General features: G+C 62.3%; 91 protein-coding genes and 2 pseudogenes. 52 read left to right on the forward strand and 41 right to left on the reverse strand.

Features of this window, described 5'->3' with window-relative positions; genetic code table 11:
* Positions 1–410 precede the first annotated feature (410 nt).
* A complete protein-coding gene (locus CO667_RS27835; protein WP_097621461.1) occupies positions 411–872 on the forward strand; it encodes a hypothetical protein in 462 nt (153 codons plus the stop codon).
* 270 nt (positions 873–1,142) lie between these two features.
* On the opposite strand, the gene CO667_RS27840 is transcribed toward CO667_RS27835, so the two are convergent.
* From CO667_RS27840 to CO667_RS27855, 4 genes are all read right to left on the reverse strand, one after another.
* On the reverse strand, positions 1,143–1,784 hold the full coding sequence (locus CO667_RS27840; RefSeq protein WP_097621463.1) for a peroxiredoxin-like family protein: 642 nt from the start codon (positions 1,782–1,784) through the stop codon (positions 1,143–1,145).
* A 335-nt stretch (positions 1,785–2,119) separates the two neighbouring features.
* The gene (gene cysN, locus CO667_RS27845; RefSeq protein ID WP_097621465.1) at positions 2,120–3,613 is read right to left on the reverse strand and encodes a sulfate adenylyltransferase subunit CysN; all 1,494 of its coding nucleotides are present in this window, start codon (positions 3,611–3,613) and stop codon (positions 2,120–2,122) included.
* A 1-nt stretch (position 3,614) separates the two neighbouring features.
* A complete protein-coding gene (cysD, locus tag CO667_RS27850) occupies positions 3,615–4,568 on the reverse strand; it encodes a sulfate adenylyltransferase subunit CysD (RefSeq protein WP_012556948.1) in 954 nt (317 codons plus the stop codon).
* A 127-nt stretch (positions 4,569–4,695) separates the two neighbouring features.
* The gene (locus CO667_RS27855) at positions 4,696–5,454 is read right to left on the reverse strand and encodes a phosphoadenylyl-sulfate reductase (protein WP_097621467.1); all 759 of its coding nucleotides are present in this window, start codon (positions 5,452–5,454) and stop codon (positions 4,696–4,698) included.
* Positions 5,455–5,875: 421 nt separating this feature from the next.
* On the opposite strand from CO667_RS27855, the gene CO667_RS27860 reads away from it, so the two are divergent.
* The 5 genes from CO667_RS27860 (at position 5,876) to CO667_RS27880 (ending at position 7,988) form a co-directional block, all read left to right on the forward strand.
* Positions 5,876–6,322: an Rrf2 family transcriptional regulator gene (locus CO667_RS27860; protein WP_097621468.1), complete on the forward strand. Its 447-nt coding sequence runs from the start codon at positions 5,876–5,878 to the stop codon at positions 6,320–6,322.
* Positions 6,323–6,414: 92 nt separating this feature from the next.
* Positions 6,415–6,801 (forward strand): DUF6152 family protein, encoded by a 387-nt coding sequence (locus CO667_RS27865; protein ID WP_097621470.1) that lies wholly within the window; start codon positions 6,415–6,417, stop codon positions 6,799–6,801.
* Between the two features lie 17 nt (positions 6,802–6,818).
* Positions 6,819–7,292: a DUF6644 family protein gene (locus CO667_RS27870; RefSeq protein ID WP_097621472.1), complete on the forward strand. Its 474-nt coding sequence runs from the start codon at positions 6,819–6,821 to the stop codon at positions 7,290–7,292.
* 118 nt (positions 7,293–7,410) lie between these two features.
* Complete coding sequence (locus CO667_RS27875) at positions 7,411–7,692, forward strand: YlcI/YnfO family protein (RefSeq protein ID WP_097621557.1); 282 nt, start codon at positions 7,411–7,413, stop codon at positions 7,690–7,692.
* Complete coding sequence (locus CO667_RS27880; protein ID WP_097621474.1) at positions 7,689–7,988, forward strand: type II toxin-antitoxin system RelE/ParE family toxin; 300 nt, start codon at positions 7,689–7,691, stop codon at positions 7,986–7,988. Before CO667_RS27875 ends, CO667_RS27880 begins: the two co-directional genes overlap by 4 nt.
* On the opposite strand, the gene betA is transcribed toward CO667_RS27880, so the two are convergent.
* From betA to betI, 3 genes are all read right to left on the reverse strand, one after another.
* Positions 7,989–9,638 carry a choline dehydrogenase gene (gene betA / locus CO667_RS27885; protein WP_097621476.1) on the reverse strand — a complete coding sequence of 550 codons (1,650 nt, stop codon included), beginning with the start codon at positions 9,636–9,638 and terminating at the stop codon, positions 7,989–7,991.
* Between the two features lie 250 nt (positions 9,639–9,888).
* Complete coding sequence (betB, locus tag CO667_RS27890) at positions 9,889–11,352, reverse strand: betaine-aldehyde dehydrogenase (RefSeq protein WP_097621478.1); 1,464 nt, start codon at positions 11,350–11,352, stop codon at positions 9,889–9,891.
* Between the two features lies 1 nt (position 11,353).
* Positions 11,354–11,935, reverse strand: a complete 582-nt coding sequence (gene betI, locus CO667_RS27895; protein WP_179874232.1) for a transcriptional regulator BetI — start codon at positions 11,933–11,935, stop codon at positions 11,354–11,356.
* A gap of 154 nt (positions 11,936–12,089) precedes the next feature.
* Between betI and CO667_RS27900 the strand changes: the two genes are divergently transcribed.
* The 4 genes from CO667_RS27900 (at position 12,090) to CO667_RS27915 (ending at position 16,199) form a co-directional block, all read left to right on the forward strand.
* Entirely contained in the window at positions 12,090–12,686 is a 597-nt protein-coding gene (locus CO667_RS27900) for an HdeD family acid-resistance protein (protein WP_097621482.1), read from the forward strand.
* A 107-nt stretch (positions 12,687–12,793) separates the two neighbouring features.
* Positions 12,794–13,036: a type II toxin-antitoxin system ParD family antitoxin gene (locus CO667_RS27905; protein WP_097621484.1), complete on the forward strand. Its 243-nt coding sequence runs from the start codon at positions 12,794–12,796 to the stop codon at positions 13,034–13,036.
* Between the two features lie 175 nt (positions 13,037–13,211).
* Positions 13,212–15,074, forward strand: a complete 1,863-nt coding sequence (locus tag CO667_RS27910; RefSeq protein WP_097621486.1) for an EAL domain-containing protein — start codon at positions 13,212–13,214, stop codon at positions 15,072–15,074.
* 126 nt (positions 15,075–15,200) lie between these two features.
* Entirely contained in the window at positions 15,201–16,199 is a 999-nt protein-coding gene (locus CO667_RS27915) for an NAD(P)H-quinone oxidoreductase (protein ID WP_097621488.1), read from the forward strand.
* Between the two features lie 14 nt (positions 16,200–16,213).
* Here the strand turns inward: CO667_RS27915 and CO667_RS27920 are convergent, their stop codons facing one another.
* Positions 16,214–17,653, reverse strand: a complete 1,440-nt coding sequence (locus CO667_RS27920; RefSeq protein ID WP_097621489.1) for an MFS transporter — start codon at positions 17,651–17,653, stop codon at positions 16,214–16,216.
* 94 nt (positions 17,654–17,747) lie between these two features.
* Between CO667_RS27920 and CO667_RS27925 the strand changes: the two genes are divergently transcribed.
* Entirely contained in the window at positions 17,748–18,380 is a 633-nt protein-coding gene (locus tag CO667_RS27925) for a MarR family transcriptional regulator (protein WP_179874233.1), read from the forward strand.
* Positions 18,381–18,408: 28 nt separating this feature from the next.
* On the opposite strand, the gene CO667_RS27930 is transcribed toward CO667_RS27925, so the two are convergent.
* Positions 18,409–19,620 carry an MFS transporter gene (locus tag CO667_RS27930; RefSeq protein WP_097621490.1) on the reverse strand — a complete coding sequence of 404 codons (1,212 nt, stop codon included), beginning with the start codon at positions 19,618–19,620 and terminating at the stop codon, positions 18,409–18,411.
* 210 nt (positions 19,621–19,830) lie between these two features.
* Between CO667_RS27930 and CO667_RS27935 the strand changes: the two genes are divergently transcribed.
* Positions 19,831–20,169 (forward strand): hypothetical protein, encoded by a 339-nt coding sequence (locus tag CO667_RS27935; RefSeq protein ID WP_097621559.1) that lies wholly within the window; start codon positions 19,831–19,833, stop codon positions 20,167–20,169.
* A gap of 294 nt (positions 20,170–20,463) precedes the next feature.
* Entirely contained in the window at positions 20,464–21,471 is a 1,008-nt protein-coding gene (locus CO667_RS27940) for an asparaginase (RefSeq protein ID WP_097621491.1), read from the forward strand.
* Between the two features lie 75 nt (positions 21,472–21,546).
* Here the strand turns inward: CO667_RS27940 and CO667_RS27945 are convergent, their stop codons facing one another.
* Positions 21,547–22,302 carry a DeoR/GlpR family DNA-binding transcription regulator gene (locus tag CO667_RS27945; RefSeq protein ID WP_097621492.1) on the reverse strand — a complete coding sequence of 252 codons (756 nt, stop codon included), beginning with the start codon at positions 22,300–22,302 and terminating at the stop codon, positions 21,547–21,549.
* A gap of 142 nt (positions 22,303–22,444) precedes the next feature.
* Between CO667_RS27945 and CO667_RS27950 the strand changes: the two genes are divergently transcribed.
* Positions 22,445–22,801, forward strand: a complete 357-nt coding sequence (locus CO667_RS27950; protein ID WP_097621493.1) for a DUF4406 domain-containing protein — start codon at positions 22,445–22,447, stop codon at positions 22,799–22,801.
* Between the two features lie 360 nt (positions 22,802–23,161).
* Positions 23,162–23,782: a glutathione S-transferase N-terminal domain-containing protein gene (locus CO667_RS27960; protein WP_097621494.1), complete on the forward strand. Its 621-nt coding sequence runs from the start codon at positions 23,162–23,164 to the stop codon at positions 23,780–23,782.
* On the opposite strand, the gene CO667_RS27965 is transcribed toward CO667_RS27960, so the two are convergent.
* Together CO667_RS27965 and CO667_RS27970 are read right to left on the reverse strand one after the other, a co-directional pair.
* Positions 23,767–24,126, reverse strand: coding sequence for an MmcQ/YjbR family DNA-binding protein (locus CO667_RS27965; RefSeq protein WP_097621495.1), 360 nt, complete (start codon positions 24,124–24,126; stop codon positions 23,767–23,769). The two genes, CO667_RS27960 and CO667_RS27965, sit on opposite strands and share 16 nt — an antisense overlap.
* Positions 24,127–24,163: 37 nt before the next feature.
* Positions 24,164–24,358 carry a hypothetical protein gene (locus CO667_RS27970; protein WP_097621496.1) on the reverse strand — a complete coding sequence of 65 codons (195 nt, stop codon included), beginning with the start codon at positions 24,356–24,358 and terminating at the stop codon, positions 24,164–24,166.
* A gap of 109 nt (positions 24,359–24,467) precedes the next feature.
* Between CO667_RS27970 and CO667_RS27975 the strand changes: the two genes are divergently transcribed.
* On the forward strand, positions 24,468–25,364 hold the full coding sequence (locus CO667_RS27975; RefSeq protein WP_097621497.1) for a LysR substrate-binding domain-containing protein: 897 nt from the start codon (positions 24,468–24,470) through the stop codon (positions 25,362–25,364).
* Between the two features lie 2 nt (positions 25,365–25,366).
* On the opposite strand, the gene CO667_RS27980 is transcribed toward CO667_RS27975, so the two are convergent.
* The 5 genes from CO667_RS27980 to CO667_RS28000 all read right to left on the reverse strand — a co-directional run bounded on the left by CO667_RS27980 (position 25,367) and on the right by CO667_RS28000 (position 29,979).
* The gene (locus CO667_RS27980) at positions 25,367–26,032 is read right to left on the reverse strand and encodes a glutathione S-transferase family protein (RefSeq protein ID WP_097621498.1); all 666 of its coding nucleotides are present in this window, start codon (positions 26,030–26,032) and stop codon (positions 25,367–25,369) included.
* Between the two features lie 125 nt (positions 26,033–26,157).
* Positions 26,158–26,730, reverse strand: coding sequence for an NADPH-dependent FMN reductase (locus CO667_RS27985; RefSeq protein ID WP_097621499.1), 573 nt, complete (start codon positions 26,728–26,730; stop codon positions 26,158–26,160).
* Positions 26,731–26,764: 34 nt separating this feature from the next.
* Positions 26,765–27,430: a nitroreductase gene (locus CO667_RS27990; protein ID WP_097621560.1), complete on the reverse strand. Its 666-nt coding sequence runs from the start codon at positions 27,428–27,430 to the stop codon at positions 26,765–26,767.
* Between the two features lie 73 nt (positions 27,431–27,503).
* Positions 27,504–28,454: an MBL fold metallo-hydrolase gene (locus tag CO667_RS27995; RefSeq protein WP_097621500.1), complete on the reverse strand. Its 951-nt coding sequence runs from the start codon at positions 28,452–28,454 to the stop codon at positions 27,504–27,506.
* 157 nt (positions 28,455–28,611) lie between these two features.
* Entirely contained in the window at positions 28,612–29,979 is a 1,368-nt protein-coding gene (locus CO667_RS28000) for a TIGR03808 family TAT-translocated repetitive protein (protein ID WP_097621501.1), read from the reverse strand.
* A gap of 243 nt (positions 29,980–30,222) precedes the next feature.
* Here CO667_RS28000 and CO667_RS28005 point away from each other — a divergent pair, with 243 nt between their 5' ends.
* Positions 30,223–32,520: an EAL domain-containing protein gene (locus CO667_RS28005; RefSeq protein ID WP_097621502.1), complete on the forward strand. Its 2,298-nt coding sequence runs from the start codon at positions 30,223–30,225 to the stop codon at positions 32,518–32,520.
* A gap of 45 nt (positions 32,521–32,565) precedes the next feature.
* Here the strand turns inward: CO667_RS28005 and CO667_RS28010 are convergent, their stop codons facing one another.
* Positions 32,566–33,288 (reverse strand): LuxR family transcriptional regulator, encoded by a 723-nt coding sequence (locus tag CO667_RS28010; protein ID WP_097621503.1) that lies wholly within the window; start codon positions 33,286–33,288, stop codon positions 32,566–32,568.
* 475 nt (positions 33,289–33,763) lie between these two features.
* Here CO667_RS28010 and CO667_RS28015 point away from each other — a divergent pair, with 475 nt between their 5' ends.
* The gene (locus tag CO667_RS28015; RefSeq protein ID WP_097621504.1) at positions 33,764–35,557 is read left to right on the forward strand and encodes a PAS domain-containing methyl-accepting chemotaxis protein; all 1,794 of its coding nucleotides are present in this window, start codon (positions 33,764–33,766) and stop codon (positions 35,555–35,557) included.
* A gap of 120 nt (positions 35,558–35,677) precedes the next feature.
* Positions 35,678–37,546, forward strand: coding sequence for a diguanylate cyclase (locus CO667_RS28020; protein WP_097621505.1), 1,869 nt, complete (start codon positions 35,678–35,680; stop codon positions 37,544–37,546).
* A gap of 46 nt (positions 37,547–37,592) precedes the next feature.
* Here CO667_RS28020 and CO667_RS28025 read toward each other — a convergent pair whose 3' ends face one another.
* On the reverse strand, positions 37,593–38,567 hold the full coding sequence (locus CO667_RS28025) for a glycerophosphodiester phosphodiesterase family protein (protein ID WP_097621506.1): 975 nt from the start codon (positions 38,565–38,567) through the stop codon (positions 37,593–37,595).
* A 190-nt stretch (positions 38,568–38,757) separates the two neighbouring features.
* Here CO667_RS28025 and CO667_RS28030 point away from each other — a divergent pair, with 190 nt between their 5' ends.
* The 12 genes and pseudogenes from CO667_RS28030 to CO667_RS28095 all read left to right on the forward strand — a co-directional run bounded on the left by CO667_RS28030 (position 38,758) and on the right by CO667_RS28095 (position 48,249).
* The gene (locus tag CO667_RS28030; protein WP_097621507.1) at positions 38,758–39,408 is read left to right on the forward strand and encodes a glutathione S-transferase family protein; all 651 of its coding nucleotides are present in this window, start codon (positions 38,758–38,760) and stop codon (positions 39,406–39,408) included.
* A 31-nt stretch (positions 39,409–39,439) separates the two neighbouring features.
* Positions 39,440–40,265, forward strand: a pseudogene (locus tag CO667_RS28035) (alpha/beta hydrolase).
* Positions 40,266–40,310: 45 nt separating this feature from the next.
* Entirely contained in the window at positions 40,311–41,321 is a 1,011-nt protein-coding gene (locus tag CO667_RS28040) for a ligase-associated DNA damage response exonuclease (protein WP_097621508.1), read from the forward strand.
* A 532-nt stretch (positions 41,322–41,853) separates the two neighbouring features.
* Positions 41,854–43,479, forward strand: coding sequence for a cisplatin damage response ATP-dependent DNA ligase (locus CO667_RS28055; RefSeq protein WP_097621509.1), 1,626 nt, complete (start codon positions 41,854–41,856; stop codon positions 43,477–43,479).
* A gap of 168 nt (positions 43,480–43,647) precedes the next feature.
* Positions 43,648–44,571, forward strand: a complete 924-nt coding sequence (locus CO667_RS28060; protein WP_097621510.1) for an alpha/beta fold hydrolase — start codon at positions 43,648–43,650, stop codon at positions 44,569–44,571.
* Positions 44,572–44,641: 70 nt separating this feature from the next.
* On the forward strand, positions 44,642–44,845 hold the full coding sequence (locus CO667_RS28065; protein ID WP_245433316.1) for a hypothetical protein: 204 nt from the start codon (positions 44,642–44,644) through the stop codon (positions 44,843–44,845).
* Positions 44,846–44,937: 92 nt separating this feature from the next.
* Positions 44,938–45,744 carry a L,D-transpeptidase gene (locus CO667_RS28070; RefSeq protein ID WP_097621512.1) on the forward strand — a complete coding sequence of 269 codons (807 nt, stop codon included), beginning with the start codon at positions 44,938–44,940 and terminating at the stop codon, positions 45,742–45,744.
* A 176-nt stretch (positions 45,745–45,920) separates the two neighbouring features.
* Entirely contained in the window at positions 45,921–46,655 is a 735-nt protein-coding gene (locus CO667_RS28075) for a L,D-transpeptidase family protein (RefSeq protein ID WP_097621513.1), read from the forward strand.
* 282 nt (positions 46,656–46,937) lie between these two features.
* Positions 46,938–47,147: a cold-shock protein gene (locus CO667_RS28080; RefSeq protein WP_003546468.1), complete on the forward strand. Its 210-nt coding sequence runs from the start codon at positions 46,938–46,940 to the stop codon at positions 47,145–47,147.
* A gap of 157 nt (positions 47,148–47,304) precedes the next feature.
* The gene (locus CO667_RS28085) at positions 47,305–47,589 is read left to right on the forward strand and encodes a cold-shock protein (RefSeq protein ID WP_097621514.1); all 285 of its coding nucleotides are present in this window, start codon (positions 47,305–47,307) and stop codon (positions 47,587–47,589) included.
* Positions 47,590–47,647: 58 nt separating this feature from the next.
* A complete protein-coding gene (rpsU, locus tag CO667_RS28090) occupies positions 47,648–47,884 on the forward strand; it encodes a 30S ribosomal protein S21 (protein ID WP_003569533.1) in 237 nt (78 codons plus the stop codon).
* 131 nt (positions 47,885–48,015) lie between these two features.
* The gene (locus CO667_RS28095) at positions 48,016–48,249 is read left to right on the forward strand and encodes a hypothetical protein (RefSeq protein ID WP_097621515.1); all 234 of its coding nucleotides are present in this window, start codon (positions 48,016–48,018) and stop codon (positions 48,247–48,249) included.
* 39 nt (positions 48,250–48,288) lie between these two features.
* On the opposite strand, the gene CO667_RS28100 is transcribed toward CO667_RS28095, so the two are convergent.
* A complete protein-coding gene (locus tag CO667_RS28100; protein ID WP_097621516.1) occupies positions 48,289–48,774 on the reverse strand; it encodes a MarR family transcriptional regulator in 486 nt (161 codons plus the stop codon).
* Positions 48,775–48,899: 125 nt separating this feature from the next.
* Between CO667_RS28100 and CO667_RS28105 the strand changes: the two genes are divergently transcribed.
* Complete coding sequence (locus tag CO667_RS28105) at positions 48,900–49,322, forward strand: organic hydroperoxide resistance protein (protein WP_097621517.1); 423 nt, start codon at positions 48,900–48,902, stop codon at positions 49,320–49,322.
* Positions 49,323–49,611: 289 nt separating this feature from the next.
* On the opposite strand, the gene CO667_RS28110 is transcribed toward CO667_RS28105, so the two are convergent.
* Positions 49,612–50,106 (reverse strand): MarR family winged helix-turn-helix transcriptional regulator, encoded by a 495-nt coding sequence (locus CO667_RS28110; RefSeq protein WP_097621518.1) that lies wholly within the window; start codon positions 50,104–50,106, stop codon positions 49,612–49,614.
* A 68-nt stretch (positions 50,107–50,174) separates the two neighbouring features.
* Between CO667_RS28110 and CO667_RS28115 the strand changes: the two genes are divergently transcribed.
* The 3 genes from CO667_RS28115 to CO667_RS28125 all read left to right on the forward strand — a co-directional run bounded on the left by CO667_RS28115 (position 50,175) and on the right by CO667_RS28125 (position 52,267).
* Positions 50,175–50,903 (forward strand): thioredoxin family protein, encoded by a 729-nt coding sequence (locus CO667_RS28115; RefSeq protein ID WP_097621519.1) that lies wholly within the window; start codon positions 50,175–50,177, stop codon positions 50,901–50,903.
* Positions 50,904–50,943: 40 nt separating this feature from the next.
* Entirely contained in the window at positions 50,944–51,411 is a 468-nt protein-coding gene (locus CO667_RS28120) for a DUF1579 domain-containing protein (protein ID WP_097621520.1), read from the forward strand.
* A 76-nt stretch (positions 51,412–51,487) separates the two neighbouring features.
* Positions 51,488–52,267: a VOC family protein gene (locus CO667_RS28125; RefSeq protein WP_097621521.1), complete on the forward strand. Its 780-nt coding sequence runs from the start codon at positions 51,488–51,490 to the stop codon at positions 52,265–52,267.
* Between the two features lie 233 nt (positions 52,268–52,500).
* Here the strand turns inward: CO667_RS28125 and CO667_RS28130 are convergent, their stop codons facing one another.
* The 3 genes from CO667_RS28130 to CO667_RS28155 all read right to left on the reverse strand — a co-directional run bounded on the left by CO667_RS28130 (position 52,501) and on the right by CO667_RS28155 (position 58,016).
* Positions 52,501–54,021 (reverse strand): ABC-F family ATP-binding cassette domain-containing protein, encoded by a 1,521-nt coding sequence (locus CO667_RS28130; protein WP_097621522.1) that lies wholly within the window; start codon positions 54,019–54,021, stop codon positions 52,501–52,503.
* 471 nt (positions 54,022–54,492) lie between these two features.
* Complete coding sequence (locus CO667_RS28140; protein WP_097621524.1) at positions 54,493–56,088, reverse strand: ABC-F family ATP-binding cassette domain-containing protein; 1,596 nt, start codon at positions 56,086–56,088, stop codon at positions 54,493–54,495.
* A 368-nt stretch (positions 56,089–56,456) separates the two neighbouring features.
* A complete protein-coding gene (locus tag CO667_RS28155; RefSeq protein WP_097621526.1) occupies positions 56,457–58,016 on the reverse strand; it encodes a helicase HerA-like C-terminal domain-containing protein in 1,560 nt (519 codons plus the stop codon).
* A gap of 222 nt (positions 58,017–58,238) precedes the next feature.
* Here CO667_RS28155 and CO667_RS28160 point away from each other — a divergent pair, with 222 nt between their 5' ends.
* The 3 genes from CO667_RS28160 to CO667_RS28170 all read left to right on the forward strand — a co-directional run bounded on the left by CO667_RS28160 (position 58,239) and on the right by CO667_RS28170 (position 59,659).
* Entirely contained in the window at positions 58,239–58,631 is a 393-nt protein-coding gene (locus CO667_RS28160) for a hypothetical protein (protein ID WP_097621527.1), read from the forward strand.
* Between the two features lie 117 nt (positions 58,632–58,748).
* Positions 58,749–59,204: an NUDIX domain-containing protein gene (locus CO667_RS28165; protein ID WP_097621528.1), complete on the forward strand. Its 456-nt coding sequence runs from the start codon at positions 58,749–58,751 to the stop codon at positions 59,202–59,204.
* A 131-nt stretch (positions 59,205–59,335) separates the two neighbouring features.
* A complete protein-coding gene (locus tag CO667_RS28170; protein ID WP_097621529.1) occupies positions 59,336–59,659 on the forward strand; it encodes a hypothetical protein in 324 nt (107 codons plus the stop codon).
* Between the two features lie 15 nt (positions 59,660–59,674).
* Here CO667_RS28170 and zwf read toward each other — a convergent pair whose 3' ends face one another.
* Positions 59,675–61,192, reverse strand: coding sequence for a glucose-6-phosphate dehydrogenase (gene zwf, locus CO667_RS28175; protein WP_097621562.1), 1,518 nt, complete (start codon positions 61,190–61,192; stop codon positions 59,675–59,677).
* 294 nt (positions 61,193–61,486) lie between these two features.
* Between zwf and CO667_RS28180 the strand changes: the two genes are divergently transcribed.
* The gene (locus tag CO667_RS28180) at positions 61,487–62,458 is read left to right on the forward strand and encodes an IS110 family transposase (RefSeq protein ID WP_097621530.1); all 972 of its coding nucleotides are present in this window, start codon (positions 61,487–61,489) and stop codon (positions 62,456–62,458) included.
* 138 nt (positions 62,459–62,596) lie between these two features.
* Here the strand turns inward: CO667_RS28180 and tam are convergent, their stop codons facing one another.
* From tam to CO667_RS28195, 3 genes are all read right to left on the reverse strand, one after another.
* The gene (gene tam, locus CO667_RS28185) at positions 62,597–63,367 is read right to left on the reverse strand and encodes a trans-aconitate 2-methyltransferase (RefSeq protein ID WP_097621531.1); all 771 of its coding nucleotides are present in this window, start codon (positions 63,365–63,367) and stop codon (positions 62,597–62,599) included.
* Between the two features lie 121 nt (positions 63,368–63,488).
* Positions 63,489–64,763 (reverse strand): hemolysin family protein, encoded by a 1,275-nt coding sequence (locus tag CO667_RS28190; RefSeq protein ID WP_097621532.1) that lies wholly within the window; start codon positions 64,761–64,763, stop codon positions 63,489–63,491.
* Positions 64,764–65,402: 639 nt separating this feature from the next.
* On the reverse strand, positions 65,403–65,870 hold the full coding sequence (locus tag CO667_RS28195; RefSeq protein ID WP_097621533.1) for a cupin domain-containing protein: 468 nt from the start codon (positions 65,868–65,870) through the stop codon (positions 65,403–65,405).
* Positions 65,871–66,285: 415 nt separating this feature from the next.
* Here CO667_RS28195 and CO667_RS28205 point away from each other — a divergent pair.
* Positions 66,286–67,093: pseudogene (locus CO667_RS28205) on the forward strand (TIM barrel protein).
* 18 nt (positions 67,094–67,111) lie between these two features.
* Here CO667_RS28205 and CO667_RS28210 read toward each other — a convergent pair.
* Positions 67,112–68,155 carry a zinc-dependent alcohol dehydrogenase family protein gene (locus tag CO667_RS28210; RefSeq protein WP_097621534.1) on the reverse strand — a complete coding sequence of 348 codons (1,044 nt, stop codon included), beginning with the start codon at positions 68,153–68,155 and terminating at the stop codon, positions 67,112–67,114.
* A 246-nt stretch (positions 68,156–68,401) separates the two neighbouring features.
* Between CO667_RS28210 and CO667_RS28215 the strand changes: the two genes are divergently transcribed.
* Entirely contained in the window at positions 68,402–69,289 is an 888-nt protein-coding gene (locus CO667_RS28215) for a branched-chain amino acid aminotransferase (RefSeq protein WP_097621535.1), read from the forward strand.
* Positions 69,290–69,626: 337 nt separating this feature from the next.
* Here the strand turns inward: CO667_RS28215 and CO667_RS28220 are convergent, their stop codons facing one another.
* A complete protein-coding gene (locus tag CO667_RS28220; protein WP_097621536.1) occupies positions 69,627–70,529 on the reverse strand; it encodes a LysR family transcriptional regulator in 903 nt (300 codons plus the stop codon).
* Positions 70,530–70,667: 138 nt separating this feature from the next.
* Between CO667_RS28220 and CO667_RS28225 the strand changes: the two genes are divergently transcribed.
* The 4 genes from CO667_RS28225 to nadE all read left to right on the forward strand — a co-directional run bounded on the left by CO667_RS28225 (position 70,668) and on the right by nadE (position 76,116).
* A complete protein-coding gene (locus tag CO667_RS28225; protein WP_097621537.1) occupies positions 70,668–71,954 on the forward strand; it encodes an HlyD family secretion protein in 1,287 nt (428 codons plus the stop codon).
* A 120-nt stretch (positions 71,955–72,074) separates the two neighbouring features.
* Positions 72,075–73,694: an MDR family MFS transporter gene (locus tag CO667_RS28230; RefSeq protein ID WP_097621538.1), complete on the forward strand. Its 1,620-nt coding sequence runs from the start codon at positions 72,075–72,077 to the stop codon at positions 73,692–73,694.
* Positions 73,695–73,722: 28 nt separating this feature from the next.
* Positions 73,723–74,928: an adenylate/guanylate cyclase domain-containing protein gene (locus CO667_RS28235; RefSeq protein WP_097621539.1), complete on the forward strand. Its 1,206-nt coding sequence runs from the start codon at positions 73,723–73,725 to the stop codon at positions 74,926–74,928.
* 354 nt (positions 74,929–75,282) lie between these two features.
* Positions 75,283–76,116, forward strand: coding sequence for an ammonia-dependent NAD(+) synthetase (gene nadE / locus CO667_RS28240; RefSeq protein WP_097621540.1), 834 nt, complete (start codon positions 75,283–75,285; stop codon positions 76,114–76,116).
* A gap of 32 nt (positions 76,117–76,148) precedes the next feature.
* Here nadE and CO667_RS28245 read toward each other — a convergent pair whose 3' ends face one another.
* On the reverse strand, positions 76,149–77,390 hold the full coding sequence (locus CO667_RS28245; protein WP_097621541.1) for a multidrug efflux MFS transporter: 1,242 nt from the start codon (positions 77,388–77,390) through the stop codon (positions 76,149–76,151).
* A 332-nt stretch (positions 77,391–77,722) separates the two neighbouring features.
* Here CO667_RS28245 and CO667_RS28250 point away from each other — a divergent pair, with 332 nt between their 5' ends.
* Entirely contained in the window at positions 77,723–78,067 is a 345-nt protein-coding gene (locus CO667_RS28250; protein WP_097621542.1) for a nuclear transport factor 2 family protein, read from the forward strand.
* Positions 78,068–78,082: 15 nt separating this feature from the next.
* Here the strand turns inward: CO667_RS28250 and CO667_RS28255 are convergent, their stop codons facing one another.
* The 3 genes from CO667_RS28255 to CO667_RS28265 form a co-directional block, all read right to left on the reverse strand.
* On the reverse strand, positions 78,083–78,814 hold the full coding sequence (locus CO667_RS28255) for a sulfite exporter TauE/SafE family protein (RefSeq protein WP_097621543.1): 732 nt from the start codon (positions 78,812–78,814) through the stop codon (positions 78,083–78,085).
* Between the two features lie 65 nt (positions 78,815–78,879).
* Positions 78,880–79,533: a class I SAM-dependent methyltransferase gene (locus tag CO667_RS28260; RefSeq protein ID WP_097621544.1), complete on the reverse strand. Its 654-nt coding sequence runs from the start codon at positions 79,531–79,533 to the stop codon at positions 78,880–78,882.
* Between the two features lie 106 nt (positions 79,534–79,639).
* Positions 79,640–79,966, reverse strand: coding sequence for a hypothetical protein (locus CO667_RS28265; protein ID WP_097621545.1), 327 nt, complete (start codon positions 79,964–79,966; stop codon positions 79,640–79,642).
* 211 nt (positions 79,967–80,177) lie between these two features.
* Here CO667_RS28265 and CO667_RS28270 point away from each other — a divergent pair, with 211 nt between their 5' ends.
* Positions 80,178–80,780 carry a superoxide dismutase gene (locus CO667_RS28270; RefSeq protein ID WP_003569477.1) on the forward strand — a complete coding sequence of 201 codons (603 nt, stop codon included), beginning with the start codon at positions 80,178–80,180 and terminating at the stop codon, positions 80,778–80,780.
* Between the two features lie 139 nt (positions 80,781–80,919).
* Entirely contained in the window at positions 80,920–81,765 is an 846-nt protein-coding gene (locus tag CO667_RS28275; RefSeq protein WP_097621546.1) for a metallophosphoesterase, read from the forward strand.
* A gap of 376 nt (positions 81,766–82,141) precedes the next feature.
* Here CO667_RS28275 and CO667_RS28280 read toward each other — a convergent pair whose 3' ends face one another.
* On the reverse strand, positions 82,142–82,834 hold the full coding sequence (locus CO667_RS28280) for a YafY family protein (protein WP_097621547.1): 693 nt from the start codon (positions 82,832–82,834) through the stop codon (positions 82,142–82,144).
* 131 nt (positions 82,835–82,965) lie between these two features.
* Between CO667_RS28280 and CO667_RS28285 the strand changes: the two genes are divergently transcribed.
* Positions 82,966–83,601, forward strand: coding sequence for a LysE family translocator (locus CO667_RS28285; RefSeq protein ID WP_097621548.1), 636 nt, complete (start codon positions 82,966–82,968; stop codon positions 83,599–83,601).
* A gap of 92 nt (positions 83,602–83,693) precedes the next feature.
* On the opposite strand, the gene CO667_RS28290 is transcribed toward CO667_RS28285, so the two are convergent.
* The 6 genes from CO667_RS28290 to CO667_RS28315 all read right to left on the reverse strand — a co-directional run bounded on the left by CO667_RS28290 (position 83,694) and on the right by CO667_RS28315 (position 89,770).
* On the reverse strand, positions 83,694–83,981 hold the full coding sequence (locus tag CO667_RS28290) for a MurR/RpiR family transcriptional regulator (protein ID WP_097621549.1): 288 nt from the start codon (positions 83,979–83,981) through the stop codon (positions 83,694–83,696).
* Between the two features lie 109 nt (positions 83,982–84,090).
* Positions 84,091–85,050: a sugar phosphate isomerase/epimerase gene (locus tag CO667_RS28295; protein ID WP_097621550.1), complete on the reverse strand. Its 960-nt coding sequence runs from the start codon at positions 85,048–85,050 to the stop codon at positions 84,091–84,093.
* Positions 85,047–86,051, reverse strand: a complete 1,005-nt coding sequence (locus CO667_RS28300; RefSeq protein ID WP_097621551.1) for a Gfo/Idh/MocA family oxidoreductase — start codon at positions 86,049–86,051, stop codon at positions 85,047–85,049. Before CO667_RS28300 ends, CO667_RS28295 begins: the two co-directional genes overlap by 4 nt.
* 109 nt (positions 86,052–86,160) lie before the next feature.
* A complete protein-coding gene (locus CO667_RS28305) occupies positions 86,161–87,084 on the reverse strand; it encodes a sugar ABC transporter substrate-binding protein (RefSeq protein ID WP_097621552.1) in 924 nt (307 codons plus the stop codon).
* Positions 87,085–87,185: 101 nt separating this feature from the next.
* Entirely contained in the window at positions 87,186–88,196 is a 1,011-nt protein-coding gene (locus CO667_RS28310; protein WP_097621553.1) for an ABC transporter permease, read from the reverse strand.
* Complete coding sequence (locus tag CO667_RS28315; RefSeq protein ID WP_097621554.1) at positions 88,196–89,770, reverse strand: sugar ABC transporter ATP-binding protein; 1,575 nt, start codon at positions 89,768–89,770, stop codon at positions 88,196–88,198. The genes CO667_RS28310 and CO667_RS28315 overlap by 1 nt, the downstream gene beginning before the upstream one ends.
* 160 nt (positions 89,771–89,930) lie before the next feature.
* Between CO667_RS28315 and CO667_RS28320 the strand changes: the two genes are divergently transcribed.
* From CO667_RS28320 to CO667_RS28330, 3 genes are all read left to right on the forward strand, one after another.
* Positions 89,931–90,965, forward strand: a complete 1,035-nt coding sequence (locus tag CO667_RS28320; protein WP_097621555.1) for a LacI family DNA-binding transcriptional regulator — start codon at positions 89,931–89,933, stop codon at positions 90,963–90,965.
* A 459-nt stretch (positions 90,966–91,424) separates the two neighbouring features.
* On the forward strand, positions 91,425–91,865 hold the full coding sequence (locus tag CO667_RS28325; RefSeq protein WP_018241227.1) for a cytochrome c: 441 nt from the start codon (positions 91,425–91,427) through the stop codon (positions 91,863–91,865).
* Between the two features lie 137 nt (positions 91,866–92,002).
* Entirely contained in the window at positions 92,003–92,917 is a 915-nt protein-coding gene (locus tag CO667_RS28330) for a cytochrome c (protein WP_097621556.1), read from the forward strand.
* Positions 92,918–92,991 lie beyond the last annotated feature (74 nt).

Raw genomic sequence — 92,991 nt, forward strand, 5'->3', positions numbered from 1 at the left:
CATCTCGCAATCGTCTGACGCGCGATGGCATCGGCCAACCAACGGCCTGAAACGCATTAGATTCGAAAGCTTCACATGCTCTGAGGTGCGCAGGCCAAGGGCGGGAGCCTCGAAGGACGGGGGCGGGTGATGAGAGCTGTGGCGCCACCCATGACCGGGAGAGACGCGGTGGCCGTCCTCGTCCTTCGAGGCCCCTGCGGGGCACCTCAGGATGAGGGCGGAGGGAGGTCGCGGCTCGTGTCACCGGAAGGTCCTCCAGCGTGCCAATGGCCAGACTCTGCGCCGTACCGTTCAGCCGTCCAGACCTATTTAACTCGCTCAGCCCGGCCTAACCCCTTTTGGCGATTTGACTCCGACCTACATCCTGCCAATCTGCACCAATACGTTGGAACCAAGGGGAGGTTCTTGTCTTGGATGCAGCATACCCTGGGCGTGAAGCAAGCGTTCACGATATTCTGGAACTGGCATCGCATTACCGAACCGCTGCGATTTTGCTTGGGGAATGTTCTCCCCGGGGCAAACCGCTGTCGCACACTCCGCGCCGGTTTCTGGCTCTCCACTCGATCGAGCTCCATCTGAATGCGTTTCTGCTCGCCAAAGGGCATGAACCCAATAAGATTCGCGGCCTTTACCACGACATTGGCGAGCGCTCGCGATGGGCGAAGGATTCCGGCTTGATCTTCCGAAAGCGAACGGAGGCACACTTGGCGGAGCTCAAAAGGGAATATCTCGTCACAAGATACGATCCGGCCGCCACGCTGTCGCAGGTGAACCGGGTGATGGCAACGCTCGAAGAGTTGTCGCAGAAGGTGAGGAGGGTCATCGACGTGGATCAGTCGAACAAGGGGAAAACGGCCGGTCCAAATCTGTGAGCATCGGCGGTTCGTGCGATTATCCCTTGATGAAACCGGGCGTTTCCAACGCTTGAAGCGAACGGCGCAAGTGCATCACCCATTACCGGAAGAGACGCCGATGACCGCCCTCGTCCTTCGAGGCCCTGCGGGGCACCTCAGGATGAGGGCGGAGCAAGGTCGCGGCTTTCAAACCTTGCCAGCAGACGGGCCGCTATCACTCTGTGGCCAAGTAATCGGTGGCCTCAGATCGGCTCGAAGGTCTAACCTCGTCGAGCGAGTTTTTCGTTGTTAATGGGCGACTTGGGAAGCTGCCGACATTAATTCCTGGGAATTCGGTGCCTTGAATGTCTGGAGCCCAGGGTCCAGAACTTCAGTGAAGCTCCAGCGTACGATGCCCTCCCGGTCGATGAGGAACTGACCAACAAGCTGACCGTGGTCGGCAGCCATCATCTGCTGATCGGCTTCCGTAATCTGATATCCTTCCTTCTCGTTGATAAATTCGTCCATTGCCATCACGCTCATAGGCTCGGGCAACTCGCCCGGAAGATCGATCCGTATCGCCATGACCGTGTCGATCCCGACCTCGCGTAAGCCGAAGGCTTGGTGCGAAGCCCGCACCGGGTCGGAAGCAGCAAGAAGATCGGCTATCGGATGGTAACGGAAATAGAGCCGCGCGCGTTCGACCGGGGTGTTTACCACCGCCAGGGATTGGACGCCTTTCTCACGCAGCATCGGGTTGAGATATGCCATGGCCGCGACATGGCGCCGGCAGAACGGACAATGCAGGCCTCGAAACAAACCGATCAACAATGGGCTGCGGCCATGAAAATCATCGAGTGCGATCTTCCCCTCGTGTGAGATCGCATCAAACACAACGTTCGGGACCCGGTCGCCCGGTTGTAGCGGATGGTCGACATAGGGCGTAGACATGGAGAACCTCCTCGCTCGGGGATCAGTCGAGAAAAGGCGCCACGTGAACTGCTTCGAGGTCGAGATTGAGCGTTCAAGGCCTGACCTCTCGTCTCACCGCGCCGCCAGGATCCGATCTAAGGATGATCTCACATTGGCCCACGGGCAAGCGGTAAACAGCAAATCGTGAATTGAAAGAGTCCGTTTTCTGCAAACTCTGATTTTTTTAGCGGCCGTAGAAGCCGACACAAAAATGAGCTGGGGAAGCCGCTATCGCAAAGTCTCAGCTTCTGATCGGTTCTTTGCCGCTCGAGAGCGAGTTCGAGGGGCCAGTCTTGCCGGCCCCTTATCCCTTGTCAGATATCGCTTGCAGCACTCGCCCAGAGGTCGGCCGCTTCGGCTGCCGTCATGCGCCGCACGTCGGCCTCATGGCTGCGGCTGGCGAAGAGTTCGCTGGCCATGATCTGTTCGGCAAGATCGGCCGGCAGGGAGAGGATGACGCGGCCTTCGCCATTGTGCAGCCCGCCGAGTTCGGTGCGCTTGCCGGTCACCATGCCGCCGGCGACCGTATTGTTGGTCTCGGGATCGATCAGGATGAATGAGCCGGAAAGACGGTTCTGCTCATAGGGATCGAAGATTGCCGCTTCGTCGAAGACGAGCCGGACTTTGCCGATGGCGTTCATGTAGAGCCGCTGGGCGGCGTTCCAGCTGCCGGTCTTCAATTCGAGCTGGCTGAGCGGCTGCACCTGGACGCGCTGGCGGCGGCTGCCGCTCTTCAGCCAGTAGCGTTTGCCGGGCTCGATGCCCTCAGGCTGCAGGGCGACGATCTGCGCGTCGAAGGCAAGGCCGACCTGCGGCTGGGCGTCGATCGAGACGATCATGTCGCCGCGCGCCACGTCGACCTGGCGGTCGAGCACCAGCGTGATTGCGTCGCCGGCGACGGCGGCGTTGCGAACGAGATCGAAGGTGACGATCTTGGAAACATTGGCGACCATGCCGGACGGCAGGATCATGACGCTGTCGCCCGGTTTGACCGAGCCGCCGGCAACCGTGCCCTGATAGCCGCGGAAGCTTTCGCCCGGACGCGAGACGCGCTGGACGGACAAGCGGAAGCCGACCGTCTGCGACGAGCGGACGGTGGCAAGCTCCAGCGTCTCGACCAGCGTCGGGCCGTTATACCAGGGCATGGCGCCCTGGCCGCGATAGACGACGTTTTCGCCCTTCAGCGCCGACATCGGAATGGCGGTGATCTGCTTGACGCCGAGCGACAGGGCGAATTCCCGGAACTCGTGGCTGACCTTGTCGAAGCCGGCGCGATCGTAGCCCGTCAGGTCGATCTTGTTGACGGCGAGCACGAACTGCTTGATCCCCAGCAGCGACGCGATCGTCGCATGCCGGCGCGTTTGCTCGAGAATGCCGAAGCGGGCATCGACCAGCAGGATGGCGAGATCGGCGGTTGAGGCGCCGGTCGCCATGTTGCGGGTATATTGCTCGTGACCGGGCGTGTCGGCGACGATGAAGGAACGCTTGTCAGTCGAGAAATAGCGATAGGCGACATCGATGGTGATGCCCTGTTCGCGCTCAGCCTGCAGGCCGTCGAGCAAGAGCGCGAAATCGGGCAGGCCGAGATCGTTTTGCTTGCCGGTGGAATCGCGCTGCAGGGTGGCGGCCTGGTCTTCCTTGACCGCCTTGGTGTCCCAGAGCAGGCGGCCGATCAGAGTCGACTTGCCGTCATCGACGCTGCCGCAGGTGATCAGGCGCAGCGGGCGCGAGTCGCGGAGCGCCTTCTGCGGCTCGGCGGCGGGGCTGGCGACGGTTGCGGCCGAGACGGCGGTTTGGGCTGCGGTCATCTCAGAAATATCCTTCACGCTTCTTTTTTTCCATGGAGCCGGACTGGTCGCGATCGATGGCGCGGCCCTGGCGTTCGGACACAGTTGCAATTTCGAGTTCGGCAATCACCTCTTCGAGGGTGGTGGCCTGTGAGCGGATGGCGCCGGTCAGCGGGAAGTCGCCGAGGGTGCGGAAGCGGATCATGCCTTCCTGGCGGACTTCGCCGGGCAGCAGCTCGAGGCGCGGATCCTCAGCCAGGATCATCATGCCGTCGCGCTCCACGAACGGCCGCTTCTTGGCGTAATAGAGCGGCACCAGCGGAATGTCCTCAGCCTGGATGTAGCGCCAGATATCGACTTCGGTCCAGTTCGACAGCGGGAAGGCGCGTACGCTCTCGCCCTTGCGGATCATGCCGTTATAGACGTTCCAGAGTTCCGGCCGCTGGTTGCGCGGATCCCAGCGATGATCGGGCGTGCGGAAGGAATAAATCCGCTCCTTGGCGCGGCTGGCCTCCTCGTCGCGCCGTGCGCCACCGAAAGCGGCATCGAACTGGCCGGCATCGAGCGCCTGGCGCAGGCCCTCGGTCTTCATGATGTCGGTGAAAGCGGCCGAACCATGGGTGAAGGGCGTGATGTTTTCGGCCGCACCGCGCGGGTTGATGTGCTCGATCAGATCGAGATCGTACTTCTTCGCGGTCTCGTCGCGGAAGGCGATCATCTCGCGGAATTTCCAGCCGGTGTTCACATGCAGCAGCGGGAAAGGCACGCGGCCGGGATAGAAGGCCTTGCGCGCCAGGTGCAGCAGCACCGAGGAATCCTTGCCGATCGAATAGAGCATGACGGGACGCTCGAATTCGGCCGCAACCTCACGGAAGATATGGATGGATTCGTTTTCCAGCGCTTTCAGATGCGGGTCGAGCGGCGCCTTGGCGCTCTGCGGATTGCTGAGTTCCGTATCCGGACGGCTATCGGGCATGTCTTACTCCAGGCTATCGGTCGTTTGCGGCTCACCGCAAAACTTGATGTTGGCTTTCCCCGGAAATATTGGCTTTCCCAAGGCTGCGGCGGTCGCCGCGCCCTGATTGGGAAGGCCATGGGGTGATTTATTGTGCGGCGATTGCAGCGGCCTCTTCGGCGACATGCAGGCCGCATTCGCGCGTCTCGTCCTGCTCCCACCACCAGCGGCCGGCGCGTTCCGGCTCGCCGGGCTTGATCGCCCGCGTGCAGGGCTCGCAGCCGATCGAGGGATAACCGCGCTGGTGCAGCGGATTGACCGGCACGCCGTTTGCGGAAACGAAGGCGTTGATCGCCGCGAGATCCCAATCGGCAAGCGGATTGACCTTCAACAGGTGCCGTTCGGCGTCATATTCGGCAAAGGGCGTTTCGGCGCGGTTGGCCGACTGGCCGCGGCGCAGGCCGGTGATCCAGATGGCAGCACCGTCGAGTGCGCGGGCAAGCGGCTTCAGCTTGCGCACGCCGCAACAGGCATGCCGGGCTTCGACGCTCTCGTAGAACCCGTTGAGGCCGTATTGCGCCGCATAGGCGTCGATGTCAGCCTTTTCCGGTTCGAAGCGCTTGATCTGGATGTCGTACTGGCTTTCGGTCTCTTCGATCAGCGCCAGCGTTTCGGCAAACAGCCGGCCGGTCTGCAGCGTCGCGACATCGATCGGCAGGCGGTGCGTGCCGATCTCGGCGGTGATCACCTGGTCTTCGATGCCGAGCGACGTCGTGAACACCACGCGGCCGCCAAGGCCTGACACCAGCGACAGACGTCCGGCAAGGTCGAGGCCTGCCAGCCTGTCGTTCAGCGCCCGAGCTTCGGCGATCGGCCCTTCTTCCGCAATCAGATTGATAGCAGTCATGAGAATCCTGTCCTTTGTTGACGGGAGTATCGCAGTTCACACAAGGATCGGACAGAAAAAGGGATTTCGAAAGCTGCGGCCGGAGGAGCAAATATCTCTCCGAAGCTGCCGCAACGCAAAAAAACAGCCGCCCGAGGACAAAAATCCCCGCGAACAGCTGGTATGTCTATAAAAATAGTAGAGTTACACGCGGCCTGTCAATCCGAAATCTGAAGTGATGCCGAAAAAGATGCGCGGCACCCGGTTTAGGCGTAGATTACAAGTTGTTGGCCGAGGGCGAAAAACAAGGCCAAAAATGCTTATTCCTCAAGGCTTTCTCCGGCGCGTTCAAATTCCGTTCATGCTGGTTGTGTCATAGAGGCGAAAGTACTTCCGTAGCGGTGCGAAGTTTCGTGCCGCCTGTGTGTGTCGATGGTCTGAGATGATTACGCAAAAGGCGAAATATGCGTTGCGGGCGCTGACGGCTCTGGCTGATGCCGATGCCGACGAACCGGTGATGATTTCCGATATCGCGGCGCAGCAGAAGATCCCGAAGAAGTTCCTCGAACAGATCCTGCTCGACCTGAAACATCACGGCATCGTTGTCAGCCGCCGCGGCAAGCAGGGCGGTTATCTCCTGCTCAAACCTGCCCACACCATCACCTTCGGCGAGGTCCTGCGCATCGTCGACGGACCGATCGCGCCGCTGCCCTGTCTGTCGATCACCGCCTACCGCCGTTGCGATGATTGCGACGGCGAGCAGAACTGCCAGATCCGCCACGTCTTCGCCAAGGTGGCCGACGCCACCCGCAAGGTGCTGTTCTCGACGACCATCGCCGATGCCGTCGCCCCAAAACACAGCGCCGAAGTCACCCGGCTGCTGGCCTGAGCATCGCGCATCTTTCTTCAAGATTTGGTGAGATCCCTTTTCTTCCACCCGGCATGCTCCACCTGCCTGCCCAGACGGGTAGGGAGGATACGATGTTTAGAATTTCAGCACGGCGAGTATTGGCTGCGGCCATGCTCTCGGCCGTTTTCGCCACAGGTGCCGCCGCCCATCACGGCTGGTCGTGGGCCGAGGCGGACCAGATCGAGCTTGCCGGCACCATAGAGAAGATCTCGATGGGCGGGCCGCATCCGACCCTTAATGTCGCAACCGCCGATGACGGCGTCAGGCTGGTCGAACTCGGCAATCCGCGCCAGACGGAACGCTCGGGCTTCGTCGAAGGCGTCGCCAAGCCAGGCGACAAGGTGGTGGCGCTCGGAAACCGGTCGCAGGATCCGAAGGAAAAGCGGATGAAGGCGGTGCGCCTCACCATCGGTGAGAAGCGCTACGATATCTATCCCGACCGCATCCGGACGAACTGACCCGAGCGAACCGAGCCGTGATCGACATTCTCGAATGGCTGTCAGCCACCGCGCCCGCGGTCGCACTCAGGCGCTCCGGAACACTCTACATGTTCGTCAACGCGGCCCATATCCTGGCGATCGGCCTTCTCGTCGGCACCATCCTGCCGCTCGATCTGAGGCTCGCCGGCGTCTTCCGCAAGGTGCCGGTGGAGATCCTCGCCCCGTTTCTCTCCCGCGCCGCCGGCGTCGGCCTTGCCGCGGCGGTTGTGACCGGTTTCTGCCTATTCACAGTGCGGGCGGTCGAATATGCCGCCAATCCCGCCTTCCTCGCCAAGCTTGGCCTGATCGCCCTCGGCCTTCTCAACCTGGCGATCGTGCATTTCGGGGGAGGGTGGAAAACGGCGGTGTCGACCGGCATCGTCCGTCCCGGCCTGCGCTTCTCCGCCGCCTTGTCGGCCACGGTCTGGATCGCTGCCGTGCTCGCCGGCCGGTGGATCGGGTTTCTCTGAGGCGATCGCTGACGATTGTCTCAGCCGCGGCGCCTATGAATTGCGCCGAGGGAAGGGAGTTGAACAGAACACGATGATCCGTCATATTGCATTGCAATTGCAACGCATGAGGCAGGTCATGAAAACGGCATCGCTCCCGTCCCTTCGCGTGGATCCCGAATTGCGCGCTGCCGCCGAAAGTGTTCTGAAAGAAGGCGAGAGCTTGTCGTCGCTGATGGAGGACTCTCTTCGCCGCCAGATCGATTACAGAAAGACCCAGGCGGAGTTCATCGCACGAGGTCTGGCCGGCTTGGCGGACGCTGAGCGGACCGGTGTGTTTTACACAACGGCCGACATTCAGGAGTTGATGCGCAAAAAGCTTGAAAAGGCGAAAGCCCGCAAAGCCGCACCGCAGCAATGACCTTCGAGCTGAAGTACACCCAGACCTTCTATGAGGATCTCGACCGGCTCGCCGATTTTCTCATCGACCGTGATCCTGATCTGGCCGAGCGCGCCCTCAACGCCATCCATAAAGCTCTGCTGATACTTGAGGAGTTCCCGCTTATGGCCAGACGCGCCTCTGCGGATGATCCCTTGCTGCGCGAGCTCGTCGTTCCCTTCGGTTCGGCCGGATATGTCATTCTTTTCAAAGTGGTGAGCGAAACGAGCGTCATCGTCCTCGCCGTCCGTCACCAGCGCGAAGAAGATTACCACTGATTATCTGTCGCTGACCGCCCAGCGCGGATTGATCCAGGGTTCCTGGTTCGAGCGCGCCAGCGGCTGTTTGCCGAGGATATGGTCGGCGGCCTTCTCGCCGGTCATGATCGATGGCCCGTTCAGGTTGCCGTAGGTGACATGCGGGAAGATCGAGCTGTCGGCGACGCGCAAAGCCTCGACGCCGATCACCCGCGTTTGCGGATCGACCACCGCCAGCGGATCGTCCTTGGCGCCCATCTTGCAGGTGCCGCAGGGGTGATAGGCGCTTTCCAGATGTTCGCGCAGGAAGGCGTCGATCTGCTCGTCGCTCTGGACGCCTTCGCCCGGCTGGATCTCCGGCCCGCGATAGTCGTTGAAGGCGCTCTGGCCGAAGATCTCGCGGGTGAGGCGCACGCAGTGGCGGAATTTCTCCCAGTCCTCGGCATGGCTCATATAGTTGAAGCGCAGCACCGGATCGGCCTTGGGATCGGCGGAGCGTAGGCTGACGCTGCCGCGCGATTTCGACAGGTTGTAGCCGACATGCACCTGGAAGCCGTGGCTTTTGGCCGCCGCTTTGCCGTCATAGCTGATCGCCACCGGCAGGAAGTGATACTGGATGTCGGGCTGCTTCAGCCCCGGTGCCGAGCGCAGGAAGGCGCAGGCCTCGAATTGGTTGGAGGCGCCGAGCCCGCCGCGCGAAAGCAGCCATTGGGCGCCGGCCACGCCCTGCCAGAACCATGGCAGCCAGGAATAGAGCGAGACAGGCTTGGTGCTGACCTGCTGGAAGTAGAATTCCATGTGGTCCTGCAGATTGGCGCCGACACCCGGCCGGTCGGCCTTCACCGCAATGCCCATATCCTGCAGATGCTGGCCGGGGCCGATGCCCGATAGCATCAGCAGCTTCGGCGAATTGAAGGAGGAGGCCGATACGATCACCTCGCGGTTGGCCTTCACCACCTCGACCCTGCCGCCGCGTTCGATCTCGACGCCGGTGGCCCGCCCGTCCTCGATCACGATCTTGCGCGCCAGGCCATAGACGATCCCGACATTGTCCCGCTTCAGCGCCGGTTTCAGATAGGCATTGGCGGCAGACCAGCGGCGGCCGGAGAAGATGGTCTGCTCCATCAGACCGAAGCCTTCCTGCTTGCTGCCGTTATAATCTTCCGTCGTCTCGAAGCCGGCCTGTTTGCCTGCCTCGACGAAGGCTTGGAAGAGCGGATTGGTGAAACCGCCGCGCTGCACATGCAGCGGTCCGTCCGTGCCGCGCCAGCCCTCTTCGCCGCCATGCGAATGTTCCATCCGCTTGAAATAGGGAAGCACGTCGGCATAGGCCCAGCCGCTGGCGCCGAGCTCTTCCCAGCGGTTGAAGTCCTCGGCATGGCCGCGCACATAGACCATGCCGTTGATCGAGGAGGAGCCGCCGATTACCTTGCCGCGCGGCGCGGTGATGCGCCGGTTGTTGAGGTTTGCCTCCGGCTCGGAAAGATAACCCCAGTTATACCTCTTCATGCTCATCGGCCAGGCAAGCGCTGCCGGCATCTGGATGAACGGCCCGAAATCGCTGCCGCCGGCCTCGATGACGAGGACGCTGTTTTTGCCGTCCTCCGACAGGCGATAGGCGAGGGCGGAACCGGCCGAGCCCGAGCCGATGATGACGAAATCTGCTTGCATCTACTTGTTCCCTCGAGCCGCCATCATTCGGCTGCTTCTTGTTTTTCCCGGAGCCCTGCCCCTCATCCGCCTGCCGGCACCTTCTCCCCGTGAACGGGGCGAAGGGACATGCCGCACCGGCTTCCCCAACCTCGACGCTGCGTTTGGCACGTCCCCTCTCCCCGCGAGCGGGGGTCCGGAGGACGGGTCGAGACGAGTGGCTCGACCCCGTTAGGGTGAGGGGCAAAGGGCAGGGCAGATGTGTTTCAATTCAATAAGGCGCCGCCACCGGCCCCATGCCGACATAGACCGTCTTCAGCTCGGAATAATGCTCCAGCGCCGCCAGCGAATTCTCGCGGCCGAAGCCGGATTGTTTCGAGCCGCCGAAGGGGATTTCCACCGGGCAGAGATTGTAGGTGTTGATCCACAGCGTGCCGGCTTCCAGCCGGTCGACGACGCGGTGGGCGCGGGTGAGGTCGGCGGTGAAGACGCCGCCGGACAGGCCGAATTCGCTGGCATTGGCGCGCGCGATCACCTCGTCCTCGGCGTCGAAATCGAGCACCGACATCACAGGCCCGAAGATCTCCTCGCGGGCGATGGTCATGTCATCGGTGACGTCGGCAAACACCGTCGGCTGCACATAATAACCTTCACCGGAGACGTTGTTCGGAATGCCGCCGCCGGCAATCAGCGTTGCGCCCTCGGCCTTGCCCTTCTCGATGTAGGAGATCACCTTCTCGCGCTGCGCCCAGGAGACCATCGGCCCCACCTGCGTCGCCTCATCAAGCGGATCGCCGATCAGCATCGCCTCGGTGCGGACCTTCAGCCGCTTCAGGAACTCGGCCTTAACAGTCTTCTGCACGAAGACGCGCGTGCCGTTCGAGCAGACCTGGCCGGTCGAATAGAAATTGCCGAGCATCGCCCCGCCGACCGCCGAATCGAGATCGGCATCGTCGAAGACGATGAGCGGCGACTTGCCGCCGAGTTCCATCGTCACGTGCTTGAGGTTGCCGGCTGCAGCGGCGGCAACCCTGCGGCCCGTCGGCACCGAGCCGGTCAGCGACACCTTGGCGACATCGGCATGGTTGACGAGCAGCGGCCCGGTGTCGCGGTCGCCCTGGATCACATTGAAGAGCCCCTTCGGCAGCCCTGCCTCATAAAGGATCTCGGCGATCTTCAATGCGCCGAGCGGCGTGTTTTCGGAGGGCTTGAACACCATGGCGTTGCCGCAGATCAGCGCGGGCGCGGCTTTCCAGCAGGTGATCTGCTGCGGATAGTTCCAGGCGCCGATGCCGACGCAGACGCCGAGCGGCACCCGCTTGGTATAGGCAAAATCCTGGCCGAGCGGGATATGCGACCCGTTGAGCCCGGCCGGCGCAATGCCGCCGAAGAATTCGAAGGCATCCGCACCCGAGGTCGGGTCGGCGACGATGGTCTCCTGGATCGGCTTGCCGGTATCGAGCGTTTCCAGTTCGGAAAGCGCCCGGTTCCTCTCGCGCATGATCTCGGCGGCCCGTTTCAGGATGCGCCCGCGCGCCATCGGGCTCATCGCCGCCCATTCCGGCTGGGCGCGTTTGGCCGCCGCAATCGCCTTTTCGACGATGGCAGGCGTTGCCGCATGCAGCCGGGCGATCACCTCGCCGGTCGCCGGATAAAGGCTCTCGATGACGGTGCCGTCGGTATCCTCGACATATTCGCCGTCGATGAAGTGCGAGGCTTTCGGCTGGGCTTTCATGTCATTTGTCCTTGGGGGAGGTGGTGGAAAGAAGTGCGTTCAGATAATCTTCCGTCAGCGCGATCGAGGCTTCGATGCCGATCGGCGCGGATTTCAGACTTTGCCTGATATAGAGCCCGTCGATCATCGCCGCTGCGCCCTCGGCGATGCGTTCTGCGGCGTCAGCGGGCAGCAATGCCTTGAGATTGGCCAGCAGATTGGAGCGCAGCCGCCGGGCATAGATCACCAGGAAACGCCGCGTCTCCTCCGAGCGCTGCGCTTCGGCGTAGAAGGCGAGCCAGGCGGCGATCGTCTCCGGCGCGAACTGGTCGGCGTGGAAGCTGACGCGGATGACGGCCGAAAGTCGCGCCCGCGGCGTCCTGGCGGCCTTAAGGGCTGCCACGGTATCGCTGCGCAGCTGCCGCAGAAGCGAGCGGATCGTCTCGATCAGCAATTGCTCCTTGCTGCCGAAATAATGATGCGCAAGGGCTGGCGACACGCCGGCCTGGCGGGCGATGTCGGACATGGTGACGGCAAGCGAGCCGTGATCACCGATCACCCGCAGCGCCGCATCGACAAGCGCCTTGCGGCGCACTGGCTCCATTCCGACCTTCGGCAAACCGCCAACTCCCATGAAATCTGCAGCAGGTTATTTTTGATTGACTAATCAATCAACAAAAATCTTTCTCGATTTGGCCTGTTGCGGCTCTTTCCCTGAAAAATTGCTGCAACATATTCCGAATCTGAGGAGGTGCATCATGGCCGATGTCTTCAACGAAACGACGACATCCCAGCTACGGTCGAAATGGAGCTGGTTCGTCGGCCTCGGTGTGTTGCTGCTGGTCTGCGGTCTGATCGCGCTCGGCAATCTGATGCTCGCCACCGTCGTCTCGGTCTATTATGTCGGCATGCTGATGCTGCTCGGCGGCGTGACCTATCTCGTCCATGCCTTCCAGGTGCGCGGCTGGGATCACGTGCTGTTCTGGGTGCTGAGCTGCCTGCTCTACCTGCTCGCCGGCATCTGCGCCTTCATCAATCCGATCCTCACCTCGGTGGCGTTGACGCTGTTTCTCTCGCTCGCCCTTGTCATCGCCGGCGTCTTCCGCACCTGGGTCGGCAGGCGCATGAAGCCCGCAAAGGGCTGGCGCTGGATCGTCGCAAGCGGCGTCATCACCGCGCTTGCCGGTTTCGTCATTGCCCTCGGCTGGCCGGTCAACAGCTTGTGGATCCTCGGCCTGTTCCTGGCCGCCGATCTCATCATCCAGGGCTCGACGATGATCGCCTTCGGCCTCGGTATCCGCAGTGGGCCTGTGGAAAGCGGTGCCTCAGCACCGCTGTCCGATCGTTCTTTTTGACAAGGGGGTGAGAGGGGATTAGACTTTAGGGGTATGTGCGATCGCCGCAAATGGTCATGCGTCCCCCAAAGGCAGGGTTCTGCCTGAATAAAAAAGGGAGGAAGTTCATGCCGATGGTCACCGTTTCCATCTCTCCGCAACAGGCAGCGGGCATCCGCGCCGCCGTCGACAATGGCGGTTATGCCTCGAGCAGCGAGGTCGTCCGCGAGGCGCTGCGCCTCTGGGACACCGCGCGCAAGCTCAACGAATTCAAGGCCGATGTCCTCGACGACGAGATCTCTCCGTCCGGTGGCAGATGCGTCGGCGACATGTTCGCCGATCACGAGGCGGAGCGCCGTCGCACCGCCTGAACGAGCAAGCTGACCAAGCAAGCGCCTGATTGCATTGGAGGATTTAAATAAACGCGGAACGCGTGGCGATCCCTTGCGTGTTTCACAAAACTTTCACATTGGCGAAAGGGTTCATTGATCCTTCTGCGGCAAGTTCCGGACGAAAAAGAACAAGTCACAGTGGAGATCGGCCCACATGAAGACTGGAACGTCTGCGGCTGCCGCCGTCGAGCCCGGCGTCCTGCGCCGCTACGCCAGCGATCAGATCGTCACGCTGGCCAAGCTCGTAGTCGAGAACGCCTTCCAGCCGATCGTCGAGGCCGGCACCGGCACGGTTTTCGGTTACGAAGCGCTGATGCGCGGCCAGGAACGCATCGGCTACGACACGCCCCTCGAAATCCTCGACGAGGCCCATCAGGCCGGCCAGCTGCTGCAGCTCGAACAGATGCTGGCGGGCCGGGCGCTCGCCAAATTCGCCACGCTGTCGAATTTCTCCACCGCGACCTTGTTCCTCAATCTCGATGTCCGGATGATCCCGCATGGCGAACGCCTGGTCGAGAACCTGCTGCAGCATCTGCGCAAGGCCGATATTCCGCCATCCTCCGTCTGTTTCGAATTCTCCGAGCGGTTCGACAACACCAGCGTGCCGGAATTTGCCGGCCTGGTTTCGAAGCTGCGCAAGGCCGGCTTCAAGCTGGCGATCGACGATTTCGGCGTCGGCCATGGCGAGATGAAGCTGCTTTGCGATTATGCCGTCGATTACCTCAAGATCGACCGGCATTTCGTCGCCGAGATCGACCGCAGCCCGCGCAAGCGCCATCTGTTGAAGAGCATCGTCAACATCGCCCATGTGCTCGGCACCCGCGTCATCGCCGAAGGCATCGAGACCGAGGCCGAATTCATCGCCTGCCGCGAATATGGCGTCGACCTCGTCCAGGGCTGGTTCGTCTCCCGCCCGACGACTGATATATCCGAGCTGGCGCCGTCCTTCCCGCATCTGCAGGAGCTCGGCAAAGGCAAGCGGGGCAGCCAGTCGCTCGACGAAATCCTCATCCGCAAACAGATCGAACTGCTGCCGACGGTTTACGAGAACGACAGCATCGACAGCGTTTTCGAACTCTTCCGCCGCAACCCGCGCCAGGCTTTCTTTCCCGTCCTCAACGCCAATGACGAGCCGCGCGGCATCATCCACGAGCATCATCTCAAAGAATATATCTACCAGCCCTTCGGCCGCGATCTCTTAAAGAACAAGATGTATGAGCGCTCCATCTCGCATTTCGTCGAGATGGCGCCGATCGTCGGCCTCGACAGCGATGCCGAGCAGCTGATGGCGATCTTTGCCAATATGGAAGGCAGCAACTGCCTGATCCTGACCGACAATATGCGTTATGCCGGCGTCGTCTCCGCCGCCTCGCTGATCAAGGTCATCAACGAGAAGCAGCTGAAGACCGCCCAGGACCAGAACCCGCTGACCGGCCTGCCGGGCAATCGCGCCATCCGCGATTTCATGCGCCTGTCCGGCCGCGACGGCGATGAGGTCCGCCATTTCTGCTATTGCGATTTCGACAATTTCAAGCCGTTCAACGATGCCTACGGCTTCCATCTCGGCGACCACGCAATCTCGCTGTTTGCCGCGCTGATGCGCCGTTATTTCTTCGCCGAGCGCCATTTCCTCGGCCATGTCGGCGGCGACGATTTCTTCATCGGCGTCGTCGGCTGGACCAAGGAAGAGCTGACGGAAATTCTCGACCGGCTGATCGGCGATTTCCATGACGACGTGCTCGATCTCTATTCCGACGAGCACCGCGCCGCCGGCCGCATCCTCGGCCACGACCGCGCCGGCGCCGAAGCCCTGTTCCCGCTGATGCGCTGCTCGATCGGCGTCATCGAACTGCCGGAAGGCCTTGTCATCGACGATATCAGCCGCGTCAGCGCCGAGATCGCCGTCATCAAGTCGGCCGCCAAGGAGAGCGACGAAGGCCTGGTCTTTCATCTGCTGCAGCCCAGCGCGTCTTTCCAGAGCGGTTCTGCACTTCCATCAAAAGCTGAACCGCTCTAGACGCGCAAAGGAGGCAGTCGCACTGATGCCGTGGGCGAGGCGAATTGACGCCCTTGCCACATCAAGCCTTCCCAAGCCTCCGGGGCTGATTTATTCCGGTTGCTTCGGATCAGGGAGGGTCGGGCCATGTCACTGCCTCAGCAAATGCGTTTCGTCGATCTGCCGTCCTTCGGCGGACCGGAGGTGATGGTGATCGGCAAGCGGCCGCTGCCCGTGCCCGGTCACGGCGAGGTTTTGGTGCGTGCCGAAGCGGTCGGCATCAACCGCCCCGATGTCGCCCAGCGCCAGGGCAGCTATCCCGCGCCCAGGGATGCGAGCCCGATCCTCGGCCTGGAACTTGCAGGCGAAATCGTCGCGCTCGGGCCCGGCGTCAGCGGCTATCGCATCGGCGACAAGGTCTGCGGCCTCGCCAATGGCGGCGCTTATGCCGAATATTGCCTGCTGCCGGCAGGCCAGATCCTGCCCTTTCCCAAGGGTTATGACGCGGTCAAGGCTGCCGCTCTCCCGGAGACCTTCTTCACCGTCTGGGCCAATCTCTTCCAGATGGCCGGGCTGACGGAAGGCGAGACGGTGCTGATCCATGGCGGCTCCAGCGGCATTGGCACCACGGCGATCCAGCTCGCCCGCGCTTTCGGCGCCGAGGTCTATGTGACGGCCGGCTCACGCGAGAAATGCGAGGCCTGCGAGGCGCTCGGCGCCATGCGCGCGATCAACTATCGGACCGAGGATTTCGCCGAGGTGATCAAGGCCGAGACCGGCGGCGGCGTCGATATCATCCTCGATATGATCGGCGCCTCCTATTTCGAGCGCAACCTCGCTTCGCTGGCGAAAGATGGTTGCCTGTCGATCATCGCCTTTCTCGGCGGCGCGCTCGCCGAAAAGGTCAATCTGTCGCCGATCATGGTCAAGCGCCTGACGGTGACCGGCTCCACCATGCGCCCGCGCACGCCGGAGGAAAAACGCGCCATCCGCGACGATCTTCTGTCGCAGGTCTGGCCGCTCCTGGAGTCCGGCTCCGTTGCCCCTGTCATCCACAAGGTCTTCGCCTTCGAAGAGGTCATCGAGGCCCACCGGCTGATGGAAGACGGCAGCCACGTCGGCAAGATTATGCTGCGTTTGGGCTAGCGCAAATTCAGCTCTTAGCGCGTCCTGTTGGAGGTGCTGCGCCCGAGCGTCAGGGATATGCCGACGGCGAGAACCCCCGGCAGCGCCATCAGCAGATAAAGCCAGTGCGCCGCCGAAAGCGCGCCCGCTATGCCGCCGGGATCGACGAGGCCGGCGCCATTGGCGATGACGCCTGAGAAGGCGGCCCCGAAGGCGCCGCCGAGCGAACTCATCGTCGGGATCGCCGAGGAAGCCTTGTCCTGTTCGCTGTCGGCAACGAGCGTCAGCACCATGGCGACGAGATGCCCCCAGCCGAGACCGATGCCGAAACCCATCATGAACATGCCGATCGCCGCCGGCGCGATGACGAGCATATGCGCCGAAGGATTGTCGCTGGCGAGGAAGACAGCCAGCGATGCGGTCGCTGCCGCCTCGATCAGCGCGCCGATGACGATTGCCGCATGCGCCTTGCTGCCGGTCAACGAGCCGCCGAGGAAGGCCGCAAACGTCCAGCCGAGCGCGACGAGGGCCACGAGGTAGCCGGAGATGATCGGCGTCACCCCGTGCAGGACCTGCAGGAAATAAGGAATGAAGACGTCGCTGACGAGCACGACGGTGACGGCGAACATCGTCAGGTAAACCCGTGAAATCGGCCTGGAGAGGCTGACGGCGCCGGACGGCAGCAGGCGGTTGCGGCTTCGCCGCTCGACGGCAAGCATGGCGGATACCGCGGCGACCGAGGCGGCGATGAGCATGATTTTTGCGCTCGTCATTTCGATCGTGCCGGCCGCACCGACCATCAGCACGGCCGCAAGCAGCAGCCCGATCTGCACGACCGGCGTCTTGACCTGTTCGCGGTCGTCCTCGACCTCAGGCAGCAGCCGCGGCGCCAGTGCCGCCATCACAAGGCCGAGCGGCACGAGCACGATGAAGGCGTAGCGCCAGCTGCCGCCTGAGGAAAAGAAGCCGCCGAGCGTCGGCCCGATGACGGTCGCCACGCCCCAGATCGCCGCATAGAGTGTCGAGGCCTTCGGCCACAGCGGCTCGGGATAGACGAAGCGGATGAAGGCATAGCCGAGTGCTGCCAGCGCCCCTGTTGAAAGACCCTGGATGGCACGGCCGATCAGCACCACCGGCATCGACGGGGCGGCTGCGGCAATCAGGCTGCCGACGCCGAAAACCAGCGCGGCGATCACATAGACGGCGCGAAGCGTGATCCCGCGCGGCCGCATGGCGACGAAGATCGAGCCGAGCACGGCAGCGGCGACGAACAGGCTGGTGACCCAGGAAAACAGCGCCAGCCCGCCGATATCGCGCACGATCGAGGGAGCGATCGTTGCGGTGATATAACTCTCGACCGCATAAAGCGCGACGCCGCCGGCAAGCATCAGCGTTGCCGGCAGATGCCGGGGCAGGAAAAGCGCCAGAACGGAGCTGGACTCCGGAATGGCGGCGGTCTGATCGATACTCGACATGGGATGATTCCCCGAGGTTTTTGCTGGCGAAGAATTATTTTCCAAGTTATAAATTGGAAAATTACATGCCGCCTCCATTAAAACAAGACTTGACTTGGAAAATATGCGCCAATCCCCCGCCAACCGGATTCTGATCCTGATAAAGACCGACGGCCCCCAGCTTGCCGCCGCCATCGGCGATGCGCTCGGCATTTCGGGCGAGGCTGCCCGCCAGCAGCTCGCCAGGATGGCGGAGGAGGGGCTGGTGGAACCGGTGACCGTTGCCGCTGCCGGCAGGGGACGGCCGCGCCAGCTCTGGCATCTCACCGCCGCCGGCAACCGCCGCTTTCCCGATGGCCATGCCGAACTGACGGCAAATCTGCTCGGCACGCTGGTCGAACAACTCGGCCCGGCAGCGCTCGACGCCGTCATCTCAGCCCGTGAGGCCGAGACGCTGCAGCGCTACCGGCAGGAACTGGAGAGTGCGGGCGACCTCGCCTCGCGTGTCGAGGGCCTCGCCGCCATCCGCACCCGCGAAGGGTATATGGCCGACAGCTGGCGGCAGGCGGACGGGTCGTTCATGCTGGTCGAAAACCACTGCCCCATCTGCGCGGCCGCCGCCGCCTGCGCTGGCTTCTGCCGCTCCGAACTCGAAACCTTCCGCGCCGTCCTCGGCGCCGACGTCGAGCGCAGCGAACATATTCTCGCCGGCGCCCGCCGCTGCGCCTACTGCGTCACGCCGCATTGAGGCGCAGCGATCAGAAGCCCGACGCGTTTCACGCCGGCTGGCGCGCCTGCCGCCTGTTGCTTTCGAGATAGAGCAGCACGCCGATCGATGCGAGACCCGCGGCGGCGCCGACGAAGGCGGTTCCGGAATAATCGGTGATCGCGGTGCCGAAGGCGAAGAGCCCGGCGCTGATGCCGGTCCCGATGAAAGTGTTGAGCGAGAGCAGCGAGGTTCCGAGCCCCGGCCGGTCGGCAATCAGGTCCTGCAGATAGGTGATCGGCACGCTAAGGATCGCCGCGGCGCCACAGGCATTGAGGAGGAGCAGCGCATAGATATGCCAGGGCGCGGACGCAAATCCGAGCAGCAGCAGATAGGCGCAATAGATCAGTGCGCCGAAGGCGAGCACATGCACGGTGCGGAAGCGCCGTTGCGCCATGCCCCAGATCATCATGAACGGCATTTCGAGAAGGGCCGTCAGCCCGGCGATGAAGCCGACATCGACCACCCTTCCACCAGCCGCATGAGTGATGATCAGCGGCAGGAGCATGCTGTTCAGCCGCTGCAGCCCGAAGAGCAGCGCCATGACGATGACGCGCACCAGCACATAGGGCATGAAGATCCGTTTCAGCGACGCAAAGAACCCGGGTTGATCGGCGGCCGGGGGGGCGGTGCCGTTTCCGGGCGCGAAGAAGAAATACAGGCAGAAACAGGTGAGGCTTGCGAAGGCCGCGATCCCATAGGCCGGCGTCATCGACGGCGAATTGACGAGATAGAGGCCGATCAGCCCGGGCGCCAGCGCCCATGAGCCGGAAAACAGCGCCCGCACCGTTGCCGTGACCGCCGCCGCCCGGCCGCGGTCTATCTGGTTGGTCCTGGCGCGCAGGCTGGCAAACAGCAGCGAATAGGTGGAATTGCTCATCGGCACCAGCAGAAGCGTGGAGAAAATGAACATGGCGGGGCTGTGGATGATCGCGATCGACCCGAAGCCGAGCATGCCGGCGACCGAAAGCCCCAGCACCAGCGGCCGCCGCTCTTTCAGCCTGTCCGACCAGATGCCGAGCGTCAGGCTCGTCGTGACGTTGACGATCGCGGAGAAGAAGATCAGCGCCGAATAGGTGCCATTGCCGAGGCCGAGTTCGTTGATCCCGATGATCGACTGATAGGGCGCGGTCGAGGCATAGGTGAAGGCGAGCGCGACGAGGGTCACGGCCGGAATGCGGATCCTGTTGTCGCCAAGGATCAATGAGAAAGTGGATGACATAGGATGGTTCCTGATGCACCACTCTTAGCTGCATCGGACCCATCAGAGAAACGATAGTTTTCGATCGCTTCGGTCAATTTATGTGATGTTTGGTCGGGCTCTGTGATCGGTGTCCGACGGCTCCCGCCGCCAACGCGTGGCCATAGCCGGTTGACTCTGCCAATCCTCCGCCCTTAGTGCTCGCCGGGGTTGATCAATTGGATGGGGATGATGAAATTCCATTTTGTTGGCGCTGTTGCGCTTTCTTTCGCCGTTGCCGGTTGCAGTAGCGTTGCCCCTGACGGGCGGCCGCTCATTCAACACTTCTTTCGGGATCTTGTGATGAGGGGATGTGGTTTCCAGATGACCTGGGAATCGGCGAGACAAGCCACAGATACCTTTAAGCCAGTTATACCGACTGACAGAGAACGCATGACTGACAGAGGCCTCATGAGGGCTGCGATTGCAATTTGCGGCAAGGCGAAACCCGAAAATAAGAGCAAAGCTATCGAAGTCCAGGTTGCTGACAGTGGCGGTACCTTGCGGAAAATCGTTGTCGAAAGAGAATAGAAAAGCGCAGGCGCTCACCCCACCCTCCGTCTTCCTCGGGCTTGACCCGAGGACCCACGCTGGCATCCACCAGCAGCGGGCATGGGTCCTCGGCTCAAGGCCGAGGACGACGGAGGTTGGGGTGATGTTTTCGCCAAACTCGCCGCCGTCGCGTCGGCCACTCCATCAGCCGGGAACCTCCGCCATCCTGATGGCAATCGCCATCGCTTCCCCTCGCGCCACGTCAACCCCCGTTGGCTTTCGCCGCGTGACGCGTTATGCCTGCCCATCCCGCCAGCATCCGGATGAGAACTCATGACCAATCCCGTCACCGTCGAAGTCACCCGTGGCCTGCTCGTCGAAAGTCGCCATCGCGGCGCGGTGGCTGTCGTCGATGGCGATGGCAAGCTTGTCTTCTCGCTCGGCGATATCGACGCCGCCGTCTTCCCGCGTTCGTCCTGCAAGGCGATGCAGGCGCTGCCGCTGGTCGAGAGCGGGGCGGCCGACGCCTATGGTTTCGGCGACAAGGAATTGGCGCTCGCCTGCGCCTCGCATAATGGCGAGGACGAGCATGTGGCGCTTGCCGCCTCCATGCTCGCACGTGCCGGCCGGAATGGCGAAACGCTGGAATGCGGCGCCCATTGGTCGATGAGCCAGAAGGTCCTGATCCATCAGGCCCGCACGCTCGAGGCGCCGACCGCGCTGCACAACAACTGCTCGGGAAAACATGCGGGCTTCATCTGCGCCTGCTGCCATCAGGATCTCGATCCGAATGGCTATGTCGGCTACCATCATCCGCTGCAGGTCGAAATCCGCGCGGCGATGGAAAGCCTGACCGGCGCCGTGCTCGGCGCCGCGAGCTGCGGCACCGACGGCTGCTCGATTCCGACCTACGCCGTGCCGCTCAGAAGCCTTGCCCACGGTTTTGCCAAAATGGCGACCGGAAGCGGCCTGGAGCCCTTGCGCGCCAAGGCATCCCGCCGGCTGATCGAGTCCTGCATGGCCGAGCCCTTCTATGTCGCCGGCACCGGTCGCGCCTGCACCACGCTGATGCAGATCGCTCCCGGCCGCATCTTCGTCAAAACAGGCGCCGAGGGCGTCTTCTGCGCCGCGATCCCGGAGAAGGGCATCGCCATCGCGCTGAAATGCGAGGACGGCACGACCCGCGCCGCCGAAGTCATGGTGGCGGCAACACTCGCCCGTTTCTTCGAGACGGAGGGCGAGGTGCATGCCGCCCTGATGGCCCATGCCGCCACGTCGATGCGCAATTGGAACGGCATCCATGTCGGCGATATCAGGGTCACCTCCGCCCTGACCGCCTAAGCGCGGTGCGCATATTTGCCGGCGACCTGAGCATGGTTCCCGGATGCCGCAAGGGCAGGGCAGCTCGCAGCGCCATCAGGCTGTGGCGATCGTGCCGTTGAGATCGCGATAGGGTTTCAGCCGCTCGGCCGTCATCTCCATGGGCACGATCAGCCCCGCCACCTCGGAAACGCCGAGCACCGGGCAGGGCGAGACGAGGTCGAACTTCTCCTCCGTCAGCAGCACATGCGTTTCGGCCGCGCAGCGGGCGATATGGCGCTTGATTGCCGCCTCCTCGAAATCGCCGGTGGAAAGCCCGTGCACCGGATGGGCGGCGGTGACGCCGAGGAAGAACAGGTCGGGGCGGAGCTGCGAGATCGCCGCCATCGCCGCCGCGCCCGTCGCCACCATCGAATGTTTGTAGAGCCGCCCGCCGGCCAGGATCACTTCGGCTGTCGGATGGTGCTCCAGTTCGGCGGCAATCGTCGGGCTGTGGGTCGCAACCGTCAGCGGCATGTCGCGCGGCAAGTGCCTGGCGATCTCCGCCGTCGTCGTGCCGCCGTCGAGGAAGATCATCTGGCCCGGCCGGACCATCGCCGCCGCCGCTGCGCCGAGCCGCGCCTTGATCTGCGACGAAACGCTGCGCCGCGCGGAAAAATCCGGCAGATCGGGCGAAAGCGGCATCGCCCCGCCATGCACCCGTTTCAACAGACCCTCGGCCGCCATTTCCCGGAGGTCCCGCCTGATCGTGTCTTCCGAAAGCGAAAAATCCTCGGCGACGCGCTTGGCGACCACCTGGCCGTCACGGCGCAGGATATCGAGGATCAGGGCCTTGCGTTGCGTCGTCAGCATCGTCTCTCCGCACGAAAATGAACGATATGGCATGATATTGCACGAAGTGACTCGACATTCAAGAAATATCGTGCATTTTCACGCTATCCCGTGCATGAGGCCGGGAGAGTGCTCACGCATAAGCGGAGCGAAGGAGTGGATCATGTTGATTTTGATTGCCGGCCCTTACAGGTCGGGAACGGGCGACGACCCGGAAAAGATGGCCGCCAACCTGAAGCGGCTGGAGGCGCCGTCGCACCGGCTGTTTGCGGCCGGCCACGTGCCGATGATCGGCGAATGGGTGGCCCTGCCGATCTGGCACGCTGCCGGTGGCCGGTCGGTCGGCGATGCGCTCTACGAAGAAATCTTCCACCCGGTCGCCGGCCGGCTGCTGCAACTCTGCGAAGGCGTGCTGCGCCTGCCCGGCGATTCCAAGGGGGCGGATAATGACGTCCGCATCGCCCGGGAACGCGGCATCCCGGTCTGGCATCGGTTGGAAGACGTGCCGGGCTGCGGGTGAGGGTGCGTGTTTTTCTCTCCGGAGGGAGAAGGGGACCTATCGTATCCGGCTGCGTTGGCTGACAAGGCGAGTTGAAGTGCAAGATCTGCCCCTCACCCTAACCCTCTCCCCGTAAAACGGGGCGAGGGGACGTGCCTTGCGAGAGGTGAGTGAGGAACCGAGAGGTTGCGGCTATCCCCTTCGCCCCGCGAGCGGGGAGAAGGTGGCGGCAGCCGGATGAGGGGCGCGGCGCGGCACACCGATCACGCCCTCGCGCCTGACGCACCTACGCTTGTCCCGATGGAAGATCAAAACTCCATCCCCCAGTTCCGGCGCACCGACCGCCGCGCTATAACCCTTGCCGAAAGGGAGTCGACAATCATGCTGACACTATATTACGCGCCGGGAACCTGCGCGCTCGCAAGCCTTATTGCCCTGGAAGAATCCGGCCTGGCCTTCGAAACCAGGAAGATCAGCCTCCGCGATGGCGAGCAGCGCCTGCCGGACTATCTGAAGATCAACCCGAAGGGCCGTGTGCCGGCGCTGGTCACCGACCGCGGCGTGCTGACGGAAACGCCGGCGATCCTCGGCTTCATCGCGGCAAGCGCCCCGGCCACCAAACTCGCGCCGCTGGGCGATGCCTTCGAAATGGCGCGGCTGCAGGCCTTCAACAGCTATATCTGCTCGACCGCGCATGTGAACCATGCCCATCGCCCGCGCGGCTCGCGCTGGGCCGACGATCCGGCCGCCATCGAGGCGATGAAGGCCAAGGTGCCTGAGAATATGGCCGATTGCTTCACGCTGATCGAGCAAACGATGTTCGAAGGCCCCTGGGTGATGGGCGAAGCCTATTCGCTCGCCGACCCCTATCTCTTCGTCATGACCGACTGGCTGCCGTCCGACGGCGTCGATCCCACCCGCTTCGAAAAGGCGAGCGACCATCACGCCCGCATGCTGCAGCGCCCTGCCGTCCAGCGGGCACTGGCCTATGATCGGGGCTGATAGCGGGTGGCCAGCTTCTTCGGCGCCCGGAACAGCCAGGCGCCGATCAGCCGCAGCCGCAATTCCTCGTCGCCGATCACGGCGGCGCGCACCGGCAGATGCGGCCAGCCGACATAATGGTCGGTCTGGAAGTAGATGTCGGGCGCCATCTCCAGCAGGTGATCCTTGTCGTCGAGCGAAATCGAGATCACGATCGTTTCGGCGTTCTTCACCGCCACAAAACTCTTGCCGCCGACCTTCAGCGCCGGATTGCCGTAGGAGGTGCTCTCCTCGACATCGAGCAGGCCGGCTTCCGCCGCCAGCCGCTTCAGGCGCTCGAAGATCGCATCGACATTGTCGGCCATGTCAGCCCTTTCCGTCAGGGCGAAACCTAGCACATCTTCACGCGCATTTCGCCAGCGTCGGCTTGGCCTCCGTGGCAGGGCTGGCCGGCATCCCGAGCGGCAGATCGGCGATCTCCCGCATCGACATGCGCTCGACCTCGGGATGCCGAAGCGGGTCGTCCTTCCAGGTCGGGGCAATTTCTGTGCTGCCAAGGTGAAGGGCAGGTCTCAAGAAAAACTTCAGCAACGACATGGCATGCCTCGCTTTCAGCGGTGAGGGATCACAACCGCATGCTGCAATGTCGCCTCTGTCAGGCGGATTTTCAATTGAGATTAATGCGGCGCTGCTATAGAAAAACTATATGAAGAACTTGAACATGGTGCATCTCAACGGCCTGCGGGCGCTCGAAGCCGTCGGTCGTCTCGGCTCGCTTCAAGCCGCCGCCGATGAGCTCGGCGTCTCGGTCGGCGCCGTCAGCCAGCAGGTTATCAAGGCCGAAGCCCAGCTCGGCCAGGTGATCTTCGAGCGCACCGCAAAGGGCATGATCGCCACCGAAGCCGGCCGGCCGGTGCTCTTGGCGCTCGACGAGGGGTTCGCCCGGCTTTCGGCGGCGGTATCGATCGCAAGCCGCAAGGACGATACGATCCTGACCATCTCGGTGGCGCCGGTCTTCGCCGCCCGCTGGCTGGTCTGCCGGCTCGATCGCTTCGCCGAGCGTCATCCCGACATCAAGCTGCGGCTGGATGCAACGACCAATCTCGTCAGTCCGGCGCTTTGCGATGTCGATATCGGCATCCGCGTCGGCACCGGTAAATGGCCTGACGTGAAGGCCGAATTGCTGCTGGAACAGGAGGTCTTTCCCGTCTGTTCGCCTGAGATGGCGGCGAAATTGAAAGAGCCCGCCGATATTCTCACCCTGCCTGCCATCATCGATGGCCATGCCATGTTCACCTGGGAGGTCTGGATGCGCGCGGCCGGACTGTCAGGCGCGACGCTTTCAACGCGCCACGTCTTCAACGATGCCTCGCTCTGCCTCGATGCGGCGATCGCCGGCCAGGGCGTCATGCTTGCCTGGCAGACCCTTTCCGGCTTTGCGCTCGCCGAAGGCCGGCTGGTCGCCCCCTTCGGCATTCGCGCCCGAACCGGCTTCGGCCACTACTTCGTCACCGCCGAAGGCATTCGAGAACCGAAGAAAGTTAGGGATTTCAAGGCCTGGATCCGCGAGGAAATGGCCGGCACCGTCGCGCTTTTCCGGTGATTTCAGACCTCGATCGGCTCCTTGCTGCGCGTCGCCTGCATCGCTTTGTAGGCCGGACGGGACTGGCAGCGCTCGATCCAGGCCTTGACATGGGGATGCGCATCGAACAGCGCCTCTTCGCTCTGGGCGTAGCGCAGCACCTCGGCGAGGTTGAGATCGGCAACGGTGAAGCGGTCGCCGACGATCCATTGCCGGCCGGCCAGATGGCCTTCGAGAACCGCCAGCGGCCGGCGCAGCGACCGGCAGGCAACGGCGATCGTCTCCTGGCCGCCGTCGCTGTTTTCCAGCCCGTTGTCATAGGTCAGCACGATCTTCACCGTCTGCGGCTCGATCGCCGCCGCCGCCCAGACCGTCCACATCGTCAGTAATCCGTCTTCTTCGACGGTTTGGCCGGAAAGCGGCCCGCCATGTCTACGCGCGAGGTAAAGATTGATCGCCAGGGACTCGTGCATGACGAGGTCGCCATCCCGAATGCTGGGGATTTGCGCCATCGGGTTGACGGCGATGAATTCAGGCGAGTGCGTGTTGAGCGGCGCCTCGGGCGCCAGCGGATCTGCGAGCCGCCTGGCCTGCAGCACCGGCACCGATTGAAATTCGAGCCCAAGCTCCTCCGCCATCCAGTAGACGCGTGAGGCGCGCGATCGATAGACCCCGTAGATTGTCAGCATGAACGTTTCCCCGCGATGTTGTGCGAGGGAGGGTAAATGCCGGATCGGCCTCGGAAAAGTCCGTGGCGCTGATGGGACGATGAAAGCTTTTGATAGCAAGCAATTCCAGCAAACGCGGACGCCCTCTAGGCATCTCTGGGCAGCACAGAGCGAACCCTTGCGATGAAGACATGGAAGTCCTGCATGAACGTGCGAAGGAACTTGGCGGTGGCCTCGTTCGTGACCTCGCCGTCATCGGTGATCAGCCCCGGTGTGAACTGGATATAGGCTTCCGGGGCATTCATTTGGGGAGAGTTGCAGAAACTCAGCACGCTGCGCAAATTCTGCTGGGCGACGGCGGTGCCGATCGCGCCCGGCGACGTGCCGATCACCGCGGACGGCTTGCGTGTGAACGAGTTGGTGCCATAGGGGCGGCTCGCCCAGTCGATGGCGTTTTTCAGCCCGCCGGGAATGGATCTGTTGTATTCGGGCGTGACGAACAGCACGGCGTCGACGGCCGCGATTGCCGCCTTGAATGCCTTGCCGGCCGGCGGGTAGTCGGCATCATAGTCGTAGCTGTAGAGCGGCAGGTCCTTGAAGGAGATCTCCGACATGTCAAGTTCCGGCGGGGCGAACCGCACCAGCGCCTTGGCAAGCTTGCGATTGATCGAGCCCTTGGCGAGGCTGCCGATGAGATAACCGACTTTATGCGTGGTCATGGCCTTCTCCCTCTTGTCCTTTGATCGCGCGTCACTATTCACCGAGGAACGTCACCGTCTCGGTAAGCGGGGCACGGCCGGTCCGGGCGTAACTGACCGTCGGGTCCTCGTAGCCGATCGACATGCCGCAGAAGAGGATGAGCCCGTCCGGGGGTGACAGGGCCTCCGCCACCGTCTCGCGAACCTGCGACCACGCCATTTGCGGGCAGCTGTGCAGTCCTTCGGCGCGCAGCAGCAGCATGACGGTCTGCAGATACATGCCGACGTCGGCCCATTGGGGCAGGCCGAGCTCGCGGTCGATGTAGCAGAACAGGGCGGCGGGTGCGCCGAAGCAGTTCCAGTTGGCGATGGCCGCCCGCTGGCGCGCCTCCCAGTCCTCGCGGGCAATGCCGAGCGCGCTGTAGCGCTCCTTGCCGAAGGCGGATCGGCGTTCCCCATAGGGGGGCTTCAGCGCGGACGGGTACATCTCGTACTGCCGCTTGTCCCAGGCGTCGCCGTGGGCCACACGCTCGACGGCTGACGTCTTGAGTTCGGCCAGCGGTGCGCCGGTCATCACGTAGGTGTTCCAGGGCTGGATGTTCGATCCCGACGGCGACCAGGCGGCGGCCGACAGCACACGCTCCAACACCTCCCGCGCCACCGGCTTGTCTTTGAACCCGCGCACCGACCGTCGACTTCTGACTGCCTCATATACATCCATGATCGCCTCCTTGCCGGCCTTCGTTTGTTCAAACACCCTGCGGTCGTCCAGTTCGGCCCCGACCGACAAGCGGTCAGTAGTCCCAGAAGATCGGTACCCAACGAAAGGCGTCGCCTTCGATCGCCACATGGCCGATGGATGGGAAGGGCAGGTGAGTGGCCACCAGCAGCTCGCCGGTTGCCGCCAGCTCCCGCAGAAGGCGGACGCGGACGCGGGCTGCCTCTTGCGGGTCGTGTTCGAAGCCGTTGAACCAGTCGGGATGCTCGAACCCGACCGCGAACACAGCATCGCCGGCAAACATCAGCCGGTCGCTGCCGGATGCCAGGCGGATCACGCTGTGCCCGGGGGTGTGGCCGCCGGTGCGGGTGACGACGACGCCCGGCGCCACCGTGTACTCCTCCTCGAACGTCTGCAGATGGCTGCCGTACTCTTCCGCGAACCGCTTGGCCGCCCGCCGAAGCGCGTCCGGGAACCCCGGCGGCATGGAGACATGGGAGAAATCGGGCGCCGTCCAGAATTTGACCTCGGCCGCCGCCACGTGGATCCTGAGGTCCGAACGCAACTGCTCCTTCACCCCGTCGACAAGCAGCATGCCGATATGGTCCATGTGCATGTGGGTCAGCACCACGTCGGTCACGGACGCAAGATCGATGCCGGCGGCCTGAAGTCGATGGGCCAGTTGCCCGGCCCGCGGCAAGTTCAAGTTCGGGTCCGAGCCCAGCCCGGCATCGAGGAGAATGGTTCGGCCGCCACTGCGCACCACGACCACGTTCAGCCCCCAATCGAGCGTCTCCGTCGGCAGGAAATTATAGTCCAGCCAGGCCGACCGCAGGGCCGGGTCGGCGTTGTGGCCCAGCATCGCGCCGGGCAGCGTCAGCACTCCATCGCTGACCACCATGACGTCGATGTCGCCGATCTGCAACGAGTAGCGCGACGGAACCAGTTCGTCGGGTTTCGGGCTACCGGGGCGTGCGATATTGTCCATATTCGTCTCCTCCTGACTGTCCGTTTCGATGTGGTTCATTATCTCCATTCGCGATGGAGGCGGAATCACACCCAGGTCTAGGAGGCGTACGTCAAACGTATATCAGGCTATTGCCCTAAGGCAGTCGCTGTCACGGAAATGACATGAAAACAAAGAGATAGAGAATGTCTATGGCTCGGCGACGCAAATGCTCTCGTCAGGAGACGCGGTTTCGCTCGACGGTCAGTTGCGCATAGGGGGCGGCGCCGCCGGCCATTTCGCCCGACACCTTCTTCTCCCACGCAAAGCCTAAAACCGCCCCTTCTGTGGTTTCCTGAAAGATGTTGTCGGTGATGACGGCGGTGCCGGCGCCGCCGGCGACCGAGACGGCGCATCCCACCGGCGCCTTGCGCACCACATTGCCTGTCACAACGACGTTTCTGAGATAAGGACCCCAGCCGATCTGCATTCCCCAGCGCGGTGCGCCCTCGATCACATTGCCCGAAATCAGCGTATCGGCCTCCGCCGCAATGCCGATGCCGAAGCCGACCTCGTGCTGGTAAGGACCCTTCAGCGTCAGATTGCGCACGACATTGCCGGTGACGCTTGCAAGCCTGCCGCCTTCGTCGAAATTGGCGATCGAGATGCCGTTCGCCGCCCCGTCGATCATGTTGGCGGAAACCACCGCGCCCTCGAAGGCGAATTCGACATAGATCGCCGTCTCGCCGGAGCGCCGGCACTGATTGCTGCTGATCTGAATGTCCGAGGCCGAATTGGCGCGGATCGCCGTGAAGGCGCAGTCGGAGATGTGGTTATTCACCACCATCACGCCGTCGGCGCGGAAGATGTTGATGCCGTTGCCGTTCTGGCCGGTGCCGCCGTCATTGGCGCGGATGTTGGATATGCGGTTGCCGGAGACCACGGTGCCGTCCTCCGCCTTTTTCCAGCGATGCACCAGGATGCCGCCATTGCCGCAATCGGCGATCGTATTGCCCGTGACCGAGAGATTGGATGAATCGACGGCATAAAGCCCGGATTGGGCAGCACCCGAAATACGGCTGCGCTCGACCCGCCCGCCGCAGCGCTCCAGCTGCAAGCCGTGTTTGCGGCTGCCGCCGATCTCGCAATTGTCGATCAGCACCTCGTCGACGCCGGTGAATTGGACGAGCCCGCCGGCATAATCGCCAAGCCAGCGGTTGCCGCCGTCGATGACCAGATTGGAAAGCTCGATGCGGCGCACGTTCTCGGCGGAAAACAGATGACCTTCGCCGGTATAGACGATCCGCGAGGCGCCGGGCACGCCCGTGATGCGGGTATTGTCGGGCAGAGTGAGATTGGAGACCTTGTAAGTGCCGGGCGGCAGGAAGACCGGCACGTTTTCGCGCGCCGCCTGTTCGATCATCTGCTGCAGGTTGCGGGTCTTGCGGTCGCCGCTTTCGGGAATGGCGCGATATTCCACCGCGTCGATCGCACCGCGCAGATCGGGCTCGGCGACAGCAGTCAGCGGCGAGGCAAATGCGCGCGACGTCCCGCCTGCAACGGCCGAGGCGGCGAGAAAGAAAAGCATGTCGCGGCGTGAAGGCATCCGGGGATCACGTGTCATGACGCGCCCGTAGCAGGAAATGTGCCAGATGGCCTGTCTTCTTTTGGTGCAGGCTGGGCACAGGCCGGCCGAATTGCCGCTGCCGCCGACGGCAGGATATCGCCGCCGATATTGTCCTCTTGTTCACCCTTTCATTTAAGCAAGCCGAAGGGAATGAGGACTACTTTGAAGGGAATTTTAGGGGCTATGCGGGTACGGCCTTCGGCCGCCGGGGAGAATGGCGTCATGTACGAACCGAGTGCCAGGCGATGGGAATCGGCCGATGCCCTGTCGGCCGAGACGCGGCGCATCGTTGCCGCGACGGAGGCGATGATGGCCTCGACCGCCCATCACCTCTCCGACGGCATCGAGAACCTGCGCCTCAAGGAAATCGTCCATGAACTTCCGGATTTTCTCTACGTCAAGGATCGCGACAGCCGCTTCGTCTTCGCCAATGCCGTCACCGCCAGCAGCCTTGGCGTGGAGAGTGCGGCGCTGATCACCGGCAAGCGCGATTTCGACCTGTTCGATTTCGAGACGGCGCGGCGTCATTTCGATATCGAGCAGCAGATCATGGCGACGGGCGAAGCCCGCATCGACATGGAGGAATCATACGTCGTTCCCGGCAGCAGAAAACCGATTTGCCGGTTGACCTCGAAGATACCGCTGCGCAACGATCGCGGCGAGATCATCGGCCTGATCGGCGTGTCCCGCGATATCACCGAGCGCAAGCTTCAGGAGGACCTTCATCGCGGCCAGGCGAAACTGCTCGAAATGATCGCCCGCAACGAGCCGTTGCCGATGATCCTCGAGGCGCTGGTGCTGATGATCGAGGCGCAGCTGACCGATATCGACGGCTCGGTGCTGCTGCTCGACGGCGAGGGCACCAGGCTTTACCACGGCGCGGCGCCCAACCTACCCGGCGGCTACAGCCGCCTCATCGATGGCGTCACCATCGGTCCCAAGGTCGGCTCCTGCGGCACCGCCGCCTGGCGCGGCCAGACGGTTGTTGTCGAAGACATCATGAGCGATCCGCTCTGGGAGGATTTCCGCGCGCTGGTTGCCCCGTTCGGCTTCCGCTCCTGCTGGTCGACGCCGATCGCCACCGCGCAGAACAACGTGCTCGGCACCTTCGCGCTCTATTCCAGGGAGGTCCGCCGTCCCACCGAGCATGAGATGAAGCTGGTGGCGCTCGCCACCCACATCGCCGGCATTGCCATCGAGCGCAAGCGGGTCGATGACCGCATCCATTTCATGGCCCATCATGACGATCTCACCGGCCTGCCGAACCGCGCCTTCCTGAAGGAACGGCTGGCGAATATCCTTGACCAGGCCCGGCGCAACAACCGCAAGGTGACCGTCGCCTATATCGATCTCGACAATTTCAAGGACATCAACGATGGCCGCGGCCACGCTGCCGGCGACGAGGTGCTGAAGGAGATCGCCACCCGCATGGCCAATAGCGTCAGGGCGTCCGATATGGTGGTGCGTCTCGGCGGCGACGAATTCCTGGTGGTGCTCGTCCACCAGTCGAGCCATGATGCCGGCATCACGCGCCGACTTCGCGAGCTGCAGAAGGCGATCAACCGGCCGGTGCGCGGCGCCGACGGCGAGATCATCGTCACTTCGAGCATCGGCGTTGCCGCCTTTCCCTTCGATGGCGCCACCTCGGAAGAGCTTCTCGCCAATGCCGACCGCGCCATGTACCGCGCCAAGGAGCTCGGCCGCAACACCTTGCAGCACTACGATGGCGGCGGCGCGCCTGTGGGCATGCCGCTCGGCGAGCAGGAGGAACTGCATCTGGCGATCACCGGTCACCAGCTGTTCCTGCAATACCAACCGCAGGTCGATGTCGCCACCGGCCGCATCACCGGCATCGAGGCACTGGTGCGCTGGAACCATCCGGCCAAGGGCAGGGTGCCGCCGGTCAATTTCATCCCGCTTGCCGAAGAGACCGGCCTCATCGTTCCCCTCGGTCTCTGGGTGCTGAACGAGGCCTGCCGCCAGGCGCGCCAGTGGCAGGATATGGGACTGACGCCGCTGACCATCGCCGTCAACGTCTCCGCCAAGCAGTTTGCCGATCCGGATTTCGCCACCCACGTCGCCGAGGCGCTGGAGCGCCACCGCCTGCAGGCGCGCTGGCTGGAGCTTGAGGTCACCGAAAGCGTGGTGATGCAGGATGCCGAACGGGCGCTTGCGATGATGGAATCGCTGCGGGCGCTCGGCGTGCGCCTGTCGATCGACGATTTCGGCTCCGGCTATTCCAGCCTGGCGGCGCTGAAGACCTTCCCCTTCGACCGCCTGAAGATGGACCGTTCGCTGGTCGAGGCGCTGCCCGGCGACAAAACCGCCGTCGCCATCGCCTCGGCCGTTATTTCGCTGGCCCAGACGCTGAAGCTTTCGGTGCTGGCCGAAGGTGTCGAAACCGACGCCCAGATGGATTTCCTGCGTCACGCGCGCTGCGAGGAGGCGCAAGGCTACCGCTTCTCCAAGCCGGTCTCCCCGGAGGAAATCCCGGCATTGCTGCGGGGGCGGGGGCTCTGACCCTCATTTTGGCAGTCTGCCCCGATCGCTAAACTCGCCCGATCGCTAAACGCGAATGATATTGAGCCGCAGAGCGCTGACGACGGCCTGCGTTCTTGTCGTGCATCCCAGTTTCTTGATCGCGCTGCCGATGTGATTGTTGACCGCATTTTCCGTGAGGTCGAGAAGCTTGGCAATTTCATTGCCTTTCCTGCCGCCGGCGGTCAATCTCAGGCAGTCCAGTTCGCTTGGCGTAAACTCGATGGGCCTGTGTTTCTCGTTCAATGTCAGCTGTGAAAGCCGGTCATAGATGAGTGTGGCGATAAACAGGAGCTTCGCCATTTCGATCATGCTGAAATTCCGCGGCCCTGAAATTGACATGGCGCCGCGTCCGCCCGCAGCATCGTGGACTGGAAAATAGGCGCCTTTTTCCATGCCGTATCGATGAAACAGTTCAATGACCGTCGACTTCTTGCCTCCGCCGCGATCGGTATTGATCGCGTCGACATCATAATTGAACGGGCTGGTCGATCTCAGCATCCGGCGGATGACCGGGCTGTCGATCAGCAGGTTATGGGCGTCATAGTAATCCACCATTTCCGCCGGCCAATTGGTGATGATTTTGGTTGCGCCGATTTCGACATTGTCGACGGTCGGCAGCGTCATGATCAGGAAAGCATTCATGCCAAGGTCCTGCGTGAGACCCTTCATATATTTGAACACTTCGTAATGCGTGTTGAAGCCGGCCGCGACTTCCTCAATACGGCTGAATTCGGCCTCGAGCTTCATGTTTTCTCCGATCAAGGGTCAAGCTGGAGCGCTTGGCGTGCGGCAGCTGAATAGCTCGGATCCCGTAGTATCGAAGTAGATTCCACAGCTATATCCGGCGCTCCAACTTGCACTTGAGGCACACAATTGCAAGGCCTGCCGCGAGCGCCATCGTGCGGGAGATTAGATTAACAACTGGTAAATATATCGTCCGATTTCATTGGCGAAGAAAGGCGCACAAATGCTGGGCCCACGCCTTCGACACTCGCCTCACGCAACGTTTCCATTGCGATGGCGCTCGCTGCTAAAGTTATAACCATCTGATTACGTTTGATAAATTTGATCAACTTTTTTCGATTGGGAGAGCCAGCCTCAGCAATTGCGGGGTTAATGGATGCTTAAAGATTTTCATAGATTTTATCCTCAGATTGCTCGTCCGATCACAGCGTATTGGGATGGTAGCGGTCAGCTCTCTTGTCCTGAGTGGGGGAACAGCATGAACGGAATAGCATTCGGCTTCGGATCCGATGCCAAGGCGATACTCGCGGCGATGAACAGGTCGCAGGCCATCATCGAATTCGACCTCACGGGAAAAATCCTGACGGCCAACGCAAATTTCTGCACGGCGCTTGGCTACGAATTGCGGGAGATCGTCGGCCAGCACCACCGAATGTTCGTCGAGGCGGCAGAGGCCTCGTCAGCCGATTATCGTGAGTTCTGGGCCAGGCTGAACCGAGGCGAATTCGACCGGCGCCAGTACAAGCGTATTGGCAAGGGAGGCAAGGAGATCTGGATCGAGGCTTCCTACAACCCCGTCTTCCGCGGCGGGAAACCCTACAAGGTCGTAAAGTTCGCAACCGATATCACTGCGCAAAAGCTCAAGACGGCCGAAGATGCCGGCAAGCTGAACGCGCTCTCACGCGCCCAAGCGGTCATCGAGTTTACGCTGAAGGGCGAGATCCTGTCGGCGAATGAGAATTTCCTGTCCGTGCTCGGTTATCAGCTTCCGGAAATCCTGGGGCGCCACCATTCAATGTTTTGCGACAGCACTTACGCGAACGGCGACGATTACCGACGGTTCTGGCAACGCCTGGCAGATGGCGAGTTCGTGGCCGATGAATTCCTGCGGATCGGCAAGGGTGGGAAAAAGGTCCATATTCAAGCCTGCTACAACCCGATCTTCGACATGAACGGCAAGGTCTTCAAGGTCGTCAAATTCGCCACCGACGTCACGGCTCGCGTGAACAATGTGAACGAGCTTGCCAGGTCTTTGCAGGCCATGTCCGGCGGGGATCTGACCCAGCAGGTCACAACTCCGTTCACGCCCACACTGGAGAAACTGCGGACCGACTTTAATGCTGCGGTCGGCAAGCTGCGCGGCGCGATGCAGACCGTGGCGGAAAACGCAACCGGTATCGCCGCCGGAGCCCAGCAAATTCGCTCCGCGTCGGACGACCTGTCGAAGCGAACGGAACAGCAGGCGGCCTCCGTCGAGGAAACCGCAGCCGCCCTTGAGGAGATCACCACGACTGTCTCCGATTCCAGCAACCGCGCCCAGGAAGCCGGCCAACTGGTGCAAAGGACACGGGAACATGCCGAGCGATCCGGGGCGGTGGTCCGAAATGCCGTCGATGCGATGGGCAAGATCGAAACATCATCCGCAGAAATCGGCAACATCATCGGCGTGATCGACGAGATCGCGTTTCAGACCAATCTCCTGGCGCTCAACGCCGGGGTCGAAGCGGCACGCGCCGGCGAGGCCGGAAAAGGCTTCGCGGTCGTCGCGCAGGAAGTCCGCGAACTGGCTCAGAGATCGGCGAAAGCGGCAAAGGAAATCAAGGAGCTGATCACCGCCTCCAACCAGCATGTGAAAAGCGGGGTCGCTCTCGTCGCAGAGACGGGCAAGGCGTTGGAGGAGATTGTCGTCCAGGTTCAGCAGGTCAATGGCAATGTTCTCGCGATCGTCGAAAGCTCGAAGGAGCAGGCGACTGGATTGAAGGAAATCAACACTGCCGTAAACACCATGGATCAGGGCACACAGCAGAATGCAGCCATGGTGGAGGAATCGACGGCGGCGGCCCATAGCCTCGCTAGAGAAGCTGACGCGCTTTTCCAGTTGCTGGGTCAGTTCAACATCGGCGGCAGCATTGCGTCACGTCAAATCCGACCGACCGCGGTAACTGCTGCCTCCAAGCCTGTGACTTCGCCCGCGCGGGCGAGGGTCGCCAAGGTTGTCTCCGCCTTTCATGGCAATGCCGCGGTGGCCGGCGGCGAGTGGGAAGAGTTCTGAGCTGTATAGGGCCGCCACTGGTCTCGGCTTGATACAGCCGAGATCGGCAGCGGCTCCACCCAGTCGGATTTTGTCAACGAATTTATATTAAGTTATTGCGCATATTAGAGGGAAGATATCGTGCCCTGGCAAGTCTTGATCGGAAATGTGGCGGCGGTCTCGCTCGTTATTTCGGTATGGATGCACCTGCATTACAAGCTTTACCGTCTTTCCAAGGTCCAGGCAGAACTCGGCTTCGGCTTGATGATGGGGCTTGGAGCCGTCTTGTCGATGCTGCTGTCGGTCGAGGTCGACAGCGGCTATTTTCTCGATCTCCGTTCGACCCTGCTGGCGGTCTCGGCAGTCTACGGCGGTCCATTGGCGGTTCTGATGACGGCAGCTCTCACCTCGATGCAGAGGATCTCCATGGGTGGCGCCGGTGTCGAGCCGGCATTGATCTCGATCTTGCTGATCTCCGTGTTCGGACTGGCGGTCCACTTCCGGTTCGGCAGAGGCTCGGCGGATGTCAAAAAAGCTCTGGCCTGTGCCGTCATGGTGGCCGCTGTCACATTGGCGTTGAGCATTTTCCATCGCGGCGGCTGGTCGCATATCACGATCGTCAGCCTTGCCGTCATCAGCGTGAAATTCACAGCGACTTTGGCCGCGGCATCCGTCATCACCTATTTCCATGCCTTTACCCTCGAGCGGGATATCTTGAAGGCCGCGCTGACCCAGGCGCCTGATTTCCACTATGTCAAAGACCGCAATAGCCGGTTCGTCGTCACCAATCTCAACGTCGCGCGAAACCACGACCGCACCAAGTCTTCGGAGATGGTCGGCCTGACCGATTTCGATCTCTATCCCAGCGAAATGGCGAAAGCTTTCTTCGATCGCGAACAGGAGATCATGGCGACCGGCGAGCCCATCGTGGACTTCGAGGAACCGCTCGTCGAAGAGAACGGCCGGGAGCGCTGGTTCGTGACGTCGAAGATCCCGTTGCGAAACCGCCACGGCGATCTGATCGGGCTTTCCGGCGTGACCCGCGATGTCACCGAGAGAAAGCGTCTCATTCAGCAAGCGCTCGACAGCAAGAGTGTGCTTTCCCAGGCCATGACGGAAATGTCCGATGGCCTTGCCATGTTCAATTCCGCGGGCCGGCTGGTGTTCTGCAACGATCAATATCGTGCCGCCTTTCCCCGCTCCGCCGATGCCAGGCAGCCCGGCGCTCATATCAGCGATATCCTGCAGGCCGTTATGCGCAACGGCGAGCGGATCGACGTCAGCCCGGAGGCCGGCGAGGACTGGATCGCGACGGAAGCAGCGCAGCTTTTCCTGACCCATGATAGTGAAATACCGATGTTCGATGGACGCTGGCTCAGGCAGCGCACGCGTTTGGCGGCCGACGGCTCCGCCTTGGTGGTGGTGTCCGACATCACGGCGATGAAGCATTCCGAGGAAAGGCTGACGCAGCTCGCCCTGAAGATGAAAGGGCTGGCGGACACCGACGCATTGACCGGTATTGCCAATCGACGCGTGTTCGACGAGGCGATCGCGGAAGAGTTTGCGCGCGCCCGCCGGGCCGAATCCGCTCTCAGCCTGCTGTTGATCGATGTCGATCACTTCAAAGCCTACAATGATACCTACGGTCACCTCGAGGGCGACAATTGCCTGAGGGTGATCGGCGAGGTTCTCCGCTCGATTGCCAAGCGCCCCTCAGACCTCGCGGCGCGATTTGGCGGGGAGGAGTTTGCCATTCTGCTTCCCGGCACCGACCGGGATGGCGCGCTGCGGCTCGCCAAAATGCTGCGTTCGACATTGCACCGGCGGGCAATCCCGCACAGCGAAAGCAGCAAGGCGATCGTGACGGTCAGTATCGGTGTGGCGCACATGTCAGATCGGTTTGCGACGCCGGCAGAACTGGTCGAGGCCGCCGATCAGGCGCTTTACGCGGCAAAGAAACACGGCCGCGACCGCGTCGAGGCCGCCGCCGCTCAGGCAAGAGCGGCATGAGTTCGAACACCTCGGACATATCCTCAACTCTGTTTTCGGGCGAACCTCATTTCGCAAGCTTGCCGATCGCCTCGATCTCGTTCGTCCATATGCCTGCCGCATAGTCTTGCGGCAGTCGCGCCAGCAGCAAAGGATCGTCGATGCCGGTGGAAAAATCGCTGCCGCGATAGGGGCCGAGCACGAAGACCGCGGTTCCGGCATCCTGCATCCGCTTGAGAAACCGGTCCGGCCAGCCCCAGAGCCACGGGGCAATATTGATCGGCACCAGCATCATCCGATGCTGGCAGGCGTCCGGCAGCACGCCGGTCCAGCCATAGCCGATATAACCGAACAGGCAGCCCTTCAGGCTCTTGCGCGAGGCGGTCCTGATATCCGGCGAAAGCCGACGGATGACGTCGATCGGCTCGTCGCCGCCGTAAACGATGATCTCAACCCGCCGTGCGGCGGGAAGCCCGTTGAGCACCGCGGCGAGCTTTTCGCCTTCGGAAGGATCACGGCTCTTGACGTTGATCAGCAAACGCCGATCCGGAAAGCTCGACAGAACCTCGGCAAGCGTCGGCATCATGCCGATGCCCCGGCCGCGAAAGGGAAAGCTCTTGCCGCCATCGGCGGTATAGCCGTAACCGATGTCGAGCTTCTTCATGTCGGCCATCGAATGCTCGCGCGTGACCCCGTGCCCATCGGTGCGGCAGTCGAGCGTCCAGTCGTGAAAGACGGCGAATTCGCCGTCCGTCGTCGGATGCACGTCGATCTCGACAATATCGGCGCCGGCGGCAAAACCGGCCTGCATCGAGCGGACGGTGTTTTCGAGATAATCATGTTTCGGCGGCAGCATGCGGGCGGCGGTGCAGGTGTCGTTCTTTAAATCGGTTTCGTCGAACCGCTGGGCGATGCCGCGATGGGCGAGCAGCACCGGCTTTCCCGGCCGATGCTCCGCCAGAAGGCTGGTATTGTTGAGGTAGATGCCGGCCGCAGCGAGTGCTACGGCCGCCGCCGCGCAATAGAAAAGCTTCCTGCCCAATTCTGCCCCTCCTGATTGCATCGAGTGACATGACAGCTAGAAAGCGATTCTGGTTGTTCTTGGGCTGTTTTCCGGCTTTTCTGGAGCAGGGCTGGGAAACGGCGAAACGATTTTGCCGCGCAAGAGCATAGGATGTCGGAATCTCGTTTAGCCGGTCGTCTTCAAGACGGACAGGCCATGGAGAACATCAATGACGATTACCATTACCGCCTTTGAACGGTCACCCGATCGCGGCAAGGGTCTGGCGCGCGACATGCGGGTTCGCTGGGCGCTCGAGGAAGCCGGCGAGCCTTACGAGGTCCGCCTTGTCTCGTTCAAGACGATGAGAGAACCCGCGCATCTGACCCTTCAGCCTTTCGGGCAGATTCCGACCTATGAGGAAGGCGATCTCGCCCTTTTCGAGTCGGGGGCGATCGTCTTCCATATCGCCGAGCGCCATGCCGGCCTGCTGCCGGAGGATGCGAATGCCCGGGCGCGGGCGATCGCATGGATGTTTGCCGCGCTCAACACGATAGAGCCGCCGGTCTTCGACCGCGCCCTCGTCACAATCCTGGAGCGCAACGAGCCCTGGTACGAGCAGCGCCTGCATGCCCTGGAAGTCAGCATCCGGAAACGGTTGGACGATCTTTCCCGTCGGCTTGGCGATGCCGACTGGCTTGACGGCGCCTTCAGCGCCGGCGACCTCCTGATGGTGACGGTGCTGCTCAGGCTGAAGGGATCGGATCTATTGGCCGACTATCCCAACCTTACCGCTTATGTCGCCCGCGGCGAAGCGCGGCCGGCTTACAAACGTGCTTTCGCCGCCCAGCTGGCGGTTTTCACCGCCGCATCGGCCGGCTGATCACTGCCGCAACCATCGAGTTTTATCGCCCATGGAACCACACGACGACGAGCTCATCCGTTTCGAAGCGCAGGGCGCCGCACCTTTGCCGCCGGCTTCGACCGAAGGTCATGTCGAACATGACGGCGCCCGCATCTGGTATGCGAGCTGGGGCGCCGGCCCTCCTGTGATCCTGCTGCATGGCGGTCTCGGCCACAGCGGCAACTGGGGTTATCAGCTTGCCGCGCTCTTGGGCAGCGGCCGCCGCGTCGTGCTGATCGACAGCCGCGGCCACGGCCGAAGCACGCGCGATATCAGGCCCTATAGCTATGAGCTGATGGCTGCCGACGTGCTTGCGGTGATGGACGAGCTCGCTCTCGAAAAGGCGGCGTTCGTCGGCTGGAGCGACGGCGCCTGCATCGCGTTGATCCTTGCGATGACGGCGCCGTCGCGCGTCGAAGGGGTGTTCTTCTTCGCCTGCAACATGGATCCGAGCGGCACGCTGGAATTTCATCCAACCGCGGTCATCGACCGCTGTTTTGCCAGGCACGCCAGGGATTATGCCGCACTCTCCGCCACGCCGGACGATTTCACCGCCTTCGTCGAAGCGGTCAGCCTGATGATGCGAACGGAGCCGAACTATCAGGCTTCCGACCTCGCCGGGATCAAGGCGCCGGTGGCGATCGTGCTTGGCGAGCACGACGAATTCATCAGGCCCGAGTATGCCGACTATCTTGCCCGCAGCATTCCCGACGCACGGATGATCTGTCTCAAAACGGATGATCTGTCTCAAAGGTGTCAGCCATTTTGCGCCGCTGCAGCGGCCGGCGGCGTTCAATGCGGCGGTGCTGTCCTTCCTGGACGGGATCCATTCATGAACAATCCCTCTGGCCTCGCGTGCGTTTCCCGCTATCTCTAGCGTCATGAGACCTGATGCGCTGCTCTATCCCGCCCCCGAAGGGCTCTATTGCCCGCAAGGCGGCTTTTATGTCGATCCGGTGCGGCCCGTTGAGCAGGCGCTCGTCACCCATGGCCATTCGGATCATGCCCGGCCGGGCCATGTGAACGTGCTGGCCACCCGCCAGACGCTCGACATCATGCGCCTGCGTTACGGCGACGGCTTCTGCGCCAGCGAGCAGGCTGCCGCCTTCGGCGAGGAACTGTTGGTCAACGGCGTCAAGGTGAGCTTTCATCCGGCCGGCCATGTGCTCGGCTCCGCCCAGATCGCCATCGAGAAGAATGGCACCCGCATCGTCGTTTCCGGCGATTACAAGCGCCGTCCAGACCCGACTTGCGCCGCCTATGTGCCGGTACCCTGCGACGTCTTCATCACCGAGGCGACCTTCGGCCTGCCGGTCTTTCATCATCCCGATCCGATGGATGAGATCGGCAAACTGCTGGCCTCGCTCCGGCAATTTCCCGAGCGCACCCATCTCGTCGGCGCCTATGCGCTGGGCAAGGCCCAGCGCGTCATTCGGCTGCTGCGCGATGCCGGTTATGCCGAGCCGATCTATATTCACGGCGCCATGGAAAGGCTCTGCGACTATTATGTCGGGCAGGGCATCGATCTCGGCCAGTTGCTGCCGGCCACGATCGAAAGCCGCGACAAATCCGCCTTCAAGGGCGCCGTCGTCATCGGCCCGTCCTCGGCCTTCGCCGACCGCTGGGCCCGCCGCTTCAACGAACCGCTGCCGGCCTTCGCCTCCGGCTGGATGATGGTGCGCCAGCGCGCCAAACAGCTCGGCGTCGAGCTGCCGCTGGTCATCTCGGATCATTGCGACTGGCCGGAACTGACGGAAACCATCCGGGAACTGCACCCCGCCGAAGTCTGGGTGACCCACGGCCGCGAGGAGGCCTTGGTGCGCTGGTGCCAGCTGCAGGGCATCAAGGCGAAGCCGTTGCATCTGGTGGGTTACGAGGATGAGGGCGATTGACGATGGAGTTTGTTGCCGAAAACCCCTCCAGAGTCGGTCTTGCCGCCATCGCTGACACGTCAGAGATGGCGCAAACGCCTACCCCTCACTCCCTCATTCCTTTCCTAGGGCTTTGCCCGAGGGATGTCACAGGAATCCGGCCACCGCGCGTCGGCGCGGTGAATGACTCATGCAACGTCAAAGAGTCTTCCGCGCCCAAGGACTTGGGCGCACTGGATTCCTGTGACAAGCACAGGAATGAGGGAGTTCCAATAGGGCCTCTCCGTGCCAGTCTGCAGGCGCCTGTGAACGCCTTCGGGCACCGCGGCTACGATCTGGCACCCGAGCCCACCTCTCGCTCCCTCATTCCTGTGCTTGTCACAGGAATCCAGCCACCGCGCGTCGGCGCGGTGAATGACTCATGCAACGCTAAAGAGTCTCTCGCGTCCAAGGACTTAGACGCACTGGATTCCTGTGACATCCCTCGGGCCAAGCCCGAGGAAGGGAATGAGGGAGCACGCTTTGGGCCTCTCCACGCCAGTGGGAGGCGCCCATGAAAGCGTTCGCCGATCTCCTCGACCGCCTGGTCCTCACCCCCAGCCGCAACGGCAAGCTGAAGCTGCTCATCGACTATTTTCGCGACACGCCGGATCCCGACCGCGGCTATGGCCTTGCCGCCATCGCCGGTACGCTGGAGGTGCGCAACGTCAAGCCGGCCATGCTGCGCGAGCTGGTGCTCGAGCGCATCGACGAGGTGCTGTTCCGTTATTCCTACGATTATGTCGGCGATCTCGCCGAAACCATCTCGCTCGTCTGGGACAATGAGCGGGATATCGACCGCTCGGCCCTTGCCCAGCCGCGTCTCGGCGAGGTCGTCACCGGCATGAATGCGCTCGGCCGCACCGAAGTGCGCGGCTTCGTCCGCGATCTGCTCGACCGGCTGGATGCCTCCGGCCGTTTCGCCTTCATCAAGCTGGCGACCGGCGCCATGCGCATCGGCGTTTCCGCCCGCCTCGCCAAGCAGGCGCTGGCCGATCTCGGCGGCAAGGACGTCACAGAGATCGAAACCCTCTGGCACGGCCTGCAGCCGCCCTATGAGGCGCTGTTTGCATGGCTGGCGGGCGGCGGCGAAAAGCCGGTCCTCGCCACACCGGCGATCTTCCATTCCGTCATGCTCGCCAATGCAGTGGAGGAGGGGGATCTGACCGGTCTCGACCCGGCCGATTACGCCGCCGAATGGAAATGGGACGGCATCCGCGTCCAGCTCTCGCGCTCCGGTGACAGGCGCAAGATCTATTCCCGCTCCGGCGACGATATTTCAGGCGCCTTTCCCGATATCCTCGAGGCGATCAGTTTTTCCGGCGTCGTCGACGGCGAGTTGCTGGTCGGCGGCACCGCCCGCTCCAACAGCCCGACGCGCACCTTCTCCGACCTGCAGCAGCGCCTGAACCGCAAGACGGTCACGGCAAAGATGCTGGCCGACTACCCCGCCTTCATCCGCAGCTATGACCTGCTCTTCGACGGTGAGGAGGATATTCGCGGCCGCGCCTATGTCGATCGCCGCGAGCGCCTCGGCGAGATCATCGACCGCGCGCCGCACGACCGTTTCGACCTCTCTCCGCTCGTGCCTTTTTCGGCCTGGGACGAGCTCGATGCGCTGCGGGCGGCCCCACCCGATCCGGTCATCGAGGGCGTGATGATCAAGCGCCGCGACAGCATCTATCAGGCCGGCCGGATGAAGGGCCCCTGGTTCAAGTGGAAGCGCAATCCGTATAATGTCGATGCGGTGCTGATGTATGCCCAGCGCGGCCACGGCAAGCGCTCCAGCTATTATTCCGATTTCACCTTCGGTGTCTGGGCCGATGACGAGGACGGCGAGCAACTGGTGCCGGTGGGAAAGGCCTATTTCGGCTTCACCGATGCCGAACTCGAAGTGCTCGACAAATTCGTGCGCAACAACACGACCGAGCGTTTCGGTCCGGTGCGGGCGGTGCGCGCCGACAAGGACTTCGGCTTCGTCGTCGAAGTGGCCTTCGAAGGCATTAACCGCTCGACCCGGCATAAATCGGGTGTCGCCATGCGCTTCCCCCGCATCGCCCGCCTTCGCCCCGACAAGCCGACTTACGAGGCCGACCGGCTGCGCACGCTGATCGCCATGATCGACGCCAAGCCGCCGTGATCTCGACCGACCGGCCGGAAAACGCGACGCTGTACCCTCTGTGCTGGACCCCCTGCGCAACAATGACGCAGGGCCAATTTTCAAGATGATGTGTATTGGCGGCAACGATCTTCCGGTGCAGATTTTGCTCTGCTGTTCCAGGCCGGGGAAATGATTGGGTGCTGCCTTATGAGCTCGCGTGAACTAAATTCCTTTTTCCTTCAGCGCCGTGCAGTGCTTGCCGGTATCGCCGGTGCACTCGTCCTGCCGCAAATGGCCGCCGCTTTCGATGTCCCGGATGAACCGCGGCTTGCCAAGCATGACTACGCCCAGGTCCGCCACCATTTCCGCACGAAGCTGTTGCAGAAGGGCCCGGCGCCCGACAAATACGAGCCGCTGGCAGCGCCTGCCGATGCCGAGAAAATCTTTTACCGTTCCGGTTACGGCGGCGAGCTCGAACTTGCGGCCTGGGTTTCCAAATACAAGCGCGAGCGCGCGCCCAAGCCCGCCGTGCTCTTCCTGCACGGCGGCAACGCCATGGGCATCGGCCACTGGCAGTTGATGAAGCCCTATATGGATGCCGGCTACGTCGTGATGATGCCGTCGCTGCGCGGCGAAAACGGCCAGATGGGCAATTTCTCCGGCTTCTATGACGAAGTCGACGATGTGCTTGCCGCCACCGAGCGCCTGGCGCACCTGCCGGGCGTCGATTCCCAGCGCCTGTTCATCGCCGGCCATAGCATCGGCGGCACGCTGACCATGCTGACGGCGATGAGCACCCATAAATTCCGCGCCGCTGCGCCGATTTCGGGCAATCCCAATGCCTTCCGCTTCTTCAGCCGCTATCCCCAGGATATCCGCTTCGACGACAGCAATGCGCATGAATTCGAGGTGCGGTCGGCGCTGTGTTATGCCCAGAGCTTCAAATGCCCGGTCCGTGTTGTCCACGGCACCGAAGAGGCTCATTTCAACGATCGCGCCGATCTGCTCGCCCGCCGCGCCCGCGCCGCCGGCATCCACATCGAGACCGACACCGTCGCCGGCAATCACACCTCGGCGCTGCCGGCCGAGATCGAACAGAGCATCCGCTTCTTCCACGGGGTGGCGGCCTGATTTTTCGCCGCCGCTTCAAATACAGGTCCATTGGGCCTATATTCCGGGTATGACGACGGACGCAGAGACAATGATCGTGCCGAACGACTTCCCCGAACTGAAATCGCTCGTCTGGAATCGTGATCCTGCACGCGCGATGCCCGCCCGCGAGGTCTTCGCACTGTATGAACGCAATTGGCGTTTCGTCGATACCGGCAGGCTGACTGCGCAGGAGATGCGACTGATCCGCGATCTGGCTGCCACCTGTGGCAATGGCGTCCTGCTCGTTTCCTGATTTCTCACCCCAACGCCAGCCTCGCGCCAGCCGCGGATGCCATCCTCCCGGCAGATATCGCTGTCTCGCCGATCGTTGATAAGGGTGGTTCCATGAATTTTCTGCGCCGGGTCTTCCCGATTGCCGGGCTGGTGATTGCAGTTGCGTCGCTCGCCGGCTGCAACATCCTCATTCCCGATGTCGCCGCCGATTCGCCGGCCCGTTTCGTCCAGGAAACCTCGCCGGTCTTCTATCAGCCGCCGGGCGTCGATCCGCGCCGGGTGCGGCCGATCCCCGATCAGCCGGTGCCGCAGACGCGCGAGCTCTACAAGACCCAGTTCCACCAGACCTACGGCCTGCCGGTCACCAATCCCGTGCACATGGCAATGTATGGCGAGCTGCGCGACGCAGATTTCACCCTGCCGGCGATCCCGATCAGCCGCGTGCAGCCGCAGTTCCTGCGCCAGGAGGTCGATTACCAGACGACCGAGCGGCCCGGTACCGTGGTCGTCGATACCAAGGCGCGTTTTCTCTATTTCGTCGAGGGCAACGGCAAGGCGATGCGCTACGGCGTCGGCCTCGGCCGCGACGGTTACGCCTGGTCGGGCCGCGGCACCATCCAGTGGAAGCAGAAATGGCCGCGCTGGACGCCGTCGGTCGAAATGGTCTCGCGCCAGCCTGAGGTTCGGCCCTTCGGAGCGGAGAATGGCGGCATGAATCCGGGGCTGATGAACCCGCTCGGCGCCCGCGCCATGTATATCTTCAAGGACGGGCAGGACACGCTCTACCGCATCCATGGCACGCCCGACTGGCAGTCGATCGGCAAGGCCACCTCGTCGGGCTGCGTGCGCATGCTGAACCAGGACGTCGTCGATCTCTATGACCGCGTCCCCGCCAAGGCCGAGATCGTTGTGATGTAGCGCTGCAACAGCGCTGCTGATATCGTCCGCTTCAGGCCGGACACGTCTGCGTGAAGCTATGGTTTATTTGGCGCAAGCCGATAGATCTTCTCTTGTTGTTATCGGCATCGGACGAATCGCTGGTTTATCAGCCCTTTCGTCCGGCTTCCCGCATCAGAGGAAATCAGTCCCGCGTCATGAGCTTCGATAGACATCTTTCCCGCCGCAGCTTCCTTTCCTTTTCGGCGCTGACCGCAGCCTCCGCGCTCACCGGCTGCGCCTCCTCGGCCAATACGGTAACATCGGGCGATACGTCGATCATCTACCGTTCGCCCATGCGCCTGTTCCAGTCCCCGGCTGCGTCGAGCGTGCCGAGCGGGCCTGAGCTTGCTGTCATGTATGGCCCGGTCGAGGATGGCGGCTTTCTCATTCCCGCCGTTCCCTACGAGCAGATCGATCCGCGCTATTATCGCCAGCGCGTCGTCGATCCCACCGGCCAGCCGCCCGGCACCATCGTCGTCGATACACCGTCGCGTTTCCTTTATCTCGTCCAGGGCGACGGCATGGCGATGCGTTACGGCGTCGGCATCGGCCGCGAAGGTTTTGCCTGGCAGGGCTCGGGCGTCATCCAGTGGCGTCAGAAATGGCCGCGCTGGAAGCCGCCGAACGAGATGGTCGCCCGCCAGCCGGAACTGGTCAAATACTCGATCGACAACGGCGGCATGGAGCCGGGCCTGAAAAACCCGCTCGGCGCCCGCGCGCTCTATATCTTCTCGAATGGCGAGGATACTCTCTACCGCCTGCACGGCAATCCCGACTGGCGCTCGATCGGCAAGGCCGTCTCGTCGGGCTGCGTCAGGCTCATGAACCAGGACATCATCGATCTCTACGACCGCGTTCCGACAAAGGCCCCGATCGTCGTCTTGCAGTGATCTGACGGGGCGGCCTCGATCCGGCCGCCGCGGCCCCTTTCCCTAGGAGGAACGCAGGTGCGTTCCTCCGGGGGTAAGAGTTTTCATTTTGCCCCCGGCAGGAGATTTATTTTTTGGAATACCATTGCTTAATTCGATAAATAACCTACATGGTGCGTATCGAATTGCTTGCGACCTTTGTCCACGCGCTGAAGCGCTCCGTCAGATATCCTCTCAACATCGATACGGCTTGTCGGACATTCTTCCGCAAGCGAAGCACAAACGGTTGAAAAGGAGATCGTTATGAATTCAGGCGTCGTCAAGTGGTTCAATGGCACCAAGGGTTTTGGCTTTATTCAGCCCGATGATGGTTCTACGGACGTTTTTGTCCACATTTCAGCGGTCGAACGCGCCGGCATGCGCGAACTCGTTGAAGGTCAGAAGATCCGCTACGATCTCGTCCGCGACAAGAAGTCGGGCAAGAATTCGGCCGACAACCTTCAGGCCGCATGATTTGTCATTCGTCCGTGCTGCCGTACCGGCAGCGAAATGGCTGAGTGACTGGAAGAGGTCGGGTAACCAGCCCGGCCTTTTTGCTTTGAGCGCCGGTCGTTCTGCCGATCGTTCTGATTGACAAATTGAGCAGCCGAAGGGTTGAAGGGACGCTGAAATGGGCAGGCCAAACTATAAAGTCGGCGACATGATCGTGCTGAAATCCGGCCTTACCCGCACGGCGAAAGCCGAAAAGCGGTGCCGGATCTCCAGCATCTTGCCGAACGACCACGGGCATGTGCAATATCGCGTCCAGTTCGACGCGGAGAATTTCGAACGCCGCATCACTGAGGCCGACATCGATACCGGGGAAACGCCATCCAGGATTTCTCCCGAGGCGGCAGCCAAGGCCGACAGCGCCGAGCCCTGGCTGAAGTTTTCGAGCATCCGGACGGGCAAGTAGTCCCGCCGTTTTTCATTATTGACAGCGCGGCTTCGCCGCCGACAGGAAGGATATCGTTTTGCAGGTTCTCGTCAGGGATAACAATGTCGATCAGGCGCTCCGCGTGCTCAAGAAGAAGATGCAGCGGGAAGGCCTGTTCCGGGAAATGAAGGCGCGCAGCGCCTTTGAAAAACCGTCCGAGAAGCGCGCCCGCGAAAAGGCCGAGGCCATTCGCCGCCAGCGCAAGCTCGCCCGCAAGAAGCTGCAGCGCGAAGGCCTGCTGCCGGCGCCGAAGAAGGTTCTCCGCGCCCGCTAGTCCTTAGCCCGTGAGCACGGCGCCCGCCGTGCATCACGGCGCCAGTTGTGATATCACGGTTCCAGCTGTGGAATCGCGGCGTCAACCGCGGAGCCACGGCTCCAGCGCGCCATCACCCGAGAAAGGGGCACATGACCGCCACCAAGGGAGAATTCTTCAATCCCGCCAAGCTTTCGTCGCGCGACAAGGCCGAAGCAACCGATCACACGGCGCGCGCCATCATCGCCGCCGAGGCGTCGGCCCGTGACAAGAAGACGGAAAAGCTGAAGGCCCTGCGCCTGCAGCAGGAGGCCGAAGCCGAACCCAAGGCAGCGCCTGCCAAGAAGCGCCGGTCGCCGGCGAAGCCCGCTGCGGGACGGCCCTGATCCTCGGTGCCGCTATTTAGGCTGACCGGGTGAATACATTCAGCCGCCCGTGCCGGTGCGCCCGAGATTGCCCCGCAGCCGATGCAGCATGTCGCGCATCGAAGCCATTTCCTCAAGCGTGCAGCCGGCGGCCTGACCGATCGCCGTCATGATCGTATCGATCTCGCCCTTCATCGCCTCACCCCCAGGGGTCAGCGACACGATCACCTGCCGTTCGTCGCGCAGGTCGCGGATGCGCTTGATTAACCCGCTCTGCTCCAGCCGTTTCAACAGTGGCGACAGCGTGCCGGAATCGAGATCCAGCTGCTCGCCGATCGTCTTCACCGGCAGTTCGCCGCGTTCCCACAGCACCAGCATTACCAGATATTGCGGATAGGTCAGGCCGACCCTGTCGAGGATCGGCTTGTAGGCGCGGGTGAACGCGTGCGCCGTCGCATAGACCGCGAAGCACAACTGCTTTTCCAGCCGTTTTTCCTCCTGCGGTATCTCCATGGTCTTTACCGTTTGCGCTTTCATATCCACCATCCCTGAGGCACCGATTGTCCTCTTTTCGCATTCGAAATGCAATTTGCAAAATTAACTTGCGTACAATTTAATTGTGCGATATCAAAAATCCAACCCGATCGAAGGGCCAACCAAAGGAGATCGTCATGCCTATTCTCTATGCGACCAAAGCCTCTGCCACCGGCGGCCGCGCAGGCCGCGCCGTTTCTGAAAACGGCGTTCTGGACGTGACGCTGACCGTTCCCAAGGAACTCGGCGGCGACGGCGCCACCGGCACCAATCCCGAACAGCTCTTCGCTGCCGGCTACTCCGCCTGCTTCCTCGGTGCCCTGAAATTTGTCGCGGGCCAGCAGAAGGTCAAGATTCCCGAAGACACGACGGTCTCCGCCAAGGTTGGCATCGGCCCGCGTGAAGATGGCACCGGCTTCGGCATCGAAGTGGCGCTGACGGTCGATATCCCCGGTCTCGACCGAGAAACTGCCGAAAAGCTCGCCGCCGCAGCCCACATCGTCTGCCCCTACAGCCACGCCATGCGCACCTCGACCGAAGTTCCGGTCACGGTTGCCTGATCCAAGCGTTCAGCAAGGATGCGGGAGAGGGACTTCCGGCCTCGCTTGGCTGCCGTCGCTTTTCTCATTGCCTACATGAAGCGCAGTGCTCTCCGCATGGGTCCTCGGGTCAAGCCCGAGGACGACGGAGCAAGGGGCGTCACGGTTCCTGCCGATGCTCCTCCCCAATCTCCGTCGTGCTCGGGCTTGACCCGAGCATCCACGCACAAGCCTGACGGCAGCAGTGGGGTGATTTCTCGAAAGATCCCAGAGGCTGTCCGGCTCGCCCTATTCGCCCATTGTCCGTTCACTATGACGGGACCGGCGATCCGCCCGGCTTCGGCGTTTCACCCGACATCCCCGACAATGCCTGCAGATCCTGCCGCAGCCGCGTGGCATCGCCGTCCGGCAGCGTGGCGTCGAGGGCCGCATGCGTCGCTTCCCAGATCGGCAGCGCCTTTGCCAGCGCGGCCTTGCCTTCCACAGTCAGGCTCAGCAGCCGGCGGCGCCGGTCTTTCGGGTTCTCCATCACATCAACCCAGCCCTTGCGCTGCAGCGGCTTCAGCGCCGCCGTCAGCGTCGTCTGGTCCATGGCGAGCAGGGCGGCGACCGGTCCCATCGGCGGCGGCTCCGGCCGGTTCAGCGACATCATCAGCGAAAACTGCCCGTTGGTCAGCCCGGCCGGCCTCAGCGCATCGTCGAACAGCCGGGCGAGCGCCCGCGCCGCCCGCTGCACATGCAGGCAGAGGCAGGTGTCGCGCACCATCAGCGTCGTGGAAAAGGGAATCTCGATCGAATTTGACATGCTTCATTTCTATTGATATCAATGTATTTAGTCAAGGAGAAGGAGCGTGCCGGAGGAGGGCGCATTCCATGCAGAATGAAGTTGTTTCCCGTGAGCAATGGCTGGAGGCCCGCCGCGCCCTCCTGCTGAAGGAAAAGGAGGCGACGCGGCTGCGCGACAGCGTCAACGCCGCGCGCCTGGCGCTGCCCTGGGTGAGGGTCGACGAGGACTATGTCTTCGATACGCCGGAGGGAAAGAAGTCGCTCGCCGATCTCTTCGACGGCCGCAGCCAGCTGCTGATCTATCATTTCATGCTGGGTCCCGATTGGGATGCCGGCTGCCCCGGCTGCTCCTTCCTGTCCGACCATGTCGACGGCGCTCTGCCGCATCTCAACCATCATGACGTCACCTGGGTCGCCGTCTCGCGCGCGCCGCTCGACAAGATCGCCGCCTATAAAAGGCGCATGGGCTGGCAATTTCCCTGGGTCTCTTCCTTCGGCAGCGATTTCAATTTCGATTATCACGTCTCTTTCAGCCCGGAAGACCTTGCCAAAGACAAGGTCTTCTACAATTTCACCCCTATGCCGCCTGAGGATGCCAATGACGAACTGCCGGGCCTCAGCGCTTTCTACCGCAACGACAAGGGCGAGGTCTTCCATACCTATTCGAGTTATGCCCGCGGGCCGGAGGAACTGATCGGCACCCTGATGATCCTCGATCGGGCGCCGAAGGGCCGCAACGAGGACAGCACGATGAATTTCGTGCGCCGCCATGACGAATATGAGGAGGCTCAAAAGGCGCCATCCTGCTGTCACTAAACTGGAGCAATTCCAGGCCGCCATCACTCAAGGGAGAAGGATGATGAAGACCGCAGAAGTGCTGAAGGAACATTCTTTTCTGGAAAGGCTGGTCGGCGACTGGACCGTCAGTGCACCCGAAATGTCCGGTGGCGAGGACTGGACGGAGACCGTGCGCTCGCTGCACGGCATCTGGTTCGTCGCCGAAGGCACCGGCCGCATGCCGGATGGCAAGCAGGCGACCAGCATCCTGACGCTCGGCTACAACGCCGCAAAAGCCAAATATGTCGGCAGCTGGATCGGCAGCATGATGGACTATATGTGGGTCTATGAGGGCGAGCTCGATGCATCCGGCAACGTGCTGGACCTCTACACGACAGGGCCGGACTTCAACGGCGAGGGGCTTGCCGATTACCGCGAGCAGATCGCCTTCGCCGACGCCGATCACCGCACCTTCATCTCAAGCGCCAAGCAGCCCGACGGTTCCTGGAAGCAGTTCATGGAAGCACATTACGCCCGCAAGATCTGACAATCGCGGCGCTCAACCTTAAAGGGGTTTCGAAAGAGAGGCCTCGGGAAAAGGGCGTCGAAAAAGGGAGAGTATGATGTCCGAGACGCATGGAAAGTTCATCTGGTGCGAGTTGATGACCCCCGACACAGCTGCAGCCGCGAAATTCTACAGCTCGGTCGTCGGCTGGACGACCTCAGAAATGAAGATGGAGGGCATGCCGCCCTATACGATCTTCGAGGCGAACGGCATCGGCGTCGCCGGCCTGATGGAATTTCCGGCCGAACTCGAGGGTAAGGGCATTCCACCGAACTGGACGGGTTATGTCGACGTCGACGACGTCGATCAGTCGGCCAAGGATTTTGCCGCCAATGGCGGTACGATCCGCCGTCCGCCGGAAGACATCCCGACCATCGGCCGCTTCGCCGTCGTCGCCGATCCGGGCGGCGCGGTGCTCTGCATCATGACGCCGGCGCCGATGGAGAAGCCCATGCCGGAACTGGCCTTCGACGCCCCCGGCAATATCGGCTGGCGCGAACTCTACGCCGGCAACGGCAAAGACGCTGTCTCCTTCTATTCCAACCTGTTCGGCTGGACGAAGGACAGCGAAATGGACATGGGTCCGATGGGCGTCTACTACCTCTTCGCTCACAATGGCCGGCAGATCGGCGGCATGATGACCAAACCGGAAAATATGCCGATGCCCTTCTGGTGCTATTATTTCATCGTGCCGGCGATCGACGCCGCGATCGAACGCGTCACCTCAGGTGGCGGCAAGGTCGTCCACGGCCCGATGGAAGTCCCCGGCGGCAGCTGGATCATCCAGGCGACGGACCCACAAGGCGCCTTCTTCTGCCTGGTGGCGCCGAAGCGGTAGGCTTAGACGCATCGTGGCGGTGTGCCGTGAGGCCCCCTCATCCGGCTGCCGCCACCTTCTCCCCGCTGGGGCGAAGGGATTTGCCGCAGCGTCTCGACTCCCTCTTCTCCCCAGCGGGTGTCCAAAGGACGGGTCGAGACCGGTGGCTCGACCCCGGCGGTGCCCGTAGGGCGGATGAGGGGGCTGCACGGCACTCGGCCAACAACAGTCACACTCCGGATCGCACCACCCATTCACACCTCAACCGAAGCAAAGAACCCTTCCGGGCTCTCCACCTCCACCAGCCGCTTCTTCTCGATCAGCCAGAACCGGTTTCCCACAGCCCGCACGAAACTGCGGTCGTGCGATACCAGCAGGCAGCTCGCCTCGTGCGCCATCAGCTCGCTCTCCAGCGCTTCCTGTCCCTCGATGTCGAGATGGTTGGTCGGTTCGTCGAGCAGATAGAAATTCGGCTCCGTCAGCCGCAGCACCAGCATGCCGAGCCGCGCTTTCTGGCCGCCGGAAAGCTGGCCGATCGGTTTTGCCTGCATGTCGATCGTCATGCCGGCGCCGGCCAGCAAGGCGCGGGCGCGCTGGTCGCCGACATCGAAGCGGCGGATGATCGTGCCGATCGGTGTGTCGGTGTCGCTGAGATCGGCAAGCGCCTGGTCGCCATAGCCGAGCACCAGCGACGGGGTCGCCTTGATATCTTCGCGCGCAGCATCCGGTCTTTCGATCGCCTGTTTCAGCATCGACACCAACCGCGACTTGCCGGCGCCGTTGAGGCCGAGGAGGACGATACGGTCGCCCTGGCAGATGAACTGCCGGCCGGTCTTGAACAACAGCGTCCCATCCGGCGTCGTCACCGCCGCATCCGTGAGCGTCAGCAGCACCTTGGCATGCGTGCCGCGATTGGCGAGCCGGATGGCGCCGGCCGAACGCTCCAGATGCGCTGGTTTTGCCGCATCCTCGAGCTTCTCTGCCCGCTGCTTGAGCTGCTTGGTCTTGACGACGAGCAGGTCGCTGCCGGAATTGATGCCGATATTGTTGAGCTTCGCCGCCTGCTTGCGCAATTGCTCCGCCACCTTCATATCGCGCTCGTAGCGCCGGGCTTCTGAGGCGTCGGCCTCGTCGAGGGCGGCGCGCGCTCGTGTGTATGGTAGGGAGAAGACCGGCGATAACTCCGGCCGCAGGAACAGCGTCCGATTGGTCGTCGCGTCGAGGAAAGTGCGGTCATGGCTGGAGAGAATAACCGGCACGTCGCGCGGCAGCGCATTCAGCCAGCCCTCCAGCTGGGCGATCTTTTCGAGATCGAGATGGTTGGTCGGCTCGTCGAGCAAGAGCACGTCGGGCTCGCTCACCCAGGTGCGGGCCAGCATGGCAAGCCGCTGCCAGCCGCCGCTCAATTGCCTCAGCGGCCGGCTGCGCATGACCTCCTGCACTTCGAGCGACTCCAGCACCACATCGACGCGCCAGCTCTCGCTTTCGGCCTGATCGGCCGGCAGCGCCTGCAGTACCGCATCGTAGAACGGCGTGTCGAAAAGAGCAGGCGGCACATTCTGCGCGACATGGCCGACGGTCAGCCCGCGCGCCCTGGTGATCTCGCCCTCGCTCGGCTCCAGCGCGCCGGTGATGCAGGCAAGCAGCGTCGATTTCCCCCGCCCGTTGGCGGCGACGAGGCCGATGCGGTCGCCTGTATTGACGACGAGATTGAGCTTGGAAAACAGCCGATTGCCCAGCGTCACGCCGAGATTGCGGATATTGATGAGTGTCATGATCGTTCTCTGGTCTTGACCGGGGACGCGATCCGGGGCGTTCAGCCATCACGGAGTTGCGCGTATCCGGCCCGGGAATTGAGAAAAATGCGCGCTGTCTACGGCGCCGCATTGGCCACGAAGGGCAGACCAGGAAGAGATGTCGGGAAACGGTCTCTGGTCAGCCCTGCAAACGCATTTGCAGGGCGTTGACGGGACCACGCTGGCGATGATGCCGGAAATAATATTGCATTGCGTGATCCTCCTTTCTCGAAAGGGTTGCAGCGTTGAAATACCATTGCCTGCAGAAAGAGGCAAGGGAGCCGCAAGCACGCCGATAGCCAGTCGCCACGCCGGCTGTTGAGTTGGCAGGAACGGTCACCCCACCCTCCGTCCTCCTCGGCCCTGAGCCGAGGATCTATGCCCGCCGCTGATGGACGCCGCGTGGATGGTGGGGCCAAACCAGCGGTTCAGTTGCTCCCAACTCCTGATTTACCCATTCAGCCCACCATCAGCCAGCTCCAGCCGCCGCGTGATCCCAATGCTCTCGAGAAATGTCTCATCATGGCTGACGACCAGCAGCGCCCCGTCATAGGCGCGCAGCCCGGCCTCGACCGCTGATATCGAGTCGATGTCGAGATGGTTGGTCGGCTCGTCGAGGATCAAAAGCGGCGGCGGTGCGGAGCCCAGGACGCAGGCAAGGCCGGCGCGCAGCAATTGGCCGCCGCTGAGCGTCGATACGGTCTGCAGCGCAGCATCGGCCCTGAACATAAAGCGGGCAAGGGCGGCCCGGCAGGTGTTTTCGTCGGCTTGCGGGTTGATCCGGCGGAAATTGTCGCGGATCGAGGCCGACGGATCGAGAAGACTGACTTTCTGATCGAGCATCGCAAAACCGGTCATGACGCCGACCGTGCCGGCCCAGGGTTTCAGCTCGCCGGTAATAAGTGCCAGCAAGGTCGTCTTGCCCGAGCCGTTGCGGCCGGTGACGGCGACGCGTTCCGGTCCCGTCACGTCGACGGAGAGATCGCGGATGACGGGATCACCCGGCTGGTAGCCCGCTGTGACACCATCCATCTTCAGCACGATCTTGCTGGCAGGCAGCCCGGTCGGCGGCAGGGTGACCGACAAGGGTTGCAGGATCTCGATCTTCTCGCGTGCCGCCTTTGCCTCTTCCAGTGCCTGGGCACGTCGGCGGTCGGCAAGCCGGGCATTGTCGCCGCCGGTGGTTTCGCTCCGCTCCTTCATGCCGCCGAGCATGATGCGCGGGATGCCGCCCTTGGCGGCCATCTTCCGCCCGGTGCTGTCCCTGTGCGCCTGCCGCTCCACCGTCGCCTGCGCCTTCCTTGCAACCTCGGCCATACGTTTTTCGGCATCGTCGAGATCATGCCGGGCTGCCGCGAGCTCGAGCGCCTTGCGCTCGCGATAATGGCTCCAATTGCCGCCATAGCGGGTGGCGCTGAGCGAGGTCAGTTCGACGATCGCATCGACGCTTTCGAGCAATTCGCGGTCATGGCTGACGATGATGGCGCCGGCCCGCCAGCCTGAAATCAGGCCGATCACAGCCTCGCGGCCCTCGCGGTCGAGATTGTTTGTGGGTTCGTCGAGCAGCAGGAAATCCGGTTCGGTAAAGATGAGCGCCGCCAGCCCGGCGCGCGTGCGCTGCCCGCCGGAGAGTGCCGCAAGCGGCGTCTGTGGCTCTGCATCGAGCCCAGTGCGATTGAGCGCTGCGGCGACGCGCGCCTCCAGCATCCAGTCTGCCGTTGCCAGTTCGTCGGCCGTTGCCTCGCCGGCTTCGGCACGATGCAGAACGGCGAGCGCATCGGTGACGCCGAAGAGATCGGCGACCGTTTCATCGGGCGCCACCTGAACGCTCTGCCGCAACACGCCGAGGCTGCCGCTGACGGATATCGTCCCCGAATGCGGCTGGATATCCCCGGAGACGAGCTTCAGCAACGTCGTCTTGCCGACACCGTTGCGCCCGACAAGGCCGGTCCGCTCCGTCCCGAAACTGAGGTCGAGATTGGAAAAAAGCGACCGCCCGTCAGGCGCGGCCCATGAAATCTGGGAGAGAGTGATGGATGCAGGCATGGATATGGATTTCCCCGTTGGCAAGGCGAACTGGCGTTGCGATCGGGTTGAAATCCATTGCGGCGCACATCCTGTTGAAATGGTCGATGGCAGATAATTTAGGGAGTAAAGGCTGAAGGTTCAAGCAAAAGAGCCGACTTTCCGCCCCGTTTTTCTCAGCGGGCTTCATCCTGAGATTGCCCCTCACCCTAACCCTCTCCCCGTAAAAACGGGGAGAGGGGACGTGCCCTGCGAGAGGTTGGTGGGGAACGGAGAGGTCGCGGCTTGTCCCCTTCGCCCCGCGAGCGGGGAGAAGGTGCCGGCAGGCGGATGAGGGGCTGCACGACGCGCCACTGACGATATGCCTAAAGCGGAGAAGACACTCAGCCCTACCGCTTCAGGCTCCCCAATATCCCACGCACCAGCGCCCGGCCGACTTGCGTCGCCACCGTGCGCGCCACGCTCTTCATCGCCGCTTCCACCACGGTTTCGCGCTGGTAGCCGGAAGCCCGGCCGCGTGATTGGTCGCGGCCCTGATTATCGTCATTGCTGCCGCCGAAGCCCGGAAGGGACCAGCCGGAGGTCGTGCTGCCCTGCTGAGGCGCTTCTTCCTGCGCCCGCTTGGCGGCCTCGGCATCCGCCGCTTTCTTCGCCCGCGCCGCCAGCAGCTCGAAGGCGGATTCGCGGTCGACATCCTCGTCATAGACGCCGAGAACCGGGCTCCTGTCCATGATCTGCCGACGCTCGTCATCCGTCACCGGGCCCACGCGGCCGGATGGCGGGCGGATCAGCGTGCGCTCGACGATCGACGGTGCGCCCTTGGCTTCCAGCGTCGAGACCAGTGCCTCGCCGGTGCCGAGATTGGTGATGACGGTGGCGCAATCGAAGGCCGGATTCGCACGGAAGGTATCGGCCGCCGTCCTCACCGCCTTCTGTTCGCGCGGCGAATAGGCGCGCAGCGCATGCTGTGCCCGGTTGCCGAGCTGGGCGAGCACCGTTTCCGGCACGTCGAGCGGGTTCTGCGTCACGAAATAGACGCCGACGCCCTTGGAACGGATCAGCCGCACCACCTGCTCGACACGTTCGGTCAGCACCCTTGGCGCGTCGTTGAAGAGCAGATGCGCCTCGTCGAAGAAGAAAACGAGCTTCGGCTTTTCGGGATCGCCCACCTCGGGCAGTTCCTCGAAGAGTTCCGAGAGCAGCCAGAGCAGGAAAGTGGCGTAAAGCCGAGGGTTCATCATCAGCTTGTCGGCGGCCAGCACCGAGATCTGGCCGTAGCCATTATTGCTTGTGCGCATGATGTCGGTGATCTTCAGCGCCGGTTCGCCGAAGAAGTGCTCGGCACCTTGCTGTTCGAGAACGAGCAGCGCCCGCTGGATCGAGCCGACCGAAGCCTTGGAGATCAGCCCGTACTGGTTGGAAAGTTGGCTGGCATTCTCGCCCATATAGTTCAGCAACGAGCTGAAATCCTTGAGGTCGAGCAACGGCAGCCCGCCCTGGTCGGCGATCTTGAAGGCGATGTTGATGACGCCTTCCTGCGGTTCGGAGGCATCCATCAGGCGGGCGAGCAGCAGCGGTCCCATCTCGGCGATGGTGGTGCGCACCCGGTGGCCCTTCTCGCCGAACAGATCCCAGAAGATCACCGGAAACTGGTCGAATTCATAGTCGGCAAAGCCGATCTGCTCGGCCCGCTTGGTGAGAAAATCCTTGGGTTCACCCTTGGCGGCGATGCCGGAAAGGTCCCCCTTGATATCGGCCGCAAAGACGGGAACACCGGCCCGAGAGAAGCCCTCGGCCAGCACCTGCAGCGTCACCGTCTTGCCGGTGCCGGTAGCGCCGGTGACGAGGCCGTGGCGATTGCCGAATTTCAGGTCGAGATATTCCGGCTTGTTGATGCTGTCATCGGGATTGCGGCTCGCGCCGATGAAAATCTTGCCATCCTCGATCATCCGCAATGCTCCCTTCGGCGCTGCCGCCATTTGTTGAGAAGGCTTGGCATCCCAGCCTTCATCGAACCATCGTTTCCCTGTTATAAGCAGGCAGGCGCATGCGGACAACTGTTTGCATTAAAAGCCAAACCGGACAATGGGCCGCCCGGGGAGGGCCGGCTTGAGTTGCCGTGGAATTTCGAATAACGTTGACGTTAACGTCAAAATAACAGGAGGCTGACGATGAATGAAATTGTGACCCAGATCGCCGATCGTGTGGGGATTGCGCCTGATTTGGCCGAAAAGGCGCTCGGCATGATGCTCGGCTTCCTGCAGCGCGAGGCCGCCGATGGCCCGGTCGCCAAGATGATCGAAGCGATCCCCGGCGGCGCCGATCTCGTCGCCCAGTTCAACGGCGCCGGTGCCGGCGGCGGCGGTCTGCTCGGCGGGCTGATGAACTCGCTCGGCGGCGGCGGCATCATGGGGCTCGGCCAGCAGCTGATGGGCGAAGGCCTCGGCATGGGCGAGATCACCTCACTCGCCAAGGAAACCATCGCCATCGCCAAGCAATATGCCGGCGAGGAAGTTGTCGACGAGGTCGTCGCTTCCGTCCCCGGCCTCAGCCAGTTCGTCTGAGACGATTGATCCGTAGGAGCCTCGCTTCGTTGCGGGGCTCCGCATATTTGTCCTGGCGGCAGTCGGGGTGAAGTGCAAACGCTGCCCCTGCCAGCTCAAGGGATGAAAGGAGAGCCTATGACCGTCTGGCGCCCATCGCAGCAGATCAGAGTGAAGGTCATCGGCCTCGCTTGGCGGAAAGACCAACTGCTCGCCGCGGAAGTGGAGGATGACAGCGGCCGTATCAAGGGTGTTCGCCCGCTCGGCGGTGCGATCGAATTCGGCGAGAGCCGCGAGCAGGCTCTGTACCGCGAATTCCAGGAGGAACTCGAGACGGCGATCCGCATCGTCGGCCCCTGGCATCTGCTGGAAAACATCTACGACCATCACGGCGCGACCGGTCACGAATATATCTTCGCCGCCGATATCGAGCTGGCCGATGAAAGCCTCTATGAGCGCGACGAAATCCGCTATTCCGAACTCGACGAGACGGCGGCGACGGCGCGCTGGTTCGGCCGCGACAGGCTGCGTGAGGCCGGCATCGATCTCTATCCGTCAGGTCTCGACAAGCTGCTGTCGCGCTGGCGCGATTGAGCCCGAGATCGCCTGCTTTGCAGGGCGGAGGTGATCGCCAAACTTTGATCGTCCGTGCCCGCTCCCCGCGGAACAAGAGAGGTCGAATTGCTGTTTCTATCAGCATCGCTGAAACCAGAAGGAATAGCATCATGCGCAGGTTTATTGCAGCAATCTCGATCGCTCTCCTTAGCCTCTCCGGCCCGGTTCTTGCCCAGTCGAACATGGGCATGGATGCCAGCGGCCGGATCGACGGCACGCCGCCGCTCGGCACTGCGCCTGGAGCCGAGACGCAAAGCGGACTGATCATCCCGCTCGACTCGATCGAAACCGGCAGCATCGACAAAGAACCGTTGAGCGGTCCCGTCGATTGGGCGCGTTGCCCGCCGCGCAAGGCGCGCGGAGCCCTTGCTACGGAAGGCGGCAATAGCGGCGCCTCGGTCAGCCCTGCATGCCGTGACCAGGGAAACCAATAGGATCAGGGGAGGGCGCTATTTGCCGTCCTTCTTGTCGTGGTGCAGGATGACGCCGAGTTCATGCCACCGCCGCCCGTCGCGCCCGATGAGTTCGTCGGCTGAGGCTGGCCCCATGCTGCCCGGCGCGTAGGCGTCAGGCACGCTCTGGTCCTTCGCCCAGATATCGAGGAAGGGCTGAACCGCCGCCCAGCCGGCCTCGATGCCGTCGGCGCGCTGGAACAGCGTCTGGTCGCCGATGAAGAGATCGTAGAGCAGCGATTCATAACCCGTGGTCTTGCCGATATCGAATTTGTCGGCATAGCGGAAGTCGAGAGAGACCGGCGTGGTGTCGACCGAAAGCCCCGGCGATTTGATCGAGATTTCCATGCTCATGCCCTCGTCCGGCTGCACCTGGATCACCAGCCGGTTCGGCGGCAGGCGGCGGTTGACCTCGGTCTCGCGAAACTGCGCGAAGGGCACGGGCTGGAAAGTGATGACGATCTCGGTGTCGCGCGCCGTCAGCGCCTTGCCGGTTCTCAAATAGAAGGGCACACCGGCCCAGCGCCAGGTATCGGCATAGAGCTTCAGCGCCACATAGGTCTCGGTCCTGCTCTCGGGCGAAACATCCTTACTGTCGCGATAGGCCGGAAGCTGGGCGCCATTGAGCGGGCCTGCCGTATAGGCGCCGCGCACACCGTGCGTCTTCGCCTCTTCGGGCGTATAGATGCGCAGCGCCTTCAGCACCTTGCTCTTCTCGTTGCGGATCGCTTCGGCGTCGAAGCTGTTTGGCGGTTCCATGGCGATCATCGCCAGCAGTTGGAAGAGATGGTTCGGCACCATGTCGCGCAGCGCGCCTGTCGCATCGTAGAATTTGCCGCGGCTGCCGACATCGACGATCTCGGCGGCGGTGATCTGCACATGGTCGATGTAGCGGCTGTTCCACAAGGACTCGATGATCATGTTGGCGAAACGCGCGGTCATCAGGTTCTGCACCGTCTCTTTGCCGAGAAAATGGTCGAGCCGGTAAACTTGGCTTTCCCCGATCTGGGCGAGGATCTGTGCATTCAGCGCCTGCGCCGAGGCGAGATCGGTGCCGAACGGTTTTTCGATGGCGACGCGGCGGAAGACCCCGTCCTTTTCATCGGTCAGGCCATGGGCTGCGAGCTTCTCGACGATCGTGCCGAAGAAGGATGGCGGCACAGCGAGATAGAAGGCGGCATTGGCATTCGGTCCCAGCCGTCTGCCGATCTCGACGAAAATATCGTCCTTGGTGAAATCGCCCGATGTATAGGAAATACGCCGGCGCAGGCTCTCCCAGGCCTCGTCCTTCACCGTCGGCTCTTCGCCGCTCAGATGGTCGAGGAATTGGTCGAGCCGCCCGCGCAGAAACTCGTCGTCACCCGGCTCGATGCCGATGCCAAGAATGTGGAGATCCTCGCCGACGAGGCGGCTCCGCGTCAGATTGATGATCGCCGGCACCAGCAGGCGGCGCGTGAGGTCTCCCGTGGCGCCGAAGATGACGAGGGTGACGGGCGGAGTAGGGGTGGCCATGATGTCGTTTCCCATGATTTTCCGGCCCGACTATAATGCGTGCCGGTTTCGCCGCAACATAGGCGGTGTGGGATAACAGGCATTTGACATTGTCTGGGGCAGGCGTCTAGGGCCACAAAAGCCCCTTGCATGTTCAATTCGCGCTGATTGTTAGATGATCGGTGCGCACTCCGGCGGATGGCCATCCGCCGGAGTGCGGACGGCCGGGACCGCAGGCCCCTTGGCTTGAACCGGGGATGAGATTGGTCCGGCCGTCCTCGCGTTTGTCCTGAACAGATGATGGGGAGCAAGTCCCGCATGCAAGGCAAGGTTTCGTTCCAAGAAGACGCGATGCCGGTAGTTTATGCCGGTGTAGACGTGAGTAAAGAGTGGCTCGATGTTCATTTGCATCCGCTGGGCGAAAGCCGGCGGTTTAGCAATGACAAGACCGGCATCCGCCAGCTGAAACGGCTGCTGGCCAACCATCGGCCCAAAAGCATCGTGATGGAGGCAACCGGCAAGTTTCATCGCCCCGCCCATCGCTCGCTTTGGCTCGATGGCTTTGCCATCGCCGTGATCGATCCGCTGCGTGCGCGCATGTTTGCCCGCGCCTGCGGCTATCTCGCCAAGACCGACCGTCTCGATGCCCGTTTCCTGGCGCTCCTGGCCGAGAGCCTGCGCCCGCCGGCCAGCGCGCCGCCAAGTCCTCACATCGAGGCCTTGCAGGAGCTGGTCAATGCACGATCGGCCGCCAAATGCGACATCACCGCCCTGCAGAACCGCAGCAAGACGGCCACCACCGCCCTTCTGCGCAGCGAACTCAACCGCCTTGTGCGTCGGCTGGAACAGCATGTCGAACGTCTCGACAAAGAGATCGAACGATGTGTCGGCGAGGATCCGCAGCTCTGCCGCAAGGCCGAGATCCTCACCTCCATTCCCGGCATCGGCCGCGTCACGGCCCTGGCCTTGATGGCCGGCATGGACGAGTTGGGGACATGTTCGGGCAAGCAAGCCGCCATGCTGGCAGGGCTTGCCCCAATCGCTAACGACAGCGGTGCCCGAACCGGACGTCGCTCCATCCGCGCCGGCAGGCCAGCACCCCGGCGCGCGCTCTACATGGCCGCCTTGTCGGCCTGTCGATACAATCCCGCCCTTGCTCGTTTCGCAGACACGCTCAAAGCCGCAGGAAAACCAGCCAAGGTCATCCTTGTCGCCATCATGCGCAAGCTGCTCGTCTTGGCAAACTGCCTCCTAGCTCACGATCCCCTCTGGACCCCAAATCCGCCTTGACAACCAACACAGATTCTCATCCGGCTGCCGCCACCTTCTCCCCGAGGGGAGAAGAGGAGCTGCCACGCCCTCTCCGTTCCCCGCCAGCCTCTCGCAGGGCACGTCCTGGCGCGAACCGGACATACCGGCAGCAGCCGACTACCCCTTCACCGCCACCATGAAAATCCTCGGAAACCTCAACAGCACCCGCCCATCCGACATCCTCGGATAGGCCTGCTCCACCCGCTTGAGATAATCCGCCAGAAACGCCTCGCGATACTCCTCGCCGGCCTGGGCGAGATAGGGCATCAGCCCGGTTCCCTTCACCCATTCGACGATAGCAGCCGCATCCGCCATCGGGTGATTGTAGATGGTGTGCCAGATATCGACGCGCGAGGCTTTGGCGATCAGCCTGGAGTAATAGGCGGATGGCGCAGGCAGCCTCCGGCGGCGCACGCTCTTTCCTTCGAAAGCAGTCCTCCACGGACCGGCATGCGCGGTCTCCTCCATTGCCAGATGCGAGGGTTCGCCGAGATTGTCGGGCATCTGCACGGCGAGCACGCCGCCTTCGGACAGTCCGTCCATCAGCCGGTCGAAAATGTCGAGATGGTCGGGCAGCCATTGGAAGACGGCATTGGCAAAGAGCAGGTCGGCGGGTTCCGCCGGCTGCCAGCTGCCGAGATCGGCCTCGACGAAATCAGTGCCCGGAAGCCGTTTGCGCGCCGCCGCCAGCATGTTCGTGTCGCTGTCGAGGCCGGAGACGCCTTCGGCCCCATAACGCTCGATGATGAGTTCGGTCGAATTGCCCGGCCCGCAGCCGAGGTCGACGGCGCGGCGGATGCTTTGCAGCGGCACTTGCGCCAGAAGATCACGGGCCGGTCGTGTGCGTTCATCCTCGAATTTCACATATTGGCTGGCAGACCATGCCATGGCGTTCACTCCTGCTGTCAGCCCACATCCCATGTGGTGGAGGCGGATCTTGTCGATGTTGCGGCCGTCGAGCCTGACGATCTCGCAGCCGACGTTATCGGAAACAAAAGCATCCCGCCCGTCACGCCGCAGACACGAGTATTTTGTCCACGCGCCTGCCGTCGAGATCGATGACTTCGAAGCGCCATCCATCTCTCGTAAAGCTCTCGCCCAGTTCCGGCAGATGTTTCAACTCTTCCAGCACCAGGCCGGCCACGGTCTGATATTCGAGGTCGCCTTCGAGCTTGAGGTTCAAGAATTCGGCGAACTCGTCGATCGGCGTCCAGCCGGACACCAGGTACGAACCGTCGTCTCGGCGCGCGATGGCCTGTTCGTCGACAGGTCCCTCCTGGAGCGCCCCCATGATCGCTTCCAGAATGTCGCCTGATGAAACAATCCCCTCGAAATGGCCGTACTCGTCGAAAACCAGCACCATGTGAACCGGTGATTTCCGGATCGCTTCAATCACATTGATGGCGGTTGAGAGGTCGGAAACCACAGGAACGTCCTGCGTCAGAGCCTTGATATCGGCGCTGCCGTGTTCGGACATCGAATCGTAGAAGTCCTTGACCGGAAGGATGCCGATCACCTCGTCCGAGCTGCCTTTGCGAACGGGCAGCCGAGACCGTTTCGTCCGGTGCAACTGGGTGCGGATTTCATCGAGGCTGTCGTCGATATCAATGATTTCGACGTCTCGGCGGGGCGTCATCAGCGCGCGGGCGGTGCGGTCGGCCAGCCGCATCACACCTGAGATCATCGCCGACTCTTCGCTTTCGATAACGCCTGCCGACTGCGCCTCGGCCAGAACGGTCTTGATTTCTTCGTCGGAGACATTGTCGCCGCTTTTTCCCGTTTGGCCGAGGAGCTTGAGGACAAGATTTCCGGAGGCGTTCAGAAGCCAGACGAGGGGCAGCGCAATTTTTGACAGCACCGCCATAGCCGGCGCCACCTTGGCCGCAACCGCTTCGGGTTCTCTCAATGCGATCTGCTTGGGAACAAGTTCGCCGATGATCAACGAAAGGTAGGTGATTGCCACGACGACCGAACCGACGCCAACGGCATCGGCGGCCGTCGACGACATCCCCTGGGCTTCCAGCCATCCGCTCAGGCGGCCCCCGAGCGTGGCCCCCGAAAAAGCGCCGGAGAGAACGCCGACCAGCGTGATGCCGATCTGCACCGTGGAGAGAAAGCGACCGGGGTGTTCGGCAAGTTTGATTGCTTGCGCTGCACCCTTGCTGCCATTGTCAGAGAGAACCTTCAGGCGGGCTGGCCGAGAAGACACGACGGCCAGCTCCGACATGGCGAGCACACCATTCAGGATGGTGAGAAACGCCACAATTCCAATTTCCAGAAACACAGGGACCCTATTCGTTGAGGTTGTCATGCCGCATCCATGAGGCGACGCGGCGAGATATTCGAAGGGACGCTACTATAGACGCATCACCTGTCGTCTTTCTATCATCGTGTTACATCAGTGTAGGTTCCATCCCGTTTTCAGAATTCGGTGAGTGGCAACCCTCGGCCCATGCGGAAGGGTCGAAATCCAGTCGAAAAACATCAATCAAAGGCGGTCGTCGTCATGACGAACCGCTCCTCTGAAGTGGAAGTTACAGGTCGCCTGTAGCGGGCCGGCGTGCGGCCGCCCGTCATTCTCGATGATGTGGAAAGCGGCTGCTCTCTGCGGGAGCCTGATGTGCCCAGGGCGAGGCCGAGGTCATTGCACCGTCTACAGTCGTCGCCAGCGTCTTCGGCCGGGAGATCCCGCTTGGAGCGGGCGGAGCTTGTACTGGATGGGTCGCTGTCAGGCATGGGCCAATTTTGGCTGTGAAACGCTTCCGGCGCAAGAGGCGCCGGGCGAAAATCCGTATAGCGTCTTGATGTGACAGTTTCGACAATCGCGGCAACGCCGCATTCTGGTTCGGAATGTTAGGAGATTTTTTGCATTTCTGCGTGACGCCGAAACCGATCGAAATTTCGGCATCACGCTCTTGCCCCGTCAGGCCGCGAGGATGGTGATCCCGTAAGCATTGGCCGCCGCCGTCATCCGGGCGATGGTCTCAGCCGAAGGGCTGGCCTTCGGTGGCTCGGTCGTGCCTTCCGCTTCGATGAACTCGGCCATCTCCCGATCGACGACCGCGGAAAACACCGCGGGGACGGTGCCGCGGTTGGCATAGCCGTGCACCACGAAGGGCGCGATGGTGACGATGTCGCCGGGCCTCGCCTCGATCTCTTCCGGGCCGCCATCGGTCAGGCGCCAGATCGTCAGGCTGCCCTCGAGGATGCGGAACACCTCAGGGCTCGCATGCGCATGTTTCGGCGTCCGGCTGCCGGGTGGTACGGTGACGTCGAAGATATTCAGCCAGGTTCCGCGGAGCCGCAGCTGCCGCTCGACCCGGTCGCCGAGGACGAAAAAGCGCTTTGCCTTATCGCTGCTATGCATTTTCACAAATGAGTTAGACATCATGTCTCTTTCTTCTTCTTACGGGCTTTTTCTTGCAGGCCCTTTCTTGCGGGCGCAGCCGTTAAACCTCTACGCCGGCTTTGACAACCGCCTTGTTGTCGGGATCACCATCGCCGAACGCCGGCAACACGGCGCGTTTCGGTCGCCGAAGCGATGAACGAACGGCTTCGTTGCCGAGAGTTCAGTGCAGTCCGCGCGCCTATGCATCACGAGCTGTCGGTGCGGATATCTGTACGGAACGTCGTTTTCGCAAGGCCCGATAATGCGGCACCAGCTATGCAGAAATGACGGAGGCCGGAGGGTTTCCGGCTCCATGCCTGTAATACCGCCGACACAGAAGGGGCGCATAGAACGCGGCGGCCGTTCTTGACCGTTCTTCCATTTTCACATTGATCATTCAAATTTATGGAGCGCATCCATGTCTTCTCTTCCCGTCGTCGGCGCTGCCATGACGCTCGATGAAGTCGAGCTTCACCGCGACTGGCTGTTCGAAAAGCCCCGCGATCTCGAACTGCAGAGCTTCGCCGATGCCGAGGTTTTGAACGGCGACTGGGCGCCGCTCGCCAAACGTGCGCGCAGGCTTCTCGACGGTCATACCGGCCGCTTGGGCATTCACGGCCCGTTCTGGGGTTTTACCATCGCCTCGAAAGATCCCGATATCCGCGCCGTCGTCACAAGGCGACTGTTGCAGGGCCTCGATGTCTGCGCCGCCATCGGCGCGACGCAACAGCCCTTATAGCTCGTGGTCCTACAACAACCTCGACAACAATGACGGCGCCCGCGAGGAACTGGTCGAGCGCGTGCATCTGACGCTGCGCGACGCCACCAGGCGGGCCGAGGATATCGGCTGCACCATGGTCCTCGAAAACATCGAAGATAAGGATCCGCATATCCGCGTGGCGCTGGCCGAAAGCTTCCATTCGCCCGCCGTCGCCGTCTCGATCGACACCGGCCACGCCCATTATGCCCATGGCTATACCGGCGCTCCCCCGGTCGACTATTACGTCAAGGCCGCCGGCAACCGCCTGCAGCACGTCCATCTGCAGGATGCCGACGGCTATGCCGATCGCCACTGGAGCCTCGGCGAAGGCTCGATCCACTGGCACGCCGTCTTTGCGGCTCTCGCCAAGCTCGACAGCAACCCGCGCCTGATCATCGAGATCAAGGACAAATCGAAGATCCCGGCCTCTGCCGCTTATCTCGCCTCGATCGGGGTGGCGGAATAAGGCGGTTGTTATGTCCTCTCACGAAAACCGCGTAATCACGCTGATCCCGGTCGCCTCCGCCTTGTCGAGCGCCATCAGCGCCGGCACCGCCTCCTCAAGGCTGACGCGGCGTCCGATCAGCTTCTGCGGGGCGATCTTGCCGGCCGAAAGCATCGACAGCATGGCGTCGTAACGCCAGGCCTGCATGCCGTGGCTGCCGTAGATTTCGAGCTCGTGGCCGATCACCTGCGCCATCGGGATTTGCGGTGTCGCATGCTCGCCGAGCATCAGCCCGACCTGAACGTGCCGCCCGCGCCGGCGCAGGTTCTTGATCGAGTTGAAGCAGGTGGCGGGATGGCCGAGCGCGTCGATCGAGACATGCGCGCCGCCCTTGGTGATCTCGCGTACCGCCTCCGCCACGTCGGCGACGCCTGACGCATTGACCGTCGCCACCGCCCCGCACTCCCTGGCGAAAGCGAGTTTCTCCTCGGATATGTCGATGCCGATCGCATTGGCGCCCAGGGCGGTGGCGATCATGATCGCCGACAGGCCGACGCCGCCGCAGCCATGCACGGCGATCCATTCGCCAGGCCCGGTGCGTGCCTGGTCGGCGACGGCGCGAAACGAGGTGGCGAAGCGGCAGCCGAGGCTGGCCGCCGTCGCATCGTCGATCGTATCGGGCAGATGCACCAGATTGGTATCGGCATAATCGATCGCCACATATTCGGCGAAGGATCCCCAATGGGTAAAGCCCGGCTGGAACTGGTTGGAGCAGACCTGCTGGTTCCCGGAATGGCACTCGGCGCAATGGCCGCAGCCGGAAACGAAGGGCACGGTCACCCGGTCGCCGACCTTGAAACGCATCACGCCGCGGCCGGTGGCGACGATCCGCCCGGCAAGCTCGTGTCCCGGCACATGCGGCAGGCGGATATCCGGATCGTGGCCCATCCAGCCATGCCAGTCGCTGCGGCAGAGCCCGCTGGCGCCGACCGCGATGACGACGCCGTCCTCGGTGGGCGTCGGATCGGGCAGGGTGCGAATTTCGGGCGCCTGTTCGAAGGCTTCGTAGAACATGGCTTTCATCGGCGTCTTCCTTACTGTCTATCGGCGTTGCCCTCATCATCGCATGTGGCAGCCAGCCATTCCAATATTCCATCCCATCATTTTTGCTGATGCACCCATCGCTGAAGGCCGGCTCGCTGCGCACGAATATTGCGGCCCGCCGCCGTCCGCCGGCATTTTCTTGCTTCCATGTTTCAGCGCAGGATTTGTCCTTGACCCGGCTTGCCGCGGAGGTTTTTGCTTTGCCGGCTTTACAGGGAGGGCAGCATGGCCGTCGATACATCACCACGTTCAACCACCTGGACTCATGTCGACGGGGAATGGCTCCCCGGCAATCCGCCGCTGATCGGGCCGACCTCGCATGCCATGTGGCTGGGCTCCACGGTCTTCGACGGCGCCCGCTGGTTCGACGGCATCGCACCCGATCTCGACCTGCATTGCCAGCGCATCAACCGCTCCGCACTTGCGATAGGCTTGAAGCCGGTAAAGACGGCGGAGGAGATTGCGACGCTCGCCTGGGAAGGCGTTGCGAAATTCGACGGCGCCACGCCGATCTACATCAAGCCGATGTATTGGGGTGAACATGGCTCGCCCGGCAGCGTCGTGTCCGTCGATGCGGAATCGACCCGCTTTGCGCTCTGCCTGTTCGAGGCGCCGATGGGCGGCCATGGCGGCACCAAGCTCACCGTCTCGCCCTATCGCCGCCCGTCGCCGGAAACCGCGATGACCGAGGCGAAGACCGGCTCGCTCTATCCGAACAGCGGCCGGATGATCGCCGAGGCGCGCAGCCGCGGCTTCGACAATGCGCTGGTGCGTGACCTCAACGGCAATGTCGTCGAGACCGCCTCGTCGAATGTCTTCCTGGTGCGCGACGGCGTGGTGATGACGCCGGCCGCCAACCGCACTTTCCTTGCCGGCATCACCCGCGCCCGCGTCATCGACCTGCTGCGCAAGGCCGGTTTCGACGTCGTCGAAGCAACCCTTTCCGTCGAGGATTTCCTTGCCGCCGATGAAATCTTCACCACCGGCAACTACTCCAAAGTCGTCGGCGTCATCCGCCTCGACGACCGCAATCTCCAGGAAGGCCCGGTCACCCGCAAGGCGCTGGATCTCTACATGGACTGGGCTCACGGCAGGAGCGAGAGCGAGGAGTGAGCAGCGGTTCGGCGCAGCCGAAGCAATCGATCCAGCGAATCGATTGCAGCTGCGAACGCCCGGAGCGCAAGCGTAGGGCCGGCGCGCTCCCCGGCAGGATCGAGATCCGCATCCACCCCCTCTGCCCTGCCGGGCATCTCCCCCACAAGGAGGGAGATTGGCTGGGCGCGGTGGCTTCCCTAAACAACTGGCCGTCACATGAATCGTAAATTGAGGGCGAGGCATTGCTTCTTGCCGATCTCCCCCCTTGTGGGGGAGATGCCCGGCAGGGCAGAGGGGGGTGCCAGCCACACCCGAGCCCATTCGAAAAAAAATGCGAGAGCGGGCCCCCGCACCCTCACGTCATCCACTTCCGATGCTCCGCAAATCTCTCCGCCAGGAGATCGATGAACAGCCGCACCTTGGTCGGCAGATGGCTGCGGTTGGGATAGACGGCGTTGATGTTGAACTCGATCGGCCGGTAGTCCGGCATGATCTTCACCAGCCGCCCTTCGGCGATGTCGTCGAACACCACGAAACTCGGCGCCAGGAAGATGCCCCGCCCGGTCAGCGTCAGGAAACGCAGCATCTCGGCGCTGTTGGAGACGACATTGCCGCTGATCTTGACGCTCTCCTTGTTGCCCTCGCCATCCTCGAAGCGCCATTCGTCGCCATAGGGGTAATAGGCATATTGCAGGCAATTGTGATCGGCGACCTCGGCCGGCGTCTTCGGCATCGGATGGCTCTCGAAATAGGCTGGCGAGCAGACGAGCATATGGCGCCAGGGCGTCAGCTTGCGCGCGACGAGCGACGAATCCGGCGGCGGTACGGTGCGCATCACCAGATCGTAGCCATCCTCGATCATGTCGACCATCCGCTCGCCGACGCTGAAATCGAGTGAGATCGACGGATAGAGCTCCATATATTCGCTGACGACAGGCAAGAGGAAACGCACGATGGCGCTGCTGGTATAGACCTTCAACGTGCCGCGCGGCGTCGAACTTAGCGCGCCCGCCGTCCGGTCCGCTTCTTCCAGCTCGGCGAGGATCTGCAAAGAGCGCTCATAGTAATATTTGCCGGTTTCGGTCAGGCTGACCTTGCGCGTCGTGCGGTTGAGCAGTCGCACGCCGAGCCGGTCCTCCAGCGATTGCACGTGATTGCCGACCATGGTGACGGACATGTTGAGCCGGCGCGCGGCCGCGGAAAAACCGCCGCATTCCACCACCCGGCCAAAGACTGTGAGGCTTGTCAGCCGATCCATATTGCCCTCGGATTATCCGCTGAGAGTTGATGATCCTTCCCGATTTAAGCAGATTATCAAAATAAATGTCAGGGTGCATTTTCCGTCTCATCGAACAGGGCCTCTCACAGAGGAGGCCAACGCTGAAGGAGAATGACGATGGTCGAGTTACCCCACAGGCAAGTTTTCGAAAGTGCCAGCCAGGCCGAGCAGATCCTGGCCGAGGAAGCCGCCAGGGCGCCCGCCGCCGAGGCGCCCCCCATGCCTGTCTCCGAAGCGCCGGTCGCCGAAGCCCCGGTCGCCGAAGCGCCCAAAAAGTCCGGCCGTCGGATGGTCAAGCGCGCCGCCCTTGCCGCCGCGCTGCTTGCCGGTGTCGCTTTCGCAGGCGATTTCGGCTACCGCTACTGGACGGTCGGCCGCTTCATCGAATCCACCGACGATGCCTATGTGAAGGCCGATTACACCACTGTCGCCCCGAAGGTCGCCGGCTATATCAGCCAGGTGCTGGTCAACGACAATGACGCAGTCAAGGCCGGTCAGGTTCTCGCCCGCATCGACGACCGCGACTTCCAGGCCGCACTGTCGCAGGCCAGAGCCGATGTGAAGGCGGCCGAAGCGGCCATCACCAATATCGACGCCCAGATCTCCCTGCAGCAATCGGTGATCGAGCAGGCGAGGGCGACGATCGATGCCTCGCAGGCATCGCTGGACTTTGCCGTGTCCGATGCCGCCCGCTCGGCCCGCCTGATCACCAACGGCGCCGGCACCCAGTCTCGCGCCGAGCAGACCCAGTCGGCCCGTGACCAGGCCGCTGCCGCCGTCGAGCGTGACCGGGCAGCCCTCGTCACGGCTCAGAATAAGGTGCCGGTGCTGCAGACTGAGCGCGAACAGACGGTTGCCCAGCGCGACCGTGCGGCCGCCGCCGCCCAGCAGGCAGAGCTCAACCTCTCCTATACAAACATCGTCGCCGCCGTCGACGGCACGGTCGGCGCCCGGTCTATCCGGGTCGGCCAGTATGTCACCTCCGGTACGCAGCTCATGGCGGTCGTGCCGCTGCATGCGGTCTATGTCGTCGCCAATTTCAAGGAAACGCAGCTGACCTATATCAGCCCCGGCCAGTCGGTCGAGATCAAGGTCGACAGCTTTCCCGATATCTGGATCAAGGGGCATGTCGACAGCGTTTCGCCGGCAAGCGGCCTGGAATTCTCGCTGCTGCCGCCGGACAATGCCACCGGCAATTTCACCAAGATCGTCCAGCGTATCCCGGTCAAGATCGTCATCGACGACGAGGCTCTGAGCGGCCTGTTGCGCTCGGGCATGTCGGTCGAGCCCGAAATCGACACCATGGCTGCCCAGACCCAAGCTGCCGAGACCAAGGCTGCCCAAACCAAGCCTGCCCAAGCCCCTGGAACAGTCGAAGAGGGATTATCCGGCCACGCTGGATGATCCTTCCCTTGTTTGCCGAATTATCCCGATCATTCCCTGAGTGATCACGATCATTCCCTGAATGATCACCCGAACCCCGTCATGAGAAAGTTTCCCGCGAGAGCTGGAAGGAGATAAGCCATGGCCACTCTTCAGATCGCCGCAAACGGCAATTCGCTGGCACGCCCCGCCGCCGCAGCGCCCGTGGCACCTGCGGCGATGAGCCCGCTGCGCATGTGGGCAGCCGTTGTCGGCTCGACGCTCGGCGCCTTCATGGCCGTCCTCAATATTCAGATCGTCAACGCCTCGCTTGCCGATATCCAGGGCGCGATCGGCGCCGGCACCGATGACGGCGGCTGGATTTCGACCTCCTATCTGATCGCCGAGATCGTCGTCATCCCCTTGAGCGCCTGGCTGGCGCGCGTCTTCTCGCTCCGCAACTACCTGCTCACCAACGCCATCCTCTTCCTGATCTTTTCTGTTGCCTGCGCCTTCGCGGCCAATCTGCAGCAGATGATCATCCTGCGCGCCATCCAGGGCTTTTCCGGCGGCGTGCTGATCCCGATGGCCTTCACCATCATCATCACCCTGCTGCCCAAGCCCAAGCAGCCGATCGGTCTTGCCCTTTTTGCTCTTTCGGCCACCTTCGCGCCGGCGATCGGCCCAACGATCGGCGGTTACCTCACCGAGAACTGGGGCTGGGAATATATTTTCTACGTGAACCTTGTGCCCGGCGCACTGATGGTCGGCCTGCTCTGGGCCTCGCTCGACCGCGCGCCGATGAACCTGAAGCTGCTCGCCAAGGGCGACTGGCCTGGTATCATCACCATGGCGATCGGCCTCGCAGCCCTGCAGACGGTGCTGGAAGAGGGCAACAAGGAAGACTGGTTCGGCTCCGATTTCATCCTTCGCCTGTCTGTTATCGCCGCCGTCTCGCTGACGCTGTTCCTGATCATCGAGCTGAAGACTGCCCATCCGCTCCTGAACCTCCGCCTGCTGGTCCGCCGCAACTTCGGCTTCGGCATCGTCGCCAATTTCCTGCTCGGCATTGCGCTCTACGGCTCGGTCTTTGTGCTGCCGATCTATCTGACCCGCATCCAGGGTTATAATTCCGAGCAGATCGGCATGGTTCTCGCCTGGACCGGCATCCCGCAATTGCTGCTGATCCCGCTGGTGCCGCGCCTGATGAAGCGTTTCGACGTGCGGCTGCTAATCGTCGTCGGCTTTGCCCTTTTCGCCGCCTCGAATTTCATGAACGTGCACATGACCGGCGATTATGCGAGCGACCAGCTCTTCTGGCCGAACATCGTCCGTGCCATCGGCCAGGCACTGGTCTTCACGCCCCTCTCGGCAATCGCCACATCAGGCATCGAGCAGGAGAATGCCGGTTCGGCTTCGGCACTCTTCAACATGATGCGCAATCTCGGCGGTGCCGTCGGCATCGCCTCGCTGCAGACCTTCCTGTCGAAGCGCGAACAGTTCCACTCGAACATCCTGACCCATTCGGTCTCGGTCTTCGAGGAAGCCACCCGCGATCGCATCGCCAGGCTGACGGCCTACTTCATGAACCACGGCGTCAGCGATCAGGCGCTCGCCAGCCACAAGGCCGTCGTCGCCATCGCGCTCAAAATACGCAAGCAGGCCAATATCATGGCCTTCAGCGACACCTTCTTCTTGCTCGGCGTCGCCCTCGTCGTCGCCCTGCTGGCAAGCCTGCTTCTCAGAAAACCCGGTCAACTCTCCGGCGGCGGCGCCCACTAGCGCTGCCTGCCTCAAGAGGAGAAAAGCCATGACAACTGCGATTTACGCTGCCGATACCGACAGGCTCCAAACGAAAACCGCCGGCCAAGCCGTCAGCGCCGCGGCGCTGCTCTCGATCATCGAATGGCTTTCCGGTGACGAATGCCACGCGCTCGACGAAGCGGGCCTCGTCTCAGGCCTCGGCCGCAGGCTTCAGGCGCTCGGCCTGCCTGTGGAGCGGCTAACCCTGCATCTGATGACGCTGCATCCCGAGTTCATCGGCCGCACCATCGCCTGGGCGCCGGGCGAGCCGGTCGAGATCCACGACCGGGAACACGGCGCCCGGGTCGCCATATCAAATACGCCGCTGCGCAAGGTCATGGAAACCCGCGAGCCGCTGGTGGTCGATACCAGAGAAAGCGTGCATGGCCGCTGGCAGCATATCGATGTCTTCGCCGATCGCGGCCTGATGCAGCTCGTCATCGCGCCGCTCTGCAATGTCGACGGTCCGGTCAGTGCCGCCGTCTTCGGCACGAAACGGCCGGGCGGCTTCACCGCCCCCGAGCGTCAGGTGATCGAGCGCATCCTGCCGGCGCTGCGCAACACCAGCGAGCTGCGGATTCTGCGCCAGGTCGAGCTCAGCCTGCTCGATACCTATATCGGCCCGCTGACGGCAAGCCGGATCCTGGCCGGCCGCATCCGCCGCGACGAGATCGAATCGATGGAGGCAGCCCTGCTGCTCTGTGATCTCAGAGGCTTTACCGAACTGTCGAACCGGCTGCCCGGCAGCACCGTGCTCGGGCTGCTGAACGCCTATTTCGACAGGATCGTGCCGGCGATCACCCGCGAGGGCGGCGAAGTGCTGAAGTTCATGGGCGATGCCGTGCTGGCCTTCTTCCCGGGTTACGATGCCGCCCATTCCTGCGGCGCCGCCCTGGCATCGGCCCGCGCCATCCTCGAGGAGATCGACCATTTCCAGTATGAGGGCATCGGTGTGAAGGCCGGCATCGCCCTGCACTACGGCGAGGTCAGCTACGGCAATGTCGGCTCCGGCCGCCGCCTCGACTTCACCCTGATCGGTGGCGACGTCAACCTGGTCAGTCGCATCCAGACCGCCTGCAGCGAGTTGGGAGAAGCCTTGCTGATGTCGGAGCCGTTCCGTCAGGAAGCCGGGGCAGGGGATGTGGTGTCGGTCGGGGCGCATGTGCTGAAGGGGTTTGCCGAGCCGGTGGAGCTGTTCACGATTGTGCGGTAGGTGCCCGACGCCACCCCCTCTGCCCTGCCGGGCCCCGGGGTCGAGCCACGGGTCTCGACCCGTCCTTCGGACCCCCCACAGGTGGGGAGATCGGCAAGAAGCCATGCTTCGCCCTAAATTTACGATTCATGTGACGGCCAGTTGTTTGGGGAAGCCACCGCGCCCAGCCAATCTCCCTCCTTGTGGGGGAGATGCCTGGCAGGGCAGAGGGGGGTAGCCCGCCCAGCTCAGAGATACTGCGTCCCAATGCCCGCTTGCACCAAATGCATGGCAGCTCTGCCCGAAACGCCTTCGCCTTCTCCCATCTTTTCGCCATAGTGGCACCGAAATTCCATAAGTGGGAGGAAGAGGCTTATGAATGTGCTGTTCGACGAACAAGGCGACATCGTCCGTGAACTCGGCGTCGCCGCCGAGATCGACCCCGAGCACGAGATCGAGCGCCGAACCGCCTTCCTCAAGGATTATCTGGTCGCCTCCGGCATGCGCGGCTATGTCCTCGGCATCAGCGGCGGCGTCGATTCGCTGACGGCGGCGCTGCTGGCCCAGAAGGCGGTGCGCGAGCTGCGCGACAGTGGCCATGCGGCCGAATTCATCGCCGTGCGCCTTCCCTATGGTGTCCAGGCGGATGAGGCCGATGCGGCGCGGGCGCTGGAAACGATCGGCGCCGACCGCTCGATGGTGGTCAACATCAAGGCGGCGGCGGATGCGATGCTGGCCGCGGCTCAAAACGGCGGTCTCGCCTTTGCCGATGCCGGCCGGCAGGATTTCATCCTCGGCAACATCAAGGCCCGCCAGCGGATGATCGCCCAGTTCGCCCTGGCCGGCGCCCTCGGCGGCCTGGTGATCGGCACCGATCATGCCGCCGAAGCGGTCATGGGCTTCTTCACCAAGTTCGGCGATGGCGCCGCCGATATCCTGCCGCTCGCCGGCCTCAACAAGCGCCGCGTCCGCCTGGTGGCAAAGCGGCTCGGCGCTCCGGACGAACTGGTGTTCAAGGTGCCGACCGCCGATCTCGAGGACCAGCGCCCGCTGCGCCCCGACGAGGAGGCCTATGGCGTCAGCTATGACGAGATCGACGATTTTCTCGAAGGCAAGCCGGTCGGCGAGATCGCCCGCCGCCGCATCCTCGCCGCCTATCGGGCGACCGCTCACAAGCGCGCCTTGCCGGTCGCCGTCAACACGCTCTGACGATCGTCGGTCTGCATCCGCTGGCCCCATTCTCAGGCAGCGCGGGATCTCTCCGCATCCCTCGGCCGCACCATCCAGGCATAGGCAGCGCCAGCCAGAAGCAGCACCGAGGTGCCGAGGAACACCGAGCGCATGCCGATATGCCCGCCGACGAAGCCGCCGAGGATGGGGCCGGCGACCTGGCCGACATATTGCGAGGAGATGGAAAGCCCGAGAATGCTGCCGGCCGCACTGTCCGGCACGCTGTGGCGGATGACAGCAGTGATGCAGGGCAGCAGCCCGCCAAGTGCCGCGCCCATCAGGAAGCGCAGGATGATCAGCTGCCAGGAGCTGGTGACCAGGGCCTGCGGGATCAGCAGCAGCCCGGCGACAGCGAGCGCGCCTGCGATGACAGGCCAGTGGCCGATCCTGTCGGCGAGCTTGCCGAGCCATGAGGCCGAGAGAATGCTGCCGAGGGCGGCGGCCGACATGACGACGCCCGATATGATCGTTACCTGGGCTTCGACGGGCACGAGCTGCGCGACATAGACGGTGATGATCGGCTCGATCGACATATTGGCGAACATCAAGAGCATGCCGGTCGCCAGCATGGCGATCACGGGCCGCTTGTCGGCAATGGATTTCCAGCCGCCGCTGGCCTTGGCGGCCTGCTTGCGGGCCGGCGATTTCTCTTCCTTGATCAGCAAGGCAGTGGCGAGGAAGGCGAGGAAGATCATGGCGCCGGCGGCGAGGAACGTGCCGCGGATGCCGATGACGGGCGGCAGCGCCCCGCCGATCAGCGGCCCGACGAGATTGCCGGCCATGATGCCGGAGGAGAGCACGCCGAGCGCCCAGGCCGAGCGGTCCTTCGGCGTCTGCGTCGCCACCAGCACCATCGAGCCGGAGGCATAACCGCCGGCAAGCCCGACGAAGAGGCGTAGCGCCACCAATTGCCAGACATTGCCGGCCATGCCCATCAGCGAGATCGCCAGCGTCATGCCGAGACTGGCGCGCACCAGCATCAGCTTGCGGCCATAGATATCGCCGAGCCGGCCCCAGAGCGGCGCGACGAGAGCGGCGGCAAGGAAGGTGGCGCCATAGGCAATGCCCGACCATTGCACGATCGCCGCATGGTCGGTCACACCGAGCTCTTCGACATAAAGCGGCAGGAAGGGAAGCAGCAGCGTCATCGCCACGATCGTGGTGAAGGAGCCGATCAGCGAGATGGCGAGGTTGCGCTTCCAGTAGATCGAGCCCGGTTTGGCGCTGGCGGCTTCCCATTGCGTATCGGTCATTCTCTCGGCCTCGGCATTGATCGCGCGGCGCGGGTTCGGCCGTGCCCGATAAAACGATGTACCCTTTGCCGCGACGAGGAGATCGGCGCGGGTGAAACTGTCCTGAGATCGAGCTTTTCGAGGTCGAGCGCACGGGCCTGGCGGAGCATGCGCTCGTCGTTCCAGGGCGGGCACGCGCTGATATAACCGCCTTCTGGCGTGTCCTTCAAGACGGGGTTTCCGCATTGGTGGCCTGTCTTTGCAAATTGCCGCCGTAAGCTGGACCCTCTCCGGCGAAAGTGCTAGAACATGACTGATTGCATGATGCAATCAGTTAATCCGAGGACATTGCCATGAGCGACATGCGCACATCCCGAAAACAGACAGTCCGTAATCTCTACGCCGCTTATCTCGATGACCGCAAGGACATCGCCGGCGCCCTGCTGACGGAGGATTTCACCTTCTCCAGTCCGCGTGACGACCATATCGACCGTGCCACCTATTTCGAGCGCTGCTGGCCGAAGGAGCCGTTCTTCCGCGCGATCCACATAGAATTCCTGGCGGTCGACGGCGACGAGGCGGTGGTTCGCTACCGCGCCGAAAAACTGGAGGGCGGCAGCTTCGGCAACATCGAGAGCCTGCGCTTCCGCGGTGACAGGATCGCCTCGGTGGAGGTCTATTTCGGCCGGACGCTGTGAGCTCGCTGAGACGGCTTAGAAGATCCGTATTGCTGACGTAGCGATGATGATCATCGAGACCGCCACCATCAGCGCCCGCACCGGCAGCCGCTTGACGAGGACGGCGCCCAAAGGGGCGGCGATGACGCCGCCGATGATCAGGCCGATCGCCGAATTCAGTTCCGACCATCCGAGCGTCAGGATGAAGGTCAGCGAAATCGTCAGCGTTACTGCGAATTCGGTGAAGTTGGTCGAGCCGATCACCCGCTTCAGGTCGTGGCCGCGGCCGACCAGCGTGCTGGTGACGACGGGTCCCCATCCACCGCCGCCGATCGCATCGAGCACGCCGCCGAAGAGTCCGACGGGCGGCACGGCCCAGTCGCGCACCTCGCGCTTGCCCGGTGGCCGAAACGCCTTGTAGAGGATCAGGAGGCCGATCGCGATCAGATAGACCGACACGAAGGGCGCGATCGTTTTGCCGTCGATATTGGCGAGCAGATAGGCCCCGATCGCGCCGCCGATCATGCCGGCCGGTGCGAGCCGCGCCACCAGACGCCAGTCGACATTGCGATGATAGGCATGCGAAAGGCCGGACGCGGCGGTCGTGAACATTTCCGCCACATGCGTCATGGCGCTGGCATTGGCGGCCGGCACGCCGAAGGCGAGAAGGCTCGTCGTCGACAGCACGCCGAAGGCCATGCCGAGTGCGCCGTCGACGATCTGCGCGCAGAAGCCCACAACGATGAAAAGGAAGAAGTCCGATGTCATGCGGTCCCCTCGGGCGAATGCCGGCATTATAGTGGAAGCCGCGGATACGGGGAAAAAATCCCCTCTCAGGCGGCAAGCCCGCGCTGCTTCAGCCGGACGATCTTGAAGAAGCCGTTCGGAAAGACCGGCAGGACCTCGGCAGCGGCAAAATCGCCGCGACGCTCGGCCCAGGCGAGGATGCGATGAATGCGGAAGGCGGATGACCAGCCGATGTGGCGCACCAGCGGCGCCACCGCCGTCTCGATCGCGCCCTGCAGACCGGCGCCGTCGCCGAGTTTGCTGGCAAGGATGATCTCGCCGCCCGGCCTGAGCACCCGGGCGCATTCGTCGAGCGCCCGTTCGGGCTCGGGGATGAGGGTGATGACGAAGGGCAGGCAGACCGCATCGAAAGACTCCTCGGCAAAGCGCAGCGCATGCGCATCCATCACCTCAAGCGCCTGCACATGTTCAAGATTTTCGCGTATTGCCTTTTCGCGCGCCCGCGCGATCATATGTTCGGAAATGTCGATGCCGGTCACCCGGCAGTGGCGCGGGTAATGCCCAAGCGTCAGGCCGGTGCCGACGCCGATCTCGAGAATATCGGTGCCGGCTGCTGCGGCGAGTGCCGCCAGCTTGCGGTGACCATCGCGCAGGATGCCGCGATAGACCCGGTCATAGACCGGCGCCCAGCGCTGATAGATTTTCTGCTGATCTTCCGCCCGGTTGCGGAACTCTGACATGTCGGCGCCTCCCTAACCCAACCTTCAACTCCTGAGAGTAGGTTTCGGTTCCCCGCGGAATGTGACGCAAGGCACAGATTCGTATGGCGGCGAGCCCGGCGGCAGCCTATTTTGCCGGCATCAGCCCGAGCTTTTTGGCGTCCAGCTCGCTGCCGATCTCGACGGACTTGTTTTCCTTGTCGTAAACGCAGATCTGGGCGATCAGCCCTTTGGCGCCCTTCGGCTTGCCCGTCACCAAAGCGAGCCCGTAATGCGAGCTGCCGAAGGGATCGACGGTGGCGGCGGGCTTCTCGATCGTGACCGCCGCCTGCTTGCATTTGGCCTCGACGTCGGCAGCAAGCTGCTTCCAGGCCTCGTCGGAGGAGGCATGCGCGGCACTTGAGAGCGAAAGCAGCGCGGCGGCAACGAGAAGCTGGATTATATTCCTGTTCATATCGGGTCTCCCTTGATCTCTTACAGGCAAAGCGGTTTTCGCGGGCGGGCAACCCAGGCGATTTGTCGAAACGATTCAAGCCCCGCAACTGAGGCAAATTTTCCTCCGGCCGGTCGCTTTTTGATATTTCGCCGGTTGCCTCTCCCCCTTTCCCCTCCTATGTTCCGCCTCACCTGCCGAGACGCAATCTATTGCCAAGAGGAGATCTGACATGGCTTTCGAATTGCCTGAACTTCCCTATGATTACGAAGCGCTTGCTCCCTTCATGTCGAAGGAAACGCTGGAGTTCCACCACGACAAGCACCACAAGGCCTATGTCGACAACGGCAACAAGCTCGCCGCTGAAGCCGGTCTCTCGGACCTGTCGCTCGAAGACGTCGTCAAGAAGTCCTTCGGCACCAATGCCGGCCTCTTCAACAACGCCGCCCAGCACTACAACCACATCCATTTCTGGAAGTGGATGAAGAAGGGCGGCGGCGGCAACAAGCTGCCGGGCAAGCTCGAAGCGGCCTTCGCCTCCGATCTCGGTGGCTACGACAAGTTCAAGGCCGATTTCGCCAATGCCGGTGCCACCCAGTTCGGCTCCGGCTGGGCCTGGGTTTCCGTCAAGAACGGCAAGCTCGAAATCTCCAAGACCCCCAACGGCGAAAACCCGCTCGTTCACGGCGCCACCCCGATCCTCGGCGTCGACGTCTGGGAACACTCCTATTACATCGACTATCGCAACGCCCGCCCGAAATATCTCGAAGCCTTCGTCGATAGCCTGATCAACTGGGACTACGTCCTGGAACGTTACGAAGAAGCCACGAAGTAAGCGGCACCGGACGCGCCGCCATCGGCGGCGATGTCAATTCGCCTCTTAGAATTCAGCACCCGGCGTTTCAAGCGCCGGGTGTTTCGTTTTCACGACAAGCCGTCATATCCATGTCACCGGCCGCTCCTAATCACGCTCCATGTCCTCTTCCGCTTCTCCCCTGTTCCGCTTCGGCATCATCGCCGACCCGCAATATGCCGCGATCCCGCCGCATGCGGCCATGGACCGCCATTACGCCAACAGCCTCGCCAAACTCGCCGAGGCGATCGAGGTTTTTAATGGCTGGGAATTGAGCTTTGTCATGACGCTCGGCGATGTCATCGACCGCAGCTTTTCAAGCTTTGACGATATCCTGCCGGTCTATGACAAGCTGAGGCACGAAGCGCTGTTCCTGCTCGGCAACCACGATTTCTCCGTCTCCTCGGGCCATCTCTCCAAAGTCGCCACGCGTCTCGGCATGCCGTCGCCCTATTACAGCTTCTTCCGCCACGGCTGGCGTTTCATCGTGCTCGACGGCAACGAGGTCAGCACCTTCGCGCCGCCCGAAGGCCATCCGCATCGCACGCTGGCCGCCGAGATGCTGGCGGCGCTGCAGGCCAAAGGTGCTAAGAATGCCCATCGCTGGAATGCCGCGCTCAGCAACGAGCAGTTCGCCTGGCTGGCTGATGAAATCGCAAAGGCGGCCGAGGCCGGCGAGAAGGTGATCGTCATGAATCACTATCCGGTGCATCCGCCGGGTGAGCACGGCATGTGGGACAGCGAACGCATCGTCGAATTGCTCGCTTCGCAGGGTCATGTGGTCGCCTATCTCAACGGCCACGACCACGTCGGCAATTACGGCAAGGCCGGCGCCTGCCACTTTGTCAATTTCAAGGGCGTCGTCGACACCGAAACACAAAACGCCTTCGCGATCGTCGAGGTCCATGCCGACCGCATCGAAATCCGCGGCTTCGGCCGGGAAGAGAGCCGCACGCTGGTTTATTAGCGGCGAAAGATTGCTGACGAAGTCTGCCAACCTCGTCATGCTCGGGCTTGTTCCACGTATCCATAACAGCAATTGACCGAGGTAATGCGGGGTGCTTCCCCGATAAAGCACCCAACGCGCCGGCGGCGAGTTTAGCGGAACGCACCCCCACCCTCCGTCATCCTCGGCCTTGAGCCGAGGATCCATGCCCGCTGCTGATGGAGGTCGGCGTGGATCCTCGGGTCAGGCCCGAGGATGACGGAGGGTGGGGCAAATGTCGGCAGCCCTCTCGGGGCAGGCGTCCAAGATGTCACTGGAGCGAGGCGTCGAATCCCGGGAAGGAAGCTTTCTGGTGTCAAAGATGACATTGCCCCCCGCTCGTGTCTCACGCCACGCGTCAGGCAGGCACAGCCTTCTCCGTCCAGCCGCTGGTCCAGAGTTCCCGCAGGCGGTCGCCGTCGCCCTTGAAGAAATCCTCGCTGGTTGTGCAGCGCTCCACCCGGTCGCTGCGGAAATTGCGGATCGCCTGGCGCAGCTCGCACCAGGCGACGATATTGGCGGTCTGCGAATAATAGATCAGCGCGACCGGCTGGATCGTCCGCTCGCTCTCGCGGCCGAGCTCGTCGCGGTAGCCGAGCATCAGCTTGCGTTCGTCACGGATCGCGCGGCGCACAATCGCCAGGTCGAAGCCGGCCGGCTGCGCGATCGAGCCCCAGGCGTAAAGCGCCTTGTTGTCCATCGCCTGGCGCAGCGGCGCCGGCACGGCGCCTGATATCTTCCGGTTGACCCGGCGCGCTGCCTGTTTCAGCTCCTCGTCCGCCGTCCGTTCGAGCAGCGCCAGCGACAGCACGATCGCCTCCATCTCCTCGATCGAGAACATCAGCGGCGGCAGGTCGAAGCCCGGCCGCATGATGTAGCCGATGCCGCGCCCGCCTTCGATCGGCACCCGCATCGCCTGAAGCGCTGCGATGTCGCGATAGATCGAGCGCACGGTCACCTCGAGCGTCTCGGCCATGACAGCCGCCGTCATCGGTTTTCTGGCGAGCCTCAGGATCTGAATGATCTCGAAAAGCCGCGAGGCCTTGCGCATTTTTGCCTCTCCCATCCGCAACGCTCCTGACAATACACTGTCAGTTGGGTTCCCGTATAGAGCTGCCTATCAGATTGAAAACAATCAGGGTCTTTCAAAACGGCCCGCAGAACCCCAAGGCGGTAACTGACATGAACTATCACGAAAACCTCTGGCTCTTCTTCACCCTTCTGTTCGGCATCATCATCGTGCCTGGTATGGACATGCTCTTCGTGCTCGCCAATTCATTGACCGGCGGCGTCAAGCGCGGGCTCGCGGCAACCGGCGGCATCATGGCCGGCGGCGCCGTGCATTCGGCCTATGGCGCGGCCGGCGTCGGCGTGCTCGTCACCATGCTGCCGCAGCTTTTCAACGTGCTGCTCTTTGCCGGCGTCGCCTACATGATCTGGATCGGCATTTCGCTGATCCGCAGTTCGATTACCGTCGAGGCGGTCGGGCCGGGAACGGCACGTTCCGGCTGGCGCGCCTTCCGCCAGGGCGCCGTCACCTGTCTCGTCAATCCGAAGGCCTATATCTTCATGTTCGCCGTCTATCCGCAGTTCCTGAGACCGGAATACGGCCCGATCTGGATGCAGGGGCTGATCATGGGCGCCATGACTATCGTCACCCAGTTCGCCATCTACGGCACGCTGGCGATGACAGCCGGCCGCAGCCGCGATCTGCTCGTCGCCAACCCCGACGTCACCGCCTTTGTCGGCCGCTTCGCCGGACTGCTGCTGGTTGCAGTCTCCGCCTTCAGCCTCTGGCAGGGGTGGAAAAGCGCCTGAGCCTCGAGGTCCTGCCACTTCAGCCCGATCGTCGAGCACCGTTGCCGCATCTGCCGATTGAGGCGGATGCAGCGGCGAAAGTCGCTTCATCTTCAGCGATGACTTGCGGAGGTGCTGCACAGATCTTCTCTTATCATCGCGCGAAACTCGCCGAATGTCTGAAATCCAATGTGCCGTACAAGCCGATGGACCGTTGTTGGAGAAACGCCGCACCTACGCGCAACCGCGGCAGCACTTTCAAAGGCCGTTATCTCAGGTCTTTCCAAAATCTCCCTTGCGACCCGTTCGAGACTGATGGGAAATACCAGCCGCCGGCTGGCGATTAGGTGCTTCAGTTCTTGCACTGTTGAGGGAGGAGGAGAGTTCCGATCCTTTAGCATTGCGTGCACTTTCAAAAGAGCCGCCATTACGCAATCTTAGTCGAAGCCTGCACAGAGGCGGCGCCTCACATGAGATGCGCAAAGTGAAATCGGACGCGTTTCGCTCCGACTAGATCGCCTGCGGCTTGAAATCGCTGGCAGCAACCGGCATCACGCCCTGCAACAGAGCTACGGACTTTTCCAGCCCTTCAAGGCTGTTCAGAAGCACATCCTCATGCTCTATCGAGAGCCAGCCATCGTAACCGGCCATCCTCAGCCTGTAGCAGAACTGCCGCCACCATTCTTCGCCATGGCCAAATCCCAGTGTTATGTAGGACCAGCTACGCGCAGGGAGGTTCATCAGGCCACCGTTTTCCAAAAGGCTTGTGACGGCCTGTTTCGCGGTGTTGAGGAAGGTATCCTTTGCATGAACGTGGTATACGGCCTCGCCGAGTGCTTCTGCGGCGACAAGAGGATCGGCACCCATCCAGAAGAGGTGCGACGGGTCCAGGTTCGCGCCGACGACCGGGCCAACGGCTTCTCGCAGTCTCAACAACGAGGGGACGTTATAGACGCACTGATTGCCATGCAGTTCCAGCGCGATGCGTTCCACCCCGTGACCCCTCGCCAGCGCCACGATCTTGATCCAGTACGGGAGGAGCTTCTCCTCCCACTGATAGCGAAGGATCGCCTGCGTCTCCGGCGGCCACGAGGAGACCACCCAGTTCGGCATCGTATCGGTGGCATTCCCGGCTGGAAGTCCCGACATCGCGCAGACCGTCTTGATCCCCAGCGCGCCGGCTGCGCGGATCGTATCCTCCAGACCTCGTCCCTGGGCAAGATCGGTTGGATGCAGGGGATTTCCGTTGGCGTTCAAGCTTATCACTTCCAGTTCCCGGTCGGCGAAAGCTCCGAGGAAGGATTTCTGCGCGTTCCTGTCCCGCAGGATCGTCGATAGATCGAAATGCGGCGCCGTCGACCAGCCGCAGGTGTTGACCTCGACCCCGGAGACGCCCAGCCTTTGCGCGTGATCCAGCATCGCCTCGAAGGGCAGGCCGCCGAGGCTGTCTGATACGAATCCAAGCTTCATGCGTAAAACTCCGGTTTGGTAATCATTTCGACGGGGATCTTGCGGCCGTCGTTCAAGGCTCTGACGCCAGCTTCGGCGACCTTTGCGGCACAATATCCATCCCAACTGCTCGACGCGATGCGCGGGAAGACTCCGGTCTCGACGAACCGAATGAAAGCGCGGTTCTGGCGGCGATAGGCTTCGGCGTAGCGGCCGCGCCAATCCGCCTCGTAGCTTGTGCTCTGGCCGAGTTCCCGGTCGACGCGGGTGTAGTTGACTGCGTTCATGGCGATTGTTGCCTTCTCGCCCACCAGTTCAGCGCGGACGTCGTATCCGTAGGCTGCGTTGTTGTTGATCTCGATATTGACGAGTTGATCATCCGCCGTTTCGAGCACCATATAAACCGGTGCGACCAGCGCATCGGATCGCTTCGGCTGGAAGGCAGAGATCGAGACGTATTCAGTATCGAGTACGTGTCGGACGACATCGAATTCGTGCGGGGCGGAATTCGTGATCGCCATCGCTCCGGTGAAGTCCGACGCGGGCGTCGCGACATTGCGATGAAAGTTGTGCATCATCAGGGGGCGGCCAATTGCGCCATGCGCCAGAGCCCGCTTCATTTCGACATAGGATTGATCGAAGCGGCGCATGAAGCCGAGCATTATGAACTTCGATCCCGCGGCTTCTTCCGCCTGCATGATCTCCAGGCATTCTTTCGAAGATTGCGACAGCGGCTTTTCGCAGAGAGCCCGTTTGCCGGCTCTTATGCAGGACAGAGACAGGGGCGCATGCGTGAAATCGGGGCTTGCGATGATCACTGCGTCCACATCGGGACGAGCGGCGACCCGGTCGGGGTCGGAGTCGACATCGTGAGCGCTGTAGGCGTCCGCCACCTTGCGGGCGCGGTCCGCATCCATGTCGCAAACGACCTGGAGGCTCGCCCCTGGCAGATCTTCCGCGACGATTTTTGCATGATCGGCTCCCATCAGTCCTGCCCCGATGACGGCGATCCTTGTTGTCATTTCGATATTTCCTGTCGTTAGAGAATCAGCGATTTGCGGCAAGCATTACGCCTCCTCGTGCGAAATGCGTGCCGGGAACCCCATCCCGGCACGCACCCTTGGGAGGGCCTTACTTCTTTGCGTATTGATCAACGTTGTCCTTGGTGATCGACGCGAACGGCACCAGCTTTTCGGCCGGAGCATCCTCCCCCTTTTTCAGGCCTTCCACGACCTCGAAGGCGGCCTTCGCCTGGCCTGCGGCGTCCTGGAAGATGGTCTGCGACATGGCGCCCGCCTTGATCGCGTTCAGAGCATCGGCCGTGCCATCGACACCCGAAATCATCACACCCTTGAGACGGTCAGCGCCCTGAAGTGCTTCCAGCGCGCCGAGCGCCATCTGGTCGTTGGCTGCGACGATCGCATCGAACTTCGGAAAGCTCTGGATCCAGTCCTCCGTGACCTTCATGCCTTCCGCGCGGTCGTAATTGGCCGAGAGGCTGGCGAGAGTGGCCACGTCGGAACGGCCGAGCGCATCCTCAAAGCCCTTCTTGCGCTCCTGCGTGTGCGAGAGCCCCGGCGTGCCTTCGAGGTAGAGGATCTTGGCGTCCTTCGGCAGGTGTTCTTTCATGTACTCGCCCTGAAGGCGGCCGGCATCGATGTTCTTCGAGCCGACGAACGTGTACTTGCCGCCTGCCGATTGGATGCCGAGAGCGATGACCGGAATGCCGGCCTGGTTCGCCTTCTCGACGCCCGGTACAATGCCTTGGTAGTCGACCGGGACGACGACGATCGCGTTGACTTTCTGCGCTATGAAGTTGTCGATCTGATCGAGTTGCTTGCTGACGTCGTTGTTGGCGTCGGAGAAGTTCACTTCGACTGCCGGATCGGATTTCGACGCTTCGATGAAGGCGTTTTTGCGCGCCATGACGAAGACGTCCGTATCCGCCATGTTGGCGTAACCGACGACGAACTTGTCCGCGGCGAATGCAGCACCGCTGGAGATCGCGGCAACGGATATGGCGCACGCGAGAGCGAGTTTGGAAATGGCTTTCATAGGGTCCTCCCATAGAGTTTCAGGTTCATTCCGGATGCGGGAAATCCCCGCCGACAAAGAGGTGGTTCCTCAGCAGGCGCTGGCCCGCCGAAGAACATCGGTCATGCCTTCTTCTTGCTGCGGGCAGACTTGGTCCAGACATCGAGGATCACGGCGATCGCGATGATCAGACCCTTGATGATCTGCTGCCAGTACGAGCTGACATTCATGAGATTGAGCATGTTGTTGATGACGCCGATGATCATCGACCCGATGATCGTACCGGTGATGGTTCCGGTGCCGCCCATCAGGCTGGTGCCGCCGACGACCACCGCGGTGATCGCATCGAACTCGTAGCCGACGCCGCCGGCCGGCTGCCCGGAATTGATGCGAGACATGAGGACGATGCCTGCGACGGCGCACAGGATGCCGTTGAAGATGAAGGCCTTCACGACGATGCTGTCCGGATTGATGCCGGAAGCGCGAGCGGCACGCTCATTGCCGCCGACCGCATAGACGTATCGGCCGAACTTGGTCTTGTTGAGAAGAATCCAGGATAGGACGACGACCGCCGCGAGAATGATTACGGAAATCGGCATCGGGCCGAGCGAGCCCTGGCCGATCACCTTGAAATTGCCCAGTCCCGTCACCGGCGAACCGCCCGTGTAAAGCAGCACCGTGCCGCGTGCCACCGTCGTCATGGCCAATGTCATGATAAACGACGGGATGCGGAAAAAAGTGACGACGAAGCCGTTGATGATGCCGGTAACAATCCCGACTGCAACGCCCGCGGCGACAGCCAGAATGACGCTTCCGGTCATGGCCATCACGCTGGCCGCCAAGACGCCACAGAGTGCCAGGACAGATCCCAGTGAGACGTCGATGTGTCCCAGAATGATGATGAAAGTGACGCCGCACGCCAGGAGGCTCACCACGACGACCTGACGCAGGACGTTGGTGAGGTTGGCTTCTGTCAGAAATGTCGGGCTCAGGATCGAGGCAAGGATGCAGATACCAACGAAGATCAGGATTGTACCGCATTTGCGGTAGATCTGGGAAAAACTCATGGTCCGAGAGCCTGAAATCACCTGGCCCTCTCGTTTCACGGCCGCGTCTGCGCGTTCAATACTCATCAGTGTCCTCCCGTGGCGAGGCGCATGATGTTTTCCTGCGTGGCCTCGGCTCTTGTTAGTTCGCCGGTGACCCGGCCTTCGCTCATCACCACCACGCGATCACTCATGCCGAGGATCTCGGGAAGCTCGGATGAGATCATGACGATCGCGAGCCCCTGACGAGCGAACTCGGTCATCAGTCTGTGAATTTCGGATTTCGACCCGACGTCGATGCCTCGTGTGGGTTCGTCGAGAATGAGCAGCTTCAGATCACCCAGCAGCCACTTGGCCAGAACGATTTTCTGTTGATTGCCGCCGCTGAGGTTCTCCACGATCATTGCCGTATCGGGCGTCTTGATCTGGAGCATCTTGATCATGCGCTGGGAGGCGGTCTCTTCCTGCCGCTCGCTGATAAAGAGGCCGGAAGCGAACTTCTTGAGGTTCGCGAGCGAAATGTTCTCGCCGACGGACCGGCAAAGCACCAGACCTTCCGCCTTGCGATCTTCCGAGACCATGGCGATGCCGTCGGCAATGGCGTCCTTCGGCGACGTGAGCTTTAGCGGTTTGCCGTTCAGGCGGATGACGCCCGCGTCCGCGGCGTCCAAGCCGAAGATCACCCGGGCGACCTCCGTCCGGCCGGCGCCGATCAGGCCGGAAAGGCCAATGATCTCGCCGGCACGCACCTCAAAGCTGACATTTTCGAAAACGCCGTCACGCGAGAGGTTCTCGACGGAAAGGACGACATCGCCGATCGGCACCTCCTCTTTCGGAAAGATGCTGGAGATCGTGCGGCCAACCATCTGCGAAATCAGCTTTGCCGGCTCGTATTCGCTCGCCGGGGCGGCTGCGACGAACTGGCCGTCACGCATCACCGTGATGTCGTCGGCGATCTGGAAGATCTCGTCCATCTTGTGGGTGATGTAGATGATCGCGACGCCTGCCGCTTTCAGGTCTGCGATCTGCCTGAAGAGCATCGCGACTTCCGTGTCGCTGATCGCCGACGTCGGTTCGTCCATAATCACCAGCGAGGCCTCGCGCGAAATCGCCTTGACGATCTCGATGAGCTGCATCGTCGCGATGGACAGGTCGCGCATCTTGGTTTGGGGGCTGTATTTCAGCCCAAGACGATCGAGCAGCGCCTGCGTCTCTGAATTCATGCGATCGAAATCGACGAACCGGGACAAAACGCCCGTCCTGCTATAAGTGGGTTCGCGGCCGAGAAAGATGTTTTCGGCGATGGTCATGTCGAGCACCGGGCTGAGTTCCTGATGGATCATCGAGATCCCTCGGTCCAGCGCAGCTGCGGCGCTCTGATGGTCGAGCTTTTCGCCTCTGAAAAGGATCTCTCCGCCGTCGATCGCGTAGATACCGCTTAGAATCTTCATGAGCGTCGACTTGCCCGCGCCATTCTCCCCGACGAGGACATGGACCGTGCCGGCACGAACCTTCAGGCTCATGCCATCGAGCGCGAGAACACCAGGGAAGGCCTTGGTGATTGAGCGCATTTCAAGAACGAAGCCGGCTCCGCTATCTATAGGCGTGCGATGGCCTTCGCCGCCCGAAAGCGGCGCCACCTTTTGTAAGGTCGCAGACATGAGAGTATTTCCTCCAGATGAGAGAGCTCTCCCAAGCCCTCCCGCCAAACTGGCTTTTACTGAAAGACGAAATTGCGAAAATTCTGGAAAGTGTCAACGAACCGGTGGATTTTTCTCCCAAAAACTCTCATAAATAACGTCAGATTATGAGAGGCTTATTATGTCACGCCCAACGATCCCCGACTTGGCAAAGGCCGCGAATGTAAGCATTTCAACAGTCGATCGCGTGCTGAACGGTCGCGACCCCGTGCGCCCACAGACGGCGGAGCGAGTTCTTAACGCCGCCCGCCAGATCGGCTTCCATGGCGTGACGGCCATTGCTCGGCGACTCCAGCACGACAAGCCCGTGATTAAGTTCGGCTTCCTTCTCAAGCAGTCTCACCGCAAGCTCTATCAAATGTGGGGCGACATTCTCGTTGCGGCGACCGAAGCATTTCCCGATGCCCACGGAAGGCCCATCGTTAGATTCATGGACGATCTTGCGCCTGATAAGGCTGCCGAGGCGATCTACGCTCTCAGTCGCGAAGCCGACGTCATTGGAATGATCACCTCCGACCACCCGCAGGTGAACCACGCCGTCGATGGTCTTGCAGCAGAGAGCATTCCGGTCGTGACCATGATTTCCGATATTTCCACCGCCTCTCGCGCGGGATATGTCGGCAACGACTGCATCAAAAAGGGCCGCACGGCCGCTTGGTTCATAGCTGGGCTGAACAAGGACGGCGGGAAGGTTTCCGTCTTCGTCGGCAGTCACCGATATCTCGCCCAAGAGCTGAACGAAATGGGCTTTCGATCGTACTTCCGGGAGAGCGCGCCGGGCTTCAAGATGCTGGAGACGGTTGCAACTCTTGAAGAGCCCGAAATTGCCTATGAGGCCACGCGCCACCTTTTGCAGACCGAGCCGAATTGGGTCGGGCTTTATGTTGCCGGCGGCGGCATCACGGGCGTGATGCGAGCCCTGCGGGAGGATGGTGGGCCGGCAGCCAAACGCCTTGTTGTAATAGCACACGAGCTCACAAATGAAACAAAAGCCGGTCTTGCTGAGGGATTGATCAAGGTCGTCCTATCTCACCCGGCAAAGCAGTTGGGGGAGACCTTGGTGCGTGCAATGGCGCAAGCTCTCGATACCAACCGATCACCGACCGTTTCGCAGCACATCGTGCCGTTTGAATTTTACACTGCTACGAATATTTGAAGCTTCTCTGCACGCGATTCAAAACGGCTCAGATACCGCGCGCAGGCGACCGGATTGTCGTATTTTAGGCTGCCATGCGGTCGATGCCAATTGTAGCGGGGACCTTGCCATTGGTTTTTGGCGTATAGGGACTTTTTCGGACGTGCCTGAGACAGAGTTTCGCGGCGAGCGCGAGCAAATGCCTCTGAGGCTTAGCACGGTCCATTGTCGATCATGACGCGCTCCCGAGGCTATCGTCGTAAGTCAGCGCCGCCTTGGGAAAGGCAACCGCGGTCCCTTGTTTTCGTTCGGTGGTGTTGGCGGCCTATCTGGCACTGGCCCGTTCTGGTCTGCTCGCTGCTTATCACATTGTTTTTATGACAATCCGGCAAAACGTGACTGTCTGCCGCCATGGATTTTGTCATGCTCCCGGTGCAGATTGGCCTCCGGCCACTTGGCCGAGGAGAAATGGAGAGGAATATGAATTGGAAAGCAGTAGCTGCCGCCGCAGCGATGGCCGGAATAGCCTTAGGTTCGGTGACCGCCGCCGACGGTACTCATGATTCGCGCATTGCGCTGATGAAGCAGATCGGCGGTTCGGCCGGGGCCTTGGCAGCCATCGCCAAGGGCACCAAGCCCTATGACGCCGAGGCGGTGAAGGCGGCGCTGACGACGATTGCCGCAACGGCCAAGGTTTTCCCCGACCAGTTCAAGCCGGGCACGGAAACGGGCGACGAAGAGGCGAGCCCGAAGATCTGGGAAAACATGGATGACTTCAAGGCGCGCGCCGCAAAGCTCTCCACCGACGCCGAAACCGCGCTCGCTCAGCTTCCGGCCGATGCCGCCGCCGTCGGCGCCACGGTCAACACGCTCGGCGCCAATTGCGGCGGCTGTCACAAGGCCTATCGCATCAAGGATTGATAGGCCGTTTGATCTGGAACTTGATACGCGACCCGCGCCGGCCTTGCCGCCGGCGCGGATCACCTTATTCTCCGCCGGTGCGGGCTGGTCGCAGAACCGCTCCGCACAGGAAAATCTCGGCAAAGGGGAGGCGGAGCATGGTCCGCAGGTTCATCCGGTTACTGCTCTGTCTGATCGGCGTCGCCGTGCTTGGCGGGGGCGCCTTCTATCTCGTCACCGCACCCGATCCGCTGCCGGAGAGCCATTGGGCGGGTCTCGGCGCGCCGGACCTGGCGAACGGTCAGATGGTTTTCTGGACAGGCGGCTGCGTCAGCTGTCATGCAGCACCGGGTTCCGAAGGCGATGCAAAGCTGACGCTTGCAGGCGGCCTGGCGCTGAAGAGCCCTTTCGGCACCTTCCACGTGCCGAACATCTCTCCGGATGAAAAGGCCGGCATCGGCGCCTGGACGCTGGCCGAGTTCGGCAATGCGATGAAGCGCGGCGTCGGCCCGGGTGGCGAGCACCTCTACCCGTCCTTTCCCTACAGCTCCTATTCCCGCATGAGCGATAAGGACGTCAACGATCTCTTCGCCTTCCTGAAGACCCTGCCGAAGAGCGCAAATGTCGCGGCCCCGCATGAGCTGCCGTTCCCCTTCAACATCCGGCTGGCACTCGGCGGCTGGAAATTCCTCTATTTCAACGACCAGCCGCGTGTCGCGCTCGCCAAGAGCGACGACAAGATCAAGCGCGGGCAATATCTCGTCGAAGGCCCCGGTCATTGCGGCGAATGCCATACGCCGCGCGATGCGCTCGGCGGCTTCCAGGCGGATCAGTGGCTCGCCGGCGCCCCCAATCCGGAAGGCAAGGGCCGCATACCCGATATCACCCCGGCCTCCAAGAGCATCGGCGGCTGGAGCGAGGCCGATATCGCCAGCTACCTCGAAACCGGCTTCACCCCCGATTTCGATTCTGTCGGCGGCTCTATGGTCGATGTGCAGCAGAACATCGCCCATCTGCCGGCCGCCGACCGCGAGGCGATCGCCGCCTATCTGAAGGCGGTGCCGGGCCATTAGAGCGTTTCACGTTTTGACGGAAGCATAGCCAGCGTTTGTGAAGTAGTTTGCGCATTCGTCAGGCTTGATGGTGC

This window comes from Rhizobium sp. L43 (assembly GCF_002531725.1).
GTDB lineage: Bacteria > Pseudomonadota > Alphaproteobacteria > Rhizobiales > Rhizobiaceae > Rhizobium.

Coding starts and splice junctions, on each gene's coding strand:
- CO667_RS28295 (WP_097621550.1), bottom strand. CDS start 85,050: ATGAAGCTTGGATTCGTATCAGACAGCCTCGGCGGCCTGCCCTTCGAG.
- betA (WP_097621476.1), bottom strand. CDS start 9,638: ATGCAAGCAGATTTCGTCATCATCGGCTCGGGCTCGGCCGGTTCCGCC.
- CO667_RS28095 (WP_097621515.1), top strand. CDS start 48,016: ATGACCGCCACCAAGGGAGAATTCTTCAATCCCGCCAAGCTTTCGTCG.
- CO667_RS28300 (WP_097621551.1), bottom strand. CDS start 86,051: ATGACAACAAGGATCGCCGTCATCGGGGCAGGACTGATGGGAGCCGAT.
- CO667_RS28075 (WP_097621513.1), top strand. CDS start 45,921: ATGAGCTTCGATAGACATCTTTCCCGCCGCAGCTTCCTTTCCTTTTCG.
- cysN (WP_097621465.1), bottom strand. CDS start 3,613: ATGACCGCAGCCCAAACCGCCGTCTCGGCCGCAACCGTCGCCAGCCCC.
- CO667_RS28210 (WP_097621534.1), bottom strand. CDS start 68,155: ATGAAAGCCATGTTCTACGAAGCCTTCGAACAGGCGCCCGAAATTCGC.
- CO667_RS28270 (WP_003569477.1), top strand. CDS start 80,178: ATGGCTTTCGAATTGCCTGAACTTCCCTATGATTACGAAGCGCTTGCT.
- CO667_RS27920 (WP_097621489.1), bottom strand. CDS start 17,653: ATGTCGAGTATCGATCAGACCGCCGCCATTCCGGAGTCCAGCTCCGTT.
- CO667_RS28000 (WP_097621501.1), bottom strand. CDS start 29,979: ATGCCTTCACGCCGCGACATGCTTTTCTTTCTCGCCGCCTCGGCCGTT.
- CO667_RS28100 (WP_097621516.1), bottom strand. CDS start 48,774: ATGGTGGATATGAAAGCGCAAACGGTAAAGACCATGGAGATACCGCAG.
- tam (WP_097621531.1), bottom strand. CDS start 63,367: ATGGCATGGTCTGCCAGCCAATATGTGAAATTCGAGGATGAACGCACA.
- CO667_RS27900 (WP_097621482.1), top strand. CDS start 12,090: ATGGCCGATGTCTTCAACGAAACGACGACATCCCAGCTACGGTCGAAA.
- CO667_RS28010 (WP_097621503.1), bottom strand. CDS start 33,288: ATGAAGCTCGAGGCCGAATTCAGCCGTATTGAGGAAGTCGCGGCCGGC.
- CO667_RS27995 (WP_097621500.1), bottom strand. CDS start 28,454: ATGAACCACATCGAAACGGACAGTCAGGAGGAGACGAATATGGACAAT.
- CO667_RS27875 (WP_097621557.1), top strand. CDS start 7,411: ATGAAAACGGCATCGCTCCCGTCCCTTCGCGTGGATCCCGAATTGCGC.
- CO667_RS28275 (WP_097621546.1), top strand. CDS start 80,920: ATGTCCTCTTCCGCTTCTCCCCTGTTCCGCTTCGGCATCATCGCCGAC.
- CO667_RS28305 (WP_097621552.1), bottom strand. CDS start 87,084: ATGAAAGCCATTTCCAAACTCGCTCTCGCGTGCGCCATATCCGTTGCC.
- CO667_RS28315 (WP_097621554.1), bottom strand. CDS start 89,770: ATGTCTGCGACCTTACAAAAGGTGGCGCCGCTTTCGGGCGGCGAAGGC.
- betI (WP_179874232.1), bottom strand. CDS start 11,935: ATGGAGCCAGTGCGCCGCAAGGCGCTTGTCGATGCGGCGCTGCGGGTG.
- CO667_RS27965 (WP_097621495.1), bottom strand. CDS start 24,126: ATGGCCGACAATGTCGATGCGATCTTCGAGCGCCTGAAGCGGCTGGCG.
- CO667_RS28060 (WP_097621510.1), top strand. CDS start 43,648: ATGAGCTCGCGTGAACTAAATTCCTTTTTCCTTCAGCGCCGTGCAGTG.
- CO667_RS28225 (WP_097621537.1), top strand. CDS start 70,668: ATGGTCGAGTTACCCCACAGGCAAGTTTTCGAAAGTGCCAGCCAGGCC.
- CO667_RS28180 (WP_097621530.1), top strand. CDS start 61,487: ATGCAAGGCAAGGTTTCGTTCCAAGAAGACGCGATGCCGGTAGTTTAT.
- CO667_RS27950 (WP_097621493.1), top strand. CDS start 22,445: ATGTTGATTTTGATTGCCGGCCCTTACAGGTCGGGAACGGGCGACGAC.
- CO667_RS28320 (WP_097621555.1), top strand. CDS start 89,931: ATGTCACGCCCAACGATCCCCGACTTGGCAAAGGCCGCGAATGTAAGC.
- CO667_RS27940 (WP_097621491.1), top strand. CDS start 20,464: ATGACCAATCCCGTCACCGTCGAAGTCACCCGTGGCCTGCTCGTCGAA.
- CO667_RS28230 (WP_097621538.1), top strand. CDS start 72,075: ATGGCCACTCTTCAGATCGCCGCAAACGGCAATTCGCTGGCACGCCCC.
- CO667_RS28325 (WP_018241227.1), top strand. CDS start 91,425: ATGAATTGGAAAGCAGTAGCTGCCGCCGCAGCGATGGCCGGAATAGCC.
- CO667_RS28130 (WP_097621522.1), bottom strand. CDS start 54,021: ATGACACTCATCAATATCCGCAATCTCGGCGTGACGCTGGGCAATCGG.
- CO667_RS28260 (WP_097621544.1), bottom strand. CDS start 79,533: ATGTCAGAGTTCCGCAACCGGGCGGAAGATCAGCAGAAAATCTATCAG.
- CO667_RS28110 (WP_097621518.1), bottom strand. CDS start 50,106: ATGTCAAATTCGATCGAGATTCCCTTTTCCACGACGCTGATGGTGCGC.
- CO667_RS28170 (WP_097621529.1), top strand. CDS start 59,336: ATGCGCAGGTTTATTGCAGCAATCTCGATCGCTCTCCTTAGCCTCTCC.
- CO667_RS27960 (WP_097621494.1), top strand. CDS start 23,162: ATGCTGACACTATATTACGCGCCGGGAACCTGCGCGCTCGCAAGCCTT.
- CO667_RS28160 (WP_097621527.1), top strand. CDS start 58,239: ATGAATGAAATTGTGACCCAGATCGCCGATCGTGTGGGGATTGCGCCT.
- CO667_RS28120 (WP_097621520.1), top strand. CDS start 50,944: ATGATGAAGACCGCAGAAGTGCTGAAGGAACATTCTTTTCTGGAAAGG.
- CO667_RS28125 (WP_097621521.1), top strand. CDS start 51,488: ATGTCCGAGACGCATGGAAAGTTCATCTGGTGCGAGTTGATGACCCCC.
- CO667_RS27860 (WP_097621468.1), top strand. CDS start 5,876: ATGATTACGCAAAAGGCGAAATATGCGTTGCGGGCGCTGACGGCTCTG.
- betB (WP_097621478.1), bottom strand. CDS start 11,352: ATGAAAGCCCAGCCGAAAGCCTCGCACTTCATCGACGGCGAATATGTC.
- CO667_RS27970 (WP_097621496.1), bottom strand. CDS start 24,358: ATGTCGTTGCTGAAGTTTTTCTTGAGACCTGCCCTTCACCTTGGCAGC.
- cysD (WP_012556948.1), bottom strand. CDS start 4,568: ATGCCCGATAGCCGTCCGGATACGGAACTCAGCAATCCGCAGAGCGCC.
- nadE (WP_097621540.1), top strand. CDS start 75,283: ATGAATGTGCTGTTCGACGAACAAGGCGACATCGTCCGTGAACTCGGC.
- CO667_RS28115 (WP_097621519.1), top strand. CDS start 50,175: ATGCAGAATGAAGTTGTTTCCCGTGAGCAATGGCTGGAGGCCCGCCGC.
- CO667_RS28330 (WP_097621556.1), top strand. CDS start 92,003: ATGGTCCGCAGGTTCATCCGGTTACTGCTCTGTCTGATCGGCGTCGCC.
- CO667_RS27915 (WP_097621488.1), top strand. CDS start 15,201: ATGTCACTGCCTCAGCAAATGCGTTTCGTCGATCTGCCGTCCTTCGGC.
- CO667_RS27935 (WP_097621559.1), top strand. CDS start 19,831: ATGAAATTCCATTTTGTTGGCGCTGTTGCGCTTTCTTTCGCCGTTGCC.
- CO667_RS28235 (WP_097621539.1), top strand. CDS start 73,723: ATGACAACTGCGATTTACGCTGCCGATACCGACAGGCTCCAAACGAAA.
- CO667_RS28140 (WP_097621524.1), bottom strand. CDS start 56,088: ATGCCTGCATCCATCACTCTCTCCCAGATTTCATGGGCCGCGCCTGAC.
- CO667_RS28165 (WP_097621528.1), top strand. CDS start 58,749: ATGACCGTCTGGCGCCCATCGCAGCAGATCAGAGTGAAGGTCATCGGC.
- CO667_RS28155 (WP_097621526.1), bottom strand. CDS start 58,016: ATGATCGAGGATGGCAAGATTTTCATCGGCGCGAGCCGCAATCCCGAT.
- CO667_RS27905 (WP_097621484.1), top strand. CDS start 12,794: ATGCCGATGGTCACCGTTTCCATCTCTCCGCAACAGGCAGCGGGCATC.
- CO667_RS28255 (WP_097621543.1), bottom strand. CDS start 78,814: ATGACATCGGACTTCTTCCTTTTCATCGTTGTGGGCTTCTGCGCGCAG.
- CO667_RS27880 (WP_097621474.1), top strand. CDS start 7,689: ATGACCTTCGAGCTGAAGTACACCCAGACCTTCTATGAGGATCTCGAC.
- CO667_RS28285 (WP_097621548.1), top strand. CDS start 82,966: ATGAACTATCACGAAAACCTCTGGCTCTTCTTCACCCTTCTGTTCGGC.
- CO667_RS28105 (WP_097621517.1), top strand. CDS start 48,900: ATGCCTATTCTCTATGCGACCAAAGCCTCTGCCACCGGCGGCCGCGCA.
- CO667_RS27855 (WP_097621467.1), bottom strand. CDS start 5,454: ATGACTGCTATCAATCTGATTGCGGAAGAAGGGCCGATCGCCGAAGCT.
- CO667_RS28055 (WP_097621509.1), top strand. CDS start 41,854: ATGAAAGCGTTCGCCGATCTCCTCGACCGCCTGGTCCTCACCCCCAGC.
- CO667_RS28215 (WP_097621535.1), top strand. CDS start 68,402: ATGGCCGTCGATACATCACCACGTTCAACCACCTGGACTCATGTCGAC.
- CO667_RS27910 (WP_097621486.1), top strand. CDS start 13,212: ATGAAGACTGGAACGTCTGCGGCTGCCGCCGTCGAGCCCGGCGTCCTG.
- CO667_RS28290 (WP_097621549.1), bottom strand. CDS start 83,981: ATGCTAAAGGATCGGAACTCTCCTCCTCCCTCAACAGTGCAAGAACTG.
- CO667_RS27930 (WP_097621490.1), bottom strand. CDS start 19,620: ATGTCATCCACTTTCTCATTGATCCTTGGCGACAACAGGATCCGCATT.
- CO667_RS27980 (WP_097621498.1), bottom strand. CDS start 26,032: ATGCTGACAATCTACGGGGTCTATCGATCGCGCGCCTCACGCGTCTAC.
- CO667_RS27840 (WP_097621463.1), bottom strand. CDS start 1,784: ATGTCTACGCCCTATGTCGACCATCCGCTACAACCGGGCGACCGGGTC.
- CO667_RS28015 (WP_097621504.1), top strand. CDS start 33,764: ATGAACGGAATAGCATTCGGCTTCGGATCCGATGCCAAGGCGATACTC.
- CO667_RS27985 (WP_097621499.1), bottom strand. CDS start 26,730: ATGACCACGCATAAAGTCGGTTATCTCATCGGCAGCCTCGCCAAGGGC.
- CO667_RS28220 (WP_097621536.1), bottom strand. CDS start 70,529: ATGGATCGGCTGACAAGCCTCACAGTCTTTGGCCGGGTGGTGGAATGC.
- CO667_RS28195 (WP_097621533.1), bottom strand. CDS start 65,870: ATGATGTCTAACTCATTTGTGAAAATGCATAGCAGCGATAAGGCAAAG.
- CO667_RS28080 (WP_003546468.1), top strand. CDS start 46,938: ATGAATTCAGGCGTCGTCAAGTGGTTCAATGGCACCAAGGGTTTTGGC.
- CO667_RS28070 (WP_097621512.1), top strand. CDS start 44,938: ATGAATTTTCTGCGCCGGGTCTTCCCGATTGCCGGGCTGGTGATTGCA.
- CO667_RS28250 (WP_097621542.1), top strand. CDS start 77,723: ATGAGCGACATGCGCACATCCCGAAAACAGACAGTCCGTAATCTCTAC.
- CO667_RS28310 (WP_097621553.1), bottom strand. CDS start 88,196: ATGAGTATTGAACGCGCAGACGCGGCCGTGAAACGAGAGGGCCAGGTG.
- CO667_RS27975 (WP_097621497.1), top strand. CDS start 24,468: ATGAAGAACTTGAACATGGTGCATCTCAACGGCCTGCGGGCGCTCGAA.
- CO667_RS27990 (WP_097621560.1), bottom strand. CDS start 27,430: ATGGATGTATATGAGGCAGTCAGAAGTCGACGGTCGGTGCGCGGGTTC.
- CO667_RS28245 (WP_097621541.1), bottom strand. CDS start 77,390: ATGACCGATACGCAATGGGAAGCCGCCAGCGCCAAACCGGGCTCGATC.
- CO667_RS28040 (WP_097621508.1), top strand. CDS start 40,311: ATGAGACCTGATGCGCTGCTCTATCCCGCCCCCGAAGGGCTCTATTGC.
- CO667_RS28085 (WP_097621514.1), top strand. CDS start 47,305: ATGGGCAGGCCAAACTATAAAGTCGGCGACATGATCGTGCTGAAATCC.
- CO667_RS27945 (WP_097621492.1), bottom strand. CDS start 22,302: ATGCTGACGACGCAACGCAAGGCCCTGATCCTCGATATCCTGCGCCGT.
- CO667_RS27865 (WP_097621470.1), top strand. CDS start 6,415: ATGTTTAGAATTTCAGCACGGCGAGTATTGGCTGCGGCCATGCTCTCG.
- CO667_RS28265 (WP_097621545.1), bottom strand. CDS start 79,966: ATGAACAGGAATATAATCCAGCTTCTCGTTGCCGCCGCGCTGCTTTCG.
- CO667_RS28005 (WP_097621502.1), top strand. CDS start 30,223: ATGTACGAACCGAGTGCCAGGCGATGGGAATCGGCCGATGCCCTGTCG.
- CO667_RS28065 (WP_245433316.1), top strand. CDS start 44,642: ATGATCGTGCCGAACGACTTCCCCGAACTGAAATCGCTCGTCTGGAAT.
- CO667_RS28030 (WP_097621507.1), top strand. CDS start 38,758: ATGACGATTACCATTACCGCCTTTGAACGGTCACCCGATCGCGGCAAG.
- CO667_RS28280 (WP_097621547.1), bottom strand. CDS start 82,834: ATGCGCAAGGCCTCGCGGCTTTTCGAGATCATTCAGATCCTGAGGCTC.